Source organism: Salinicola sp. CPA57, assembly GCF_003206035.1.
In the GTDB taxonomy this organism is placed as follows: Bacteria; Pseudomonadota; Gammaproteobacteria; order Pseudomonadales; family Halomonadaceae; genus Salinicola; species Salinicola socius.
Window position 1 is genome coordinate 115,344 of sequence record NZ_PZJR01000016.1, and the last position, 86,250, is coordinate 201,593.

The window sequence follows — 86,250 nt, forward strand, 5'->3', positions numbered from 1 at the left end:
CAATCACGGATCGACATGTCTGATTCCTCCTCCGCCGCGGCGACCTCCGCTCGCGAGCGGCCACCCCTTTGGCTCACTGCGGCCCCCGGGCTTTTCCTGTTGCTGTGGTCGCTGGGGTTTCCGGTTGCCAAGATCGGCACCCAGCAAGTGGACCCGCTGCTTTTCCTGGGTCTGCGATTCGTGCTCGTGCTGGCGATCATGCTGCCGGTCTGGCTGTGGCTACGCCCGCCGATGCCGACCCGGCTCAGCGCCTGGGGCCATCAGGCCGTGGTCGGGTTCCTGATCCAGACCGTCTACTTCGGCTGCTGCTACAGCGCCTTTGCGCTCGGCAGCTCCGCCGGCGTCGTGGCGCTGGTGGTGTCACTGCAGCCAATCCTGGTCGCGCTCGCCGCCCCGGCGATGGTCGGAGAAACCATCGGTACGCGGCGCTGGCTCGGCTTCGGGCTGGGCTTCGTCGGCGCCGTAGTGGTGATTCTGGGCCGGTCGACGGTGGAGGGGATAACCACGGGCGGCTTGTTGTTGACCATCGCCGCCCTGCTCGGCATGAGCGGTGCGACGCTCTACGAAAAGCGCTTCGGCCAGCCGCTGCATCCCGTCAGTGCCAATCTGATTCAGTACTTCACCGGCTTGCTCACCACGCTGCCGCTGATCGTGCTGTTCGGCCACTTCACGCTCGACTGGGACGGTGCCCTCGTCGGCTCGCTGGCTTACCTGGTCATCGGCAACTCGCTGATCGCGATATCGCTGCTGCTGGCGATGATCCGTCGCGGCGAGGCTTCGCGAGTGTCGGCGCTCTTCTATCTGGTACCGCCGTGCGCGGCGCTGTTTTCCTGGTGGCTGATCGATGAACCCATGCCCGCGGTCTCCTGGCTTGGCATGGCGATCGCTGCCGCCGGCGTCGCCCTGGTCAGCCGCAAGCCCCGCAACCGGCAAGCGTGAGCCCGGCGACGGCGGGCCATGCGGTTCCCTTCGTTCAGCTCTTGGCGATCAGCAGCGCACCGGCGCCGATCATCAGCGATCCGGCGCCCCGATTCAGGCGCCGCTGGGCGCGGGACGAGCGAAAGATCCGCCGTGTCCGCGCCGCACCGGCCGCGACCAGGCAGAGCCCACTCATCAGGCCGACGACGGTCAGCGCTACCAGTAGCGTCAAGGAAGCGCCCCCGAGCCGATCCAGATCGACGAACGTGGGCAGGAAAGCGATGTAGAACAGGATCACCTTGGGATTGGACGCGGAGATCAGAAAACCCTGCGTCACGCCAGCAAGCGCTCCGCCGTTGGCGCCAGTCGCTGGCATTTCCTCGTCCTGGGTCGGGCTCGTCCACAGTTTCCAACCCAGGTAGAACAGGTAGAGCGCACCCAACACCCGGATAACCCCGAAGACTTCCCCCCAGTGCTCGGCGAGGGTCGCCAGACCGAAGGTGGCAAGCAGCAGGTAGAGCACGTCACTGAGCGTCATGCCGACTGTCAGTGACAGACACCCTCGGAAGCCGGCATTCATGCCGGTAGCGATCAGGGCGAACACCCCCGGACCGGGAGTGATGGCGAACAGAAAAATCGCCAGCAGATAGGTGGCAGCGCTTTCGGGAGTCATGAGGGTCAGTATTCCGATGTCGGCGAGTACCGATTATCCGATCCAAAAAAGCGGCAGCGCAAGTGCGCTGCCGCTCGGGTTTCGCGAACCGCAGGGGTTCAGCAGTTACCCTTTTTTGCTTGCCCCGGCGGGCAGAAGTCACCATCGCCGTGGCGATGATCGCCATCGCCGATGATGACCGGCGGTTCCGGGTCGATCCGCGCCGGGTGATAACTGCAGGCACTCAACAGTACCATGGCCAGTAACCCCCAGATCGCCGTGATCACATAACGCGACCGCCGCCGTTTCTCGCTATTGAACACACCTTTCTCCTCATGTCATGCCGATCGTCACGCCGGCCTCGTCCATCAGCGTAACATGATGCAAGAGCTGGGCGTCTCAGCGGCCGAACACGACCTTGGCAACATCCCGATAGACCTGGGCGAAATGCACGGTCATTCCCGCCTTGAGGTAGTCCGGCAACTCATTGTAGTCGCGCTGATTGGCCTCCGGCAGGATCAGCTCGAAGATCTCGCTGCGACGTGCGGCGATCACCTTCTCGCGAATACCCCCGACCGGTAGCACCTGCCCGGTCAGCGTCAGTTCGCCGGTCATTGCCAGCGGCCGATCGATGTTCTGGCTTTTCGCCAGCGACATCAGGGCGGTTGTCATGGTGACGCCTGCCGAGGGCCCGTCCTTCGGCGTCGCGCCTTCCGGCACGTGGAGGTGGACGAAAGCCTCGTTGAAGAAATCCGCATCGGCACCGTACTCGCCCAGATGCCCCAGCGTGTAGCTGTAGGCGATATTGGCGGACTCCTGCATCACCTCGCCCAGCTTGCCGGTCAGCTTGAAGCCGCGGGTCAGCGCATGGACCTTGGTAGCCTCGATCGGCAAGGTCGCTCCGCCCATCGCCGTCCAGGCCAATCCGGTGACCACGCCCACGCCCTTGAGCACTTTCTCCTTGCGGAACAAGGGGGCGCCAAGGAACTCTTCCAGGTTGTTGACCGAAACCTTGACCGTCTCCTGATGCTGCTCGAGCATCTTGACCGCCGCCTTGCGCACGATTCGATGCAGCTGTTTCTCCAGCTGACGCACGCCGGCCTCACGCGCATAGCCCTCGATCACCTGCTTCAGCGCCGCGTCCGTCAGATTGATGCGCTTCTTGGGAATGCGGTCCCGCTTCAACAGCTTCGGCCACAGGTGATGCTTGGCGATCGCGACCTTTTCCTCGGCGATGTAGCCGGAGAGCCGGATCTGCTCCATGCGGTCGAGCAGCGCCGGTGGAATGGTGTCGAGCTGGTTGGCCGTACACACGAACAGCACCTTGGAGAGATCCAGGCGTACGTCGAGATAGTGATCGAGGAAATCGACGTTCTGCTCGGGATCCAGCACCTCGAGCAGCGCCGAGGCCGGGTCGCCCTGAAACGACTGGCCCATCTTGTCGATCTCGTCGAGCATGATCACCGGATTCTCGACCTCGACCTCCTTGAGCGCCTGCACCAGCTTGCCCGGCATGGCGCCGATATAGGTCCGGCGATGGCCCTTGATCTCGGCTTCGTCGCGCATGCCACCGACCGAGAAGCGATAGAACTTGCGGCCCAGGGCATCGGCAATCGAGCGCCCGACCGAAGTCTTGCCCACCCCCGGCGGGCCGACGAGCAGCACGATCGAACCGCCCACGTCGCCCTTGAACGACCCTTCGGCCAGGAACTCGATGATCCGTTCCTTGACGTCGCCGAGACCGTCGTGATCTCGATCGAGCACGCCTCGGGCGCGCTTGAGGTCGAGCTGATCCTCGGAAGTGATGCCCCAGGGCAGCGAGGTCAGCCAGTCGAGATAGTTGCGCGTGGTGCCATATTCTGGCGAGCCTGTCTCCAGCACCGACAGCTTGCCGAGTTCGTCGTCGATTCGGCCCTGTACCCGCTCCGGCACCTGCAGGCTTTCGAGCCGGTCGCGAAAGGTATCGACATCGCTCTCGCGATCGTCTTTCGATATACCCAGTTCTTTCTGGATCACCTTGAGCTGCTCACGCAGGAAAAACTCGCGCTGGCGCTCCTGCATTTGCGAATTGACCTGCTCGCTGATCTGGTTCTGCAGCTGCGCGACCTCGATCTCCTTGCGCAGCAGCGGCAACACCTTCTGCATCCGATCCATGATCGGCAACGTCTCGAGAACGCTCTGCAGCTCGCGCCCCTTGGCCGAGGTAATGGCCGCGGCGAAATCGGTCAGCGGGCCCGGCTCATGCGGGCTGAACCGGTTGAGATAGCTTTTCAGCTCCTCGCCGTAAAGCGGGTTGATCGGCAGCAGTTCCTTGATGCCGTTGATCAGCGACATCGCATAGGCGCGAGCTTCCTCGGCCTCGGCATCGACCGGCTCCCGCGGGTAGGAGACCTCGACCAGATACGGCGGCGTCTTCGACAGCCAGCGGTGAATGCGGAAACGCCGTACGCCCTGGGCGATGAACTGGATCTGCTGCTCTTCGCTCTGGTGACGATGCACCTTCACCGCCGTCCCGATCTCGGGAAAACTGTCCGGACTCAGCGCTTCCATGCTCACGTCGCCCACGAACGCCACTCCCACCATGTGGTGGGGCGTGTTGCCGACGCGTTTCATGGTCTCTTCCCAGCGCTGACGCTGAATGATCAGCGGCTGTACCTGGGCCGGGAAAAAAGGTCGATTGTGGATGGGGAGAAGATAGATCCGCTCCGGCAGAGAATCGCCTGAGGGAACGACGGCACCACTGGTCGACTGTGACGCGTGTTGATCGTGGTCGGCGGAATTCTGGCCATCGGACGAATCCTGACCGGCCTCGGACGAGTGACGGTGAGTCTCGAACGCGTTCTGGACGGTGTCGAAGTCGTCCGCGGAATCCCGATTATGATCGCTCATTATTCACCCTGAGTTCGTGGCCAGTGCTGGCCGAATGACCTAGGGATGCGGGCACCGAGGCCGGAGTTCAAGTCGTGAGCGCGGGATCGGGGAATAAATCGACGGGCCGAACGCGGCGGCTCGGCCCGGTTGAGATGGCGCAGTCGTCACTCTGACGCGGACGTCGGCGGCAGCAACGGCATCCGTTGGCCGTTGAGTTGGAGCACACCATCCGCCAGTTCGACCTGCAACGGATCGCGACTCATCGGCAGACCCAGTGCCATCAGCATCATTGCCGGCGCGCCTTCGAGGGTGAGGCGTCCTTCCAGCCGCGGCAGGAGTACGCGCTGTAGCGTTTCGACGTTCATCGTATCGAGATCCCAGCTCTCGATGCCGTTACCGTCGATGCCGAGCTCGCCGCTGCCCCGCATCTTCATTCCCAGCACCGGGCTGTTGGCGGTCAGGCTATCCAGCGAGAGGTGCGGCGATCCTGCCAGCACCGCCTTGATCGATGGCCGCAGCGGCTGCAGCGCCGACTGGAGCTGCTGATCGTCGTCGGCGTCGATGGCGCTCTGGATATCGGTCAGATGCTCGTCCAGCGCGGCCACCAGCGAGCGATAGGCATCGCCATCGACGTGATCCAGCGTCAACGCAAAGCCGCCGTCGAAGACCGACTGATCCTGCACTCGCGTCTCGCCCATCTTCATCTGCAGCTGCATCGCCAGTTGCTCGGCATCGAGCGTGGCTTCCACTGCATAACTGACATCCTTGGAAACCACCGCGGGGTTGCCATTGGGCGTGACGGTGGTGGTGGGGATGGTCAGCGACATCGCCTGATGGAAAGCTTTCTCGTTGCCCTCGAACGTGCCGGAGAGCGAGGTTCCCTCGACCAGAATATCGGCCTGATCGTCGGCCATCTGCAGGCGTGGCGCCTCGCCGTTGAAGGTCACCTTGTCGTCTACCTGCTCGAGATCGAGCGTCAGCCCGGCGAAATCCAGCTGCATGTCGCGCGGAGCGGTCGTCTCTCCGGCGACTTGCTGCGCCGGCACGCTGACGGTCTGGGAGAAGCTCGGCAGCATAAAATGGGCTTGCAACTTCTGCTCGCGGGTCAGGAAACGTCCGGTCCAGGTCACCGGGCCTTCGCTTTCGATCACTTCTCCGAACAGCGCTTCGCCCTCGCTGCCTCGGATCTGGACCTCGCCGTTCAGCGTCGTTTCGAGCAGGCCGTGACTCGCTTCGTAAGGGACTTCGACGACGACGGGATCGGTATTCTGAGCCGCCTCCAGATAGCGCGCTTCGATGCGACCGCTGGAATGGAACCAGCCGCTGTCGACATCATCACGCGATACCTGCCAATCGGGGCTGGCATCGAGTCGCGAGACCAGATCGTCGATCTCGCTGTCGAAGCGCTGGCTCGAATAGGCTTGAGCGCCGAGATAACCCGCCGCTGCGACAATCACGATCCCGCCGACCACGCCAACCCACTTGCGCATTCTCTGATCCCTCGACAATCATTTTTTTGACGGGCGTCTTCAAACGACGCCAGCATGCGTTCAGTGCAACCAGAACCACAGGTGCATCGTGCTCCAGGCATACACGCCGGCGAGAATATCGTCGAACATGATGCCGATACCGCCGGCAACCCGACGGTCGACCCAGCGAATCGGCCACGGCTTGAGGATGTCGAAGATACGAAACACCACGAAACCCCACAGCGCGGCTTCCCAGGAAAACGGCACGGCCGCCATGGTCAGCCAATAGCCGACGAATTCATCCCAGACGATCCCCGAGTGGTCGTGGACGCCGAGGTCGCGGGACGTCGTCTCGCAGAGCCAGATGCCGACCAGCGTGGCCACGCCCATCACGCCCATGTAGATGGTCAGCGGCAGTCCCGACAACAGCCAGTAGAACGGAATCGCCGCCAGAGTGCCGAAGGTTCCGGGCGCAAACGGCACCGCACCACTGCCCAGCCCGAAGGCCAGGAAATGCGTCGGTCGACGCCATACACTCGCGGGCGCCCGATTCATGAGGCGATCTCCGGAAAATGGTCCCACCCGCTGCGTCCGAGATGACGCGGCGGAACTCCCTCGATGCCCTCGCCTTCGATGATTCGCCCGATGGGCGTCAACGGCAGATGGAGCGGCGCCAGGCGACGCTGGGCCTCGGCAAGATCCGACGCCGCCAGCGTCACCAGCAGTTCGTAATCATCGCCGCCATTGAGCACCTGTTCCCGAACCTCGTCCAGATCGAGTGAGGCACGCAGTGGTGTGGCCAGCGGCAATGCGTCGATATCGATCCTGGCTCCCAGCCCCGAGGCCATCAGCACGTGCCGAAGATCCGACAGCAGACCGTCCGAGATGTCGATGGCGCTACTGGCCAGGCCGCGCAGCGCCTCCCCCGCGGCCAGGCGAGGCTCCGGACGCAGATAGGCCTCGAGCAACGGGTGCCCCGACTCGCGCTCGCCGCGCTGCCAGCGGGCAAGCCCGGCGACGGCGCGGCCGGGATAACCGGTCACGGCGATCAGATCCCCTTTACGCGCGCCACTTCGCCGCAACGCCTGGCCGGCCGGCAGCTCGCCGTGGACCGTGACGCCGATCGTCAGCGGACCGCGGGTCACGTCGCCGCCGATCAGCTCGCAGCCGCTGCGGGCAGCCAGCGCCCGGAAACCTTCGGCGAAAGCCGCGAGCCACTCGGTGTCGGCCGCCGGCAGCGTCAGCGCCATGCAACACCAGCGCGCTCTGGCGCCCATCGCCGCGAGATCGCTCAGGGCGACGGCCAGCGACCGATGGCCGATGGCCGCCGGCGGCGCGTCGTGGGGAAAATGGACATCGACGACGGAGGTGTCGACGCTGATCGCCAGCTGATGGCCGGGAGACGGCGCGAGCACGGCACAGTCATCGCCATTGCCGACGACGACATCGCCCCGCTCGGCGGCCGCAGGCCGCGACAGATAGCGAGCGATCAGCTCGAACTCGCTCAACGAGACGCGATCCATGTCAACGACGGCGAGCAGCGACCTCGGCGCCCCGCAGCCGCGAGGCGAGCTTATCGAGGATGCCGTTGACGTATTTGTGGCCATCGGTGGCGCCGAATATCTTGGCCAGCTCGACGCCTTCGTTGATGACGGCCCGGTAGGGAACTTCGGGGCGGTGAGAGAGTTCGTAGGTGCCGAGCCGCAGAATCGCCAGCTCGATCCGATCGAGATCCTCCAGACGCCGATCGAGCAACGGTGCGATGGCGGCATCCAGTTCGGCGCGCTGACTGGCGGTGTTGTGAAGCAGATCATGGAAGAGCGCCTTGTCGGCAATCTCCATCACCTTGTGCCAGTTTTCGTGATCCTCGAGATCGTCATCGGCGATCTGGGAGCGGAATTCGGCCTCGACGGCAGTGATCGACTTGCCGGTCATCTGCCACTGATAGAGACCCTGGACGGCCAGTTCGCGAGCCGCGCGGCGCGACTCCTGAGCCGGCGTCGGCTGTCGTGTCGGTGAACTCATGCCTCGCCTCCCAGTCGCTTGAACAGCGATACCATTTCCATTGCCGCCATGGCCGCTTCGGTGCCCTTGTTGCCCGCTTTGGTGCCAGCACGTTCGATGGCCTGGTCGATCGAGTTGACCGTCAGCACGCCGTTGGCGATCGGTGTATCGAACGCCAGCTGCAGACTGCTCAACGACGAATTGCAGTTTCCGGCGACGTACTCGAAATGTGGCGTGCCGCCACGAATCACCGCACCCAGCGCGATGACGGCATCGGGGCAGGACACCTGCAGTACGCGCTTGACCGCCAACGGCAGTTCCCAGGCGCCGGGGACATGGATCAGCTCGATGTTCTCTTCACTGACGCCGTGCCGCGTCAGACTGTCGACGGCGCCTTCCACGAGGCTGTCGACGACATGATGATTGAAACGGCCGACGACGATGGCGTAACGGCCATCGACATCGGTGAACTGACCTTCCAGTTGAGCGATCGGTTGCATTGTCGGGTTCCGGATACACGGCGCCAGATTCGTCATGAATTCGAATCTGGACGCGATAAAAACAGTCTGATTGGCCGGCGCCAGAACCTAGCGCTCGGCGCGCGAAGCCGGCCATCTTACCATGGCCGCGCAGCCTTACCATGCCCGCAGAGGCTTGGCTGACTCTTGCTCAGGCGTCGCCGCTGACCAGTTCGACCACTTCCAGGTCGAAACCGGAGAGGGCCGAGAAGCGCCACGGCGAACTCAACAGTCGCATCTTGCCGACCCCGAGCTGACGCAGAATCTGCGCCCCCGTACCGATCGACAGGAAATTTCCCGAGCCGTCGGAAGCGCTGGATCGTGGCGAAGCGCGGCGCCCCATCAGCACGTCGAGCTGTTGCTTGAAGTCCCCCTGGGGCCGCGCATCGTCGAGCAGCACGAAGACGCCGGCGTCGGCCCGACCGATCTCGGCCAGTGCAGTGTGGGCCGTCCAGTGGCTATCGGCACGACACAGCGCAAGCAGGTCGCGAAGCGTGTCGCCGCCATGCACCCGCACCGTCGTCGGCGTGGCGTGTTGGGGCTTGCCCTTGACCAGCGCCAGGTGATGCCGATCCTGAATGGTGTCGTGGAAGACATGCAGGGTCATATCGCCGAACGCGGTTGCCACTGGTGTCTGCTCGACGGCGTCGACGGTGCGCTCGTTGAGCATGCGGTAGTGAATCAGATCGGCAATGGTGCCGATCTTGATGTCGTGCTCGGCGGCGAAGCGTTCGAGTTCCGGCCGCCGCGCCATGCTGCCGTCGTCGTTCATGATCTCGCAGATCACGCCGGTCGCCTCGAAACCGGCCATGGCGGCCAGATCGCAGGCCGCTTCGGTATGGCCGGCCCGGCGCAGAACGCCACCCGGTTCCGCCATCAGCGGAAAGATATGCCCAGGCTGGACGATATCTTCCGGCCTCGCGCCACGCGCCGCCGCGGCACGCACGGTGAGCGCGCGATCCGCCGCGGAAATGCCGGTGGAAACACCGCTGGCCGCCTCGATGGAGACGGTGAACTTGGTGCCGTAGCCGGAGCCGTTGTCGCTGACCATCAGCGGCAGCTTCAACTGCTGGCAGCGCGCCTTCGACATCGGCTGGCAGATCAGGCCTCGGGCATGACGTGCCATGAAGTTGATATGGTCGGCCTCGACGCACTCGGCCGCCATGATGATATCGCCTTCGTTCTCGCGATCTTCGTCATCCATCAGGATGACCATCCTGCCCTGTCGAATCTCTTCGACCAGAACGTCGATGCTGGCCAGCTGGCTCGATTGCGCTGTCGTCATTGCTGATTCGTCCACGGAAACTGCCGTCTGCTGAAACCACGTCTACGGGAATGCCACGCAACCCGCCGGCCGCTGGAGGCCAGCAGGCTCGATGCGGCACAGCCTACCTGTCGCGAGACGCGGACGCTACTGTCGGATGGCCGCGACACGGACCCGCAAGCGAAGCGCTTGCGCCCGCTGCAAGCGTCAGCGGCTCTGCTCCTGCCGCGCCGCAGCAGTGACCGGCCGTGCCGAAATGCGCCAGTCCTCGCCCACCGCGCGGATCTCGTCGATCTGCAATCGGCGCTGCTGGCTCATCGTCGCCAGGCCCGGCAAGGCGAACAGCGGACGTGCCTCGCTACCCAGCAGCGTCGGCGCCATGAACAGCTCGAGCCGGTCGACGCAGTCCGCTTCCAGCAAGGCCCCGGCCAGGGTCGCACCGGTCTCGACCAGCACCTCGTTGCACCCCTCGCGAGTGGCCAGATAGCGCAGCACACCCGTGAACTCGACACGCCCTTCGGCGTTGGCCGGCATGACCAACACTTCGGCACCCGCCGCTTCGAGCTTGCGCCGGCGTTCGCTCATCTCCGGCTGGATCGTGCAGACCAGCGTGCGCCCCGGTTCGCTCAGGCACGCCGCCGCCAGCGGCAACCGCAGCTGGCTGTCGAGGATCACTCTGAGAGGCTGACGCCGGGCGATCGCCTCGGCATCATCGAGCCCCAGCTGGTCGGCGCGAACGGTCAGCCGGGAGTCGTCGAAGATGACCGATTCCACCCCGGCCAGTACCGCGCTGGATGCCGCTCGCAGACGTTGCACCTGCTGCCGGGCGGCAGGCCCGGTGATCCATTGGGATTCACCGTCTGACATGGCCGTCCGTCCATCGAGACTCATCGCCATCTTCAAGGTGACGCGCGGCAGCCCCTCGCGCATGCGCCGGATGAAACCGGGATTGAGAAGACGCGCTTGCTCCTCGAGCAGGCCGACCTCGACTGCGATACCCGCCTCGCGCAGCATCGCGAAACCGCGACCGGACACCTCTGGATTGGGATCCTCCATGGCCGCGACCACCTTCGCCACGCCGGCGTCGATCAGCGCCTGGCTGCAAGGGCCGGTACGCCCGGTGTGCGAACAGGGCTCCAGCGTGACATACACCGTCGCACCTCGGGCGGCCTCCCCTGCCTTCCGCAGCGCGTGAATTTCCGCATGCGCCTCGCCGGCACGTGCATGGAAGCCCTCGCCGACGATCTGCCCCTCCTTGACCAGCACGCAGCCGACTCGCGGATTGGGGTCGCAGGTATACTGCCCGCGCCAGGCGAGCCGAATCGCCCGATGCATGCAGGCGGCGGGGGAAAGACATTCGGAACTGGCAGCAGACATGGCGACTCGCTCGAAACGACGGATGGTCTGACAACGAAACCGGAACGAAAGCGCCGATTCAGCGCGGATTGTCCTCGTCACCCGACGATAACGTCGGCTCCTGGGACAATCGGTCGATCTCGGCACGAAATTCGTCGAGATCCTGGAAACGGCGGTAGACCGAGGCGAAACGGATGTAAGCCACGTGATCGAGCCGCTGGAGGGTTCCCATCACCTCTTCACCCACCTCGCGCGCCTCGACTTCCCGCTCGCCTCTGGCCCGCAGCCGCTGGCGAATTCGCTCCACGGCCGCCTCGAAGGATTCCACGCTGACCGGGCGCTTCTCCAGGGCCCGCGCCATTCCGGCACGCATCTTCTGCTCGTCGAAGCTTTCTCGCGAGCCGTCGGACTTGACCACGCGCGGCATCACCAGCTCGGCGGTCTCGTACGTCGTGAAGCGCTCGCCACATTCGGCGCACTGGCGGCGACGACGCACTTGATCCCCCTCGGCCACCAGGCGGGAATCGGTCACCTTGGTATCGTGCGTACCGCAGAAAGGGCAATGCATCGTCGGGGCTACCTGTCAGCGTGGGCGATTGGCAGAACCGCCGCTATTGTTGAAAGAACGAGATGACGGATCGAGTGAACGGGGTAACGGCGTCAAATGCACGCCAGGACCGTGTCACATGCACGACAGGACGGTGTCAAATGAACGATGGATAGTGTAACGGTTTGGGCAACATAGCGGAAATACGCCGAAAAACTGCAGCGGTTTTCATGTTGGCCCAACTTCTGCAAGGATAATGTGACGGTCATTCACAATAGACAATCCGTCACCACAACAAGTCCGTCACCACAACAAGTCTGTCACCACAGCAAGTCCGACACGACAATGTCTCGATACGCACGCCGTCGCGTATGCCAACCGCTGAATCAGGAACCTCTCTCCATGCCCAGCCGTGCCGCGAATTATCCAGCGCTTTCCGAAGACGCCTTCATCGAGCGCGCGAGCGCCCGCCTGGAAGAGGTGTACGGCCCCCGCCGTGATGAGGTCATGCGCCGTCTGATGACGCTACTCATGCACCAGCGCAGCGCACTGGACAGTTTGCCTCGGCCAACGTGGAGCGAGCGTGACCAGATCCTGATCACTTACGGCGATACCATCACCGATGGCGAGCGTCCGCCGCTGGAAGTGCTGGACGATTTTCTCGCCACCCGTCTCAACGGCACGTTCAGCGGCCTGCATGTCCTGCCGTTCTTTCCGTGGAGCAGCGACGACGGGTTCTCGGTGATCCACTATCGCGAAGTGAACCCCAAACTCGGCGACTGGCAGGACGTCCGGCGGCTCGCGTCGCGGGTGGATCTGATGGTCGACCTGGTCATCAACCACGTCTCACGCGATTCGCTGTGGTTCATCGACTATCTCTCCGGGACCCAGCCGGGGCGGGATTACTTCATCGAGATGGATCCGGAGACGGACCTCTCGCAGGTCACCCGGCCACGCAATTCGCCGCTGCTGGTGCCGGTATCCACACGCCGCGGCACCCGCCATCTGTGGGCGACGTTCTCCGAGGACCAGATCGATCTCAACTTCGCCAATCCCGATGTCCTGCTCGAGTTCATCGGCATCCTGCTCTACTACGTCCAGCAGGGCGCGCGTCTCATTCGTCTCGACGCCATCACTTACCTGTGGAAGGAGGTCGGCACCCGCTGCGTCCATCTCCCCCAGACGCATGCCATCGTGCGCCTGCTGCGAGCCATTCTGGATTTCATGGCACCGGGCACCCTGCTGATCACCGAGACCAACGTGCCGCATCAGGAGAACATGAGCTACTTCGGCCTTGATCGTCTGCGCCCGGATCGCGAACGTCAGGATCGCGAACGTCAGGACCACGACGTAGATCCGGCCGCGATGCCCGACGAAGCGCACATGATCTACCAGTTCACGCTGCCGCCCCTGCTCGTGCACACGCTGACCAGTGGCGATGCGACGACGTTGAGCGAATGGGCAAGAAGCCTGCCTCCGCTGCCACCGGGTTGTACCTATTTCAACTTCACCGCCAGTCACGACGGTATCGGCGTCCGAGCGCTCGAAGGTCTGCTGCCACCCCACGAGCTCGACATCATGCTCGAACTGATGCACCGCTTCGGCGGCTACGTCAGCATGAAAACCAACGCCGATGGCAGCGACTCGCCCTACGAAATCAACATCACCTACTATGACGCCATGAAAGGCACCCGGCGAGGCGCCGATGCCTGGCAGGTCGAACGCTTCCTGTGCAGCCAGAACCTGATGCTGGCACTGCAGGGCATTCCCGGCGTCTATTTCCACAGCTTGACCGCGACGCTCAATGACCACGGCGGGGTCGAGCGCAGCGGCAAGCTGCGCTCGATCAATCGCCGTCGCTGGCCCAAGGAAGAGCTGGACGAGCTGATAGACAGCCGCAGCACGCCGACCCGCGAGGCGTTCACGTCGCTGAAACGACGGCTCAACATCCGCGCCAGCGAACCCTGTTTCCATCCCGAAGCCACCCAGCGGGTGCTCGATACGCCAGCGGGCATCTTCGCCATCGAACGCGGACCGTTGGCCAATGGCCGCCGCCTGCTGGCGATCTACAACATCAGCGACACCCGCCAGCCGCTGAAGATCGACGAGCTCAACGACGGTGATTGGTACGATGTCCTCAAGGACGGCAAGCGCTGGAGTCCGCATCCCGACGAACGCGACATCCTGCGCCCTTACCGCAGCCTGTGGCTGGTACAGCCCTAACGGATGGAAGAGCCGGGCTGGAATGAAGAGCCGGGCTGGAATGAAGAGCCGGATCGGAAGACGTATCGGGGAGATGCGCGGAGAGACCACTGGCGGAGACGGATCGCGCGGGCGAAGAGGTCCGCCCCGCGCTTCCCCGCCCGCACCGCCGTTCGATCACCGGATTCGGTAGCAGTGACGATCAGACGTCGCCGCTGTTGTCCAGCTCGACCGCCTCGTAGAGTCGATCCTGCAGATCGGGGATGGCAGCCTGCACCCGATTCCAGCTAGGGATGAACGGCTTGTCGCGCGGCGACTCGAAGAACGCCGCACCGGCCTGCATGATGTTGTCGGCGAAGAGCTCCACCGCCGCCTCCTCGCTGTGACGATCGAGCTTCAGCCCGTTCATGGCCGCATCGTGGTCGTAGGCTTCGATCAGATCCAGCGCCACGCGATAGTAGGTCGCCTTGACGGTGCGGAAGCTTTCGACGCTCATTTCCACCCCGAGCGTCGCCAGCTTGCGATACATCGCCTTGGCGATATCCATGCTCATGCGATTCAGCCCGCCCGCCGGATCATCTTCCGAGACCGGCTGGTGCTTGTGATCGTAGGCATCGGCGATATCGACCTGACACAGCCGCTTGGTCGAGAAGTTGCGATGCACCTCGGAGAGTACGCCAATCTCCAGACCCCAGTCGCTGGGGATGCGAATGCCGTCGAGCACATCGGCACGCATCGAAAACTCTCCCGAGATCGGGTAGCGGAAGCTATCGAGATAGTCCAGATAAGGCAGCGGGCCGTAGATCATCTTGAAGGCCCGGATCAGCGGCGTGACCATCAGCCGGGCCACGCGGCCGTTGAGCTTTCCGGAGGCAATCCGCGAGTAGTAACCCTTGCAGAACTCGTAATGGAAACGCGGATTGGCCACCGGATAGATCAACCGTGCCAGTAGCCCCCGATCGTAGGTGACGATATCGCAATCGTGCAGCGCCACCGACTCGGCCTTGCCGGACGCGCGCACATAGCCGGAGCAGTACCAGACGTTGCAGCCTTTGCCCGGCTCCTGGGGAGCCAGATTTTCCTGGGCCAGCTCCTGGTGAAGGGCCTGAAGACGCGGGCCGTCGTTCCAGAGAATGCGGTGATGTTGCGGCAGGCGCGAGAAGAACTCGCGCGCCTTGAGGAACTGTTCGCGATCGGCCCTATCGAGACCGATGACGATCTCGCTGAGATAAGGCACCTTGCACAGCTCGTCGACGATATGCGAGAGCGCCGGTCCTTCCAGTTCGGAGTAGAGCGACGGCAGGATCAACCCCATCGGCCGGCTGCGCGAGAACTGCTTGAGATCGGTCTCCAGCGCTTCCACCGAGCGACGCGTGAGGTTATGAAAGTTGGTAACGATACCGTTCTGATAAAAGTCACTCATGAGCCGCCCTCGTGATGTTGTCGTCTGGCGTCGGTCCTTGACGCCTGTTGTCGGGACTCTCCAAAGATAGCCGCCGGGACTCTCTCTTAATCCTCCAGATCACCGGACCACCCCAGCTCCCGGGTGAGCCAGTGAGAGACGCCTTCCGACCAGCCGGCCGGCCCTGGCGCCCGGGTTCGATAGATCCGCGAACCCTCCAGCGGCATGGGTTGACCGTGATTCGCGGCGATGACGACCGCCATGTCGGTGGCAGCCAGCAGCGCCAGATCGTTGGGACCGTCGCCCAGCCCGATCGTCTGCGGACGATAGCCTCGCAGCGCTTCGAATCGCGCGACCAGCCAGTCCGATGCCTGGCCCTTGTCGACCGCGCCCATCACATGCCAGAAGCGCCCGCCTCGGGTCAGCCGCAGGCCATCTGCCCGAAGTGTCTCATGCAGTGCCTGCAGCCTGGCATCGTCGTCTTCCCATACCAGCGGCTCGCTACCTTCCCGAGCCATGGCCTGTTCGGCGCCGGCGGTGCTGAGCCCGGTGAGCTCCCGCACCTCGGCCAACGCCATTTCGCCCATGCGACGAAAGCGCAGACCGTGACGTTCACGCACCACGTCCAGGCGTCTGCGGATATAGTCCACGTCCATGCTCGGGGTCTTGACCACCAGACCGTCCGGAGACGCAGGGTCGCGATCCAGTCGCGCATGCTGCCACGATGGCGGCAGGCCGATGACGGCGCCGTTCTCGGCAATGAACGGCGTGTGCTCGAGGCCCAGCTCCTGACGCAAGGCGAGCAGTTCGGTGCGCGTCTTGCTGGTGGTGGGAATGACCGGGATCGCTTGGCGTTCGAGGCGCGAAAGCCACGCAGCCGCCGGCTGCCAGTTGTAGGTGTCGTGATCCAGCAGCGATCCATCGAGATCGGTAAACACCAACAGGGGAGGTTTGTTCAGGGCCGGCTGTGTCATTGCATCACCTGCATGGCATCACCTCTTCAAGTCGTACACGATCGGCTGCCGGTCAGCAGTCGCATAGATGAAGGTAGCACGGATCATGCCAAACACGACGGCCCGAGGCATTCGGGGAAGCCTCGGGCCGTCGGCGGCGATTCCGCGCCGCTGTGCAGCCGCTAATGCATGCTTTTGGTGCATCGACGCGAGCGCCATGCGTCACTGTGGCACGCTGACCGTCAGCGCTGGCCATGACGTGCCGCGATCGCGGCGACGCCGGCCAGCGTGGCCCGGTCGCTGTCTATCGCCTCGACCCGGATGCCGGCCGAATCCAGCGCAATGGTGTAGCTTTCGCGCAGCGACGCGGCGCCGATCAAACGCACCGTGTCGAGCCCGGGGCGAGCCTCGCGCATGGCATGCACCTCTTCGCCGATCAGTACGCCGGAGAGGAAGCTGCCCACCTGCCCCGCTTCCAGCCCTGCATAGAGATGACGACTGCGCGCCTCGAACAGCGCATGCATCACGCCACCGGGGCGACCGGCCCGGGAAATACCCAGCCGGAATGCGGCCTCGTCGAACGGCGCCTCGTCGCGGGCAGGCTCTCCCGGCAGGGTGTGAAAGCGCACGGCGTGATAGAGCTCGCCGGTCATCACGGTGGTGAATTCGACCATGCGGCCAGCGTCGAGACGCGCCCACTTGCTGTGCGTACCCGGCAGGCAGCAATCGCCGCTGTCGGTGCCAGCCAGCGCCAGCGCGCCGAACGCCTGGACCTCCTCGCCGCGCATCACGTCGACATGCTCGGGCGTGACCTGCTTGACGCCCGGCACGATCCAGACGTTATCGAGCCCCGGCGCGGCCACCACATTGTTCGCCAGATCGGCAGCCGTCGCCGGCAGCTCCAGCTGCGGCGCCTCGTGCCAGCCCCGCGCCGACCCCACCATTCCGGCGAGATAGATCGGAACCCAACCGCCTTCGCGCCAATCGTCGGTCTGCGACGCACAATAGTGCGGGAACTCGCTCTGGCTCAGCGCGCGCAGGCCGGAAGCCGAGCGCCGGCTATCCAGCACGTCGCCGCTGGCCGTATCGACCAGAAACGCGCGAAAGTTGCTGGTCCCCCAGTCGATGACGATCAGGCGATCGGGCGTGTTGCCGCTCATGCATCGGCCTCGCGTTCCAGCTGATCGGCATAGTGGGCGACCTCGCTCAGCCGCTGCCACTCCTCGACCAGTTCAGCGGCAATCCGTCCGACTTCGTCGGCGCTGCGTCCCGGCTTGTAGAGATTGCTGCCGAACCCGAAGCCAGCCACGCCATGGGCATGCCACTCGCTCATGTTGCTCTGATCGATGCCGCCGACCGCCAGCACCGGCAAACCCTTGGGCAGGATCGCGTTGATATCCTTGAAATAGCCGGTCCCCAGACGGGCCGCCGGAAATAGCTTGAGCGCCGTGGCGCCAGCCTTGGCCGCCGCCAGCGCCTCGCTCGGCGTCATGCAGCCGATCATCGGCGCCAGGCCGTGTTCGACACCGGCGCGAATCACTTCCGGGTCGGTATTGGGCGTGATCAGGAGCGGTGCGTCGAGATCGGCCAACCGCTCGGCATGAGCGGGGTCGAGTACCGTACCGGCACCGATCACCACGTCATCCGGGCAACGCCCGGCGATGGCGGCAATACTGTCCCAGGCCCGTGGCGAGTTGAGCGGGATCTCGATCAGCTTGAAGCCTGCCGTCACCAGCGCGTCGAATACCGCATCGATCTCTTCCGGCGTGATCCCGCGCAGAATGGCCACCAGCGGCCGCTCGCGCAGCGCCGTTTCCAGTGCGAACTTGCGTGTCTCGTTCATGTTGTCTCCTTTACCACTCCGCGACGGAACCATCTTCATGGGTCCAGACGGGGTTGCGCCAGCGGTGACCGACCTTGGAGCGCTCCTCGACGAAAGCCTCGTCGATCTCCACACCCAGTCCCGGCCCCTGGGGAATCGCACAGAAACCGTCCTCGATCGCCAGCGCGTTCTTGTCCACCAGATAATCGAGCACGTCGTTGTCCCGATTGTAGTGGATCCCCATGCTCTGCTCCTGGATGAAGGCGTTATGGTTGACCGCATCCACGTGCAGCGACGCGGCCAGCGTCAACGGGCCCAGCGGGCAGTGCGGCGCCAGCGCGACATCGAAACAGGAGGCGAGCGTCGCGATCTTCATCCCTTCGCTGATGCCGCCGCAGTGAGACAGATCAGGCTGGACGATATCGACCATCCCTTCGACGAGCAGATCACGGAACTGATAACGCGTGTGCAGCCGCTCGCCGGTGGCGATGGGGTATCCAAGGCCGCCGGCGATGTGCTTGAGACTCGGCAGATGCTCCGGCAGCACCGGCTCTTCGACGAACATCGGGTGATACGGTTCGAGCTCCCGCAGCAGGGCCTTGGCCATCGGTCGATGCACGCGACCATGGAAATCGATACCGATGCCGACATCCGGACCCACCGCATCGCGGGCCTCGGCAACACGCGCGATCGCCTCGTCGACCTTGGCGTGAGAATCGACGATCGCCATCTCGGCGGTGCCGTTCATCTTGAACGCGGTAAAGCCCTGCTCGACCAGTGCCTTGGCACCGGCGCCGACGTCGCTGGGCTTGTCGCCGCCGGTCCACGCGTACATCCGCATCCTGTCGCGACAGGCACCGCCCAGCAACTGATGCACCGGCACGCCGAGATCACGCCCCTTGAGATCCCAAAGCGCCTGATCGATGCCGGCAATGGCACTCATCAGGATCGGGCCGCCGCGATAGAAACCGGCGCGATACATGATGTTCCACAAGTGCTCGATGCGATGCGGATCCTGACCGATCAGATAATCGGAAAGTTCGTGTACCGCCGCCTCGACGGTGGCCGCGCGCCCCTCGACCACGGGTTCGCCCCAGCCATAGCAGCCCTCGTCGGTCTCGATCTTGAGAAACAGCCAGCGCGGCGGTACTTGCCAGGTCTTGAGTTGCGTAATTTTCATGGATCACCTGTTGCTTTCAGTTCAGTCGATTCCGGGAAACGCCAGTACGCTAGCGAGCTTGTGTCGGCAGCGGCAGCATGATGGAGGGCGGATTCGCCATCAGATCTTCCATGCCGAGATCGCGGCTGGTCCGTTCCAGCACCGCAAGCGCCGCCTGCACGGCCGTTTCGGGCTGGCGCAGACGGATCGCCTCCATCATCCTCAGATGGCGCGCCATGCTGTCGTCGAGCGCTTTGGCGCTATGGTTGGAACGTTCGACGATCAGCGCGATTGCGGGCTTGAGCACGTGGCTGATCTGTGCCCAGATAAGATTATGGGACGCCGCGAATATCGCTTCGTGGAAGGCGACGTCGTAGTCGTCATGCGTGTGGCCCTGCCAGCGCAGATCGGCCTGTTCGAGCGCCCGGATCATGCCTTCGTAGGCGGTCTCGATGGCGAGCAGATCCGAAGCCGTGGCGTGGGTCGCTGCCAGGCCGGCCACGAACGGTTCGACGGCCACCCGGAAGGCGAAGACTTCCCGCTGCAGCCGCGGGTTGGGCTTGGCATAACGTGCCATCCACGCGCTGACCTGGGGATCGAGCAGATGCCAGGCCGACAGCTCGCAGACCCGGGTACCCTGGCCGGAGACGCGCACCAGCAGGCCGGCATTGACCAGTTTTTGCAGCGCGCTGCGAACCGTACTCCGACTGACGCCGAAGCGCACACAGAGGTCGACCTCCCGCGGAATCGTGGCGCCGATCGCATAGTCGCCACTGAACACAGCCTCGGCGAGAGCTTCGGCGATATCCACTCTCGGGGCGGAGCAAGAACCGGTCACAGGAGAATCTGCTGCCATGGCGATGTTCAACTCAGTGGCGCTTATGTCCGACATAGCTTCTCGCAAGACAGACGCGTTGGCTCTTAGACCATGGTCATGACCAAGACTAAAGTCGTAGAAGGCTTGATATCGAAATACGCAGACGAAGGCGCAGGCATGGCGAGATCGTGTCTCGAGCGCTCATCGGGGACCAGAACGACGACGCCCCTCCGAGGAGGGGCGTCGTGAGCCGAACCTGACGGTCAACGATAGACCGGCAGGCGCGCGCAGACGGTTTCGACCAGGGTCTTGACCTCGGCTTCCGTCCGGCTGGAGTCGCCCGCCTGCATGGCATCGAGAATGTCGCAGATCCAGCCGGCCAGATCCCGGCATTCCGTTTCACCGAAGCCGCGAGTCGTCACCGCCGGCGTGCCGATACGCAGACCGGACGTCACGAACGGGCTCTGCGGGTCGCCCGGCACAGCGTTCTTGTTGACGGTGATGTGAGCGCGACCCAAAGCGGCGTCGGCATCCTTGCCCGTCAGACCCTGCTTGACCAGCGACAGCAGGAACAGATGGTCTTCGGTACCGCCGGAGACCACCTCGTAGCCGCGTTCGATGAACACGCCGGCCATCGCCTGGGCATTCTTGACCACCTGTTGCTGATAGGTCTTGAACCCGGGGTCCATCGCCTCCTTGAAGCAGATCGCCTTGGCCGCGATGACGTGCATCAGCGGGCCGCCCTGTCCGCCCGGGAAAACGGCGGACTGCAGTTTCTTCTCGATGTCGGCATCGTTCTCGGCCGACAGGATGAGACCGCCGCGGGGACCACGCAGCGTCTTGTGCGTGGTCGTGGTGACCACGTGAGCGTGAGGCAGCGGACTCGGATAGACGCCTGCCGCGACCAGACCGGCGACATGCGCCATGTCGACCAGCAGAAACGCGCCGACTTCATCGGCAATCTCGCGGAACCTGGACCAGTCGATGATCTGCGAATAGGCGGAGAAGCCGGCGATGATCATCTTCGGCTGATGCTCGCGCGCCAGCTTGGCAACTTCGTCGTAATCGATCCGGCCGCTTTCGTCGATGCCGTACTGAATGGCGTTGTAGTGCTTGCCCGAGAAGCTCGGCCTGGCACCGTGGGTCAGGTGACCGCCGGCATCCAGGCTCATCCCCAACACGGTGTCGCCCGGCTTGACCAGCGCCTGGAATACCGCGCCGTTGGCCTGAGAACCGGAGTGTGGCTGAACGTTGGCGTAGGTGGCGCCAAACAGCTCCTTGGCGTAGTCGATCGCCAACTGCTCGACCACATCGACGTGCTCGCAGCCACCGTAGTAGCGCTTGCCGGGATAGCCTTCCGCGTACTTGTTGGTCAGCTGCGTGCCCTGGGCCTGCATCACGCGTGGGCTGGCGTAGTTCTCGGAAGCGATCAGCTCGATATGGGCTTCCTGGCGCACGACTTCCTGCTGCATCGCGTCCCAGAGGGCGTCATCGAATCCGGCAACCTGCATCTCTCGGGTGAACATCGACGGGTATCCTCGGCTCGGGGATGGTTCGACTGCCACCGGCGCAAGTCCGGCATCCGGCGGCTCGATCTAGATTTGACGGGCGCAATGATACCCCAGCGCTGACGACCTTTCCCATGAAAGTCCGTCATGCACGGAAGCATAATTTCTCACCTTGGCTTTAGCCTCGGTAAAGCATGCTCGTTCGCGCCACCCGATGTTCCAGGCCCGCCAGCCAGGACGTCTCTCGAGCTTCGCGAACCACGGACGCTTTCCATCACACCGCTTTCCATCGCCTCAGGTCTCCCCCAGCAGTCGCAGGCTATCCATCGGCGCTTGTCGGCGTGCACCTCGAGACAGCGCGAAGCCGATGCCCCCTACCGCTGCAGCACCCAGCACCGGCATCACGCCCCACATCAGCCAGTGCACCCTGGGGGCCAGCCCCAGCCAGCCGTAGATACCCAGCGCCGACGCCTCGGCCAGCGCCGCGCCCATCAGCCCGCTGGCAAACCCGAGCAGCGCGAACTCGGCCCACTGCATGCGCGACAGCGCGCGGTTGCCGGCGCCGAATACCCGCAACAGCGCACCCTCGTGGGCTCGCGCCGGCCGGCTGGCCGTGAGTGCCGCGTAGAGCACGCTGATGCCGGCAAGCAGCACGAACCCCAGCACGAATTCGATGGCTCGCGTCACCTGGACGAGGATCCCCCGGACCTGCTCCAGCAGCGCTTCGACGTTGAGCACCGACACCCCCGGATACTGTCGCACCATCTCGCCAAGCATATCGTTGCTGGCGTCAGGCAGGTGGAACGAGGTGATGTAGCTGTGACCGAAGCCATCCAGCGCACCGGGCGGGAAGATGATGAAGAAGTTGGGCTGGAAGCTCTCCCAATCGAGATGGCGCAAGCTGGTGATGCGGCCGGTCACGCTGTCGCTGCCGATGGTGAACGTCAGCTCGTCGCCCAGCGAGAGGCCGAGCCTCCCCGCCAGCTCCTGCTCGATGGATATCGGAGCCGGGCCATCGCTCGACGGCGCTGCATCGGCGTCGAACCACTCTCCCTCGGTGATCCGGTTGCCCTCGGGCAGCGCGGCACGCCAGGTCAGATTGAGATCACGCCTGAGCGCACCATCGGTCTGATGGGCTTCCGGTACCTGCTGCTGCGGCGGCTTGCCATCGATGGCGGTCAGCCGGCCCCGCACCATCGGATAGAGCCCGCTGGAGCTGTCGGCCGCACCCTCGATCAACGATTCGACGCCCGCACGCTCCTGAGGCTGGATATTGATCGCGAAGTAGTTGGGCGTGTCCGCCGGCAGCTGGGCCTGCCAGGTCGTCAGCAGATCGCCACGGACCAGTGCGATGATCGCCATGGCGGCAAAAGTGACCGAAAACGCCAGCAGCTGGCCCAGACTCGCCGTGCGCCGCCTTGCCAACTGACGACCGCCCAGTTGCCACGCTCGAGCCTTTTGGCCTTGCTGCGGCAGGCGAGCCAGTACGCCAAGCAGCAGGTGCAGCATCAATTGCCCCACACCCCACAGCACGACCAGGGCGATCAGGCCGCCCACCAGAATGCCGATCGACAGCACCGGATCGCCGGAATAGAGCCACAGCAGAGCGCCGAACACGAGACTGGCGAAGGCCACCACCAGCCACCCGGACGCCGGGATCGGATCGAGCTCGCGGCGCAGCACTTTCAGCGCGCTGACACGCTTGAGTCGCAGTAACGTCGGTCCGGCGAACCCCACCAGCACCGCCAGCGCGGTCAGCACGCCCATCAGCCACGGCATTCCGCCCGGTGGCGGCAGCTCCAGCGGCAGAAAACGCGTCAGCAGCGCCAGCAGCACCGCCTGCCCGGCAAGCCCCAGCAGCGCGCCGATCGCGGCCGCGACCAGCCCCAGCCACGCCAGTTGCCAGGCAAATAGCTGGCCCAGCTGTCGCTGGGAAGCCCCGAAACAGCGCAGCAATGCTGCCGTATCGAGATGGCGATCGACGTAGCGACGAGTGGCCATGGCCACGGCGACGCCGGCCAGCAATACTGCCGCCAGCCCGGCCAGGCTGAGATATTTCTGCGCGCGCTCCAACGAGCGACCCAGGCTGGGCCGATCCACACGCACATCGCGAATCTCGACACCGGCCTTGCGCAATGCGTCCAGTCGGTTCGAGAGACTGTCGATCGCCGCCGGGGGGCCGGCGGCGAGCAGTTCGTATTCGATGCGCGAACCGGGTCTGACCAGCCCGGTCGCCTCGAGATTCTGGAGATTGAGCATGATACGCGGCGTCAGCCCGGCGAACCCGCCCTGCTGATCGGGTTCACGATCGATCAGCCCGGTGATGGTCAACGACAGCGCCCCAACCTGGACCTCGTCGCCGATGGTGACGTCCAGCAGCTGAGCCAGCCGCGGCGCGATCCAGGCGTTGCCGGGCGGCGGGCCCTGCGCGAGTTCTTCGACACCGTTGCCTCGGTCGACGCGAACCTGCCCGTAAAGCGGGTAATGGTCGTCGACGACCTTGAGCCCGGCCGGCTGAAAGGCGTCCGCCTGACTGACCATCGACACCAGATCGACCTGATCGCTCAACGTCAGACCGGCCTGGCGCAGCTCCTGCCGGAGCCCGTCGTCGAAGGGCTGGCCCTGTTCCAGCACCAGATCTCCGCCCAGTAGCTGGCCGGCCTGACGGGTCAACCCGCGATCGAGCCGGTCAAGGAAAAAGCCGATCATGGTGGTCGCCGCCACGGCCAGCGCCAGCGCCACGAACAGCGCTCTCACGTCGGAGGCCCGCAGGTCACGCCGGAGCCCCTTGAGCGACAGTGCAATCAGATTCATGCCTCGACCCCGTGATGCTGACGCCCGACCGCCTGCAGCCTGCCGCCCTCGAGCTGCAGACAGCGATCGCAGCGCCTGGCGAGGGCCATGTCGTGCGTCACCAGGATCAGGGTCGTGCCGGACTCGCGATTGAGATCGAAGAGCAGATCGATGATGCGCTTGCCGGTCGTCTCGTCGAGATTGCCGGTGGGCTCGTCGGCGAAGACCAGATCGGGATCGGTCACGAAGGCTCGTGCCACCGCCACCCGCTGCTGTTCGCCACCGGAAAGCTGTTTCGGCAGATGATCCAGCCGCGCGCCCAGACCGACACGCTCCAGACATTGACGACTTTTGGTCGCCACGTCTTGCCGTGGAGACAGTTCCAACGGCAACATGACGTTTTCCATGGCGGTAAGAGTGGGTAATAACTGGAAATTCTGGAACACGAAGCCGACGCGACCGGCTCGTAGTGCCGCCCGTCCGTCTTCATCGAGGGCGCTCAGGGACTGACCGAACATTTCGAGCTCACCCGAGCTCGGCGCATCGAGCCCCGCCAGCAACCCCAGCAGCGTCGACTTGCCTGCCCCGGAACTTCCAACGATGGCAACACTCTCACCGCGGTCGACTTCCAGCGCCAACGATTCGAGGATAACGAGCTCTCGTTCCCCGCTTGTTACCCTTTTGCCGAGCTGGTTGGCGTATAAAATTCGCGTTCGTTGATTGTCCGAGGAGTAAGACATGGTGCCTGGTTTCCCTGTGCTTGATATCAAAAGGCCTTTCGCCAGAATGGCGAAGCGCTGTGCAGGTGGCGCACTATTGTTGTGTCTTACCGTGCTGTCGCTGGCACCCGATGCGGCGCGTGCCGACACCATTCTGGTCATGGGCGACAGTCTGAGCGCGGCCTACGGCATCGATCCGCAGGCGGGGTGGGTCAGTCTGTTGAAGCATCGGTTGGATGACGAGCACGAGGTCGTCAATGCCAGCATCAGCGGAGAGACGACATCCGGCGGCTCGGCACGACTCCCTAGCATTCTCGGACAATACCATCCCGATATCGTTCTGCTGGAGCTTGGCGGCAATGACGGCCTGCGTGGCCTGTCCCCCCAGCAAATGCAGGTCAATCTGGGAAAGATGATCGAGCGTAGCCAGAAGCAGGGCGCCCGGGTGCTGCTGCTGGGCATCGAGGTCCCACCCAACTATGGCCCCGCCTACACCGAGGCCTTTCGCGCCGTCTATACGCAGCTGGCCCGCGACTATGGCGTGACGCTGCTGCCGTTCCTGCTCAAGGGCGTCGATCTCGACAGCATGCTTCAGAGCGACGGGATACACCCCACCGCCGAAGCTCAGCCGATCATCCTCGAAAACGTCTGGTCGAAACTGGCGCCAATGCTGTCGGCCTCGGCGAACGGCAGCGACTGAACTGCCTCGGGACTGAACTGGCCTGGAGACTGAACGGGCTTGGAAACAGGGCCGCCCTCGGCAAGGTTTCCACCGGCTCGCCTCCGCACCAGCATGACATGCGCCCCGTCCCATCTCCCGATTTTGACCAACGTGCTATCGTCACCACCTTGAAAACACTCGCGGCATGGCGAGTCTGGATTCGACAAGGAGGTTGATGATGGAGACAGAAACGGCCCTGGTCGCCGCTTACGAACTCAACGGGCAAGGCGGCGGCGCCCTTCTCAGCGTGCGCCAACTGCGCGAAGCGTGGGCGGATCCTGAACGCCCCCTGTGGATGCATCTCGATTTTCGTCACGAGGATGTTCACACCTACCTCGAGGAGATCGCCGGGCTCGACGAGGCACCGATCGAGGCGCTGCTGGAGGAAGATACTCGCCCCCGCGTTGCCAAGTTCCGTAACGGGGCCGTCACCACGCTGCGCGGTATCAACCTCAATCCTGGCGCCGCGCCGGAGGATCTCATCTCGCTGCGCATCTGGTGCGCCCCCAATCGGTTGATCACCCTGCGCCGTCGGCCATTGAGATCGGTCAGCGACGTGCGTGAACGCATCGATGGCGGCGACGGCGCGCTGTCGGTCCCGGATCTGCTGGCGTGGCTGACCGAGACGCTGGTCGACAAGGTCGGTGATGTCACGCATCAGCTCGACGATCGCCTGGGCGAACTCGAGGAGGACCAACTGAGCGATCGTGAAGTCGATCCCGACGATCTCTCTCGCGTTCGGCGCTCGTTGGTTACCTTGCGGCGTTTCATGGGACCGCAACGGGACTGTCTGGATCAGATGGCACACGGTCCCGAATGGCTGGACGAAGATACCAAGGTGTCGATCCGAGAAAGTGCCAACCAGCTGTCACGCTACGTGGAGGATTTCCACGCCATGCAGGAGCGCGCGCTGATCCTGCAGGAACAGCTCTTCAGCGAACATAACGAGCGCATGAACCAGCGCATGTACATGCTGGCGATCGTGACCACCGTATTCCTGCCTCTGAGCTTTCTGACCGGTCTGCTGGGCATCAACGTGGGCGGCATACCCGGCGCAGACAGCCCATACGGCTTCGTCGTGTTCGTGACGATTACCGCCGTGGTCGGCGGCTGGGTGATGTGGCTGCTCAAACGCAAGCACTGGTGGTGACGCTCAGCGCGCGGCGCGATCCGTGTGACCCAGATCGCGCTCTGGATCGAGACGATCGCGAACCCGGCGCTTGAGCTCCTTGACGTCGGGGAAGCCGCCGTCGCGTTTGCGCTCCCATAGCGTTTCGTCGTCGTAGAACACCTCGAAGTGACCACCATGGCTGGGCGCCAGCGCGACTTGCTCGAGATCTTCTCCGAAGGTCTGCAACAGCTCCTGCGCGTACCAGCCGGCACGCAGCAACCATTGGCATTGGGTACAATAGTGAATACGAACACGCGCCATATCGCTCTCTCCTGGGAAGGTTAGCGACATGATGCGGCGCTGAAGCGCCACAACTCAAGCGGAGCGCAGCGCGATTCCGGGCAGCTCATATTCGTCGGATCGGCGGTCGACGCAACGCCTCGGCACCAGAAAGCCATTACTCGGAAAACAGGGAACGTTTTTCATGTCAGCCCAGCAAGCCAGCCTCACTCGCCTTTTCGAGCGCGTCACCGGTGACGAAGATAGTCGCATGTGTCGTGACATCTCCGACGAAGCCTGTCACGAGCAGCCCGGCAACTTTTTCCGCCACCTGATCGCCGCCCTCGGCAACAAGCTGGCGGACGAGCTTTCCAACGCCCGTCTGATTCTCCCCTGGCTGATGGGCGCGATCGGCGCACCGATCTGGATGGTGGGTCTACTCGTGCCCATCCGCGAGGCCGGCGCCCTGCTGCCGCAACTGATGATTGCCGGCTACATCCGCCTGCGCCCTGTCCGCAAGTGGGTATGGGTGATCGGCGGCATCGTCCAGGCGATCGGAGCACTGCTGCTGGCGCTGCTCGCCCTGTTTGGTCACGGCAATTGGGGGGGCATGCTGGTATTGATCGCGCTGACCGGCCTGGCGCTCGGCCGCGGGCTCTCGTCGGTCGCGACCAAGGATGTCCTTGGCAAGACGATTGCCAAGCAGCGTCGCGGCACCTTGATGGGGTGGAGCGCCAGTGTCGCCGGCGCGCTGACGCTGATCGTCGGCGCCGGCATGGTCATTCTGGATGACCAGCCCGGCACCTGGGCGCTGGCGATCCTGCTGTTCGCCGCCGCCCTGGGCTGGGCGTTGAACGCGCTGTGCGCGGCCATGATTCGCGAGACGCCGGGCGCTACCGAAGGCGGCGCCAACGCCTGGGACAGCATCAAGCAGGGCGTCTCTCTGATGCGCCGCGACCGTCGTTTCCTGCACTTCAATCTCTCGCGCGCCCTGCTGCTGTCCAGCGCCCTCGCGCTTCCCTATCTTGCCCTGCTGGGACAGCAGAACAGCGGTACCGATCTGGCCAGCCTCGGCATCCTGATCCTGACTTCCGGGGCAGCCAGCATGATTGCCGGCCCGATCTGGGGGCGACTGGCCGATCGCTCCAGCCGTCGAGTGATGCGCAACAGTGCCATCGGCGCTGCCGTCTGCTGCCTGGCAGGCGCCGCCTGCGTTTGGCTTCCGGCGCAAATACGAACCAGCGTATGGCCCTACGCCCTGATCTATGGCCTGCTGATGATCGCTCACGCGGGGGTCCGCCTGGGCCGCAAGACCTATGTCATCGACCTGTCCGACAGCAGCACCCGCGCGCTCTACGTCGCCTTTTCCAACACCTTCACCGGCGTGCTGATGCTGGTCGTCGGGCTCCTGCTCGGCGCGCTGGCGCAATGGCTGGGCAGCGCGGGTCTGATGTTGATGCTTGCAGTGCTGGCGGTCGCGGCGGCCCTGAGTTCGCACGCGCTGGCGGAGGTCGAGACGCCGAGCTGACGTAAAGCGTTGTAATCCCATCGCACCATGGCATCATTATTGAAAGTATCGCTCCTACAATCCGTCGAATGCCCAGCCTGGAGGCAAGGATGGCCAGTACCAGTAAACACCCGCCCATGATCAGTCCGGCCTTGTTGGAGCGTATCGTCAACGCCTCGGACGACGGCATCGTGGTGGCCGAGCAGGAAGGCGACGAGAATATCCTGATCTATGCCAACCAGGGCTTCGAACGTCTGACGGGCTATACCATCGACGAGATTCTCTACCGCGACTGCCGTTTCCTGCAGAACGGAGATCGTGATCAACCGGGAATCGACAGAATTCGTACCGCACTGCGTGAAGGCAAGTCGTGCCGCGAGGTGCTGCGAAACTATCGCAAGGATGGCAGTCCGTTCTGGAACGAGCTGTCGATCACCCCGGTCTACGACGATGAGGACCAGCTCACTTACTTCATTGGCGTGCAGAAGGATGTCACCAACCTGGCCAAGGCGCTGGAGGAGCTGGAGACGTTGAAAACCGAGCGCGATCCCGCCTGAACGGCATCCGGGGATCATCACTTATCGCCGCCAACTGCGGCGATAGTTTTTTTTAAGCCAGGAAACGCTTGTACCCGATCGGATTCGACGATATATAGCCCGGAGCGTCACTGAGATGCGATTTCACGGGAGGGCCAAGTAATGAGCCGTGAGGATTATGTCGAGGATCAGGATTTTTCCGAAGCCATCAACGACGAACAGTTCGAACGTCCCCGCAGTAGCAAGGCAGACTCGCTGCGCGCCAGACGCCAGGTCGAGGCATTGCTGGAAGAACGCCGCCTCAAGCGTGCCATCGAAGACGACTGGTACGATGATTTCGGCGACGAGGAAGAGTAGGTCGTAATTAAGAGCAGGTCGTAATAGAGCAGGTCGCGACCCTGAACGTTGTACCGACGGGCGCCCAGGCGCCCGTTCGCATTGTCGGCATGAGTCGTTTACCCTGCCCTATCCAGGCTGCGCCCCGTTGGCGGGCGCTGCAGCATCGATTGCCTGTCTTTATCCACTGTGACTCACTGAATCGGATTTCCATGGCGCAATACGTTTACACCATGAACCGGGTGGGCAAGGTCGTCCCCCCGAAGCGCGAGATTCTGAAAGACATCTCGCTCTCCTTCTTCCCTGGCGCAAAGATCGGCGTGCTCGGTCTCAACGGCTCGGGAAAATCGACACTGCTGCGAATCATGGCCGGCGTCGATACCGAGTACAACGGCGAAGCTCGCCCGATGCCGGGTATCAATATCGGCTATCTGCCGCAGGAGCCCGAACTCGACGACAGCAAGAACGTACGCGAGACGGTCGAGGAAGCCCTGGGCGAGGTCAAAAAGGCCCAGGTGGAACTGGAAGCCGTCTACGCCGCTTATGCCGAGCCGGACGCCGACTTCGATGCCCTGGCCGCGCAGCAGGCGCGCCTGGAGAACATCATCGAAGCCGCCGACGCCCATAATATCGAGCGCAAGCTGGAGGTCGCCGCCGAAGCGCTCCGCCTGCCGCCGTGGGAGGCCAGTGTCGGCCATCTGTCCGGGGGGGAGCGTCGCCGCGTGGCGCTTTGCCGTCTGCTGCTGTCGAGCCCGGACATGCTGTTGCTGGACGAGCCGACCAACCATCTGGATGCCGAATCGGTCGCCTGGCTCGAGCGCTTCCTGCACGACTATCCGGGGACGGTGGTGGCGATCACCCACGACCGGTACTTCCTCGACAACGTCGCCGGCTGGATTCTCGAACTCGATCGCGGTCACGGCATTCCGTTCGAAGGCAACTACTCTCAGTGGCTCGAGTCCAAGGAGCAGCGCCTCGCCCAGGAGTCCAAGCAGGAAGCCGGCCGTCAGCGCGCGATCAAGCAGGAGCTGGAGTGGGTCCGTCAGAATGCCAAGGGCCGACAGGCCAAGAGCAAGGCGCGCCTCAACCGGTTCGAGGAACTGCAGTCCGGCGACTACCAGAAGCGCAACGAGACCAACGAGATCTACATTCCGCCCGGGCCACGACTGGGCGACAAGGTCATCGAATTCCACGATGTCAGCAAGCGCTTCGACGAGAAGATGCTGTTCGACAATCTCTCGTTCCGGGTTCCGCCCGGCGCAATCGTCGGCATCGTCGGCGGCAACGGGGCCGGCAAATCGACGCTGTTCAAGCTGATTGCCGGCAACGAGCAGCCGGATAGCGGCGAGGTGGTACTCGGCGAGACGGTCGACGTGGCCTACGTCGAACAGCTCCGCGACCATTTCGACAACACCCAGACCGTGTGGGAAGCCGTCTCCGGTGGTCAGGACATTCTCAACATCAACGGTTACGAAGTGTCTTCCCGCGCCTATGTCGGCCGGTTCAACTTCAAGGGTACCGATCAGCAGAAGCGCCTGAGCGATCTGTCCGGCGGTGAGCGTGGGCGTCTGCAACTGGCCCAGACGCTGAAGCAGGCCGCCAACGTGCTGTTGCTGGACGAACCTTCCAACGATCTGGATATCGAGACCCTGCGAGCGCTGGAGGAAGCCTTGCTGGCGTTTCCCGGTTGCGCGCTGGTCATCTCGCACGACCGCTGGTTCCTGGACCGCATCGCGACCCATATTCTCGCCTACGAGGGAGATTCAAACGTGGTGTTGTTCGAGGGGAACTACAACGAGTACGAAGCGGATTATCACAAGCGAGTTGGCAACGACACGCCGAAGCGAATGAAGTACAAGCGTATCGACGCCTGAGCCCAAAACCGCTGCTCGCTCCGACTGCCGCATGAACCAATACCCCGCCTGATGGCGGGGTAATGGTTGGTGACGGTGGCTTTCGATTCGTTTCAGCGGCCCCGTCCGCGAACCAACGAGACGACGAACAGAATCAAGAAAATCACGAATAACACTTTGGCGATCGTCGCAGCGATCCCAGCGACACCACCGAACCCAAGAACCCCGGCAATGATCGCGACGATGAGGAAAATCACGGCGTAGCTAAGCATGGTAACTCTTCCTGTGCTGACCCATTGGACTCGCCTGGGCCGGGCTATCCGGCTTCGGCAAACCGCCCTCTCGTTCCGTGAGGACAGACTCATCCTTGTCGTTCGCCGCCTTTTCGTCAAGTTTCGTACCCGACGACTCGCTCAATAAAAAGACTCCTCGCCAGGCGGGCGGGTCTTGAAACGCCGATGCAGCCAGAGATACTGCTCAGGCCGCCGACGAATCGCCTGCTCGATGAAGGCATTGACCTGAGCGGCATCGGCGACATCATCGCCGCTGGGGTAATTCTCAAGCGGCGGTAGATACTCAAGCGTGTAGGTCCGGTCGTCCGGATTGCGATGGAACATCAGCGGCATGACCGGCGCTCCCGTCATCCGCGCGATCTTGGCCGTCAGCTTGATCGATGCCGCGGAAACCCCGAAGAACGGCGCAAATACGCTCACCTCTCGGCCGAAGTCCTGATCCGGCGAATACCAGACCGCGTGACCCGACTTGATGCGACGGACGACCCCACGCAAGTCGTGACGGTCGATCGCCGCACCGAAGATATTGCGCCGGGCACGGGTCATGAAATCCTCGAATACCGGATTGTCGTGAGGGCGATAGACGACGTCCGCGGGAAAGAACAGCGAGTGCAGGGCGCCGCCGAGATCCAGGGTCGAGAAATGGATGCCGATGATCAGCGCTCCCTTTCCCTGCGCCATGGCGCGCTCCATGTGTTCGGTTCCTCGGAAAGTCACTCGATGGCGCAGATGTTCGGGATCGCGACACCAACCGGTCGCCGTCTCGAGAACACCGATTCCGTTGGCGATGAAGGTCTTCTTGACCAGTTCCGCCCGCTGCTGACCGTCCAGCTCGGGAAAACACAGCGACAGGTTGGTGTCGGTGATATGACGTCGACGCCTGGCGAGCTTCCAGGTCAGCAACCCGAAGCCGCGGCCCAACGCCAGCTTGAGACGCCAGGGTAGCATCGCCCCCGTTCGCATCAGCCCGATACCAAGCCAGGCACCCCAGTAACGGGGATGAGCGTGATTGGCAGGATAGCGTTTCTTGGCCATGATTCTTCCGATGTCGTATGAATGCCGGATCTCGTATGAATGCCGGGATGTCGTGTAAAAGGCGGATAGTGTAGCGAACTGGCGCGGGCGGGCTCTAGGCGCCCGAGTGATAACGTCGCGGCACCCTCGGCAGCAGTCCGGTCAGCAACGTGTAACCGATGGTATCACCATGGCTCGCGACTTCATCGACACTCAGCCCTCGTCCCCAAAGCACCGCCTCGCTGCCGATATCGGCTTCGGGCAGGTGACTGATATCCACCGTCAACATGTCCATCGACACACGCCCCACCAGGGGGCAGCGTTGACCATCGACCAGTATCGGCGTGCCGTCGGCGGCATGGCGATCGTAGCCGTCGCCGTAGCCAGCGGCGACCACTCCGATCCGAGACGGCCGTGAGGTGTGCCAGCGGGACCCGTAGCCTACCGGCTCCCCGCCCTGCAGAGATTGCACCGCGATGAGACGCGAGCGTAGCGTCATGACCGGTTTGAGCGACACCCCTGCGGGCAGTTCGCTCTCCAGAGGGTTGCTGCCGTAAAGCATGATGCCGGGACGATTCCACTGGCCATGGGTGACTGGCTTGGCCAGCGTCGCTGGCGAATTGGCGATACAGAGCGGGGCTTCGAGACGCTGACGGATCGATTCGATGACCCGCCACTGATGCTCGAACTGCGCGGTATCGGATTGATCGGCACTGGCAAAGTGGCTGACCAGATGAAGATCGCGGACCCGGCGATGAGCCGCCTTCAATCGGCCCCAGCGATCGACGAACGATTCCGGGTCGTACCCGAGCCGATGCATGCCCGAATCCAGCTTGAGCCAGACCGGCAACGGTTGCGCCGCCGGATAGTTCATCACGGCATCGAACTGCCAGTCACTATGCACGACCTGCCACAACCCCAGCGCTTCGACCCGGGCCAGCTCCTTGACCTCGAAGATTCCCTCGAGCAGCAGTATCGGATGGCGAATCCCCGCCTCGCGCAGCGTCTCGGCTTCCTCCAGTGACGCCACCGCAAAGGCCGGCGCCACGGCCTCCAGCGCTTTCGCACACGCCACCGCCCCGTGACCGTAGGCGTTGGCCTTGATCACCGCCATGGAGCGGCTTTGCGGTGCCAGGGCTCTGGCGACGGCGTAATTGTGGCGCAGTGCGTCGAGATCGATATCGGCAATGAGCGGCCGGGCCATGACATTTCCTTCGATACCATCAGAAAAGCCGGTGGCTGACACCGGCCGAATACCGTCATGTTACCTTGTCGAACGGTACTTTCACCCTCTTGGACGACGTTCGGGGTCGATCGACTCGAGCCGGCTGACTGGCAAACCATCCGTCCATGAAAACGACGACGCCGCTAGGGCAGCGGCGTCGATTTTGGTGCCCGATGCGGGCTGCTGGCACAGCCTGCCGACAAACCGTCTCCGGCGGGGCCGGCTGCCTGAGTGGAGCCAGCAGCGCCGGCTTCTGATCAGGGGGCGGGCGGCGGCGGCGTCGGACGCGCGCCGATGTCATCAACAGCCGACGCGCCATCATCGTCGATCGTGGTCAGAGAGACCGGATCACTGTCGCGCAGCCAGCGATTGGTACCGCGAATCACGTCGAGATTCAACACGCCAGCCTGCTGGCGTAGCTGCAGCAGATCCGTGACATAGGTGTAACGGGCATCGGCATAATTGGAAATCGACTCGTAGAGCGACTGCTCGGCATCCAGCACATCGACGATATTACGGGTACCTACTTCGTATCCGGCGCGGGTCGCTTCCAGTGCGCTGCGACTGGAGACGATCGCCTCACGCTGCGCCTCGACCGACTCGACGTCGTTGCTGACCTGGGCGAACAGCGAGCGCACCTGCTGCGTGGTAAAGCGACGCTGATCTTCGAAATCGTACTGGGTCGCCTCCAGCGTATAGGTATTCTCGCGGACCGATGCACTGGTGGATCCGCCGGTATAGATCGGCAGGTTGGCCTGAACACCGACTTGCAGATCCTCTCCGTGGCCTCGGGTGTAGTCATTATCGCTATCGGAATAGGAGTAGTCCGCGAACGCATCCAGCGTCGGCAGATGGCCTGCCTGGGCGATATCGACGCCAGATTTCGCGAGTTCCACGGACGCCTGGGCATACTGGATCGACGGGCTGCTGGCCAGCGCCAGGTCCACCCAGTCGTCGCGATTGGCGGGCATGGGTGGCTCGATCGGCAGATCGTCCGCCAAACTTTCGATGCTGGGATACCGTCGGCCCGTCAGGCGCTCGAGTGCTTCGAAGCTCACCTGAAGGTCGCTCTTGGCCGCAATCCGCTCAGCTCGGGCCGAATCATAGGCGGCCTTCGCCTCGTTGACGTCGGTAATTGCCACCAGACCCACGTTGAACTGTTCGTTGGATTGCTCCAGCTGCCGCCCGATCGCCTTCTCCTGCGCCTGGCTGGCGTCCAGCACCTCCTTGGCCCGCAGGATCTCGAAATAGGCCTCGGCGACATCATAAAGCAGTTGCTGCTGATCGATTTCCAACTGCAACGACTGCTGACCGACCTGCTTCTTGCTCTGGAGGTACTCGTACCAGTTGGTCGCATCGAACAGCGCCTGGGTGACATTGACGCCTGCGCTACTGCCGTTGTAGCTGTCATCACTACCCGCCCCGCCACTGCCGCTACCGGCGCTCAGCGTCGAGCTCTGTTCGTCGAAGACTTTCTGGTGATACAAACTGCCGGTCGCGCTGATCTGCGGCAGCAAGTCGCCACGCTCGACGTCCTGGCCCGCTTCGGTACTCTTGAACGTCGAGCGCGAGGAGTTCAACGTCGCGGAGTGCTCCAGTGCATCCTGCGTGATGGTCAGTAGATCCGCCGCATGGGCCGAGGGCACGAACGCTGCCACGACCAGCAGAGAAATGGCATGTCGCAAGGGGGAGCGCGACGGCAACGAGATGAGAGGCGACATCGAGACATTTCCTATCGTTGAGCACTGAAGACGATATACAACCGATCATGCGAGTCAGGCTTGAAGGTGTACAAGCCAGCCGACACTAGCGGTAGCGACACTGTCGGCATCGCCCAGAAACCCAATCATGGCTATTTTTCCGGCGGACTCAAGACGCCGATAGTCTTCGACGCCATCAGGGCCACACTACAAATGGCCGAGGCGCCAGCATGTCTGCTGACGCCTCGGCTGAGGTTTACATACAATGCCGCATGTATGCTGCCGGATCAATAGCGAGACCAACCCTTCACGGACATTTGCGCATTTATGCGCCCGAAGCCGCTTATTCGAAGATCGAGTCCATCGACAGGCCCTGTTTTTCCAGCATGCGGCGCAACTTCTTGAGTGCCTCGACCTGAATTTGACGGACCCGTTCACGCGTCAGTCCGATCTCTTCGCCGACCTCTTCCAGCGTGGCCGCTTCATGCCCGCGCAGGCCAAAGCGACGAAGAACGACCTCGCGCTGTTTTTCGCTCAGCTCGATCAGCCATTCGTCGACATGCTGCTTGACGTCGTCGTCGACCAGGTTGGATTCCGGGCCATCTTCGTTTTCGTCGGCGATCGTATCGATCAGTGGCTTGTCGCTCTCGGCGCCCATCGGGTAATCGACGGAGGAGACACGTTCGTTGAGTCCCAACATGCGCTTGACAGTACCCACCGGCTTGTCCAGGAACTCGGCGATCTCTTCGGCGGTCGCCTCGTGATCGAGCTTCTGAGTCAGCTCGCGGGCGGCACGCAGATAGATATTGAGTTCCTTGACCACGTGGATCGGCAGGCGAATCGTCCGCGTCTGGTTCATCAGCGCCCGTTCGATGGTCTGGCGAATCCACCAGGTGGCGTAGGTCGAGAAACGAAACCCTCGCTCGGGATCGAATTTCTCGACGGCGCGAATCAACCCCAGGTTACCTTCCTCGATCAGATCGAGCAGCGACAACCCCCGATTGAGATATCGCCGCGCGATCTTGACCACCAGGCGCAGATTGGACTCGATCATCCGCTGACGCCCGGCCGGGTCGCCCTTCTGCGCAAGACGGCCGAAATGCACCTCTTCTTCGGGAGTCAGCAGCGGCGAAAACCCGATCTCGTTGAGATAGATCTGTGTCGCATCGAGACTTTGGTGGTAGGAGTTTTCTTCACGGTTCAACGCTTTCTCAAAAGCGCTTTCATCATCCTTGCGACCCGCATTGTCGATATCGACTTCTGCAGTATCACCGTCGAGCTCAACATCCTGAATTTCCCGTTCAAGCATGCTCATGTCCACTACCCCCAATCTTGGCTACCTGAGTCCCTCGCCATGACCATCCTTCATCAAGGCGACCGCGTATTCCTTGCAGTGTTATAACTTTCCCTAGTTATCCCGGTTCGCCAAATCCCCGTATCGAATGTCGCCGTTATCGATCACCGACCTCGACGTCGCCCCGTAAGGCAACTACGTTGAGGTCGAGTAATTGGATGCGGCCTTCGATGATGGATTCGGCAAGCCCTTCATCGACAGTCCGAAGACTGTCGATGTAAAAAATCAACGCGCAGGCAGGTATTGCAGTGGGTCTTGAGGTTGTCCGTTCACGCGAACCTCGAAATGTAGCTCGACTTGGTCAGCATCCGTCTGACCCATCGTCGCTATCGTTTCTCCGGCCTCAACGACATCGTTTTCCTTCACTTTCAACGCGTCGTTGTGAGCGTAAGCACTCAAGAAGCGATCATTGTGCTTGAGGATGATGAGGTTGCCATATCCCCGCACACCGTCGCCGGCATACACCACAATCCCTGGTCCGGCTGCTTTGACAGGTTGCCCCTTTTGACCGGCAATATCAATGCCGGGAGTTATGTTCGAATCATCCTGGAATTTGCCGACCACCTGACCACTGGCCGGCCACTGCCAAGGCACGTTTTCGACCGGCTTGTAGGTTCTATCGGAACGGTCTGGCGCCCCGCTGGGCTCGCCCGCGACCTCGGTACCCGCATCGTTTCCTGCCGCCGTCTTCGTGTTGCTCCGGTTCATGGAAGCAGAAGACGATGACGATTCGGTGTCAGTTGGCGTCGAACCGGACGCCACTTGCGAGCTGCTGGACTGACCCGCGCCGGCGTTGGCGTTTGCCGTAGAAGAACTCTGCTGCGAGCCGCTGCTCGCCTCATTCCGAGCGACGTTCCGGGTAGCGCTCGACGTGCCGCTCTGGTCATTGCCCTGCGCGTAGACCGGTCCCGGGTTCGAAGAGGACGCGCCGGTGGTGCCCTTCCCTCCATTCTGCGACGCGTCTTGCGCGCTTCCCGCTGCCGCGCTTCCGCCTGAGGGCAGCAACCAGGAGGGGTTGTCACCGTCGGCCGCCGCGGACTGCGCCTGATTGACACCGCTACCCGCAGCGCCCAGCCCCGTCGCGGTCACTCCGCCGCCACTACTGGCAACGGTTTGGCCGGCGTCGATAGTCGCCCCGGCTTTCAGCCTGAGTTGCTGGCCCGGCTCCAGACGATAGGGAGGCGAAATGCCGTTGAGCTGCGCAAGATCACGGAAATCGACCCGGTTCTGCCAGGCAATGCCGTAGATCGTATCGCCACTCTTGACGGTGTAGCTGGAGTTCGTCGTGCTGTTGCGGCTGACGGAGAGATCCTGCACCTGAGGCCGGCCGCTCGAAGTCGAGCAGGCGCTCAACCCCACGGCGAAGACGGGGAGAAGCCCCAGTAACAGTGCAGTTCGACGTTTACTCATAAGAAAATTCCTTTTTCGTGACGGACAGCGAACAGCAGCCGATGAACCGTGTCATGACGCCTCCCGGCGCTCTCCCAGACACATTACCACCACAATGCCGGCGAGGATCAACACGCCGGCCAGCAGCCACTGTGAGGGCTGACCGGTGATCGCCGCGTACTCCGAAGGCATCAGATAGTGGTATGCAAGAGCTACCTGCTGGCCATCGGCTCCCATGCGGTAGCTCGCTATCTGACGCCAGGGCCAGAGTTGCGGCAAGGAACCCAGAATGAAACCGACGATCGCCATCAGCGTGATCGCATGATAATGACGCAACAACCAGGACAGCAGCCGGGAAAAGGTGAAGAGACCCAGGAGACAGCCAGCCCCAAAGACGGCTATCAGGCCGACATCGAAACTCTTGATGCCGCTCATCACCGTGCCGTAGAGCCCCATCACCAGCAGCAGAAAGCTGCCCGACACGCCCGGCAACAGCATCGCACTGATGGCGATGGCACCCGCGACAAAGAGCGTCGCGTCGCCGGCTCGGCTCATGTCCGGCAACAGGTGCGGCAAGAACGCCGCAACGACCAACCCCATCAGCACCGGGAGCAGGTAACGCCAGCGCCAATGGCCGACCTGTCGCATGACCACCCAGGCCGACGCCAACACCAATCCGAAGAAGAACGCGTTGAGCGGCAATTGATGATGCGCCATCAACCAGGTCACCAGATGGGCAACCGTCACCAGGCTGAGCCCGATCCCCACCACCAGCGGCACCAGAAAGCGCAGGTTGAGGTAGCTCACCAGTCCGGTCAAACCCTGCTGACGCCAGACGCCGAAGGCGCCCGGCCCGAAGCGTTTGATGGTCTCGATCAGCTCCTGATAGATACCCACGATCAGGGCGATGGTGCCCCCCGAGACGCCCGGCACGGCATCTGCCGCACCCATTCCCATACCCTTCAATACGGTTTTCGCGATGCGCTTCAACGAATGACTCCCTCAAGCAATGGTACGAAACGCACCTCTTCGAGACGCTGATGATCGAATGCCAGACCACGCCGGCGGACCCGCGTCAGCCACTGACGTCCTTCGCTGTCCGCCAGTGGCGCAATCAGTACCCCGCCGTCACGCAGTTGCCTCAACAGCGGCTGGGGCAGCTCACTGGCGCAGGCGGTCAGCAATACGACGTCGAACGGCGCCGCCTGCGGCCAGCCCATGCCACCATCGGCGTGGCGTAGATTGACGTTGTGCGCGCCCAGACGCTTCAGGCGCTGCCGAGCCCGAGACTGCAGCGCCGCGATACGCTCCACGCTCCAGACGCTCCTGACCAGACGCGACAGAATCAACGTCTGGTAGCCGGAGCCAGTGCCGATCTCCAGCACGCGCTGCGGCTCGGCCAGAGCCACCAATTCACTCATCCGCGCCACGATCCAGGGCTGAGACAGGGTCTGTCCCAACCCCAGTGGCAGAGACGTGTCTTCATAGGCACGGTGCGCCAACGCCTCGTCGAGAAACAGATGGCGCGGTTCGGCCGCCATCATTTCCAGCACGCGAGCATGGCGGATTCCGCCTGCCGCCAGACGTTCGACCATGCGATTGCGTGTTCGTTGCGACGTCATGCCGACGCCGCTCAGCTCTTCAGGCGTGTGACAGTCCATCCAGCCAGCCCTGTACGTCGTTTAGCGTCTCGTGACGGGTCAGATCGGTTTGCAGCGGCGTGATCGAGACGAAGCCCGCCTCGATCGCCGCGAAATCGGTATCGGGACCGTCATCGGCATTTTCCGAGACCGCCGCGATCCAGTAGCGGTCACGCCCGCGTGGATCCTTGACGTGTATCGGCTGCGAAGCCGGACCGCGATACCCCAGACGCGTCACCCGGAAGCCGCGAATGTCGCCCCACGGCAGATCCGGCACGTTGACATTGAGCAGACTGCGAGGCGGCAGCGACAGCGCCTCCGCCGCGCCGACGAGACTCGCTGCAACGCGTCCGGCGGTCTCGAAGTGGCGCTGCCCGCAGAGCGAAATGGCCACTGCTGCCATGCCTAGATTGCGTCCTTCCATGGCCGCCGCGACGGTGCCCGAGTAGAGCACGTCGTCACCCAGGTTGCCGCCATGATTGATCCCGGAGATCACCAGATCGGGTTTCTCTTCCCACACGCCGTTGACACCCAGATAGACGCAGTCAGCCGGCGTGCCGTCGACGCTGTAGAACCCATTGTCCAGTGCGGTCAACGCCAACGGTCGTGTCAGCGTCAGCGAATTGCTGGCACCGCTCATGTCACGATCCGGCGCCACCACTCGCAGCCGCGAGTAGCTTTCGAGAGCTCGCGCCAGAGCCCTCAATCCTGGAGCATGGACGCCGTCGTCGTTGGACAACAACAGTCTGCGCATCTCTTGATCCTCATGATGAGTTGCCGAAATCGGCGGCGTCAGATCAGCGACGGATGCTGAAACAGCTCTCGCAGCACCGACGTGGCAAAGGCACCTCGCGGTAACGAGAAGGAGAGCCAGACCGCATCATCCGCGGCTTCCCAGCTGGCGTCGGCAAGCCGCAGCCGAAGCGACCTCCGATCCTGACGTACCCCGGCCTGGATGAGACCGTCAGCCAATTCGGCAAAGCCGGTCGCGATGGCCGTTTCCCGCCCGGCGACGTCGGCAAGGCTCTCCAGCCGGCCCTTTCCCCACAGCGGCCCGGTCGGATGCAGGTCACCGGCCTGCGCTCTGGCCAGCAGCTGCTGATCGATCGTCTCGCAGGCAAAGCGGCTCGCGGTGCCATCCAGATTCAGTACGTCGCCAGGCTGCGGCACGCACCAGCTGCCATCGGCTACCCGAGCCGACAGCACCGCGTTGAAAAGATAGCTGCGCGCCGTGGATAACAGCAGCCCCTGCGGATCCTGGCGTTTGCGCCAGCCACGAGCCAGCAGCTGGCGGGCGCGATGCAGATTGCGTCCGGCGGGGCCAAAACGCTGCGGGCCGAAATAGTTGGGCACGCCGTCGGCAACCAGTCGATCCCAGCGCTCTCGCGTAGCCGAAGAGGCAATCGCTTCGCCCTGGATTCTAAGACGGAACCGATTGGCCCGATGCACGCCGCGTTTCAGCTTACGCGGATGCCGAACCGCTTCGAGACACTCGACATGGCGCTCGGCCAGCCCCGCCTTCCAGCCCGGCGGCGGTTCGCGACCGGGCAGCGCCAGCGAGAACCACTGACGCGTGACCGCATCGCGATCCTTGAGACCACTGAAACCCACGTCCCGCACCGGGATGTCGACCGCCCGAGCCAGCAGACGCGCCAGATCCGGCGTGGTCGACCCGCGCTTTTCCAGCCACAGCCACAGATGCTCGCCCTGCCCTTCCGGCGTGAAATCGAACTGCTCCTCGACCTGGAAATCCTCGGCCCGCTGGCGATAGTCACCGGCGACGGTCGGCATGCCCGCGACGTAGCACCAGTTCGGCGGCCACGAATCGACGGTTGGCGGCGCCGGATCGCTCATTCGCCGCTCGCGATCAGCAGCGCCACCGCTTCCGCGGCGATACCTTCACCACGCCCGGTGAAGCCGAGGCGCTCGGTCGTCGTCGCCTTGACGTTGACCGCGCCCAGCTCGACGTCAAGATCGGCCGCGATCGTCTCGCGCATCCCCGGAATCCATTCGGCCATGCGCGGCGCCTGTGCCATCAGCGTGGCATCGAGATTGCCGATTCGATAGCCGGCGTCATGCACCAGCCCGACGACGTGGCGCAGCAGCGCCCGACTGTCGGCACCTTTCCAGGCCGGGTCGGTATCCGGAAAGTGACGACCGATGTCGCCCAGCGCACAGGCGCCCAGCAACGCATCGCTGACGGCATGTAAAAGCACGTCGCCGTCGGAGTGGGCGACGAAACCGCGATCGAACGGCAAGCGGACCCCGCCAATCATCAGATGGTCGCCGTCACCGAAGCGGTGCACGTCGAAACCATGTCCGATTCTGACACTCATGCTTCCACTCCTTGCCCGCCGACATGCGTTGCCGATTCCCGCTGCACGGCCAGAATTCGTGCGGCCATGGCCAGATCCTCGGGATGGGTGATCTTGAGATTGTCGCGGCTACCGGCGACGAGTCTGGGTGCCAGCCCCATGGCTTCGATCGCCGAGGCTTCATCGGTCACCGTCATGCCGGTGGCCAGCGCCGCGTCGAGCGCCTGACGGAGTAGATCGAAGCGGAATACCTGCGGCGTCAGCGCGTGCCAGAGACCATCGCGCGGTTCGGTGTGGCTGACGCGACCGCGGGCGTCGGCGCGCTTCATGGTATCGGCCGCCGGCGTCGCCAGCAGCGCGCCGATCGCCTCGTCTTCGAGCGCTTCGCGCAGCGCCTGCAGATCCTGGAGCCGCACGCAGGGTCGGGCGGCGTCATGCACCAGCACCCAATCGTCGTCCGCCGCCTGCTCCACCAGTGTCGACAGCGCACGGCCTACCGTGTCGGCACGTTCATCACCGCCGCCGACACGCTGCCACGCCTCGAAAGGCACGTCCGCAGGATCGAAATACTCGTCGTCGGGGTCGAGACACAGCCGCAGAACGGCCTCGGGAAACGCCTGATGCAGGCGCTCGAGCGTGCGGGCCAGCACGCTTTTTCCCTGGAGCATCAGGTATTGCTTGGGGCGGTCGGCCTGCATGCGCTGGCCACGCCCGGCGGCAGGTACGATCAACCATAGCGTCATGGCTGCACGACTCCCGTACGGGCGGCGGGTCCATCACCGGAATCGTCGACACCGGGCACCCAGAAGAACTGCTCGTCCTGGCGAACCATGCCGATATCGCTGCGCGCGCGCTCCTCGATGGCATCGAGACCGTTCTTGAGATCGACGACCTCGGCGGCCAGACGATCATTGCGCGCCTTGAGCGTATCGGTATTACCCTCCAGGGTATCGGCGCGCGCCTGGATGTCGTTGAATTCTCGAATGCCGCCCTCGCCGAACCAAAGCCGGTACTGCATCAGCCCCAGCATGACAACCAGTACTACAATGACCCATTTCCACATCGCCAAGGCTTCCGGTCGGCACGTTTCATTTCGAACAGTTCTTCCTGAACAGTTTCGTTCCAGACAGCGCACCTACCCGGAAAAAGGGAGGCAGGCCCGCTGTCGGAGCGGGCTCATTATGCCATCATCGCCGCACGCGGCCCACCGTCACGACAGAATCCGAATCGGAGGATCCTCATGTACAAACTGGCGTTCTTCGTTCCCGAATCCCACCTGGAAAGCGTCAAATCCGCGGTCTTCGCCAGCGGTGCCGGCCGCATCGGGGATTACGAGGCGTGCTGTTTCCAGCTGCGCGGCCAGGGCCAGTTTCGGCCACTCGCAGGGGCGCAGCCGCACATCGGTGCCGCCGGCAGGCTGGAAAGTGTCGAAGAGTATCGGGTCGAACTGGTCTGCGCGGACGATCGAATCCGCGCGGCGATCGCAGCGTTGATCGATGCGCACCCCTACGAGGAGCCGGCCTTCGACGTCTGGCCGCTGAGCAGTCTGGCGTCGCTGCCGAAAGGCCGATTCGACGAGCGCTGATGGCCGGCCGCGCTCAAGCGGAACCGAAAAAGCGTTCGCGTTCTTCCTGGCCAATCTGGCTAAGGTGCAGTTCGAAAGTGCCCCGACGGCGATCGTCGAAGAAGTGTCGCAGCGTGCGCTCGATGGTCGGAAACGCGAGTTCATCCCACGGAATCTGCGACTCTTCGAACAGCTCGACCTCGAGACTTTCCGGGCCGGCCGCGAAATCGCCATCGAGATCACCGAGAAAAATCATGTAGACCTGATTGATGTGCGGCAAACTGATCAGGGTATACAGTGTCGGATCGTCGACGACAGCGCGAGCCTCCTCGCGAGTCTCCCTCAGCGCGGCCTCCTGGACGGTTTCGGCGTTTTCCATGAAACCCGCCGGCAGGGTCCAGAACCCCTTGCGCGGCGAAATGGCGCGTCGACACAACAGGATACGCTCTCCGGCGACCGGTAGCGTACCAGCCACGATGCGCGGATTCTGGTAATGGACGGTGCCACAGGCATCACACAGAAACCGGGGACGATCGTCACCATCGGGAATCGCAAAACGCACGGTATGGCCGCAGTGGCTACAGTAATTCATAGAGTCTCGGTTCAGAGCGCCTCGGTTTCACGGGAGCGGGATTCGAGATTTCGCGGGAGCCGCCGGTCGCCGTGGATCGGCACGCCGGACCGTTCAAGGTCGAAAGCCAGGGTCGAAAGCTAGAGTCAAAATGCATGTTAGAGAAAGTCCGTGAACGCCTGCAAGCACATCGCCCGCGTCGTTTGAACAATGCCTATCCTCAGGCGGCGGTTCTGCTACCCATCGTCGCTCGGCCCGAGCCCACGCTGCTGTTCACCCAGCGCACGGCTCATCTCTCCCAGCACGCCGGACAGGTCGCCTTTCCGGGGGGCAAGCGTGAGCCCGAGGATATCGATCTGCTCGCCACTGCGCTGCGGGAAACGCAGGAGGAGATCGCCCTCGCACCCGCGCAGGTCGAGATCATCGGCCGGCTGAGTGACGTCATCTCGCTCTACGGTCTGCGTGTGACGCCATACGTCGGGCTGATCGCCCCCGATCTGTCGCTGGTGGCCGAGCCGGGGGAAATCGAGACGATCTTCGAGGTACCGCTGCGTCTTTTCATCGATGATCGCCGCAGCCACACCGATGTCATCCCCGTCGACGACCGGTCCTGGTATGTTCCCAGTTACCCTTTCGAGGGCCGCGTGATCTGGGGATTGTCGGCCATGATGCTGGTCGAGCTGCTGGCCGTCGGGTTCGAAAGCGACATCGCGCTGGACCGCAAACCCGAGCAGGGAGAGCTGCGCTATCACCCGCAGCGCCGGCGCCAGACCGCGGCGCGTTCCGACCAATCCGGCAAGGTTCTCAAGTGAGGGCTTCATGACACCTCGAGATGCCCATCACGCCTTCTGGGACAGTACCCAACTACCCGCGTTGATCGACGGGCTGGTAGAGCGCGGCTGGTATGTCGGCGAGCGCTTTCTCGGTGCCGGACTATGTCAGGAGTTGCTGGACGAACTGCAGCTGTTGCATCAGCGGGCGGCGCTTCAGGAAGCAGCCATCGGTCGCGGGGACGAACGCACGCTGAGGCGCGACATTCGCGGCGACGCCATCCACTGGCTGGATCGGGAGAGCCTGGCGCAACGGCGTTACCTCGCGCTGATGAGCGAACTCCAGCAGCAGATCAACCTCGCGCTCTACGCCGGACTGTTCGAATTCGAGGCTCACTTCGCCCACTATCCGCCCGGGGCGTTCTACCGCAAGCACTACGACAGCTTTCGCGGTCGCGCCAATCGCATCATTTCGACGGTGCTTTACCTCAACCCGGACTGGCCGGTCGACGGTGGCGGTGAAATGGTGCTCTACGACGAACACGAGACCGAACGCGAGGTGGCGCGCGTTCCCCCCGACGCCGGGACCTTTGCCTGCTTTCTCTCTGATCGCATTCCGCATGAAGTGCTGCCGACTCGACAGCCTCGCGTCAGTATCGCCGGTTGGTTCCGGCGCAATGCTTCATTGGGCGGGGTGATCGACCCGGCGGCCTAATCGGTCGCCGAGGTCCGATGGCTGGGATTGTCTCGTCTTTGCGCCAGGGGCGTCGCGGCGTCGCCGGCCCCGTCGCTCCTGGTGTCGTTCTCCCTATCATCGGGGAGCGCCGTTTCCACATCCGGCACCACCTGCGACAGATCTTCCAGATGCTCGTGCTCGATCGCGCCCTGTACCAGCTCGTCGGTCACGCTGAGCTCGGCGCCCACGACCGTTTGATGGGGATTGGAAGTGAATGGTGCCATCGGCATCGGCGCCGGACGCCGACTCCGGCGCCAGACGAAAAATGCCACCAGCACCGCGCCCAGCCCTGACAGCGCCACGAACAACCCGGCGTCGCCGACATGAATCATCAACGGCGTGATCAGCGGCGGACTGAGCGTCGCACCCAGCGCATTGATCAACAGCAGACCCTGACTCATTCGCACCAGCGCGCCGGCCGGCGCACGGTCGGCGGCATGGCTTACCGCCACCGGATAGAGTGCAAACACGCCACCGCCCACCAGAAACAGCATGGCCGCCAGCACGCCAGGCAGATCCGGCAACAGCAACACCCCGCCGCACAATAGCGCCAGGACTCCACCAATCAGAATCAGCACGATCTGACGGTCGTGCCGATCCGACCAGCGACCGATGGGGTATTGCAGCAGCATGCCGCCAAGAATCACGATCGCCATCATTTCACCGATCTGCTGCACCTCGAAACCGCTGCGCTGCAGGTAGAGCGGCAGCAGGCTGTAGATCGCCGATACTGCCAGTCCCGAACCGAAACAGCCCATCACGCCGGTCGGCGTCACCGTGATCAGCCGCCAGGGCGACAGCGGTTCGGCGTGCTCGATCAACGGCGAGACCCGCGGGATCATGCCCAGCGGCAGCACCGACAGCGACGCCAGCATGGCGATGATCATGAACGGCTGGCTGGCACCGGCATGGTCCGCCACGCCCAGCAGCAGCTGCCCGATGACCCCGGCGCCGTAGAGCGCGATCATGTACAGCGCCAGCAGCCGGCCTCGCACTCGCGTATCGGCGGCGGTCAGCAGCCAGCTCTCGATGACCAGATAGACGCCCAGCGTCGCCCAGCCGCCGATCAGGCGCAGCGTGAACCACAGCTCGGCGTTGAGCCATAGCCCTTGCAGCAGCACGGTGACTGCCACCAGCGACGCGAAGCAGGCATAGGCGCGGATATGGCCGATCCGCAGCAGCAGCCGATCGTTGAACAACGCCCCGATGGCCAGCCCGATATAGTAGGCCGCCGAAACCCAGCCGATGGTGGTGACCGACTCACCGGCCGCATCCAGGCGCAGGGTAATCAGCGAGGCCAGAAAGCCGTTACCGATACCCAGGATGAAAAGACCGAGTAGCGGTGCCAGCGCCATGGAAAGCAACTGCCGGGACATAAGGCCAAGAACCTCGAACGTGCAAATCGAATAAGGCCGGCGACCCGTGCGTGAGGCACCGCGCCGACAGTTCCATTCGAGTCGGCGATGGATCACATCGACTCGAACGATCAGGAAAGCGTGTGAGTGCTCGCAGACTCGGTGATGGCGTTGGCTCTCGCCAGGGAGGCAACGTCATGAAGCCAGCAGCGAGCGCACTATACGCCCGGTGTTGCGCCAAAAGAAGCCAGAAAAACGTCGTTAAAATAGGTCATTGCGCCGTTTTGGCGCAACGGCGGGATCACCATTACCGGTGGTTATTCAAAGCACCTGATTGACAAACGAAAATTACCGTCAACATCGCGTCGAACACCGTAATACCAACCACGTCGCCACCAACGAAGGGTGGCCGCCAGCGGCTTTTTGTCACATAACGGCGTATGCTTGGCCATTAGCACGCTAATCCGTCCGTTCTTCCCTTCCCTGCCTCACGCCCAGGACACCATGCCCGCAGACGCTTCCGCCAGTCCCGACAGCCCCGTTTATCGCCAGCCCGGTTTCGTCCCCTTTCTTGCCTCCCGTCTCTGCGCGGTCTTCGCCATGCAGATCCAGGCGATCGTGGTGGCGTGGCAGGTCTACGACATCACCCACGATCCGCTGACACTGGGCTATGTTGGCCTGGCGCAGTTTCTACCGATGGTCCTGCTGCTGCTGCCGGCCGGCGACGTGGTCGACCGCTTCGATCGCAAGCGGATCCTGCAACTCAGTTGGGCCGCGCAGGCACTCTGCAGCGTGTTGCTGATTCTGCTATCGCTGGAGCAGCCCGATTCGCCGCTACCGTTCTACGCGGTGCTGGTGCTGTTCGGCGCCGCCCGCGCCTTCACCGGGCCCACGCTGCAGAGTCTGCTGCCGCAGATCGTGCCGCGCGATCAGTTGGGCAAGGCGATCGCCGTCAACTCGTCGATCATGAAGATCGGGGTCATCGGCGGCCCGATGCTGGGCGGGCTGCTTTACGCCTTCGGCCCGACGCTGACCTACAGCGTCAACCTGGCCTGCTTCCTGGTCGCCCAACTGGCGCTGGCCGGCGTGCCGGTACGCTATGCCTTCGAGCGCGTCCAGACCGACGATACCGCCTGGCAGCGTTTTACCGCCGGCATTCATTACATCCGCAACAAGCCGGTGATTCTCGGGGTCATCTCGCTGGATCTGTTCGCCGTGCTGTTCGGAGGGATCGTTGCGCTGCTGCCGGTCTACGCCCATGAAATTCTGCATGTCGGCCCGGAGGGGCTCGGCGCGCTTCGCAGCTCGATCGCCATCGGCGCGTTTCTGATGGGACTCTATCTCGGCGTTCGCGCCATCAAGCGCCATGCCGGCATGATCATGTTCGCCGCGGTGGCGGTGTTCGGCATCGCCAACCTGGTGTTCGCCCTCTCCCACTGGTTCTGGCTCTCGTTCGGCGCCCTGCTGATCGCGGGTGCCGCCGACATGATCAGCGTCTACGTGCGCCTGACGCTGTTGCAGCTCGCGACACCAGACGAGATGCGCGGCCGGGTCAACGCCGTCAACATGCTGTTCATCGGTGCCTCCAATGAACTCGGGGAGTTCGAATCCGGCGTCACGGCGTCGTGGTTCGGCACCGTGCCCGCAGCTGTCATCGGCTCGGTCGGTACATTGGCGATCGTCGGGATATGGATGTGGAGCTTCCCGGTGCTGAGGCACGTCGATCGTCTCGACGGCGTCGAAGAAGAGCCGCCAGCCCCGTCACGTCCCGAACCCGCCGGCAAGTCGGCGTGATTCGATGAAAAGACCGGCAAACGCCATCACGCGTCCCGGCTTGCGTACTCGAACAGCTTGGCCAGCCGCGCTGCCACCGGCGTCAGCGGTACGCCACGGCGTTTGATCATGTGAAAGGTCGCCAGCGGCAGCGGGTCATCCAGGGTCAGCTCCATCAGTTCGCCCATGCCATGCTGCGCGGTCATCTGCGAGGCAAACGCACCGACCATCTCGCTGTGCTGGATCAGATTGAGCGAAGTGGTGAACGAGTCGCACACCACGCTCACCTGATCACGCGAGAAACCGTGACGTTCCAGGGTGTCGGCGAGATCCGCGTAATAGCCGCTTCGTGCCGTTGGCAGCACCCAGTCGCAGTCGATCAACTCCTTCAACCGGGTGGCGCCCGCTCTGGGATGGTCCCGTCGCAGGACCACGACGAAGGGCGTCGAGAAAAGCGGTAGCGCCTCGAGATCGCTATCGAGCACGCCGCTGGAGAGCGTATTGATCGAGAAGTCCAGCTCACCGTCGCGCAACCCCGCCACCATCGATGACAACTGGCCTTCGATCACCCGTAGCCTGACGTTGGGCAGTTCCCGCCGGAAGCGCGCGACGACCTGTGGCAGCAGCGTGCGCGCGACCGTGGCCGAAGCCCCCATCACGATCTGCCCGCGCAGCACCCCATTCAACTGCTCGACGTTCTCCCGCGCCCGGCGCAGTTCCTCGATGATCAGATGCGCGTGTTGATCGAACGCTCGCCCGGAGTCGGTCAGCGTCACGCCCTGGGAAGTGCGCACCAGCAGCGCCGCGCCCAATCCCTCTTCCAGCTCGCGAATCGCCTTGGTCAGCCCCGGTTGGGACAGCCCCAGCTCACGCGCTGCCGCACGAATACTGCCGCGGCGCGACACCTCGACGAAGGCCCGAATCTGGTGGAGCTTGATCGGATACTGCATACGGCGACTCCCACTGCGCGATCACCGCAGGTTATCACCAAAAAGTAATCGACATCTTTTGCGAATCTCGAGCCGGCTCTACTGTTGACGAGTCGACGCCACCAGACTCCCGACTTCAGCCCCGGGTTTCCGGATCCAGATCTTCAGTCTGACGTTCTGAAGACGATGACGACGACATGCTCGAGGTCCAGACGCCACAACACAATCGATCGTCGGCTCCGAGCGCGGCAATAGCGCGATATAACATTCGATCGGCTCATCCGATCTACAACAACCGACTCAGGAGTTCCCCATGGAAGCGACCGCGTCCCGTGACGCCGCTCGCCCGCGGCTGTCGATCCGGCTGCTGAACGCCATCGAGCGTTTCGGCAACCGGCTTCCCGACCCCTTCATGATCTTCGTCATGCTGGCTGCCGCCGTGCTGGTGGCATCGGTGTTGTTTGCCCTCGCCGGCGCCACTGTCGAACATCCCGGCAGCGGCGAGGTAGAGGCAATTCGCAGCCTGGTCTCCGCCGAGGGTATCCAGTTCATTCTCGACTCGATGCTCGATAACTTCACCGGCTTCGCGCCGCTCGGGCTGGTGTTGTCGATGATGCTGGGTATCGGCCTGGCCGAAAAGCTGGGGCTGCTGGAGACGCTGGTGCGCCACACCATTCTTTCGGCACCCAAACGGCTGGTGACTTACACCGTGGCGTTTACCGGGATCATGATGAACGTCGCCTCCGACGCCTCGCTGATCCTGCTGCCGCCGCTGGCCGCCATGGTCTATCACTCCCTCGGCCGCCATCCGATCGCCGGCCTGGCGCTGGGATTCGCCAGCGCCGGCGCGGGCTTCACCGCCAACCTGCTGATCGTCGGTACCGATGCGCTGCTGTCGGGCATTTCCACCGAAGCGGCGCGCATCGTCAGTCCCGACATCGTGGTGACGCCCGTGGACAACTGGTACTTCAACTGTGTCTCCGTGTTCGTGCTCACCATCGTGGCCGCCGTCGTCACCGAGCGTGTCATCGAACCGCGCCTCGGCACCTATCAGGGCGACGTCGAGCAGGTCGAAAGCAGCGAGCCGGCAAATGCCCGCCGCGGTCTTCGCAACGCCGGCATTGCCGCGCTGATCTACGTCGCTGCCATCGCGACACTCCTCTTCTGGCCGAACTCGCCGCTGCGCGGCCCCGATGGCGAGCTGATTCCGTCGCCGTTCCTGAGCGGCATCATTCCGATCATCCTGTTCTTCTTCATCACGGTCAGCGTGACCTGGGGCATCACCGTCGGCCGCATCAAGCGCTCGCGCGACGTGTCCGAGAACATGGCAGAGGCGATGCGCGATCTGGGCAGCTACATCGTGCTGATCTTCGCCGCCTCGCAGTTCATCGCCTGGTTCAACTGGACCCACATCGGCACCTGGATCGCGGTCAACGGTGCCGACCTGCTGACCGCCATGGACTTCACCGGGTTCCCGGTCATCCTCTGCTACATCGTCTTCACGGCCTTCATGAATCTGCTGATCTTCAGCGGCTCGGCCAAATGGGCGCTGGAGGCACCGGTATTCGTACCGATGTTCATGCAGCTCGGCTATCACCCCGCCTTCGTCCAGGTCGCCTACCGCATCGCCGACTCCTCGACCAACATCATCTCGCCGCTCAATCCCTACATGATCGTCGTGCTCACCTTCATCCGGAAATACGACAAGAACGCCGGGCTCGGCACGCTGATGTCGCTGATGCTGCCCTACACCCTGGCATTTCTGAGCATCTGGATTCTTCTTCTGACGGCGTTCTACCTGCTGGGGCTGCCCTACGGCCCGGGTATCACCACCTATCTGCCCTCTTGAGGCGACAGGACACGACTGTGGGCAAGCGCATCAAGACACCCAACACGCGGAGAACATCACAATGAATACCGTGACCAAACCCGAGCTGACGGCAGCGGTCGAGGCCCTGATACCGCAGTTGACCCAGTGGCGACGGGATTTCCATCGCCATGCCGAGTCCGGCTGGGTCGAATTCCGAACGGCCTCTCTCGTTGCGGAAGAGCTGGACCGGCTCGGCTATGGCGTCAGCGTCGGCCGCGACGTGATCGACGCCGACAGTCGCATGGGCGTACCCGAGCCGGAAGTGATGGCCCGGGCACTCGAGCGCGCCCGCGACCAGGGCGCCGTCGAACGCTGGCTGCCGGCCCTCGCCGGCGGCTACACCGGTGTGGTAGCGGAATGGGATACCGGCCGCCCGGGGCCGACATTGGCCTATCGCGTCGATCTCGATGCGCTCGATCTCGATGAGTCCAGTGACAACGACCACCGGCCCAGCCGGGAGGGATTCGCCTCCTGCAACGCCGGCATGATGCATGCCTGTGGCCATGACGGTCATACCACCATCGGCCTCGGCCTGGCGCGTCTGTTCGTCGATCTGACGCCGCAATTGTGCGGTCGAATCAAGCTGATCTTCCAGCCCGCGGAAGAGGGCGTACGCGGCGCCCGGTCGATGGTCGAAGCCGGCGTGCTCGATGACGTGGATATCTTCATCGCCACCCATATCGGCACCGGCGTGGCCAAGGGAACGGTCGTCTGCGGTCATAACGGCTATCTCGCCACCACCAAGCTCGATGTCACTTTCACCGGCGTGCCCGCCCATGCCGGTGCCAACCCGGAGGCCGGCAACAATGCGCTGCTGGCCGCGGCCCAGGCGGCGCTTGGCCTGCATGCCATTCCGCGCCACAGCGCCGGCGCCTCGCGCATCAACGTCGGCGTGCTCAATGCTGGCAGCGGCCGCAACGTGGTGCCCGGCACGGCCACGCTCAAGCTCGAAACGCGGGGAGAAACCAGCGCGATCGATGCCGAGATGCAGCGCCGGGCACGGAATGTTTTGCACGGCGCCGCGGCGATGCAGGGCGTCGAGATGGCGTACAGCCTTGCCGGCGAAGCGCGCAACTGCGAACCGAGCCCGGCGCTGGTCGAGTTCATTCGGGGGCATATCGCCGAGCTCCCCGGGATCGACACCGTGATCCCCATCGAGAATCGTCCTTCCGGCTCCGAAGACGCCACGACCATGATGCAGCGCGTGCGGGAACGTGGGGGGCTGGCCACCTACATGGTATTCGGTACCGAGCTCGCTGCCGGCCACCACCATCAGCGTTTCGATTTCGACGAAGACGTGCTGCCGCTGGCCATTCGCACCCTGGCCTATCTGGCACTGCAGGCAGACGACCCGGCCCTTCACCGCCGACCTTCCGAGACGCTTTAAGGAAAAAGTTTTTCATGGATATGAATGCGACTGACGATACGATCCGACAACTCGACACCCTGATCGAGAGCAAGCGCGATCGCTTCATCGATTACGCCAATCAGGTATGGGAGCTCGCCGAGACCCGTTTCGAAGAAACCCGCTCTGCAGCGACGCTAAGCGACGCACTGGAAGCCGAGGGTTTTCGGGTCGAGCGCGGCATCGCCGGCATCGATACCGCCTTCGTTGCCAGCTACGGCAGTGGCAAGCCGGTCATTGCCCTGCTTGGCGAGTACGACGCCCTGGCCGGACTCAGTCAGCGCGGCGAAGCGAGCGATGCGGAGCCGCTAATTCCCGATGGCAATGGCCATGGCTGTGGCCACAATCTGCTGGGCGTCGCCGCGCTCGCCGGCGCCGTCGGCGTGCGCGACTATCTCGAGGAACGGCGCTCGAAACAGGGTCTCGCCGGCACGATCCGCTTCTACGGCTGCCCGGGTGAGGAAGGCGGTTCCGGCAAGACCTTCATGGTACGCGAAGGCGCCTTCGACGATGTCGATGCTGTCCTGACCTGGCATCCGCAGGCGTTCAACGCCATCTTCTCGACCCCGACGCTGGCCAATATCCAGGCCTACTTCCGCTTCAAGGGCACCTCGGCCCACGCTGCCAACTCGCCTCATCTCGGCCGCAGCGCGCTGGACGCCGTGGAGCTGATGAACGTCGGCGCCAACTATCTGCGCGAGCACATCGTGCCGGATGCGCGCCTGCACTACTCGATCACTCGCACCGGCGGTGCCTCGCCCAACGTCGTCCAGGCCGATGCCGAGGTACTCTACCTGATGCGCGCCCGGCGCATGGGCGACGTTCAGGCGATCTTCGAGCGTGTCCAGAAGATCGCCGAGGGCGCGGCGCTGATGACCGGAACCACCGTCGAAATGGAGTTCGACAAGGCATGCTCCGGCTATCGCCCCAATCGCACCCTGGAAAAGCTGATGCAGTCACGGTTCGAGGCGTTCGGAGCCCCGCATCACGATGACAAGGAAAAGGCTTACGCCGAGCGAATCCATTCGACGGTCAGCGCCGATGACCTGCGCACCACCTACGCCAACATCGTCAGCGCCGGCGGAGCAGCCGCCGAAGTGTATGTCGATGGGCTCGAAGGCAAGGCTCTGGTCGACGATATCGCCCCCTACAGCGCCAGCGACGCACTGATGTATGGATCCACCGATGTCGGCGACGTCAGTTGGGTGGTGCCGACGGCTCAGTGCTATGTCAACTGCTTTGCGCTGGGCACTCCCCTGCATACCTGGCAGGTCGTCGCGCAAGGCCGCAGTTCCCTGGGCCACAAGGGCATGCTACAGGCCGCCAAGGTGATGGCCGGTACTGCCGTTGCGCTGATGCAGAACCCGGCTGCCTTGGCCGAGGCCCGAGAGGAGCTGGACAAGGCCACGCAACGCGAGCCCTATCGCTGCCCGATTCCCGACGATGTCACGCCCTCGCCGCTGAAAGGGTGACAGGAGACGACGAGGAGCATAATGGCGGAAAACCTCGAGACGGCATGACCAGATAACGCCGTCTCTTCGACGACAGAGACGTTTTCATGAATGCCGACACGCTCGAAAACTCGATACGCTGCTAATACTTCGTAGCAAAAGAACCATTCTTGTCGCCTGCCCCGTCCAACCCCGAAGCTAAGCCCGTGAAACCTAGGCCAAAGGCCAAGCGCGATCGCCCCCTAATGAAGCGGTCCGCTTTTTCGTTTTCGGACCCCTTACGCAGGCGATAACTTCATGAACCGGCCCGCTTTATCGTTTTCGATCGATGGCAATGTCGCTTTCGATGCATCGGATTTTACCCCGTCTCGCTCGCCAATACGGCAAGACGCCGCCCAGCGCACTTCCCTGACCGACATTCATTGGCAACGATTTTCCGTCGCGTATGACTTCCCCGTGGCGTTTACGCGAGAGATCTTTTCTGCCGACAACACGCTGCTGGCCGATGTCATCTCGCGCCGGGAGCCCCACAAGAACCACCGTTGCCTGATTTACGTCGATGCGGGCATTGCCGCCACCTGGCCGGATCTCACCCGCCGTATCGAAGCCTATTTCACCGCTCATGCGAGCCGAATGACACTGCTGACGCCACCGATCACCGTGCCGGGTGGAGAGTCCGTGAAGGCCAATCGGGAGACGATCGACGGTGTGCTGGAAGATATCCGGCACTACGGCGTCGATCGTCATGCCTACGTCATCGTCATCGGCGGCGGCGCGGTGCTGGATGCGCTCGGACTCGCCGCAGCCATGGGCCATCGCGGCGTCCGCCTGATTCGGCTACCCACCACCGTGCTGTCTCAGAACGACAGCGGTGTCGGGGTCAAGAATGCCGTCAACTTCAAGGGCTGCAAGAACTTCATCGGCACCTTCGCCCCACCCTGGGCGGTGCTCAACGATTTCGACTTCCTGTGCACGCTCTCCCGACGCGACAGGCTCGCCGGCATCTCCGAAGCGATCAAGGTGGCACTGATCCGCGATGGCGAATTCTTCGACTGGCTGGAAGCCAACGCCGATTCACTGGCCGAGTTCGACCCGCGCACCGAAGAGATCATGATCCGCCGCAGTGCCGAGCTGCACATGCAGCAGATCGGCCGCGGTGGCGATCCGTTCGAATTGGGCTCGTCGCGCCCGCTGGATTACGGCCACTGGTCGGCACACAAGCTCGAGGCCCTGACTCACCATGGCATCAGTCACGGTGAAGCCGTCGCCATCGGTATCGCACTGGACGCACGCTATTCCGTACTCAAGGGCCTGCTGCCTGCCGGTGCCGAGTGGCGCATCGCGTGGCTGTTGAAACGTCTGGGTCTGCCGGTCTTCCACACCCAGCTGATGGAGCTGGGCGACGACGACCGACTTGCCATTCTGGCGGGGCTCAAGGAGTTCCAGGAACATCTGGGCGGTGAGCTGACGGTCACGTTGCTGGCCGGATTGGGGCGTGGACATGACGTTCACGAGATCGATGAAACCACCATGACAGCCGCGATCGATTGGCTGCAAGAAGAGGCGAACCGCCATGCAGCTGCCTGATGATCTGGGTCAACTGACCTACTGTCTCAATATTCATCCAACTCAAACCTGGGAAGCGGTGCGCGAGGCGCTGCTCGGGCCGGTCAAGCGAGTGCGGGAAACCGTCTGCCCCGAGGCGACCTTCGGTGTGGGTCTGCGCCTGTCTGCCCAGGCGCTGGAGGAGCTCCGCGCCCCCGATGCGCGTGCCGAACTCAAGGACATCCTCGCGCGGGAGAACTACCGCGTGGTGACCATGAACGGCTTCCCGTTCGGCCCCTTCCACGGCATACCGGTCAAACAGAATGTCTATCAGCCCGACTGGAAGCAGCGCGCCCGGCTCGACTACACCTGCTGGCTGGCCGATCTGATGAGTGAACTCGGTGCCGCTGGCGATACCTTGAGCCTGAGTACCGTTCCCGGCACCTACAAGCCAATGGCCGAGGGTGCGGAAGCGCAGATGGCCGACAATCTGCTGAAAGCGGCATCCCACTGCGTCAAGCTCGCCCAGAAGACCCAGGTCACCATCGCCATCGCGCTGGAGCCCGAACCCCACTGCTTCCTGGAAACCATCGAGGAAACCGTCGCTTTCTTCCGCGATTGGCTCTACTCCGACGCTGCCGCCGATCGTCTGGGAGAGCTCTGCGGATTGACCCGCGATGAAGCGAAACTGGCGCTGCCGCGGCATCTGGGCGTGTGTTACGACGTCTGCCATGCCGCGGTCGAATTCGAGGATCCGGCCGCCAGCATCGAAGCCCTGCGCACGGCAGGCATCCTTATCCACAAACTGCAACTGAGCGCGGCACTGCGGATCCCCCAGTTCGACGCGACGAAGCGAGAGGCGCTGGTGCCGTTCTGCGAGCGCACCTATCTGCATCAGGTCGTGGTCGACTCCGCAGACGGACGGGTGCGGTATGCGGATCTGCCCGAGGCGCTGGCCGACGACGCGAGAGTCGACGGTGAAGAGTGGCGAGTGCACTTCCACGTCCCGATCTTCGTGGACGCCATTGCGCCGTTCGAGACCACGCAGTCGTTTCTCGCCGATATTCTCGCCCTGCACCGTCAGCAACCGATTTCGCAGCATCTGGAAGTGGAGACCTACACATGGCAGGTATTACCGGAGAACCTACGCACCGAGAGCGTGGAAGCAGCCGTGTCGCGAGAGCTGACGTGGGTCAAGCAGCAGTTGACCTGACCGCCATCGAGCCCGAAGAGGTGGAGCAGCGAGCGGCGAGGTCTCGGATACCGGGGCTGACGTCAAAGGTCTGGCTGGAGCTGGGCAGGGTTTCCAACCTGCCCACGGTCTGGAGCAATGCGCTGGCCGGTGTCGTTCTGGCGGGGGCCGGTACTGGCGCCCTATGGAGCGCCACCGCGGCTTGGCCGTTGCTGCTGGCACTGACGCTCTTCTACCTTGGCGGCATGTACCTCAACGATGCCTGCGATGCGGAGATCGACGCGCGCGAGCGTGCCAATCGTCCGATCCCGCGAGGTGATATCGACCGCCTGACCGTCACGCTGCTGGGCGTCGGGATGCTGGGTCTGGGCAGCCTGCTGCTGTTTCTGAGCCACCTTTCTGCCGGGATCACCGGACTCGCGCTGGTTGCCGCGATCCTGGGCTATGACTGGTGGCACAAGCGTATCGGCTGGAGCCCGCTGTTGATGGGCGCCTGCCGGCTCCTGACCTATCTGACGGCCGCGCTGGTGGTCGCCGGCGTTCTCAATGAAGCCGTGTTGTGGGGTGCGATCGGACTGGCCTGCCATGTCGTCGGCCTGACCTACGCCGCCCGCCAGGAGGCCTACGATCGGCTGGGCGCCACCTGGCCACTGGCCGTCATGGCGGTGCCGGTCGTGTTCATGTTGGCCGCCATGCTGACCGGCCCCGAACCGTCGCTGCTCGCACTGGTCCTGTGGCTGGGCTATCTGATCTGGGGGACGCGCTGTCTGATGTGGCTGTTTCGCCGGGCGCCGGGAGACGTACCTCGCGCCGTCGTCGGCCTCATCGCCGCAATTTCGCTCTATGACGCCACGCTGATGGCCGCCATGGGAGCGACCACCATGGCCATGCTCGGCGTCCTGGCTTTCGCCGCGACGCTGGCACTGCAGCGAGTGACTTCCGGGACCTGAATCACACGCCAACCGGTGGCGGACGCCGCCGGTGGCAGGACGATCTTCGCCAAACGGACCAGGCCGAACCCGCATNNATGCGGGTTCGGCCTTTTTTTGCCGTGCGTCAGGCGCTGGCGTTATCGATAGCGGTCCGGCGGTACGCCGTATCCTCATCGTCGCCTTCGAAGACGTGAGCCAATACCAGTGCCTTGAAGTCCGTCGCCTCGACCGGCCCTTCGGGCAGCAGGCCAGCTTCCGACGAGATCACCAGCGGCCCCATGTCGGGATCATCGGTCAGGCGTCCGTGAGCGCCCTTGACCAGTGTCGTATCCTTGAGCGAGATGACGTCCAGCAGTTGCCGCATGCCCAGCTTGCGCTTGGCGAGACGCCAACCTGCCGACAGTTTCGGCGACTTCAACGCCGGGTCGAAAAACAGCTCCACCGGGTCGTATCCCGGCTTGCGATGGATGTCGACGGTGCGCGCATAGTCCGGGGCTCGGACATCATCCAGCCAGTAGTAGTAGCTGAACCAGCGATCCGGCTCGGCGATCGCCACCAACGCGCCCGAGTTGGGATGATCGAGGCCATTGTCCCGCTTCTCGTTTTCGCCCCACACGGCCTCCACACCGTCGAGTGCCTCGAGTAGCGCCCTGACGCTCGGAATCTCTGCCGGGTCGCTGACGTAGACGTGAGCGACTTGATGATCGGCCACCGCAAATGCCCGTGATGCACCGGCATCGAGTTGTTCCCGCTCCTTCTCTCGACGCACCGCGACCAGACCCGCCTCGCGCAGCGCGCGATTGATATGAACGGCATCGCGAACCGGCGTGATCCCGTATTCGGAAACCACGATGACCCGACGACCTTCCCGATCGGCCGCATCGATCAGTTCCCCACATAGCGCATCGACGTCCTGAAGATCACGCTGCAGCTCGGGATGCGAAAGGTCAGGCCCCAGCCGCTGAAGGTTATAGTCCAGATGCGGCAGGTAGCTCAGCGTCAGGGTGGGATCGCGGGTTTCCATCACGTGGCGCGTCGCGTCGCTGATCCAACGGCTCGATGTGATATCCGCCATCGGCCCCCAGAAGGTGAACAAGGGAAAGGTGCCCAGCTTGGCGTCGAGTTCGTCGTGGAGATCCGCCGGGTAGGTGTAATGATCGGGCAGCTTACGGCCGTCCGCGGGATACATCGGTCGCGGCGTGGCACTCCAGTCGGCGGTCGAATACATGTTGTACCACCAGAACATCTTGGCGCAGGTAAAACCGGGGTTCCTTCGTTTCCCGGTTTCCCAGATCTTCTCGCCCGCCACCAGCCGGTTGGATTGGCGCCAGAACCAGACCTCGGCAAGATCCTGAAAATACCAGCCGTTGGCCACGGCCCCGTGCCCACTTGGCGGCAACCCGGTCAATAGCGTCGCTTGAACACTGCAGGTTACCGCCGGCGTTACGGTATTCAGCGGTCTCAATCCGCCACGCGCGGAGAGTCGTTTCAGGGCCGGCGTATGCTCGCCGACCAGTTGAGGCGTCAGCCCTACCACGAGAATTACCAGAGTCTTTTGCATGGCCTGCCTGCCGATGGCATTACGTTATCAGTACCGTTCCAACCACATCGAAACGATATGTAAATCCTGCATATCAGCTCGAAATCAACCACACAATCGGAATGATGGATACAGCCCTATTTTGAGAAATTATCATGAGAAAAGGTTTGGATTTCGAATGCCTTGAGTTCATAAAACTCATCTGAAAAAAGCAATGAACCTTTGCAGCGCGAACCCTCAATTAGCCAGATAATTGAGCTTGGGGGTTCTTTTCCTCACCCGATAAAGTAGCGTCAAAGACAACCGGCTCGGAAACCTTACATGTCTGTTACATCGTTGGCGTTATTGCGTGAATGGGTCTGTCGTCAGTCGCCCGAACATGCCCATTGGCTCGCCGAACAGTACGCGTTGTTGAGTCAAGTGGGCAACGAGAAGGATCTTCATCTGTTTCTCGGTCTGGTGGTGCGCCGCGTTGGCAAGCAGGATCTGACGCTGACCTCTCAAGACCTGGCGATGGCGAATCAGACTTACCCGGGCTGGAATCCCGATGGCTGGAGTCTCGATGGTGCGGCTCGTGTCGCTGCGCTGCTCGCGTTCAAGGGCTCTCGCCCGTTCTCGGCCACGTTCCAGGATCTGGTCAGGACCGCCGATGCCCGTGAGCTGATCACGCTGTATCGGGGCCTGGCGCTCTACCCCCGGCCAGAATCGCTGACGTTCGAGGTGGGCGAAGGCTTGCGCTCCAATATGCGAGCCGTGTTCGAATCCATCGTGCATCGCAATCCGTACCCGCGCGACCACTTCGACGACCACCGCTGGAACCATATGGTACTCAAGGCGCTGTTCGTCGGCAGCCGGCTTTCCCCCATCGTCGGTTTCGATGATCGGGCCAATTTGGAGCTGGCGAGGATTCTGCTCGATTACGCCCAGGAACGCTGGGCAGCCGGGCGTGAGGTCAGCCCGGAGCTGTGGCGCTGCGTCGGCCCCTTCGCGGAGCAAGTATCGGCTTACGGCGCGTTGCAGCGGGCGCTGTCGGGGACGCCCATTGAGCGCGGCGCAGCCACCCTGGCGCTGATCGCTGCCGACACTTCTTCCGCCCGAGACCTGCTTCAGACGGTGCCGGATATCACCGCACTGGTCGCGGACGGCCGTCTCGACTGGAATCACCTGCCCCTCAAAGAGGCCGCCTGAGATGTTCATCGATCCCCACGCCCACATGGTGTCTCGCACCACTGACGACTACGAGGCCATGGCCGCTGCCGGCATCGTGGCTCTGGTGGAGCCGGCCTTCTGGGTCGGTCAGCCTCGTACCTTCGTCGGCACTTACGTCGACTATCTCTCTTCGCTGGTCGGCTGGGAGCGTTTCCGCGCCGGCCAGTTCGGTATCCGCCATTACTGCACCATCGGCCTCAACTCCAAGGAGGCCAACAACGAGGCGCTGGCTGAGGGGGTCATGGAGTGGTTGCCGCGTTTCGCCCTCAAAGAAGGTGTCGTCGCCATCGGCGAAATCGGCTACGACGAACAGACGCCGCTGGAGGACAAGTACTTTCGCGACCAGCTGACGCTCGCCAGGCAGCTCGAACTTCCCGTGATGGTTCATACCCCCCACCGCGACAAGAAGCGCGGTACGTCGCGCTCGATGGACGTGTGCGAAGAGATGGGGCTGGATCCTTCCTGGGTCGTGATCGATCACAATAACGAAGAGACGGTACGTGAGACGCTGGATCGCGGTTACTGGGCAGGCTTTTCCATCTACCCCTCGACCAAGATGGGCAACGCGCGCATGGTCGATCTGCTCAAACAGTATGGTGGGGATCGCATCATCGTCGACAGCGCCTGTGACTGGGGAATTTCCGACTGTCTCGGCGTCCCCAAGACCGCACGGTTGGCCCTCGCATCCGGTATTTCCGAGGCGGTGGTGCGCCAGGTCACCTACGAAAATGCGCTCGCGGTCTACGGCAAGAGCGGTCAGATGCAGGATTCCGACTGGCTCGATCCCGCCCCCATCGACCAGCGCACGCTGTTCGAGGGCAACTCGATCCTGCGTGGCGGTCGCGCCCCCCTTGTCGAAACGAAAGCCGGTCCGCACCGAGACAATCTGCTTATCGAGTAGTGCCCACCATTTACCGCTCTCTTTCGGCGTATCTCGGCGGACTGGTACCCGACGCCTCTCGACGGCAAAATGCGGACAACTACCGCACGCCGACGAGAGGAATCTCATGCCTTCGCCGCTCGATAACGTCGTCACCGAGTCCAATACCGAAGCGAGACGACCGGACACCACGCTGGCCATGATCGTCTATGCCTTGCTGCTCGGCGTCTTCATAACCGGCATCACCCCGGTGATCGGCGTCGTCATCGCCTACGTCTACCGCGGTAACGGCCCACGCTGGCTGGACGAACACTATCGCTATCACATCCGCACGTTCTGGATCGGCCTGCTCTACGCTTGCATCAGTTGGGTGCTGGCCTTCGTGCTGATCGGATTCGTGCTGATGGCGCTACAGGCCGTATGGCTGATCGTCCGTTGCGTGATCGGATTCAAGGCATTGCAGGAACAGCGGGCACCTGACAAGGTCGATAGCTGGCTCTGGTAACCGGCCCGTCAAGTAGACGCGCATTGAAGAAGAGAAACGAATGATCGAAAGTCTGCAAGCTCGCGCCATCCATCTGCTTTGGCGCCTGCTGTCCCATTGTCGACTGAAAACGACGTGGTCGCTGGCAGGCGCTGCCAGCCGCGTGCTCTATGCCGTCTCCCGACGCGAGCGCCATGTGACCCGGCGCAATCTCGAGGTCGCCTATCCGGGTGACAGCAGCGAGCAACGGCGTGAGCGAGTGCGCGAGAGCCTGCGCCACTCCGCCGCCACCATGCTGGAACTGGGTTTCGCCTGGATCGCCAAGCCGGCGCGCGTCGAAGCGTCAGTCGTCGAGGTTCACGGCCGCGAGCTACTCGACAATGCACGCGCCGACAATCGCGGCGTGATCGTGCTGGCGCCACATTTCGGCAACTGGGAAGTGCTCAATTTCTGGCTGTCCAGCCACTTTCCCTTCACCGCGATGTACGAGCCGCCCAAGATCGCCGAACTCGATGCCGTCATTCGCCATGGGCGCGAGCGCATGGGCGCGGAACTGGTGCCGACCAACCCGCGTGGCGTCGCCGCCTTGCTCAAGGCGCTCAAGCGTGCCGAAGCCGTCGGGATCCTGCCGGATCAGGAGCCCGACTGGGGCAGCGGCGAGTTTGCCGATTTCTTCGGCCGCCCCGCCTATACCGCCACGCTGCTACCCAAACTGGTCGCCCGCACTCAGGCTCGTGTCGTGACCGGGGTCGCCAGGCGTCTGCCCGATGGTCGTGGCTTCGCGATTCACTTTCTCGCCGCCGACGACCGCGTCTACGACACCGACGAAGTCACATCGGCCGCAGGCGTCAACGCCTGCGTCGAGTCCGCCATCGCTCTCGACCCGGCGCAGTACCAGTGGGAATACAAGCGCTGGAAGAAAACCGAGCAGGAGCAGCAGAAGGTTCCCGGATATCGGGAGCAGCGTCTCTACAGCAAGCGCTGACCATTGCTGAACAGTGTCGGGTTACTGTGCCAAACCCCCGAAGTGCCCGGCCTGGTAATCGTCGATCGCTTCGACGATCTCCTCACGGGTATTCATCACGAATGGACCGTGCGACACCACCGGTTCCCCGATCGCATCAGCGTGACCGAACAGCAGTCGAGCGTCGGTGGTGGCTTCGATTTCGACGCCATCGCCGTCACGATCCAGTTCGATCAGATGCCGCGACTTGACCGGCGCGCCGCCCACCGTCACCTCGCCATCGACGACGTAAAGAAAGACCTGGCGGCCACTGGGCGCCGTCAGTCGATGGCTCGCGCCGGCAGGAAACGACAGCGTCGACATGAAGACGTCGGTCAGCGTCTCGATGGGACCTGTCGATGCGCCATGCTCACCGGCAATCAGGCAAAGCTCTCCGCCACCGTTCAGTGAAATGGCAGGAATCGACTCTCGCTGTAATCCGACATAGCGAGGTTCGCTCATCTTCAGGCTGGCCGGCAGATTGATCCACAACTGCAGGATCTCCAGCGGGCCCCCGTCGCGCAGAAACTCGGGCGGTGAAATTTCGGCATGCACGATGCCGCTGCCCGCCGTCATCCACTGCACGCCACCGGCACGAATCACGCTCTGATGATCGGCGCTATCGGCATGGGCCAGCGAGCCTTCGAGAATGAAGGTCACGGTCTCGAAGCCCCGGTGTGGATGTGGCCCGAACGGCAAACCGCGATTGTTGGTGGGGTAGACCTGCGGGCCGTGATGGTTGAGAAACAGAAACGGATCGAGCTGATCGAGCCCGGGACCCGGTAACGGCCGGCGAGTCGTCAGATCGCCGATATCATCGCGGATCGCAGCGTGCTGGGCGATGACGCGGCGTGGCGTAGACGCGGACATGAAGGCTCTCCCTGATAGATTCATTCGCAGTCTAGATCAGGCCACGTACGAAAAAAGCGAATGATTTTCACCGTTTCATTGCATTGAATCGTCGCTGGCCTGGTCGAGACACAGCAGCGCCTGTTCGATCAATGCCACTAGCGGCGACTCGGCCGGCGAAAGCCGGGACACCATGACCAGTTCACGATGAAACCGCTGCTCTTCCAGAGAGATCACCCGCACCGGCAGCGGCTGCTGGCGACGCCACAACCCGGCAAGCGGAATCAGCGCGACACCCAGACCGCATTCCACCATTCGCGCGATGGCATCGATCTCGTCGAGCTCCAGCCGAATCGACGGGCGCAGACGCCGACGCTCGAGAAACCGCACCACCTGACGTCCCCCGAAAGAGCCCCGATCGTAGAGCACCAGCGGATGGCTCTCGAGCAGGGACTCCGCCGGTCCCTCCTCGGCATCGAGTGGCGCGATCATGACGAACGGCTCGCGAGCGATGACTCGGGAATAGAGGTCGGGAGGCAAGGCGAACGGTGGCCGGACGATCAACGCCATATCCAGATCGCCCTTGTCGACCTGGTCGAGCAGCGCCAGCGAGACGCCAGGCACGACGCGAGTCATCACCCCCGGTGCCTCGCGGGTCAGCGTTTGCAGAACCTCGGGCAGTACTCCGCTCTGCAGGCTGGCGATCGCACCCAGATGCCACTCCCCGGTCAATCCATCCACATCGGCGTGCCGAATCCGGCTGGCCAACGCCAGCATTTCATTGGCCTGCGGCAGCAGCCGACGTCCGGCCGCATTGAGTCGAACGGCACGCCCCGTCCGATCGAACAGCGGCTCGCCGATATCGGCCTCGAGAGTTCGGATCTGGGTGCTCACCGCGGACTGGGTCAGCCCGACCGCACTGCCGGCAGCAGAAAAGGTGCCGTGACGGACGACGGCAAGAAAGGTCCTGAGTTGTTTGAGCATGGGCAGCCAGCGCGTCGAGAATCCACAATATTTGATATCAGGCAGCAATAATATGCGCTTTTCATCAAATAAACCCGCAGTCAGAATACCCCGAACCTCACAGCGACAAGGAACACCTCATGGCACTTTCCCCTTTTCATCTCGCAATCCCGGTCCACGACCTGGCCGCCGCCCGCCAGTTCTACGGCGAGACTTTCGGCCTGAACGAAGGCCGCTCCAGCGAACAGTGGGTCGACTTCGACTTCTACGGTCACCAGTTGGTGATTCACGAGCACCCGCAGACGCCCTCGCAGGAATCGGCCCATACCAATCCCGTCGACGGTCACGATGTCCCGGTGCCGCACTTCGGTATCGTGCTGAGCTGGCCGGAGTGGGAAGCGCTGGCCGAGCGCCTGCAGGGCTTTGGCACCCGGTTCGTGATCGAACCCTACGTGCGCTTCAAGGGTCAGCCCGGCGAACAGGCCACCATGTTCCTGCTCGATCCGTGCGGTAACGCCCTGGAATTCAAGGCGTTCAAGGATATGGGCCAGCTCTTCGCGAAGTGATTTTTGCCGGTTAGCCAGGGCGTAAAATTCCTGTCTTCAGGCCGTAAAAAAAAGCTGCCGATCAGAAGATCGCCAGCTTTTTTCATTGAGAAACGACGCAGCCGCTAGGCAAGCCGCCGCAGATGCAATCCGCCGATCGCCAGCGCTGTCAGCAGCAATACCGCGATGAACAGCGACACCCCGTTCCAGCCGCCCCAGTACCAGAAGGCACCACCGAGCGTGCCGGCGACACTGGAGCCGAGATAGTAGCTGAACAGATAGAGCGACGACGCCTGCCCCTTGGCCTGCCTGGCGCGCAGGCCGACCCAGCCGCTAGCCAGCGAATGCGCGGCGAAGAAACCAAAGGTGAAGACCAGCATGCCGATCAGGATCAGGCTGATCGGCTCGAACAGCGTGATGGCCAAGCCTGCCAGCATCATCGCGATGAACATCCAGAAGATCCGCTGACGCCCGAGCCGGTCCGCCAGCGACCCTGCCCAGGCCGAACTGTAGGTGCCTGACAGATAGGCGATCGAAAGCAGCCCCACCAACGCCTGGCTCACCTGATAGGGCTCGGCCAGCAGACGGTAGGCGATATAGTTGTAGAGCGTGACGAAGCCGCCCATCAGCAGAAAGGCTTCGACGAAGAGCCAGGGCAGCCCTCGATCCTTGAAATGAACGGTGAAGCCGGAAAGAACACTGCGCCAGTTGAGCGGGCGGGGGGTGAAGTGCCGGGATGGCGGCAGCCAGCGCATGAACAGCAACGCCGCGATTAGCGCCACGATGCCAATGGTAGCGAGCGTCCAGCGCCACGGCACCCAGTCCACCATCACGCCGCTGATCAGGCGACCGCTCATGCCGCCGATCGAGTTGCCGCTGATGTAGAGCCCCATCGACAGCCCCACGTAGCGGGGATGAATCTCCTCGTTGAGATAGGTCATCGCCACCGCACAGAGCCCGGAAAGCGACAGCCCCGCCAGCGCTCGCATGATCAGAATGCCGGTCCAGTTGGGCATCACCGCCGCCAGCAGCGTACAGGTCGACGCCGCCAGCAGCGCGACCGTCATCACCAACTTGCGCCCTACCGCATCGGAAATGGGACCGGTAATCAACAGCCCGACCGCCAGCATGCCAGTCGATACCGACAGCGACAGACTGCTGGTGGCTGCATCGATACCGAAGGCGTCCGACAGGATCGGCATCAGCGGCTGCACGCAATAGAGAAGCACGAACGTTGAAAAGGCGCCGAGAAAGAGCGCCAGCATGGTCGGCCGGTAACCGCGCTGCCCGCGCTCGATGAAACCGCTCTCGACGGTTTCCGCCTCGCGTTCCAGCTGATGATGAGTGGCCTGCGTAGCGCGGTGGATCTCGGATGAGGAGTGGCGAGACAACCCGGTTCTCCCGATATCGATGACCGAAGCCGACCGGGAATGAAGGTGCTTCGGGGGCATCAGGGGTTTAGAGATTCGATGTAGACCTTGGTAGGTTACGCCGCCGCCATTAAGCTTTCTAATATATTATTCGATGCTTTTGAGAGGTTTTTCGACTCAATGGAGCTGCGAGTTTCCCCATGGAACTACGATATCTACGTTATTTCGTCGCTGTGGCCGAAGAGCTTCACTTTAGCCGCGCCGCCGAGCGGCTGGGAATCTCGCAGCCACCGTTGAGCCAGCAGATCCAGGCGCTGGAGCGCGAACTAGGCACGCGTCTGCTGACTCGGACCAATCGCCGCGTCGAGCTGACCGAGGCGGGCCGACTGCTGCTCGATGAAGCGCGTGACATTCTGGCGCGAACCGAACGCGCCACGCGTCGAGTGTCCCGGCTCGGGCGTGGCGAGGCCGGTCAGTTGCGTATCGGCTTCACCACGTCGGTACCGTTGACGCCAACGCTGCCGCAGACGCTGATGCGTTATCGGCAAGGCTACCCCGACGTCGAGCTTCGCATGCACGAGCTCAACAGCCAGCGCCAGATCGAACCTCTGCTCCAGGGTGACCTGGATATCGGGATCATGCGCCCCGCGACCCTGCCGGATGGCCTCGCGGCATTCACCTTGATTCGCGAACCGCTGATGGCCGTGGTCAATGAACAGGGCCCGCTCGGCGGCAGCGCGCTACCGTTAACGCTCGACGAACTGGCAACCCACCCGTTCGTCTACTTCTCGCCCGCCGCCGGCACCGGCCTGCTGGATCAATTCAATGCGCTATTCGCCAAACGCGGCTTGGCGCCTCGGCTGGTCCAGGAGGTCGGCGGTCCCAACACCATCATCAGCCTGGTCGCCAGCGGTCTCGGGGTCTCGATCCTGCCCGCCTCGTTCCAGCATATCCAGGTCGACAATGTTCGCTATCGGCCCATCAGTGACGGGGACGCGGTTTCCGAGGTGTGGCTGACCCATACGAGACACCAACTGACGCCACAGGCCCAGGCGTTCATCGATCTGGTCGAGCGCGCCGTCGATCCATGAAGCGCAGTTTTATCGACACCACAACCGTGGCCCGGACGTAAACCCTGCTTGACCCAGCCCGACCCTCGCCACAGACTGCTGATGGCGATGAACGCTATCGCCAGCTTGACGGGGTGCCGGTGGAACCGGCTGAGATCGTCCTGCGCCGAGAGTCTTTCGACGGCGCCACGACGGATCCCGACGAACCTGATCCGGCTAGTACCGGCGTAGGGATCAAGCGGAGAATCTCATTCCCGGATACCGTTCCGTCGATTCGTTCTCCCCCTCCTGCGCTGTGCGCCGGCCTGACCCGATAGCCTTGGCAAATACGCCTGGCAAGTCATGCCACGGAGCACGACCGAACATGAAATCCCCACAGTTTCTCTCCGAAACCGCCCGCGTCGACAGCGCTGCCATCGCGCCGTTGCCAGCCTCGCGAAAGATTTACGTCGAAGGCTCGCGTCCCGATATCCGGGTGCCGATGCGCGAGATCGCGCTCTCGCCGACGCAGACACGAAGCGGACTCGAACCCAACGCACCGCTCACCGTCTACGATACTTCCGGCCCTTATACCGACCCTGCAGCGGAGATCGACATTCGTCGCGGGTTGCCCGAGCTGCGCCGTGGCTGGATCGACCAACGCGATGATACCGAATGGCTCGAGGGCCCGAGCTCTCGTTACGGCCGTCTGCGCGCGGAGGACCTGCGCCTTTCGACACTGCGATTTCAGCTCCGGCGCACGCCACGTCGTGCCCGCATGACAACAGAGGGACGGGATGCCAACGTCACCCAGTTGCACTACGCCCGCCAGGGCATCATCACCCCGGAGATGGAGTTCATCGCGATTCGGGAGAATCAGCGTCGGCGAGAGGCAAGCCGTGCCCATCTCGATCCGATGCTCGGCTCTTACCAAGATCCCATGCTTGATCATCAACATCCGGGCGAATCTTTCGGTGCCGAGCTGCCCGACGAGATCACGCCGGAGTTCGTGCGCGACGAAGTGGCTCGCGGCCGGGCGATCATCCCGGCCAATATCAATCATCCCGAGAGCGAGCCGATGATCATCGGGCGCAACTTTCTGGTGAAGATCAACGGCAACCTCGGCAATTCGGCCGTGACCTCCTCGATCGAGGAAGAGGTCGACAAGATGACCTGGGGCATCCGCTGGGGCGCAGACACCATCATGGATCTCTCCACCGGCCAGAACATTCACGAGACGCGGGAGTGGATCATCCGCAACTCGCCGGTACCGATCGGCACGGTGCCGATCTACCAGGCGCTGGAGAAGGTCGACGGCGTGGCCGAAAACCTGAGCTGGGAAATCTTCCGCGACACCCTGATCGAACAGGCGGAACAGGGGGTGGATTACTTCACCATTCACGCCGGCGTGCGCCTGCACCATGTTCCGATGACGGCCCGGCGCGTCACCGGCATCGTCTCCCGGGGCGGCTCGATCATGGCCAAATGGTGCCTGTATCACCACAAAGAGAGCTTCCTCTACACCCATTTCGAGGACATCTGCGAGATCATGAAGGCCTACGACGTCTCGTTCTCGCTGGGTGACGGTCTGCGCCCCGGATCCATCGCCGATGCCAACGACGAAGCGCAGTTCGCCGAGCTCGAAACGCTGGGCGAGTTGACCCGGATCGCCTGGCGACACGACGTGCAGGTAATGATCGAAGGCCCCGGCCATGTGCCGATGCAACTGATCAAGGAGAACATGGAGAAGCAGCTCCAGTGCTGCGATGAAGCGCCCTTCTATACGCTCGGCCCGCTGACCACCGATATCGCACCCGGTTACGACCACATCACTTCCGGCATCGGTGCGGCGCAGATCGGCTGGTACGGCTGCGCCATGCTCTGCTATGTCACGCCCAAGGAACATCTGGGCCTGCCCAACAAGGATGACGTCAAGACCGGCATCATCACCTACAAGATCGCGGCTCACGCTGCCGACCTGGCCAAGGGGCACCCCGGCGCCCAGCGTCGCGACAACGCGCTGTCCAAGGCACGCTTCGAATTTCGCTGGGAGGACCAGTTCAATCTCGGACTCGACCCGGATACCGCCCGTGCCTATCACGACGAGACGCTGCCCAAGGATGCCGCCAAGGTGGCCCACTTCTGCTCGATGTGCGGGCCGAAGTTCTGCTCGATGAAGATCACCCAGGAGGTCCGCGAACGCTTCGGCGGCAATGCCGACGAGGTGATCGCCGCGCGGGACGCCGGCATGAACGAGCAGGCCGAGCGGTTCAAGCGTGAGGGCGGTGAGCTGTATCGGGAAATCTGATACCGCCGGCGGTACAACGCCTGTGCAAGCGGGCCTGCGTCTTCCGAGCGTCGACGCAGGCTTCACTGCCGGATCGACGCGCTGAGACTTTGGTCGCAATCAGGTTATATGCCATCCCGTTTTCGAATGGACGGATCGCAAAAGGCCCGGGGATGCGTAAAATGCGCGCTTTTGCCCCCGGCAATTTCGCCTGCACAAGGACCACGCGCATGACTGCAACAACCTCCCGGCCAAATCTATGGCGACGCATTCCCCTGTGGCAAAAGATCATCACGGGCCTGGTGCTGGGTGTGCTCGCCGGTGCGTTGATGGGCGAACAGGCCAGCATGTTCAAACCGCTCGGCGATATCTTCATCAACGGCATCAAGATGCTGATCGTGCCGCTGGTCTTCTCGACCCTGGTCGTCGGCATCACCGGGATGCGCGACCCGCAGAAGATGGGCCGTGTCGGCGCCCGTACGATCGGGCTCTACCTGATCACGACCGCTTTCGCGATCGTCATCGGCCTGGTCGCCGCGACGATCTTCCAGCCGGGCGTCGGCGCGGATGCGTCGATGAGCGCGGCGCAGCAGACCAACGACGCGCCGTCGCTGGTCGATATCGTCGTCGGCCTGGTGCCGTCGAATCCCCTTCAGGCGATGATCGAGGGCAATATCCTGCAGATCATCGTCTTCGCCATCGGGCTCGGCATTTCCCTGATGCTGATCGGCGAGAAAGGCGAGCCCGTCGTGCGCGTCTTCGAAAGCTTCGCCGAAGCGATGTACAAGCTCACCGCCATCGTCATGGCGTTCGCGCCATTCGGGGTCTTCGGTCTGATGGCCAACGTCTCCGGACAATATGGGCTGGACGTGCTGCTGCCGCTGGCCAAGGTCATCGGCGTGGTCTACCTCGCCTGCATCGTTCATGTTCTGGTCGTTTATACCGGCCTGCTGAGCCTGGTCGGCCGATTGAATCCGATGCGCTATCTGCAGGGCATCATCGACGCCCTGGTCGTTTCGTTCTCGTCGGCCTCCTCCTCCGGCACCCTGCCGGTTTCGATTCGTTGTGCCCAGAAGAATCTCGGTGTCTCGGAAGGTGTATCGAGTTTCGTGCTGCCGGTGGGCGCGACCATCAACATGGACGGTACCGCGATCTACCAGGGTGTCGCGGCGCTGTTCGTCGCTCAGCTGGTCGGGGCCGATCTCACGATGATGGATTACGGCATGATCGTACTGACCGGCACGCTGGCATCGATCGGTACGGCCGGCGTACCCGGTGCGGGGCTGATCATGCTGTCGATCGTGCTGGCGCAGATCGGACTGCCGCTTGAAGCGATCGGGGTGGTGGCGGGAATCGATCGTATCCTCGACATGGCGCGCACCAGCGTCAACGTCGCCGGCGATCTGATGGTGACGACACTGGTCGGCAAGAGCGAGAAAGAGCTGGATCTGGAGATTTACAACAGTCGCGGCAAGGCTTGAGTGCTCCAGCCGATGCTGGCTGTCGAGTTTCGGTACTGAACCCAATTGAATTGAACTGAACTGAACTGCCAGTCTGAGACGAGAGCAGCCCCGGCGAATGCCGGGGCTGCTGAATAAAGAACCTTGGAGTCATGAAACATTGGCAACTACGAGGTTCGATGACTCGAGTTGTTAGTGGCGTGGTTTGGTGGCGTCCTTGAGATTGCCCTTGGCAGACTTGGCATCCCCCTTGGCTTGCTGAGTTTTGCCTTTACCTTCGAGCTCGCGGTCCTTGGTCATCTTGCCAGCCGCTTCCTTTACCTTACCGGCGACCTTGTCGACCTTGCCTTCCGTCTTGTCTGACTTCGAATTCGTAGTCATCAGTACTACCTCGCTTTTCGTGGATATCCTTATCCGCTCGCCGCGTTGTCAATACCGAGCCCTCGGCGACGGTGAGCGTATCCTCAGCGTAGTTCGCCGCGGAAAAGCCAAATGGAAAATTTGGTAATGTTTTGTGCTTGAGTTGCGGGCGTGACCACGGGACCGATACCAAGAGGCCGATCACCGCAATGGTAAACAGGCAGGAAAGGTGGGGGTAACCGGGAAGAAAAGAAGCCGCCCGAATGCGGGCGGCCCGACGACCTATCAGGTGCGCAAGTCAGGTGCGCGAGGTGACTTCCAGCAGGTGATATCCGAACTGGGTTTTCACGGGTCCGTGCACTTCGTTGACGGCACCATTGAAGACGACTTCATCGAACTCCTTGACCATCTGACCGCGACCGAAAGTACCCAGCTCGCCGCCCTGACGCCCGGAGGGACAGCTGGAATGCTGACGCGCCACTTCGGCGAAATCGCTGCCGGCTTCGATCTGCTGCTTGAGCTCGAGACACTTCTGTTCGCTGTCGACGAGAATATGGCGGGCGCTGGCCTGTGCCATGACATCACTCCTGAATCTTGATCAATGGGAAAGGGCCATTCTACGAAACCCCACCGGCCTGAGTCACCGACAATCGATCTCCGTTTTCAGCCGAAGCGCCGCTCCAGATAGCGATTGATGTCCGCCGACTCGTACATCCACTCCACCGCACCATTCTCCTTCTCGATGCGCAGGCACGGCACCATCGTCCGTCCGCCGCCCGCCATCAGGTCCTGCCGATGCCGAGGATCACGCTGGATATCGCGCAGTTCGATGGGCAGCGCCAGCCGCTGAATCCGACTGCGAACGCGCTGGCAGAACGGGCAACTGTTGAAGTGATAAAGGGCGAGACGCTGGCAGGCATGGTCGATGTCGTTCTGTACTTCCGCCGAGCGCACGATTGGGGTCGCTGAAAACATGGTCGTTAACCACCTCAAAATTCGGTTGGACATGATGATCGGTGCCGCCCTTCTGAGATCGCGTCAGTTCGAAGGCAGCGACATATCGGTGTCCGACGTATCGGCCTCGGTATCTTTACTGGCTTCATCGAGCGCGGCGGCCTCCTGATCGTCAATCAGCACCGGAATCACCAATGGCGCGTTGAACGGCATCGTCATGCTCGCAGGGGTCGGCGCCGTGACGGGTGCAGGTACGTAACGCTGGGCGGGCGGTTCCGGGGGCAGCAGAAACTCGCTGGAAACCAGCGGCTGAGCGTTCTCGATGTCACCGGGCAGTCTTAGCGTAGCCTGTATCAGTGGCGCGGCGAACAGATCGCGAAACTCCGGGCGAGAGATGCGGCCGCTACCGTCGGCATCCAGCGTGTGCCAGTTGCCACCCAGTCCCAGCCGTTCGACATCCACCGGCATCAGATAGCCATCGGCGTCACTATCCGCCGTCTCGAAGACATGGTCGGCGCTGACCTGGTCGATGCCCGCGGATGTCGGGCGGTCGACGACGACATCGCGACTGGGCGACGAAGTGGCACATGCCGCCAGCAGCAGTGCCGTCGGCGCCACAGCGAGCCACGCCCGCGATCGCCAATCCCGTTTAAGGCTCATCGTGTATTACTCATCGTGGAACTCCCTTCGCGATTCGGGCTGACAGCGACGGTGGAATTAGCGCCGCGGATCGCGCAGCGTGCCGTCATCCAGCCGCTGCTGCCAGCTCTGCCATAAACTCAGTCGGCTCGACTCGCCGACTTCACGTCCACCCCCGCCCAGCTTGCTGATCCAGAGATGGCTGCCGTTGAAACTGTAGATCGGGACCAGATCGTTGCGACGGGAGGCGGGTTCGATCGGCTTGACGATATTGTCGAGAACCACCGGTGGCGTCGTCGGAGACGGTGCCCAGGTCACGACCATATGAAACTGATCGTAGGGGATGTACTTGACGTAGTGCAGCCGCAACTGCGCATCCGGCACGCCAAGCTCCCGCAGCGTCAAATACTTGGCCATGGCAAAATCTTCGCAGTCCCCCGCGCCCACGCCGAGAAACTCGAACGGCGTGGCCCAGTAATCTTCCACGTGCCACACATCGATATCGTCGACGAAACGCAGCTGATTGAAGAAGTCGTTGACCCCGGCCAGCTGCGTATTCACTGCCCGCCCTTGCAGCTGATCGATAAGCACTTGCCATTGTCGTATCCGCTGCCACCCCGTCTGGCCATAGATCGAGACAACCTGCTGCTCTGGGGGCAACCGCGGCAGCGCCTCGGCCGCTGGCAGTCCGCTCTGCAGCAGAACGACCATGCCGGCGAGGCCCAGCAGCCGCAGGGCGCGGCGGCCAGACGTGCCGCGCTCGAGAACTGACCTCATCGTGTCAGACCGACGCCACGAGTGTGCGGTCCGGGCTCATTGCAACGTCAGCGGCGAGATCGGTGCCAGGTAACCCTGATACCCATCGGCGCCCACCGCCTCCACGCGTTGGCGCTGCTCGTCGGATTCGACCCGTGTCACGATCACCCGCGACTCGACCTGATGCGCCGCCATGCAGAGGCTTCGCAGGAATTCGGTATCCACCTCTTCGCGCACGAAGAAGCCCTGGTCGATCTTGACGTAGTCGGGACGCAATCTCGCCAGATAGGCCATCGCCTGCAGGTTGCGAGCAAACCGATCCACCCCGCAGCGGGCACCCAGTCGATGCGCGCTACGAAACAGTTGCTGAACGATATCGAGATGCTCGAGCGCAATCTCTTCACTGACTTCCAGATCGAGCATGGCGGCGAACCGTGGATGCGATTCGAGCCAACCGATGAGCCGTCGATACGCGGCCTGATCCACCAGTGAATCCGCGGTCAGGTTGATCGCCAACCGGCCCTCGAACTGCCCCGCTCGCTCGCCGAGGCTCTCGAGCACGGCACGATCGAGCAGTGCTCCCATCTGGAAGTGGTTGATGACAGGGAGAAACGCGTAGGCCGGATGCTGAATATCACCCTCGTTCAGGCGAACGAAAACCTCGCGATGCAGTTCGCTGCCGTCGATCATCAGTACCGGCTGGGCCACGAAACTGACGTTGCGCTCGGTCAAGGCATGATCGATGACTTGCCGCCACTCCTGCCTTCCCCGCGCCGCCAGCGTGTTCTCGGGACGCACCACGACCCAGCGCCTGCTCAGCTCGATCGCGTCGCGCAGGGCGCTGTCGGCGCGTGCCAGCGCGCCTTCACGCGTCATTCCCGACTCTTTCAGCACCACACCCGCGCGGGTGTGCTCGGAACGCGTCTCGGCCAGCGGATTGGCATCGACGACGTCGTCGAGACGATTCAGCGTCTCCTCGAGCCAGCGCTCCCGCGTTTCGTCGTCGCAGTCCGGCAGGATCAGCGCAAATTCCTCGGCGGAAAGACGCGCGGCCAGTACGGCTCGCCCGCCCAGCTGGGCGCCCTGCAGATGACTGCCCAGACTGCGAATGGCCTGATCACGCGCCTCGAAGCCATCACGTCGGTAGAGTTCCTGCAGATGATCGATACGTAGAATCACCAGCGCCCCCCCCACTGGGGCCGACAGCCATTCGTCGAGCGAACGCGACAGATAGGCCCGGTTGCCGAGCTGAGACACGGCGTCCTGTTCGGTCATGCGCTGCAGCCGAACGACCTGTTCCGCCTGCTGCTCGAACTGCTGATTGAGTCGGGCCCCGAGCCGGTTGACCGACTCCGTGATGCCCTGCAGTTCGCGGATGCGGCTGGGCTGAAGCGGCGTGTCGAAGCCATCGATCTGCATGTCGGCGATGCTGCGGGCCAGGCGGTTGAGCGGCCCCAGCAGCAACTTGAAACCCAGCACACACAGCAGCACGGCACCGACCATACCCACGGCCATCCAGGTCAGCATCTGCAGCGCCAGCGACCACAGCTGATCGTAGGCGCCAGCGCTCTCGGATGCGATGCGTACGCTGCCGAGCGCCGACCAGCCCCCGCTGATCTCGCGCTCACTCACCGCGTTGGGCAACGCGACCAGATGCTGGAACCAGCCCGGCGTCTCGCTTTCACGACGCGACCCGATGACCAACGGTTCTTCCTGGCCGACGGCTTCGAGACGAATCTGACGTACCGCGCCGCCGTCGGCAGCCGCCCGCATGAGCGTCTCGGCGCTGGTCCAGTCGCCGATCTCGACGAAAGGCACCAGCGACAGACTCAAGGCCTGGGCCAGGTTATCGACGTCGGCTTGCTGACGTTCCGCCAGGGATGCCCGGGTCTGATGCACCTCGATCGCGAAGATACCGGCTGAAAACAGCAGTAACAGGCCGACCATGATCGCGACCGAACGCCGAAACAGGCTCATAGATATCTCCTCAGCCCTGGGGGCGGTCGTTGGCGGCTTCCGACACGGGATAGCGATCGTCGGGACCACCGATCATGCCGACGTTCACCTGCAGCGTGTCCAGCAGCTGGCCGGTGGCGGACAGCAGTCGGTAGTTGGCCTGGCGTAGCGAGAACTCCGCCTGTACCTGCGCCTGCTGCGCATCGAAGAGCTCGGTCTCGCTATCGAGCATGTCCAGAAGCGTGCGACGCCCGATATCGAACTGCTTGCGATAGTTGACCCGAGTCTGCTCGCTGGCCTCGACGTGGCGTCTGAGAAACGGCAGCTGGCTGGTGATGTAGTCCCGCGCATTCCAGGCCAGCCGCAGTTCATCGCGGATCTCGCGCAACGAGCGATCGCTGTCATACCGCACGGCGCGCAACGCTTCTTCCCGCGAGTGCATCTCGGCACTGTCGATACCGCCGCGATAGAGATTCCAGGACATCACCAGATCGGCATTCCAGTCGTCGGCGTCGTTGCCCTCGTAGTCGTAATCGCGGCTGGCCAATCGGCTGGCCTCGGCCCGGAAGGTGGGCAGGAAATCGCCACGCTCGGCAGCCACCTCGTGTCGCGCCGCCTCGATCGAATGCGATGCCGAAATCACCAGCGGGTTGTCCGAGGTCGCCATCGCCATGGCCGAATCGAAGTCCCCGGGAACGGCGCCCATGTCGACATCATCGGGCAAGTTGAGATTACGGGGAGACTCGCCGACGTAACGCACGAAAGCCGAAACGGCATCGTCGAGGTTGTTGCGGGCGGAAATCAGGCTGGCCTGAGCCTGGGCCAGGCGTCCCTCGACCTGGCTGGTGTCGGTGGTGGTGCCGGCACCGAGCTCTTCACGTCGACGAATGTCCGAGGCGATCCGCTGATGGGTATCGACGTTGCGTTGCGCGAGTTCGAGCAGACGTTGCGACTGCAGCACGTCGAGATAACTCTGGACCGTCACCAGACCAATCTGGTTGGCGGCGGCCGCCACCTGCCAGCGTTGATAATCGCTCTCGGCATCGGCCTGGCGAATGCGCTCGATCGTGGTATTGCCGTCCCAGATCAGCTGCGACAACGTGATCTGGGCGCGACGATAGTTATGGGGATCGCTGGACTGCGAAACCCCGTCGATCTCACTCTCGTTCTCGCCGTAGCCGACCCGCGTTTCCAGATCGACGGAGGGCAGGTAGGCACCCCGCTGCGCTCGCGCGTCATCCAGGTTCTGCTGATAGCGCGCCATCTCGGTACGCGTGGTGGGATATTCCATGACCGCCTGCGTTACCGCCTGGGTCAGCGTTTGCGCCTGGGCATTGCCGGCAAGCGCTGCCAGGCCGGCGGACAGAATCCATCGCTTCATCATGACGCCTTGTTCCCCTCGTTCTTGTCTCGCTGCGTACGGTTAGCGTTCACGCATCGCCCCCTGCTGTGCACGAAGTATCGGTTTCAGCAGGTATTGCAGGATGGTCTGTTCACCGGTGATCACATCTACCGTCGCCTGCATCCCGGGAATGATCGCCAGGTTATCGACGTTTTTCCCCAGGTGATTGCTGTCGGTACGCACAGTCACCTCGTAATAGGTATTGCCCTTGTCGTCTTCTTCGGTATCCGGGCTGATTCGCATGACCTGTCCTTTCATGCCCCCGTAGATGGTGAAGTCATAGGCGGAAAACTTCACCGTCGCCGGCTGTCCCACGCGAATGAAGCCGACGTCTCGCGGCGAAATCCTCGCCTCGACCAGTAGCTGCTCCTCGATCGGCACGATCTCCATCAGACTCGCGCCGGGTTCGATCACACCACCGATGGTATTGACGTTGATCGACTGCACGCTGCCCCGAACCGGAGAAACAATCAGCGTCCGGTCGACACGATCCTGCAGGCTGACCCGCCCCTGCTGGAGGCTGTCCAGCTTGTTGCGCGCTTCGGTCAGCGCATCGGCGCTGCGCGAACGGAACTGCGCGGCGACGTCGCGACGCTTGCTGATCGCCTCCTCCAGTTCCGACTGCTTGGAAGGGATCGACAGTTGGGCGGATTCCAGATCGCCACGCTGATCATTGACCTCGCGCTGCAGATTGAGCAGGTCGACCTGCGAGACGATGCCCTCTTTCACCAGCGGCGCGGTAATCCCGAGCTGCTGCCGAGAGAGCTGGTAGCTGCGCGACAACGAACCGACCCGCGCCCGGATCTCCTCAAGCTCTTGCTGGCGCTGCTGAATCTGGGCCGCGGCCTGGTCGAGCTGCGACTGCAGACCATTGATGCGTGCGCTGTAGGCACTCGCCGCCGCGGTGTAGATATCCTGATTGGTCGTCTGGAATTCATCACTGAGCGGGATCGGCTGACGGCTGATCGCGACCTGATCGCGCCACGCCGCGGCATCGGGATTGACCTCGACGGAGGAGAGTTCGGCCTGATACTGCGCCACCGTGGCCTGCAGCCCGGCCAGCGTGGAGTTACGCTCGGCCAGGTCGGAAGTCGCTCGGGTCGGATCGATGCGTGCCAGCGGCTGACCGGCATCGACCACATCGCCTTCGTCGACGTAGAGCTCCCGCACGATGCCGCCCTCCAGGTTCTGGATCGTCTGCAGACGGGAGGAGGGAACGACTTGCCCCGTGCCACGGGTCACGACCTCGATGCTGGAAAGCCCGGCCCAGACCAGAAAGGCGATGAAGGCGGCCAGCAGGATCCAGATGATGATGCGCGAGCGCCAAGGCGTCGCCAACAGGGTAGCGGCACTGGCGTCGTCGGCCAGTTCCAGTTCGCGCGCGCTGGGCCGCGGCCACTTGACGACGTTATCCGCGCTGGCCATGCCGCACCTCCTGCTGGCTGCCGCCCGGGGCTGCGTCAGGTATCGAGTCGGCACTCGGCGGCGCCTGTACGCGGCCTTCGTTGAGCGCCTTGAGCACCGTCGGCTTGGGCCCATCGGCGATCAGCCGACCGGAGTCGAGGACGATGATCCGGTCCGCCACGTCGAGCATCGAACTCTTGTGCGTCACCAGCACCAGTGTCTGGCTGCGTGGCAGGTCGCGCAGCGTGCGTCGCAGCATCGCTTCGGCACGGTTGTCCATGTGCGAGCCCGGCTCATCCAGCAGCAACAGAGAAGGGTTGGTCAGGATCGCTCGTGCCAGCATCACAGTCTGACGCTGGCCGCTGGAGAGCAGCCGGCCACCCTCGCCGATCTGACGATCGAGACCATCGGGATCGCGTCGGGTGAATTCGCTCACTCCGGCGATGTCCGCCGCCCGCTGCACCGACTCGTCGCTGGCGTAGGGTTGGCCGAGAATGATGTTGTCGCGAATCGAGCCGAAGAACAGCGCGCTATCCTGCCCGGCGAAGCCGATATGACGACGCACGTCGGCGGGATGAATCTGATTGATATCGAGACCGTCGATGCGCACGCTTCCCGCCGTCGAGCGGTAGAGTCCGCTCATCAACCGCTCGACCGTACTCTTGCCCGCCCCCATGCGGCCGATGATCGCGACACGTTCACCCGGCTCGATGGTGAACGAGACATCGGTCAACACTTCCGCTGACTGTTCGCCGTAACGGAAGCCGACGTGGTCAAACTCGATGCGCATGTTGAGTTTGTCGCGATGAACGTAGTTCTTGGCCTCGTCGACCTCGTCCGGCAGATGCATGATGTGGTCGATCGCCGCCATGGCGCTGCGGGTCTGGCCGAAGCGCGTGATCAGCAGCGCCATCTGCGCCAGCGGCTGCAGTGCACGTCCCGTCAGCATCACGGCCGCGATCAAGCCGCCCATCGAAAGCTGGGCGTTGCCGATCAGATAGACCCCGAGCACCACCAGCGCTACCGTCGATATCTGGTTGACGGACATCGTGAGCGACGACACCGAGGTCGACAGGTTGCGGCTTTTCACTCCCCATTTGGCGATCTCGCCGACGGCGCGCTCGTAGCGGCGCTGCGTCTCGCCCTGTGCATTGGCAAGCTTGATGCTTTCCAGTCCCGCCACGCTCTCGACAAGTCTTGCGTGCTTCTCGGTCGCCAGCCGCGAACCCAGCTCGATGGAGCGCTTGAGCGGCCATTGAATGATGATGCTGTAGCCGATGAGGATGAGCAGCGCCACGATCGGCACCCAGACCAGCGGCCCGCCGACGATCCAGACCACGATCAGAAACAGAATCGCGAACGGCAGATCGACCAGCGTGGTCATGGTCATCGAGGTGAAGAAATCGCGGACCGAATCGAACTCCTGCAAATGCTTGACGAAAGCACCCACCGAGACGGGGCGAGCTTCCATACGCAGGTTCATCACCTTGGCGAAGATCTTGGCCGACAGCAGCACCTCGGATTTCTTGCCGGCCGTATCCAGAAACCAGGAGCGCACCTGACGCATCAGCAGGTCGAAGCAGACGATGATCCCCATGCCGGTCGCCAGCACCCAGAGCGTATCGAAGGCCAGGTTCGGCACCACCTTGTCGTAGACATTCATGGTGAACAGCGGCGCTGCCAGCGCGAACAGGTTGATCAACAGCGAAGCGATCAGTACGTCTCGATAGATCGGCGTCGAAAGCTTGAGCGTCGACCAGAACCAGTGACCCTCGGCCAGCTTCACGGTTTCGGGAGCACGGTCATCGAAGCGGTGCTCTCGCCGGGCGTAGATCACCTGGCCGGTCGCCTGCTCGCACAGTGAGGCCATGTCGACGGTCTCGGTACCGTCTGCCTCGGGAATGTACACCGTCGCCTGCCGACGCTGTTCGTCGCGCGCCAGCATCACCACGGCACGCCGCCCGTGCAGGATCAGAATGCACGGCAGCAGGATATCGGCGACACGATCCGCCCGCTGACTCACCAGCTTGGCCGACAGTCCCGCCCGCTGGGCCGCCCGCGGCACCAAAGACAGCGTCAACCTGCCATCGTCGAGGGGCAGACCCGCACTGATGACATCGGCCGATCTCGGCGTGCCGTGGTGGCGGGAAAGAAACATCAACGCGCCAAGAAGCGGGTCGATCTCCTTCTCTCCCACCGGGTCGGGTCGAAGCGGTGTCGGTTCTTCAGCCAAACCTGCGGCCTCCTGTCAGTCGATGTTCAGCCTTTGCCTTACCCATCGAGGTTCGTCTTGAGATTGCCGTTGTCCAGCAACGTCCTGATGATATCGGTATCCGAGTTGCCAAGCGTGGTCATATCGACGTTGCCGAATTCGATCTTCTGCGTCACTGCACCATCCGGGCCGTCGGTCTTGATCTGCAGCGTAGAACCATTGTTGCTGCCCGCCGTCGTGCCTTTCTCGAAATGCAGATACTGCGAAGCCAACGAGGCCAGTACCGCATTGGAAAGACTACTCGAGCCGATGTCGAGCATGTCGGATAGATCGACCACATCGCCACCGGCACCGCTCTTGAAGTCGGTGACCCGATCGATGGCCGGTGTCGCCGAGGAGCCCTGATCGCCGCGCATCCAGGCAAAGGTATCGCTGCCGTCGCCGCCGGTCAGAATATCGTTGCCCTTTCCACCTTCGAGACGGTCGGCGCCAGCGCCGCCGTCGAGGGTATCGTTACCCACGCCACCGAACAGGCGATCACGACCGGCACCGCCACTGAGCGTATCGTTGCCCTCGCCGCCCCGCAGGATGTCGTCGCCCTCTCCGCCGGTGAGAATGTCATTTCCTTTTCCACCGATCAGGACATCGTCGCCCTTGCCACCGCTGATCACTGTCGCACTGTTGTTGGCCACCAGCGTATCGCCGCTGTCGGTACCTGTCAGCGACTGACCGCGCTGATAGTCGACGGTCACCGACGCGGTATCGGTGCCCCCCTGGCTGTCGGTGAGAGTGTAGCTGGAGGTCAGCGTTGGATTATTTGGATAACCAATCTGCATGGTGAGATCGTAGTTCTCGGCCCCCAGGCCAGGATTAAAGAGTGTTGCATTGGCATCCTGTACGTTTTGGACCGTGATGGTGTAGTTGCGATCAACACCACTGAGGTTTGTAAAAGTTCCGCCATCGGCAAGCGACGTATCGCTTCCGCCCTCTGCTCGATAAGAGAGTGCAACGCCTGCTGCTGCCGTAGTCGACAGTGTCATTGACTCGCCCGCACGCAGAGTCAAAGTCATGGTATCGCGAGCATTCGACCCGAAAGAGGGGAACAACAGTCCCGTCGCACCCGCCAGATAGCCGCGAACGATCGTCGTGGCGACATTGGCGGGCTGATTCGCGATCGAAAAGCTGTTCCGATTGAGCGCAAAATTGTCGCTGTTGGTAAACGACTGCGTCTGCACGCTCGCCGCGGTGAAATCGGCCGTGCGATCCTTCCAGCCGGTGGTCAGTGTCAGCCCCGTCGCGGTGGCGGTTGTATCCGCCTTGATGACATCGTTGGCCAGCAGGACATCGGCCCCGATCGTAAGACTCGGGCTCATGATATTGGTGATGATGCGATCATCCATCGCGACCGTCACACCGCTCTTGACGTTGATGTTCATGACCCCGCTGGCCGTATCACCGTCGCTGTCACTCAGCGTATAGAGAATCGAATCGACACCGTAGCTGCCGGACTTGGCGGTATAGCGATAGCTACCATCGTCCATATCCATGACCAGCTTGCTACCCAGCGCCGTGGTCACGCTCAGGGCATGCGTGCTGTTGTCGACACTGAAGACGGCCGTGCTCGAGGATGCGGTGACCGCACCGCTACTTTTGTCGAAGGAGTAGGTAACGCCATCGATCACCAGGCTCTTGATGTAACCACCGTCCCCACCAAACGAGGAGAGACCATGCGCGCTGCCACTGATCACCCCATCCTGCAGCAACGGCATTTCCACCGTACCGCTGACTACGCTAGCCAGCGTATCCAGGTTGGTGACCACTACCGCGTCGATATTTACTCCGCCCCGCCCGTCGTACGCCACGGGATCGAGATACGTTTGCTTGGCGTCCCCGCCGATCCCAAGAGCCAGCGAGTCGATGGCATTCTTGCTGAGAAACGCTTTCCAGGCGGACTCTTCTGAGCTGCTGATTCCGTCCCCCAACTCCGTTTCGGTGGAAGTGCCGGAATTGCCGTAAAAGTATCCGTACCGGTCGTAATAACCAGCGGACGGATTGTCGCTCGAGAGTGTCGGCGCCCCGTCGGAAAAGAAGTACGACACGTTCTGCACGTCACCTGTCAGCTTGCCACCGGTATTCCACGCCATTTGCGCGTTGCTCAACGCATAGTCGTAGTTGGTGCCTCCGCTCGTCGTGAGCGCGTCCACCACTTTTAGCGCGTCAGGCACCGTCAGCCAGCTGTACTTGGGCGACGTGTCCAGTTGGTCCGAGAACGTCGCGAGTGCCACTTTGACGTTCCCGATATCGTCATAGCGGGTCAGCATTTCCTTGATCGATTGCTGAAGCACTTGCAGCCGGGTCTGTTCGACCCCGCCAACCGTGACTTTCTCGCTCATGCTGGCAGACGTATCCACCACCAGCAGTACGTTAGTGCTGACGGCGCCTTGGACCAGGCTCAACGACTGAGATTTCGCCACCGGCGAATCATCCTCTACGGTCACGCCGATCGAGCTGTTGGCCGTCACGCGGCCATCGCTGACCTTCACACCGAGATTGAAACTCAGCGTGTCCTCGCCCGCTTTCGGATGATCGACACCCGCTTTCAGCGTTATCTGATACTGGCCATTGGCATCGATCGTCGCGCGGACAATCTCCTTGCCACCGGCAGAGCCGATCAAGGTACCGCTGTCGCTACCGCTCCAGGTGATCGCGACGCCACCCGAGGTCAACGCCGTGGTCGGCGCCGTCAACGCATAGGTGAGAGTATCGCTATCGGCATCCGTCGCAACGACTCTGCCAGTAGTGACGGCGGAGTCCGTGGTATCCGATGTTCCGGCAGTGTCCGGCACACCGCCTGGCAGCCCCTCCTCGGAAACCGTCGCAGCGTTACTCTGGCCAACGATGACGGGCGCGTCGTTTACCGGATAGATAGTGACGGGAATCGTTACGCTGGTAGTCGACGTATCTCGGTTGCTGCTCTCGGTTGATGTGACCGAGGCGACGAGATTGAACGACCCGTTATAGTCGGCGATCGGCTTGACCGTCAGCGTGTTGAGGTTCCAGCCACCGAGGTCGACACTGGTCTTGCCGCTGGTGGCGACGAACGTATTGGTGCCATCACTGATCGTGGCACCAACAGGAATGCCACTCAGGCGCACGCTGCCAAGCGTCTCGGAGCCATCGATATCGGTCAGCGCTGCCGCGATCTTCGACAGATGAACGACGCTATCCTCGTCGCCCTGGTTCATGGCGTAGAGCTGATAGTAGCCATTGCCCTTTCCATCGGAGCCCAACAGCCCTGAATGGTTGACGTTGGCCGTATCCAGCGCACTGACATCCTGCATCAGCACGTAGTTGCTCGCGTTTAGCGGGACCGACGCACCACCGTTGACGCCGACATTGAGCGAGTAGCTGCCGGCCCCCGCCTGGTTGTGGTGGTAGAGATCCAGCGTGTAGTAACCGCTTACCGTCGGCTTGTAGCTGCCGGAATAGTTGCCGGAACTGCCACCCCACGTCCCCTGTCCGACCACGTTTCCGCCGATCAGCACGCGGATACTGTCATCGCCAGTGCCGTTGAAGGCATAGGTTTTCCCAGCTTCCAGATAGATTAGTCCCGACAGATGCGTCCCAGTGCCAACGGCCACATTGGTATTGGCCGCAGCCGTGACATTGCCACTGCTGGCGGGTGTACCGGCGCGATCGATCGCGGCCTGCATGGCGGCCGGGTCGGCGCCATTGCCGTTGGTCCCGAGCGTCGTGATGGAGAAGGTGTCGCGCGTTAAACCAGCGCCAGCGGCAGTGTTACTGCCCAGGGTGATCGATGGCGCATCGGCGACCGCGGTGACATTGATCGTTGCCGTCGCCGGAGTCGAATCTTTGGCGCCGCTGCTGTCGATCGCCGCGTACTTGAGCGTGGTCGTGCCAGCCCAGTCTCCCGTCGGCTTGAAATAGACCGTCGCGCCATTGCTGCTGGCGGAGATCGAGGCACCGGGCGTCAGCGCTTGAGTTCCCGCCGCGTCACGATAGAAGGTACCGTTGGCGCCAAGGCTCGAGATCTCGAAACTGCCAATGTTGCCGTCCACATCGGTTCCGGCAAGATTGACCGCGATAAGTGATGACGGATCCTCCCTGCCAGTGACACTCACATCCAGCGTCTCCGGCAGCTCATTGGTGCCGACGATCGTCACGGCGATGGTTTTCGTGGTGCCATCCAACGTGGAGACAGTGAAATTCTCGACCTTGGTTTCGCCAGCTTTCAGGTATTGCACCGCACTATTGGCAACGCTGTAACTCCAGTTACCCCCGGCGGTGATGGCAAGCGTTCCCAGGGTGCCGGCGGCGGCATTGGCGCTACCCGGCACGAAGGCACTCTGGCCATTATCCGCATCGGTCACCGTCAACGCGCCGCTGGCGGTCAGGTTACCCGAGGTATTGACGTTGCTGTCTTCGGTCACCGAGCCGGTAGCGGTGCCGGTGATGACCGGGGCATCATTGGTGCCGGTCACCGTTACGGTCAGCGTCGAGGTGGCGGTGCCGCCCTGGCCATCGCTGACGGTGTAGCTGATCTGCGTATTGCCGGTCTGACCCGCGG

At 62.9% G+C, this 86,250-nt stretch carries 77 protein-coding genes and 1 riboswitch; of the genes, 26 read left to right on the top strand and 51 right to left on the bottom strand.

What is annotated here, in order from left to right; all coding sequences use genetic code 11:
* Window positions 1-15 precede the first annotated feature (15 nt).
* Entirely contained in the window at window positions 16-939 is a 924-nt protein-coding gene (locus DOM36_RS17225; protein ID WP_110643814.1) for a DMT family transporter, read from the top strand.
* A 34-nt stretch (window positions 940-973) separates the two neighbouring features.
* On the opposite strand, the gene DOM36_RS17230 is transcribed toward DOM36_RS17225, so the two are convergent.
* From DOM36_RS17230 to nrdR, 11 genes are all read right to left on the bottom strand, one after another.
* Window positions 974-1,591 carry a LysE family translocator gene (locus DOM36_RS17230; protein WP_110643815.1) on the bottom strand — a complete coding sequence of 206 codons (618 nt, stop codon included), beginning with the start codon at window positions 1,589-1,591 and terminating at the stop codon, window positions 974-976.
* A 98-nt stretch (window positions 1,592-1,689) separates the two neighbouring features.
* A complete protein-coding gene (locus tag DOM36_RS17235) occupies window positions 1,690-1,893 on the bottom strand; it encodes a hypothetical protein (RefSeq protein ID WP_110643816.1) in 204 nt (67 codons plus the stop codon).
* 76 nt (window positions 1,894-1,969) lie between these two features.
* The gene (gene lon, locus DOM36_RS17240) at window positions 1,970-4,459 is read right to left on the bottom strand and encodes an endopeptidase La (RefSeq protein WP_110643817.1); all 2,490 of its coding nucleotides are present in this window, start codon (window positions 4,457-4,459) and stop codon (window positions 1,970-1,972) included.
* 146 nt (window positions 4,460-4,605) lie between these two features.
* Entirely contained in the window at window positions 4,606-5,931 is a 1,326-nt protein-coding gene (locus tag DOM36_RS17245) for a DUF945 family protein (RefSeq protein WP_110643818.1), read from the bottom strand.
* 60 nt (window positions 5,932-5,991) lie between these two features.
* Window positions 5,992-6,465 (bottom strand): phosphatidylglycerophosphatase A, encoded by a 474-nt coding sequence (locus tag DOM36_RS17250; protein WP_075571222.1) that lies wholly within the window; start codon window positions 6,463-6,465, stop codon window positions 5,992-5,994.
* Window positions 6,462-7,418, bottom strand: a complete 957-nt coding sequence (gene thiL / locus DOM36_RS17255) for a thiamine-phosphate kinase (protein ID WP_232823905.1) — start codon at window positions 7,416-7,418, stop codon at window positions 6,462-6,464. Before thiL ends, DOM36_RS17250 begins: the two co-directional genes overlap by 4 nt.
* A gap of 16 nt (window positions 7,419-7,434) precedes the next feature.
* Window positions 7,435-7,935, bottom strand: a complete 501-nt coding sequence (nusB, locus tag DOM36_RS17260; protein ID WP_075571224.1) for a transcription antitermination factor NusB — start codon at window positions 7,933-7,935, stop codon at window positions 7,435-7,437.
* Window positions 7,932-8,414 (bottom strand): 6,7-dimethyl-8-ribityllumazine synthase, encoded by a 483-nt coding sequence (gene ribE / locus DOM36_RS17265; protein WP_110643820.1) that lies wholly within the window; start codon window positions 8,412-8,414, stop codon window positions 7,932-7,934. The genes nusB and ribE overlap by 4 nt, the downstream gene beginning before the upstream one ends.
* Before the next feature lie 169 nt (window positions 8,415-8,583).
* Window positions 8,584-9,717, bottom strand: a complete 1,134-nt coding sequence (gene ribBA / locus DOM36_RS17270; RefSeq protein ID WP_075571226.1) for a bifunctional 3,4-dihydroxy-2-butanone-4-phosphate synthase/GTP cyclohydrolase II — start codon at window positions 9,715-9,717, stop codon at window positions 8,584-8,586.
* A 186-nt stretch (window positions 9,718-9,903) separates the two neighbouring features.
* Entirely contained in the window at window positions 9,904-11,073 is a 1,170-nt protein-coding gene (gene ribD / locus DOM36_RS17275) for a bifunctional diaminohydroxyphosphoribosylaminopyrimidine deaminase/5-amino-6-(5-phosphoribosylamino)uracil reductase RibD (RefSeq protein ID WP_110643821.1), read from the bottom strand.
* Between the two features lie 58 nt (window positions 11,074-11,131).
* The gene (gene nrdR, locus DOM36_RS17280) at window positions 11,132-11,620 is read right to left on the bottom strand and encodes a transcriptional regulator NrdR (protein WP_075571228.1); all 489 of its coding nucleotides are present in this window, start codon (window positions 11,618-11,620) and stop codon (window positions 11,132-11,134) included.
* Window positions 11,621-12,001: 381 nt separating this feature from the next.
* Between nrdR and DOM36_RS17285 the strand changes: the two genes are divergently transcribed.
* Window positions 12,002-13,822 (top strand): sugar phosphorylase, encoded by a 1,821-nt coding sequence (locus DOM36_RS17285; RefSeq protein ID WP_110643822.1) that lies wholly within the window; start codon window positions 12,002-12,004, stop codon window positions 13,820-13,822.
* A 181-nt stretch (window positions 13,823-14,003) separates the two neighbouring features.
* Here the strand turns inward: DOM36_RS17285 and DOM36_RS17290 are convergent, their stop codons facing one another.
* The 9 genes from DOM36_RS17290 to DOM36_RS17330 form a co-directional block, all read right to left on the bottom strand.
* Window positions 14,004-15,224 carry a glycosyl transferase gene (locus tag DOM36_RS17290; RefSeq protein ID WP_075571230.1) on the bottom strand — a complete coding sequence of 407 codons (1,221 nt, stop codon included), beginning with the start codon at window positions 15,222-15,224 and terminating at the stop codon, window positions 14,004-14,006.
* Between the two features lie 86 nt (window positions 15,225-15,310).
* Window positions 15,311-16,177, bottom strand: a complete 867-nt coding sequence (locus DOM36_RS17295) for an HAD-IIB family hydrolase (RefSeq protein WP_075571231.1) — start codon at window positions 16,175-16,177, stop codon at window positions 15,311-15,313.
* 221 nt (window positions 16,178-16,398) lie between these two features.
* Window positions 16,399-17,316: a 2-dehydro-3-deoxygalactonokinase gene (locus DOM36_RS17300; protein WP_110643823.1), complete on the bottom strand. Its 918-nt coding sequence runs from the start codon at window positions 17,314-17,316 to the stop codon at window positions 16,399-16,401.
* Window positions 17,313-17,999: a 2-dehydro-3-deoxy-6-phosphogalactonate aldolase gene (locus tag DOM36_RS17305; protein ID WP_110643824.1), complete on the bottom strand. Its 687-nt coding sequence runs from the start codon at window positions 17,997-17,999 to the stop codon at window positions 17,313-17,315. The genes DOM36_RS17300 and DOM36_RS17305 overlap by 4 nt, the downstream gene beginning before the upstream one ends.
* Window positions 18,000-18,009: 10 nt before the next feature.
* Complete coding sequence (gene dgoD, locus DOM36_RS17310; RefSeq protein ID WP_110643825.1) at window positions 18,010-19,158, bottom strand: galactonate dehydratase; 1,149 nt, start codon at window positions 19,156-19,158, stop codon at window positions 18,010-18,012.
* A gap of 49 nt (window positions 19,159-19,207) precedes the next feature.
* Window positions 19,208-19,993, bottom strand: coding sequence for an FCD domain-containing protein (locus DOM36_RS17315; RefSeq protein WP_075571292.1), 786 nt, complete (start codon window positions 19,991-19,993; stop codon window positions 19,208-19,210).
* Window positions 19,994-20,217: 224 nt separating this feature from the next.
* Window positions 20,218-21,480 carry a serine hydroxymethyltransferase gene (gene glyA, locus DOM36_RS17320; protein ID WP_075571234.1) on the bottom strand — a complete coding sequence of 421 codons (1,263 nt, stop codon included), beginning with the start codon at window positions 21,478-21,480 and terminating at the stop codon, window positions 20,218-20,220.
* Between the two features lie 276 nt (window positions 21,481-21,756).
* Entirely contained in the window at window positions 21,757-24,276 is a 2,520-nt protein-coding gene (locus DOM36_RS17325) for an FtsX-like permease family protein (protein WP_110643826.1), read from the bottom strand.
* A complete protein-coding gene (locus DOM36_RS17330) occupies window positions 24,273-24,995 on the bottom strand; it encodes an ATP-binding cassette domain-containing protein (RefSeq protein WP_110643827.1) in 723 nt (240 codons plus the stop codon). The genes DOM36_RS17325 and DOM36_RS17330 overlap by 4 nt, the downstream gene beginning before the upstream one ends.
* Window positions 24,996-25,041: 46 nt before the next feature.
* On the opposite strand from DOM36_RS17330, the gene DOM36_RS17335 reads away from it, so the two are divergent.
* Both DOM36_RS17335 and DOM36_RS17340 read left to right on the top strand, forming a co-directional pair.
* On the top strand, window positions 25,042-25,674 hold the full coding sequence (locus DOM36_RS17335; protein WP_110643865.1) for an arylesterase: 633 nt from the start codon (window positions 25,042-25,044) through the stop codon (window positions 25,672-25,674).
* Between the two features lie 196 nt (window positions 25,675-25,870).
* On the top strand, window positions 25,871-26,845 hold the full coding sequence (locus tag DOM36_RS17340; RefSeq protein WP_075571238.1) for a zinc transporter ZntB: 975 nt from the start codon (window positions 25,871-25,873) through the stop codon (window positions 26,843-26,845).
* A gap of 3 nt (window positions 26,846-26,848) precedes the next feature.
* On the opposite strand, the gene DOM36_RS17345 is transcribed toward DOM36_RS17340, so the two are convergent.
* The gene (locus tag DOM36_RS17345; protein WP_075571239.1) at window positions 26,849-27,127 is read right to left on the bottom strand and encodes a SelT/SelW/SelH family protein; all 279 of its coding nucleotides are present in this window, start codon (window positions 27,125-27,127) and stop codon (window positions 26,849-26,851) included.
* 163 nt (window positions 27,128-27,290) lie between these two features.
* Between DOM36_RS17345 and DOM36_RS17350 the strand changes: the two genes are divergently transcribed.
* From DOM36_RS17350 to ettA, 4 genes are all read left to right on the top strand, one after another.
* Window positions 27,291-28,613: an MFS transporter gene (locus DOM36_RS17350; RefSeq protein WP_110643828.1), complete on the top strand. Its 1,323-nt coding sequence runs from the start codon at window positions 27,291-27,293 to the stop codon at window positions 28,611-28,613.
* An 89-nt stretch (window positions 28,614-28,702) separates the two neighbouring features.
* The gene (locus DOM36_RS17355) at window positions 28,703-29,149 is read left to right on the top strand and encodes a PAS domain-containing protein (protein WP_232823906.1); all 447 of its coding nucleotides are present in this window, start codon (window positions 28,703-28,705) and stop codon (window positions 29,147-29,149) included.
* A 141-nt stretch (window positions 29,150-29,290) separates the two neighbouring features.
* Window positions 29,291-29,485: a hypothetical protein gene (locus DOM36_RS17360; RefSeq protein ID WP_198651317.1), complete on the top strand. Its 195-nt coding sequence runs from the start codon at window positions 29,291-29,293 to the stop codon at window positions 29,483-29,485.
* A gap of 191 nt (window positions 29,486-29,676) precedes the next feature.
* On the top strand, window positions 29,677-31,338 hold the full coding sequence (gene ettA, locus DOM36_RS17365; RefSeq protein ID WP_110643829.1) for an energy-dependent translational throttle protein EttA: 1,662 nt from the start codon (window positions 29,677-29,679) through the stop codon (window positions 31,336-31,338).
* A 92-nt stretch (window positions 31,339-31,430) separates the two neighbouring features.
* On the opposite strand, the gene DOM36_RS17370 is transcribed toward ettA, so the two are convergent.
* The 13 genes from DOM36_RS17370 to ftsB form a co-directional block, all read right to left on the bottom strand.
* Window positions 31,431-31,589 carry a DUF1328 domain-containing protein gene (locus DOM36_RS17370; RefSeq protein WP_075571244.1) on the bottom strand — a complete coding sequence of 53 codons (159 nt, stop codon included), beginning with the start codon at window positions 31,587-31,589 and terminating at the stop codon, window positions 31,431-31,433.
* A 141-nt stretch (window positions 31,590-31,730) separates the two neighbouring features.
* Entirely contained in the window at window positions 31,731-32,645 is a 915-nt protein-coding gene (gene lpxL / locus DOM36_RS17375) for an LpxL/LpxP family Kdo(2)-lipid IV(A) lauroyl/palmitoleoyl acyltransferase (RefSeq protein WP_110643830.1), read from the bottom strand.
* A gap of 94 nt (window positions 32,646-32,739) precedes the next feature.
* Complete coding sequence (alr, locus tag DOM36_RS17380; RefSeq protein WP_110643831.1) at window positions 32,740-33,828, bottom strand: alanine racemase; 1,089 nt, start codon at window positions 33,826-33,828, stop codon at window positions 32,740-32,742.
* Window positions 33,829-34,106: 278 nt separating this feature from the next.
* Window positions 34,107-35,570 (bottom strand): TolC family outer membrane protein, encoded by a 1,464-nt coding sequence (locus DOM36_RS17385; RefSeq protein WP_110643832.1) that lies wholly within the window; start codon window positions 35,568-35,570, stop codon window positions 34,107-34,109.
* Between the two features lie 322 nt (window positions 35,571-35,892).
* Window positions 35,893-36,864: an RNA polymerase sigma factor RpoS gene (gene rpoS / locus DOM36_RS17390; protein WP_075571248.1), complete on the bottom strand. Its 972-nt coding sequence runs from the start codon at window positions 36,862-36,864 to the stop codon at window positions 35,893-35,895.
* Between the two features lie 264 nt (window positions 36,865-37,128).
* Complete coding sequence (locus DOM36_RS17395; RefSeq protein WP_110643833.1) at window positions 37,129-38,313, bottom strand: peptidoglycan DD-metalloendopeptidase family protein; 1,185 nt, start codon at window positions 38,311-38,313, stop codon at window positions 37,129-37,131.
* A gap of 51 nt (window positions 38,314-38,364) precedes the next feature.
* Window positions 38,365-39,282 (bottom strand): DUF368 domain-containing protein, encoded by a 918-nt coding sequence (locus DOM36_RS17400; protein ID WP_232823907.1) that lies wholly within the window; start codon window positions 39,280-39,282, stop codon window positions 38,365-38,367.
* Window positions 39,279-39,914 carry a protein-L-isoaspartate(D-aspartate) O-methyltransferase gene (locus DOM36_RS17405; RefSeq protein ID WP_232823908.1) on the bottom strand — a complete coding sequence of 212 codons (636 nt, stop codon included), beginning with the start codon at window positions 39,912-39,914 and terminating at the stop codon, window positions 39,279-39,281. Before DOM36_RS17405 ends, DOM36_RS17400 begins: the two co-directional genes overlap by 4 nt.
* A gap of 19 nt (window positions 39,915-39,933) precedes the next feature.
* Window positions 39,934-40,686, bottom strand: coding sequence for a 5'/3'-nucleotidase SurE (gene surE / locus DOM36_RS17410; RefSeq protein ID WP_075571251.1), 753 nt, complete (start codon window positions 40,684-40,686; stop codon window positions 39,934-39,936).
* A gap of 38 nt (window positions 40,687-40,724) precedes the next feature.
* Window positions 40,725-41,786: a tRNA pseudouridine(13) synthase TruD gene (locus DOM36_RS17415; protein WP_280952809.1), complete on the bottom strand. Its 1,062-nt coding sequence runs from the start codon at window positions 41,784-41,786 to the stop codon at window positions 40,725-40,727.
* The gene (gene ispF, locus DOM36_RS17420) at window positions 41,783-42,268 is read right to left on the bottom strand and encodes a 2-C-methyl-D-erythritol 2,4-cyclodiphosphate synthase (protein ID WP_075571252.1); all 486 of its coding nucleotides are present in this window, start codon (window positions 42,266-42,268) and stop codon (window positions 41,783-41,785) included. Before ispF ends, DOM36_RS17415 begins: the two co-directional genes overlap by 4 nt.
* Complete coding sequence (ispD, locus tag DOM36_RS17425) at window positions 42,265-42,990, bottom strand: 2-C-methyl-D-erythritol 4-phosphate cytidylyltransferase (RefSeq protein ID WP_110643835.1); 726 nt, start codon at window positions 42,988-42,990, stop codon at window positions 42,265-42,267. Before ispD ends, ispF begins: the two co-directional genes overlap by 4 nt.
* Window positions 42,987-43,310, bottom strand: coding sequence for a cell division protein FtsB (ftsB, locus tag DOM36_RS17430; RefSeq protein ID WP_075571254.1), 324 nt, complete (start codon window positions 43,308-43,310; stop codon window positions 42,987-42,989). The genes ispD and ftsB overlap by 4 nt, the downstream gene beginning before the upstream one ends.
* 177 nt (window positions 43,311-43,487) lie before the next feature.
* Here ftsB and DOM36_RS17435 point away from each other — a divergent pair, with 177 nt between their 5' ends.
* The gene (locus tag DOM36_RS17435) at window positions 43,488-43,832 is read left to right on the top strand and encodes a YqfO family protein (RefSeq protein ID WP_110643836.1); all 345 of its coding nucleotides are present in this window, start codon (window positions 43,488-43,490) and stop codon (window positions 43,830-43,832) included.
* Between the two features lie 13 nt (window positions 43,833-43,845).
* Here the strand turns inward: DOM36_RS17435 and DOM36_RS17440 are convergent, their stop codons facing one another.
* Window positions 43,846-44,403 carry an NUDIX hydrolase gene (locus tag DOM36_RS17440; protein WP_110643837.1) on the bottom strand — a complete coding sequence of 186 codons (558 nt, stop codon included), beginning with the start codon at window positions 44,401-44,403 and terminating at the stop codon, window positions 43,846-43,848.
* A gap of 134 nt (window positions 44,404-44,537) precedes the next feature.
* On the opposite strand from DOM36_RS17440, the gene DOM36_RS17445 reads away from it, so the two are divergent.
* The gene (locus DOM36_RS17445) at window positions 44,538-45,194 is read left to right on the top strand and encodes a CoA pyrophosphatase (protein WP_075571257.1); all 657 of its coding nucleotides are present in this window, start codon (window positions 44,538-44,540) and stop codon (window positions 45,192-45,194) included.
* Between the two features lie 7 nt (window positions 45,195-45,201).
* A complete protein-coding gene (locus DOM36_RS17450) occupies window positions 45,202-45,867 on the top strand; it encodes a 2OG-Fe(II) oxygenase (RefSeq protein ID WP_110643838.1) in 666 nt (221 codons plus the stop codon).
* On the opposite strand, the gene DOM36_RS17455 is transcribed toward DOM36_RS17450, so the two are convergent.
* Window positions 45,864-47,264, bottom strand: a complete 1,401-nt coding sequence (locus DOM36_RS17455; protein WP_083941960.1) for an MFS transporter — start codon at window positions 47,262-47,264, stop codon at window positions 45,864-45,866. The two genes, DOM36_RS17450 and DOM36_RS17455, sit on opposite strands and share 4 nt — an antisense overlap.
* 483 nt (window positions 47,265-47,747) lie before the next feature.
* Here DOM36_RS17455 and DOM36_RS17460 point away from each other — a divergent pair, with 483 nt between their 5' ends.
* The gene (locus tag DOM36_RS17460) at window positions 47,748-49,037 is read left to right on the top strand and encodes an MFS transporter (RefSeq protein WP_110643839.1); all 1,290 of its coding nucleotides are present in this window, start codon (window positions 47,748-47,750) and stop codon (window positions 49,035-49,037) included.
* A gap of 26 nt (window positions 49,038-49,063) precedes the next feature.
* Here DOM36_RS17460 and DOM36_RS17465 read toward each other — a convergent pair whose 3' ends face one another.
* On the bottom strand, window positions 49,064-49,966 hold the full coding sequence (locus tag DOM36_RS17465; protein WP_110643840.1) for a LysR substrate-binding domain-containing protein: 903 nt from the start codon (window positions 49,964-49,966) through the stop codon (window positions 49,064-49,066).
* A 292-nt stretch (window positions 49,967-50,258) separates the two neighbouring features.
* Here DOM36_RS17465 and DOM36_RS17470 point away from each other — a divergent pair, with 292 nt between their 5' ends.
* The 6 genes from DOM36_RS17470 to DOM36_RS17495 all read left to right on the top strand — a co-directional run bounded on the left by DOM36_RS17470 (window position 50,259) and on the right by DOM36_RS17495 (window position 58,358).
* Window positions 50,259-51,794, top strand: coding sequence for an AbgT family transporter (locus DOM36_RS17470; RefSeq protein ID WP_110643841.1), 1,536 nt, complete (start codon window positions 50,259-50,261; stop codon window positions 51,792-51,794).
* 61 nt (window positions 51,795-51,855) lie between these two features.
* Window positions 51,856-53,202, top strand: a complete 1,347-nt coding sequence (locus tag DOM36_RS17475) for an amidohydrolase (protein ID WP_075571261.1) — start codon at window positions 51,856-51,858, stop codon at window positions 53,200-53,202.
* Between the two features lie 14 nt (window positions 53,203-53,216).
* Complete coding sequence (locus tag DOM36_RS17480) at window positions 53,217-54,692, top strand: M20 family metallopeptidase (RefSeq protein ID WP_280952810.1); 1,476 nt, start codon at window positions 53,217-53,219, stop codon at window positions 54,690-54,692.
* A gap of 435 nt (window positions 54,693-55,127) precedes the next feature.
* Window positions 55,128-56,258, top strand: coding sequence for a 3-dehydroquinate synthase (locus DOM36_RS17485; protein ID WP_232823909.1), 1,131 nt, complete (start codon window positions 55,128-55,130; stop codon window positions 56,256-56,258).
* A complete protein-coding gene (gene eboE / locus DOM36_RS17490; protein WP_110643843.1) occupies window positions 56,245-57,429 on the top strand; it encodes a metabolite traffic protein EboE in 1,185 nt (394 codons plus the stop codon). Before DOM36_RS17485 ends, eboE begins: the two co-directional genes overlap by 14 nt.
* Window positions 57,405-58,358 (top strand): UbiA family prenyltransferase, encoded by a 954-nt coding sequence (locus tag DOM36_RS17495; protein ID WP_198651318.1) that lies wholly within the window; start codon window positions 57,405-57,407, stop codon window positions 58,356-58,358. The genes eboE and DOM36_RS17495 overlap by 25 nt, the downstream gene beginning before the upstream one ends.
* A gap of 106 nt (window positions 58,359-58,464) precedes the next feature.
* Here DOM36_RS17495 and DOM36_RS17500 read toward each other — a convergent pair whose 3' ends face one another.
* A complete protein-coding gene (locus tag DOM36_RS17500; protein ID WP_075571263.1) occupies window positions 58,465-59,901 on the bottom strand; it encodes a nucleotide pyrophosphatase/phosphodiesterase family protein in 1,437 nt (478 codons plus the stop codon).
* A 300-nt stretch (window positions 59,902-60,201) separates the two neighbouring features.
* On the opposite strand from DOM36_RS17500, the gene DOM36_RS17505 reads away from it, so the two are divergent.
* The 4 genes from DOM36_RS17505 (at window position 60,202) to DOM36_RS17520 (ending at window position 63,438) form a co-directional block, all read left to right on the top strand.
* Window positions 60,202-61,068, top strand: coding sequence for an EboA domain-containing protein (locus DOM36_RS17505; protein WP_157958671.1), 867 nt, complete (start codon window positions 60,202-60,204; stop codon window positions 61,066-61,068).
* A 1-nt stretch (window position 61,069) separates the two neighbouring features.
* A complete protein-coding gene (locus tag DOM36_RS17510) occupies window positions 61,070-61,990 on the top strand; it encodes a TatD family hydrolase (protein ID WP_110643845.1) in 921 nt (306 codons plus the stop codon).
* A gap of 106 nt (window positions 61,991-62,096) precedes the next feature.
* Window positions 62,097-62,474: a DUF4870 domain-containing protein gene (locus DOM36_RS17515; RefSeq protein ID WP_110643846.1), complete on the top strand. Its 378-nt coding sequence runs from the start codon at window positions 62,097-62,099 to the stop codon at window positions 62,472-62,474.
* 40 nt (window positions 62,475-62,514) lie between these two features.
* Window positions 62,515-63,438, top strand: coding sequence for a lysophospholipid acyltransferase family protein (locus DOM36_RS17520; protein WP_075571267.1), 924 nt, complete (start codon window positions 62,515-62,517; stop codon window positions 63,436-63,438).
* A 21-nt stretch (window positions 63,439-63,459) separates the two neighbouring features.
* On the opposite strand, the gene DOM36_RS17525 is transcribed toward DOM36_RS17520, so the two are convergent.
* Both DOM36_RS17525 and DOM36_RS17530 read right to left on the bottom strand, forming a co-directional pair.
* Entirely contained in the window at window positions 63,460-64,326 is an 867-nt protein-coding gene (locus tag DOM36_RS17525) for a pirin family protein (RefSeq protein ID WP_110643847.1), read from the bottom strand.
* 75 nt (window positions 64,327-64,401) lie between these two features.
* On the bottom strand, window positions 64,402-65,289 hold the full coding sequence (locus tag DOM36_RS17530) for a LysR family transcriptional regulator (RefSeq protein ID WP_110643848.1): 888 nt from the start codon (window positions 65,287-65,289) through the stop codon (window positions 64,402-64,404).
* Window positions 65,290-65,408: 119 nt separating this feature from the next.
* Between DOM36_RS17530 and DOM36_RS17535 the strand changes: the two genes are divergently transcribed.
* The gene (locus DOM36_RS17535) at window positions 65,409-65,834 is read left to right on the top strand and encodes a VOC family protein (protein ID WP_075571270.1); all 426 of its coding nucleotides are present in this window, start codon (window positions 65,409-65,411) and stop codon (window positions 65,832-65,834) included.
* Between the two features lie 104 nt (window positions 65,835-65,938).
* On the opposite strand, the gene DOM36_RS17540 is transcribed toward DOM36_RS17535, so the two are convergent.
* Window positions 65,939-67,204 carry an MFS transporter gene (locus DOM36_RS17540; protein ID WP_232823910.1) on the bottom strand — a complete coding sequence of 422 codons (1,266 nt, stop codon included), beginning with the start codon at window positions 67,202-67,204 and terminating at the stop codon, window positions 65,939-65,941.
* A 179-nt stretch (window positions 67,205-67,383) separates the two neighbouring features.
* Here DOM36_RS17540 and DOM36_RS17545 point away from each other — a divergent pair, with 179 nt between their 5' ends.
* From DOM36_RS17545 to DOM36_RS17555, 3 genes are all read left to right on the top strand, one after another.
* Window positions 67,384-68,274: a LysR substrate-binding domain-containing protein gene (locus DOM36_RS17545; protein ID WP_075571271.1), complete on the top strand. Its 891-nt coding sequence runs from the start codon at window positions 67,384-67,386 to the stop codon at window positions 68,272-68,274.
* A 99-nt stretch (window positions 68,275-68,373) separates the two neighbouring features.
* Window positions 68,374-68,504: riboswitch (TPP riboswitch) on the top strand.
* A 113-nt stretch (window positions 68,505-68,617) separates the two neighbouring features.
* Window positions 68,618-70,540: a phosphomethylpyrimidine synthase ThiC gene (gene thiC, locus DOM36_RS17550; protein ID WP_110643850.1), complete on the top strand. Its 1,923-nt coding sequence runs from the start codon at window positions 68,618-68,620 to the stop codon at window positions 70,538-70,540.
* Between the two features lie 209 nt (window positions 70,541-70,749).
* Window positions 70,750-72,000 (top strand): dicarboxylate/amino acid:cation symporter, encoded by a 1,251-nt coding sequence (locus tag DOM36_RS17555; RefSeq protein ID WP_110643851.1) that lies wholly within the window; start codon window positions 70,750-70,752, stop codon window positions 71,998-72,000.
* A 171-nt stretch (window positions 72,001-72,171) separates the two neighbouring features.
* Here DOM36_RS17555 and DOM36_RS17560 read toward each other — a convergent pair whose 3' ends face one another.
* The 10 genes from DOM36_RS17560 to DOM36_RS17605 all read right to left on the bottom strand — a co-directional run.
* Entirely contained in the window at window positions 72,172-72,360 is a 189-nt protein-coding gene (locus tag DOM36_RS17560; RefSeq protein ID WP_075571274.1) for a CsbD family protein, read from the bottom strand.
* A gap of 277 nt (window positions 72,361-72,637) precedes the next feature.
* Window positions 72,638-72,916 (bottom strand): peptidylprolyl isomerase, encoded by a 279-nt coding sequence (locus DOM36_RS17565; protein ID WP_075571275.1) that lies wholly within the window; start codon window positions 72,914-72,916, stop codon window positions 72,638-72,640.
* An 86-nt stretch (window positions 72,917-73,002) separates the two neighbouring features.
* On the bottom strand, window positions 73,003-73,314 hold the full coding sequence (locus DOM36_RS17570) for a glutathione S-transferase N-terminal domain-containing protein (protein ID WP_110643852.1): 312 nt from the start codon (window positions 73,312-73,314) through the stop codon (window positions 73,003-73,005).
* A gap of 63 nt (window positions 73,315-73,377) precedes the next feature.
* The gene (locus DOM36_RS17575; RefSeq protein ID WP_157958672.1) at window positions 73,378-73,953 is read right to left on the bottom strand and encodes an EF-hand domain-containing protein; all 576 of its coding nucleotides are present in this window, start codon (window positions 73,951-73,953) and stop codon (window positions 73,378-73,380) included.
* A gap of 57 nt (window positions 73,954-74,010) precedes the next feature.
* Window positions 74,011-74,709, bottom strand: coding sequence for a transglutaminase-like cysteine peptidase (locus DOM36_RS17580; protein ID WP_232823911.1), 699 nt, complete (start codon window positions 74,707-74,709; stop codon window positions 74,011-74,013).
* A 36-nt stretch (window positions 74,710-74,745) separates the two neighbouring features.
* Window positions 74,746-76,665 (bottom strand): EAL domain-containing protein, encoded by a 1,920-nt coding sequence (locus tag DOM36_RS17585; protein ID WP_075571278.1) that lies wholly within the window; start codon window positions 76,663-76,665, stop codon window positions 74,746-74,748.
* 10 nt (window positions 76,666-76,675) lie between these two features.
* Window positions 76,676-78,025, bottom strand: coding sequence for a TolC family outer membrane protein (locus tag DOM36_RS17590; RefSeq protein ID WP_162618352.1), 1,350 nt, complete (start codon window positions 78,023-78,025; stop codon window positions 76,676-76,678).
* Window positions 78,026-78,067: 42 nt separating this feature from the next.
* Window positions 78,068-79,471 (bottom strand): HlyD family type I secretion periplasmic adaptor subunit, encoded by a 1,404-nt coding sequence (locus tag DOM36_RS17595; protein ID WP_157958673.1) that lies wholly within the window; start codon window positions 79,469-79,471, stop codon window positions 78,068-78,070.
* On the bottom strand, window positions 79,455-81,683 hold the full coding sequence (locus DOM36_RS17600; protein WP_232823912.1) for a type I secretion system permease/ATPase: 2,229 nt from the start codon (window positions 81,681-81,683) through the stop codon (window positions 79,455-79,457). The genes DOM36_RS17595 and DOM36_RS17600 overlap by 17 nt, the downstream gene beginning before the upstream one ends.
* Window positions 81,684-81,721: 38 nt before the next feature.
* Window positions 81,722-86,250: VCBS domain-containing protein (locus tag DOM36_RS17605; RefSeq protein ID WP_157958674.1), on the bottom strand; the 4,529-nt coding region annotated here is incomplete at its 5' end.

Excerpts from the sequence above, each read along its gene's own strand:
- DOM36_RS17225 (WP_110643814.1), top strand. The coding sequence starts at position 16 with ATGTCTGATTCCTCCTCCGCCGCGGCGACCTCCGCTCGCGAGCGGCCA.
- DOM36_RS17230 (WP_110643815.1), bottom strand. The coding sequence starts at position 1,591 with ATGACTCCCGAAAGCGCTGCCACCTATCTGCTGGCGATTTTTCTGTTC.
- lon (WP_110643817.1), bottom strand. The coding sequence starts at position 4,459 with ATGAGCGATCATAATCGGGATTCCGCGGACGACTTCGACACCGTCCAG.
- DOM36_RS17245 (WP_110643818.1), bottom strand. The coding sequence starts at position 5,931 with ATGCGCAAGTGGGTTGGCGTGGTCGGCGGGATCGTGATTGTCGCAGCG.
- DOM36_RS17250 (WP_075571222.1), bottom strand. The coding sequence starts at position 6,465 with ATGAATCGGGCGCCCGCGAGTGTATGGCGTCGACCGACGCATTTCCTG.
- nusB (WP_075571224.1), bottom strand. The coding sequence starts at position 7,935 with ATGAGTTCACCGACACGACAGCCGACGCCGGCTCAGGAGTCGCGCCGC.
- ribE (WP_110643820.1), bottom strand. The coding sequence starts at position 8,414 with ATGCAACCGATCGCTCAACTGGAAGGTCAGTTCACCGATGTCGATGGC.
- ribBA (WP_075571226.1), bottom strand. The coding sequence starts at position 9,717 with ATGACGACAGCGCAATCGAGCCAGCTGGCCAGCATCGACGTTCTGGTC.
- ribD (WP_110643821.1), bottom strand. The coding sequence starts at position 11,073 with ATGTCTGCTGCCAGTTCCGAATGTCTTTCCCCCGCCGCCTGCATGCAT.
- nrdR (WP_075571228.1), bottom strand. The coding sequence starts at position 11,620 with ATGCATTGCCCTTTCTGCGGTACGCACGATACCAAGGTGACCGATTCC.
- DOM36_RS17285 (WP_110643822.1), top strand. The coding sequence starts at position 12,002 with ATGCCCAGCCGTGCCGCGAATTATCCAGCGCTTTCCGAAGACGCCTTC.
- DOM36_RS17290 (WP_075571230.1), bottom strand. The coding sequence starts at position 15,224 with ATGAGTGACTTTTATCAGAACGGTATCGTTACCAACTTTCATAACCTC.
- DOM36_RS17295 (WP_075571231.1), bottom strand. The coding sequence starts at position 16,177 with ATGACACAGCCGGCCCTGAACAAACCTCCCCTGTTGGTGTTTACCGAT.
- DOM36_RS17300 (WP_110643823.1), bottom strand. The coding sequence starts at position 17,316 with ATGAGCGGCAACACGCCCGATCGCCTGATCGTCATCGACTGGGGGACC.
- DOM36_RS17305 (WP_110643824.1), bottom strand. The coding sequence starts at position 17,999 with ATGAACGAGACACGCAAGTTCGCACTGGAAACGGCGCTGCGCGAGCGG.
- dgoD (WP_110643825.1), bottom strand. The coding sequence starts at position 19,158 with ATGAAAATTACGCAACTCAAGACCTGGCAAGTACCGCCGCGCTGGCTG.
- DOM36_RS17315 (WP_075571292.1), bottom strand. The coding sequence starts at position 19,993 with ATGGCAGCAGATTCTCCTGTGACCGGTTCTTGCTCCGCCCCGAGAGTG.
- glyA (WP_075571234.1), bottom strand. The coding sequence starts at position 21,480 with ATGTTCACCCGAGAGATGCAGGTTGCCGGATTCGATGACGCCCTCTGG.
- DOM36_RS17325 (WP_110643826.1), bottom strand. The coding sequence starts at position 24,276 with ATGAATCTGATTGCACTGTCGCTCAAGGGGCTCCGGCGTGACCTGCGG.
- DOM36_RS17330 (WP_110643827.1), bottom strand. The coding sequence starts at position 24,995 with ATGTCTTACTCCTCGGACAATCAACGAACGCGAATTTTATACGCCAAC.
- DOM36_RS17335 (WP_110643865.1), top strand. The coding sequence starts at position 25,042 with ATGGCGAAGCGCTGTGCAGGTGGCGCACTATTGTTGTGTCTTACCGTG.
- DOM36_RS17340 (WP_075571238.1), top strand. The coding sequence starts at position 25,871 with ATGATGGAGACAGAAACGGCCCTGGTCGCCGCTTACGAACTCAACGGG.
- DOM36_RS17345 (WP_075571239.1), bottom strand. The coding sequence starts at position 27,127 with ATGGCGCGTGTTCGTATTCACTATTGTACCCAATGCCAATGGTTGCTG.
- DOM36_RS17350 (WP_110643828.1), top strand. The coding sequence starts at position 27,291 with ATGTCAGCCCAGCAAGCCAGCCTCACTCGCCTTTTCGAGCGCGTCACC.
- DOM36_RS17355 (WP_232823906.1), top strand. The coding sequence starts at position 28,703 with ATGGCCAGTACCAGTAAACACCCGCCCATGATCAGTCCGGCCTTGTTG.
- DOM36_RS17360 (WP_198651317.1), top strand. The coding sequence starts at position 29,291 with ATGAGCCGTGAGGATTATGTCGAGGATCAGGATTTTTCCGAAGCCATC.
- ettA (WP_110643829.1), top strand. The coding sequence starts at position 29,677 with ATGGCGCAATACGTTTACACCATGAACCGGGTGGGCAAGGTCGTCCCC.
- DOM36_RS17370 (WP_075571244.1), bottom strand. The coding sequence starts at position 31,589 with ATGCTTAGCTACGCCGTGATTTTCCTCATCGTCGCGATCATTGCCGGG.
- lpxL (WP_110643830.1), bottom strand. The coding sequence starts at position 32,645 with ATGGCCAAGAAACGCTATCCTGCCAATCACGCTCATCCCCGTTACTGG.
- alr (WP_110643831.1), bottom strand. The coding sequence starts at position 33,828 with ATGGCCCGGCCGCTCATTGCCGATATCGATCTCGACGCACTGCGCCAC.
- DOM36_RS17385 (WP_110643832.1), bottom strand. The coding sequence starts at position 35,570 with ATGTCGCCTCTCATCTCGTTGCCGTCGCGCTCCCCCTTGCGACATGCC.
- rpoS (WP_075571248.1), bottom strand. The coding sequence starts at position 36,864 with ATGAGCATGCTTGAACGGGAAATTCAGGATGTTGAGCTCGACGGTGAT.
- DOM36_RS17395 (WP_110643833.1), bottom strand. The coding sequence starts at position 38,313 with ATGAGTAAACGTCGAACTGCACTGTTACTGGGGCTTCTCCCCGTCTTC.
- DOM36_RS17405 (WP_232823908.1), bottom strand. The coding sequence starts at position 39,914 with ATGACGTCGCAACGAACACGCAATCGCATGGTCGAACGTCTGGCGGCA.
- surE (WP_075571251.1), bottom strand. The coding sequence starts at position 40,686 with ATGCGCAGACTGTTGTTGTCCAACGACGACGGCGTCCATGCTCCAGGA.
- DOM36_RS17415 (WP_280952809.1), bottom strand. The coding sequence starts at position 41,786 with ATGAGCGATCCGGCGCCGCCAACCGTCGATTCGTGGCCGCCGAACTGG.
- ispF (WP_075571252.1), bottom strand. The coding sequence starts at position 42,268 with ATGAGTGTCAGAATCGGACATGGTTTCGACGTGCACCGCTTCGGTGAC.
- ispD (WP_110643835.1), bottom strand. The coding sequence starts at position 42,990 with ATGACGCTATGGTTGATCGTACCTGCCGCCGGGCGTGGCCAGCGCATG.
- ftsB (WP_075571254.1), bottom strand. The coding sequence starts at position 43,310 with ATGTGGAAATGGGTCATTGTAGTACTGGTTGTCATGCTGGGGCTGATG.
- DOM36_RS17435 (WP_110643836.1), top strand. The coding sequence starts at position 43,488 with ATGTACAAACTGGCGTTCTTCGTTCCCGAATCCCACCTGGAAAGCGTC.
- DOM36_RS17440 (WP_110643837.1), bottom strand. The coding sequence starts at position 44,403 with ATGAATTACTGTAGCCACTGCGGCCATACCGTGCGTTTTGCGATTCCC.
- DOM36_RS17445 (WP_075571257.1), top strand. The coding sequence starts at position 44,538 with ATGTTAGAGAAAGTCCGTGAACGCCTGCAAGCACATCGCCCGCGTCGT.
- DOM36_RS17450 (WP_110643838.1), top strand. The coding sequence starts at position 45,202 with ATGACACCTCGAGATGCCCATCACGCCTTCTGGGACAGTACCCAACTA.
- DOM36_RS17455 (WP_083941960.1), bottom strand. The coding sequence starts at position 47,264 with ATGTCCCGGCAGTTGCTTTCCATGGCGCTGGCACCGCTACTCGGTCTT.
- DOM36_RS17460 (WP_110643839.1), top strand. The coding sequence starts at position 47,748 with ATGCCCGCAGACGCTTCCGCCAGTCCCGACAGCCCCGTTTATCGCCAG.
- DOM36_RS17465 (WP_110643840.1), bottom strand. The coding sequence starts at position 49,966 with ATGCAGTATCCGATCAAGCTCCACCAGATTCGGGCCTTCGTCGAGGTG.
- DOM36_RS17470 (WP_110643841.1), top strand. The coding sequence starts at position 50,259 with ATGGAAGCGACCGCGTCCCGTGACGCCGCTCGCCCGCGGCTGTCGATC.
- DOM36_RS17475 (WP_075571261.1), top strand. The coding sequence starts at position 51,856 with ATGAATACCGTGACCAAACCCGAGCTGACGGCAGCGGTCGAGGCCCTG.
- DOM36_RS17480 (WP_280952810.1), top strand. The coding sequence starts at position 53,217 with ATGGATATGAATGCGACTGACGATACGATCCGACAACTCGACACCCTG.
- eboE (WP_110643843.1), top strand. The coding sequence starts at position 56,245 with ATGCAGCTGCCTGATGATCTGGGTCAACTGACCTACTGTCTCAATATT.
- DOM36_RS17500 (WP_075571263.1), bottom strand. The coding sequence starts at position 59,901 with ATGCAAAAGACTCTGGTAATTCTCGTGGTAGGGCTGACGCCTCAACTG.
- DOM36_RS17505 (WP_157958671.1), top strand. The coding sequence starts at position 60,202 with ATGTCTGTTACATCGTTGGCGTTATTGCGTGAATGGGTCTGTCGTCAG.
- DOM36_RS17510 (WP_110643845.1), top strand. The coding sequence starts at position 61,070 with ATGTTCATCGATCCCCACGCCCACATGGTGTCTCGCACCACTGACGAC.
- DOM36_RS17515 (WP_110643846.1), top strand. The coding sequence starts at position 62,097 with ATGCCTTCGCCGCTCGATAACGTCGTCACCGAGTCCAATACCGAAGCG.
- DOM36_RS17520 (WP_075571267.1), top strand. The coding sequence starts at position 62,515 with ATGATCGAAAGTCTGCAAGCTCGCGCCATCCATCTGCTTTGGCGCCTG.
- DOM36_RS17525 (WP_110643847.1), bottom strand. The coding sequence starts at position 64,326 with ATGTCCGCGTCTACGCCACGCCGCGTCATCGCCCAGCACGCTGCGATC.
- DOM36_RS17530 (WP_110643848.1), bottom strand. The coding sequence starts at position 65,289 with ATGCTCAAACAACTCAGGACCTTTCTTGCCGTCGTCCGTCACGGCACC.
- DOM36_RS17535 (WP_075571270.1), top strand. The coding sequence starts at position 65,409 with ATGGCACTTTCCCCTTTTCATCTCGCAATCCCGGTCCACGACCTGGCC.
- DOM36_RS17545 (WP_075571271.1), top strand. The coding sequence starts at position 67,384 with ATGGAACTACGATATCTACGTTATTTCGTCGCTGTGGCCGAAGAGCTT.
- thiC (WP_110643850.1), top strand. The coding sequence starts at position 68,618 with ATGAAATCCCCACAGTTTCTCTCCGAAACCGCCCGCGTCGACAGCGCT.
- DOM36_RS17555 (WP_110643851.1), top strand. The coding sequence starts at position 70,750 with ATGACTGCAACAACCTCCCGGCCAAATCTATGGCGACGCATTCCCCTG.
- DOM36_RS17560 (WP_075571274.1), bottom strand. The coding sequence starts at position 72,360 with ATGACTACGAATTCGAAGTCAGACAAGACGGAAGGCAAGGTCGACAAG.
- DOM36_RS17565 (WP_075571275.1), bottom strand. The coding sequence starts at position 72,916 with ATGGCACAGGCCAGCGCCCGCCATATTCTCGTCGACAGCGAACAGAAG.
- DOM36_RS17570 (WP_110643852.1), bottom strand. The coding sequence starts at position 73,314 with ATGTTTTCAGCGACCCCAATCGTGCGCTCGGCGGAAGTACAGAACGAC.
- DOM36_RS17575 (WP_157958672.1), bottom strand. The coding sequence starts at position 73,953 with ATGAGCCTTAAACGGGATTGGCGATCGCGGGCGTGGCTCGCTGTGGCG.
- DOM36_RS17580 (WP_232823911.1), bottom strand. The coding sequence starts at position 74,709 with ATGAGGTCAGTTCTCGAGCGCGGCACGTCTGGCCGCCGCGCCCTGCGG.
- DOM36_RS17585 (WP_075571278.1), bottom strand. The coding sequence starts at position 76,665 with ATGAGCCTGTTTCGGCGTTCGGTCGCGATCATGGTCGGCCTGTTACTG.
- DOM36_RS17590 (WP_162618352.1), bottom strand. The coding sequence starts at position 78,025 with ATGAAGCGATGGATTCTGTCCGCCGGCCTGGCAGCGCTTGCCGGCAAT.
- DOM36_RS17595 (WP_157958673.1), bottom strand. The coding sequence starts at position 79,471 with ATGGCCAGCGCGGATAACGTCGTCAAGTGGCCGCGGCCCAGCGCGCGC.